91 protein-coding genes, 1 tRNA gene and 3 pseudogenes are annotated in these 115,343 nt (G+C 68.9%); 71 read left to right on the forward strand and 24 right to left on the reverse strand.

Annotation, left to right across the window (positions count from 1 at the left end; all coding sequences use genetic code 11):
* The 9 genes and pseudogenes from ACTJIL_RS00220 to lpxC form a co-directional block, all read left to right on the forward strand.
* Positions 1 to 175 (forward strand): annotated as a pseudogene (locus tag ACTJIL_RS00220) (UDP-N-acetylmuramoyl-tripeptide--D-alanyl-D-alanine ligase); the annotation flags it as partial.
* Entirely contained in the window at positions 165 to 1,253 is a 1,089-nt protein-coding gene (gene mraY / locus ACTJIL_RS00225) for a phospho-N-acetylmuramoyl-pentapeptide-transferase (RefSeq protein WP_440753620.1), read from the forward strand. The pseudogene ACTJIL_RS00220 and the gene mraY, both read left to right, overlap by 11 nt.
* A 5-nt stretch (positions 1,254 to 1,258) precedes the next feature.
* On the forward strand, positions 1,259 to 2,596 hold the full coding sequence (ftsW, locus tag ACTJIL_RS00230) for a putative lipid II flippase FtsW (protein ID WP_440755799.1): 1,338 nt from the start codon (positions 1,259 to 1,261) through the stop codon (positions 2,594 to 2,596).
* A complete protein-coding gene (gene murC, locus ACTJIL_RS00235) occupies positions 2,593 to 4,056 on the forward strand; it encodes a UDP-N-acetylmuramate--L-alanine ligase (protein ID WP_440753621.1) in 1,464 nt (487 codons plus the stop codon). The genes ftsW and murC overlap by 4 nt, the downstream gene beginning before the upstream one ends.
* On the forward strand, positions 4,053 to 5,006 hold the full coding sequence (locus ACTJIL_RS00240; protein ID WP_440753622.1) for a D-alanine--D-alanine ligase: 954 nt from the start codon (positions 4,053 to 4,055) through the stop codon (positions 5,004 to 5,006). Before murC ends, ACTJIL_RS00240 begins: the two co-directional genes overlap by 4 nt.
* Entirely contained in the window at positions 5,003 to 5,860 is an 858-nt protein-coding gene (locus ACTJIL_RS00245) for a cell division protein FtsQ/DivIB (RefSeq protein ID WP_440753623.1), read from the forward strand. The genes ACTJIL_RS00240 and ACTJIL_RS00245 overlap by 4 nt, the downstream gene beginning before the upstream one ends.
* Positions 5,857 to 7,092, forward strand: coding sequence for a cell division protein FtsA (gene ftsA / locus ACTJIL_RS00250; RefSeq protein WP_440753624.1), 1,236 nt, complete (start codon positions 5,857 to 5,859; stop codon positions 7,090 to 7,092). Before ACTJIL_RS00245 ends, ftsA begins: the two co-directional genes overlap by 4 nt.
* A gap of 250 nt (positions 7,093 to 7,342) precedes the next feature.
* Positions 7,343 to 8,590: a cell division protein FtsZ gene (gene ftsZ, locus ACTJIL_RS00255; RefSeq protein ID WP_440753625.1), complete on the forward strand. Its 1,248-nt coding sequence runs from the start codon at positions 7,343 to 7,345 to the stop codon at positions 8,588 to 8,590.
* A 449-nt stretch (positions 8,591 to 9,039) separates the two neighbouring features.
* Positions 9,040 to 9,945 (forward strand): UDP-3-O-acyl-N-acetylglucosamine deacetylase, encoded by a 906-nt coding sequence (gene lpxC / locus ACTJIL_RS00260; protein ID WP_440753626.1) that lies wholly within the window; start codon positions 9,040 to 9,042, stop codon positions 9,943 to 9,945.
* 399 nt (positions 9,946 to 10,344) lie between these two features.
* Here the strand turns inward: lpxC and ACTJIL_RS00265 are convergent, their stop codons facing one another.
* Positions 10,345 to 10,791 carry a DciA family protein gene (locus ACTJIL_RS00265; protein WP_440753627.1) on the reverse strand — a complete coding sequence of 149 codons (447 nt, stop codon included), beginning with the start codon at positions 10,789 to 10,791 and terminating at the stop codon, positions 10,345 to 10,347.
* A 90-nt stretch (positions 10,792 to 10,881) separates the two neighbouring features.
* On the opposite strand from ACTJIL_RS00265, the gene ACTJIL_RS00270 reads away from it, so the two are divergent.
* The 3 genes from ACTJIL_RS00270 to ACTJIL_RS00280 all read left to right on the forward strand — a co-directional run bounded on the left by ACTJIL_RS00270 (position 10,882) and on the right by ACTJIL_RS00280 (position 16,130).
* Positions 10,882 to 11,793 (forward strand): M23 family metallopeptidase, encoded by a 912-nt coding sequence (locus ACTJIL_RS00270; protein ID WP_440753628.1) that lies wholly within the window; start codon positions 10,882 to 10,884, stop codon positions 11,791 to 11,793.
* 495 nt (positions 11,794 to 12,288) lie between these two features.
* Complete coding sequence (secA, locus tag ACTJIL_RS00275) at positions 12,289 to 15,036, forward strand: preprotein translocase subunit SecA (protein ID WP_440753629.1); 2,748 nt, start codon at positions 12,289 to 12,291, stop codon at positions 15,034 to 15,036.
* 137 nt (positions 15,037 to 15,173) lie between these two features.
* Positions 15,174 to 16,130: a Nudix family hydrolase gene (locus ACTJIL_RS00280; RefSeq protein ID WP_440753630.1), complete on the forward strand. Its 957-nt coding sequence runs from the start codon at positions 15,174 to 15,176 to the stop codon at positions 16,128 to 16,130.
* Positions 16,131 to 16,325: 195 nt separating this feature from the next.
* Here the strand turns inward: ACTJIL_RS00280 and coaE are convergent, their stop codons facing one another.
* The 7 genes from coaE to ACTJIL_RS00315 form a co-directional block, all read right to left on the reverse strand.
* Positions 16,326 to 16,937 carry a dephospho-CoA kinase gene (coaE, locus tag ACTJIL_RS00285; RefSeq protein ID WP_440753631.1) on the reverse strand — a complete coding sequence of 204 codons (612 nt, stop codon included), beginning with the start codon at positions 16,935 to 16,937 and terminating at the stop codon, positions 16,326 to 16,328.
* Positions 16,938 to 17,099: 162 nt separating this feature from the next.
* Positions 17,100 to 17,960: a prepilin peptidase gene (locus ACTJIL_RS00290; protein ID WP_440753632.1), complete on the reverse strand. Its 861-nt coding sequence runs from the start codon at positions 17,958 to 17,960 to the stop codon at positions 17,100 to 17,102.
* Positions 17,961 to 17,971: 11 nt separating this feature from the next.
* Positions 17,972 to 19,234, reverse strand: a complete 1,263-nt coding sequence (locus ACTJIL_RS00295) for a type II secretion system F family protein (protein WP_440753633.1) — start codon at positions 19,232 to 19,234, stop codon at positions 17,972 to 17,974.
* Between the two features lie 272 nt (positions 19,235 to 19,506).
* Positions 19,507 to 21,234, reverse strand: coding sequence for a type IV-A pilus assembly ATPase PilB (pilB, locus tag ACTJIL_RS00300; protein WP_440753634.1), 1,728 nt, complete (start codon positions 21,232 to 21,234; stop codon positions 19,507 to 19,509).
* 134 nt (positions 21,235 to 21,368) lie between these two features.
* The gene (locus tag ACTJIL_RS00305; protein ID WP_440753635.1) at positions 21,369 to 21,788 is read right to left on the reverse strand and encodes a pilin; all 420 of its coding nucleotides are present in this window, start codon (positions 21,786 to 21,788) and stop codon (positions 21,369 to 21,371) included.
* Between the two features lie 812 nt (positions 21,789 to 22,600).
* The gene (locus ACTJIL_RS00310) at positions 22,601 to 24,025 is read right to left on the reverse strand and encodes a sigma-54-dependent transcriptional regulator (RefSeq protein ID WP_440753636.1); all 1,425 of its coding nucleotides are present in this window, start codon (positions 24,023 to 24,025) and stop codon (positions 22,601 to 22,603) included.
* A 514-nt stretch (positions 24,026 to 24,539) separates the two neighbouring features.
* Complete coding sequence (locus ACTJIL_RS00315) at positions 24,540 to 26,159, reverse strand: sensor histidine kinase (protein WP_440753637.1); 1,620 nt, start codon at positions 26,157 to 26,159, stop codon at positions 24,540 to 24,542.
* A gap of 389 nt (positions 26,160 to 26,548) precedes the next feature.
* Between ACTJIL_RS00315 and sucC the strand changes: the two genes are divergently transcribed.
* The 5 genes from sucC (at position 26,549) to ACTJIL_RS00340 (ending at position 31,076) form a co-directional block, all read left to right on the forward strand.
* The gene (sucC, locus tag ACTJIL_RS00320) at positions 26,549 to 27,715 is read left to right on the forward strand and encodes an ADP-forming succinate--CoA ligase subunit beta (RefSeq protein WP_440753638.1); all 1,167 of its coding nucleotides are present in this window, start codon (positions 26,549 to 26,551) and stop codon (positions 27,713 to 27,715) included.
* A gap of 120 nt (positions 27,716 to 27,835) precedes the next feature.
* Positions 27,836 to 28,711, forward strand: a complete 876-nt coding sequence (sucD, locus tag ACTJIL_RS00325) for a succinate--CoA ligase subunit alpha (protein WP_440753639.1) — start codon at positions 27,836 to 27,838, stop codon at positions 28,709 to 28,711.
* Between the two features lie 24 nt (positions 28,712 to 28,735).
* A complete protein-coding gene (locus ACTJIL_RS00330) occupies positions 28,736 to 29,134 on the forward strand; it encodes a BrnT family toxin (RefSeq protein ID WP_440753640.1) in 399 nt (132 codons plus the stop codon).
* A 34-nt stretch (positions 29,135 to 29,168) separates the two neighbouring features.
* Positions 29,169 to 29,411: a hypothetical protein gene (locus ACTJIL_RS00335; protein ID WP_440753641.1), complete on the forward strand. Its 243-nt coding sequence runs from the start codon at positions 29,169 to 29,171 to the stop codon at positions 29,409 to 29,411.
* Between the two features lie 18 nt (positions 29,412 to 29,429).
* Positions 29,430 to 31,076: an NAD+ synthase gene (locus ACTJIL_RS00340; protein ID WP_440753642.1), complete on the forward strand. Its 1,647-nt coding sequence runs from the start codon at positions 29,430 to 29,432 to the stop codon at positions 31,074 to 31,076.
* A 251-nt stretch (positions 31,077 to 31,327) separates the two neighbouring features.
* On the opposite strand, the gene ACTJIL_RS00345 is transcribed toward ACTJIL_RS00340, so the two are convergent.
* A complete protein-coding gene (locus tag ACTJIL_RS00345; RefSeq protein WP_440753643.1) occupies positions 31,328 to 32,203 on the reverse strand; it encodes an outer membrane protein assembly factor BamD in 876 nt (291 codons plus the stop codon).
* A gap of 91 nt (positions 32,204 to 32,294) precedes the next feature.
* On the opposite strand from ACTJIL_RS00345, the gene rluD reads away from it, so the two are divergent.
* The 8 genes from rluD (at position 32,295) to clpB (ending at position 42,841) form a co-directional block, all read left to right on the forward strand.
* Positions 32,295 to 33,299: a 23S rRNA pseudouridine(1911/1915/1917) synthase RluD gene (rluD, locus tag ACTJIL_RS00350; RefSeq protein WP_440753644.1), complete on the forward strand. Its 1,005-nt coding sequence runs from the start codon at positions 32,295 to 32,297 to the stop codon at positions 33,297 to 33,299.
* 242 nt (positions 33,300 to 33,541) lie between these two features.
* Entirely contained in the window at positions 33,542 to 34,288 is a 747-nt protein-coding gene (gene pgeF / locus ACTJIL_RS00355; RefSeq protein ID WP_440753645.1) for a peptidoglycan editing factor PgeF, read from the forward strand.
* Positions 34,285 to 34,824: a DUF4166 domain-containing protein gene (locus ACTJIL_RS00360; protein ID WP_440753646.1), complete on the forward strand. Its 540-nt coding sequence runs from the start codon at positions 34,285 to 34,287 to the stop codon at positions 34,822 to 34,824. The genes pgeF and ACTJIL_RS00360 overlap by 4 nt, the downstream gene beginning before the upstream one ends.
* The gene (locus tag ACTJIL_RS00365; RefSeq protein WP_440753647.1) at positions 34,802 to 35,227 is read left to right on the forward strand and encodes a thiol-disulfide oxidoreductase DCC family protein; all 426 of its coding nucleotides are present in this window, start codon (positions 34,802 to 34,804) and stop codon (positions 35,225 to 35,227) included. Before ACTJIL_RS00360 ends, ACTJIL_RS00365 begins: the two co-directional genes overlap by 23 nt.
* Before the next feature lie 101 nt (positions 35,228 to 35,328).
* Positions 35,329 to 35,862 carry a lactoylglutathione lyase gene (gene gloA, locus ACTJIL_RS00370; RefSeq protein ID WP_440753648.1) on the forward strand — a complete coding sequence of 178 codons (534 nt, stop codon included), beginning with the start codon at positions 35,329 to 35,331 and terminating at the stop codon, positions 35,860 to 35,862.
* Between the two features lie 225 nt (positions 35,863 to 36,087).
* Positions 36,088 to 38,400, forward strand: a complete 2,313-nt coding sequence (locus ACTJIL_RS00375) for a TonB-dependent receptor (protein ID WP_440753649.1) — start codon at positions 36,088 to 36,090, stop codon at positions 38,398 to 38,400.
* Positions 38,401 to 38,575: 175 nt separating this feature from the next.
* The gene (locus ACTJIL_RS00380; RefSeq protein WP_440753650.1) at positions 38,576 to 40,150 is read left to right on the forward strand and encodes a hypothetical protein; all 1,575 of its coding nucleotides are present in this window, start codon (positions 38,576 to 38,578) and stop codon (positions 40,148 to 40,150) included.
* A gap of 105 nt (positions 40,151 to 40,255) precedes the next feature.
* Positions 40,256 to 42,841, forward strand: a complete 2,586-nt coding sequence (gene clpB / locus ACTJIL_RS00385; RefSeq protein ID WP_440753651.1) for an ATP-dependent chaperone ClpB — start codon at positions 40,256 to 40,258, stop codon at positions 42,839 to 42,841.
* Between the two features lie 159 nt (positions 42,842 to 43,000).
* On the opposite strand, the gene ybaL is transcribed toward clpB, so the two are convergent.
* Together ybaL and ACTJIL_RS00395 are read right to left on the reverse strand one after the other, a co-directional pair.
* Positions 43,001 to 44,707, reverse strand: coding sequence for a YbaL family putative K(+) efflux transporter (gene ybaL / locus ACTJIL_RS00390; RefSeq protein WP_440753652.1), 1,707 nt, complete (start codon positions 44,705 to 44,707; stop codon positions 43,001 to 43,003).
* A 220-nt stretch (positions 44,708 to 44,927) separates the two neighbouring features.
* A complete protein-coding gene (locus ACTJIL_RS00395; RefSeq protein ID WP_440753653.1) occupies positions 44,928 to 47,366 on the reverse strand; it encodes a TonB-dependent receptor plug domain-containing protein in 2,439 nt (812 codons plus the stop codon).
* A gap of 391 nt (positions 47,367 to 47,757) precedes the next feature.
* Between ACTJIL_RS00395 and ACTJIL_RS00400 the strand changes: the two genes are divergently transcribed.
* The 25 genes from ACTJIL_RS00400 to ACTJIL_RS00520 all read left to right on the forward strand — a co-directional run bounded on the left by ACTJIL_RS00400 (position 47,758) and on the right by ACTJIL_RS00520 (position 71,168).
* Entirely contained in the window at positions 47,758 to 49,764 is a 2,007-nt protein-coding gene (locus tag ACTJIL_RS00400) for an ABC-F family ATP-binding cassette domain-containing protein (protein ID WP_440753654.1), read from the forward strand.
* A 98-nt stretch (positions 49,765 to 49,862) separates the two neighbouring features.
* Entirely contained in the window at positions 49,863 to 51,149 is a 1,287-nt protein-coding gene (locus ACTJIL_RS00405) for a cation:proton antiporter (RefSeq protein ID WP_440753655.1), read from the forward strand.
* Between the two features lie 49 nt (positions 51,150 to 51,198).
* A complete protein-coding gene (locus tag ACTJIL_RS00410; protein WP_440753656.1) occupies positions 51,199 to 51,822 on the forward strand; it encodes a hypothetical protein in 624 nt (207 codons plus the stop codon).
* Positions 51,823 to 51,940: 118 nt separating this feature from the next.
* A complete protein-coding gene (locus ACTJIL_RS00415; protein ID WP_440753657.1) occupies positions 51,941 to 52,285 on the forward strand; it encodes an FmdB family zinc ribbon protein in 345 nt (114 codons plus the stop codon).
* 79 nt (positions 52,286 to 52,364) lie between these two features.
* A complete protein-coding gene (gene aspS / locus ACTJIL_RS00420) occupies positions 52,365 to 54,125 on the forward strand; it encodes an aspartate--tRNA ligase (RefSeq protein WP_440753658.1) in 1,761 nt (586 codons plus the stop codon).
* Between the two features lie 46 nt (positions 54,126 to 54,171).
* Positions 54,172 to 54,714, forward strand: coding sequence for an N-acetyltransferase family protein (locus ACTJIL_RS00425; protein ID WP_440753659.1), 543 nt, complete (start codon positions 54,172 to 54,174; stop codon positions 54,712 to 54,714).
* Positions 54,715 to 54,746: 32 nt separating this feature from the next.
* Positions 54,747 to 55,058 (forward strand): I78 family peptidase inhibitor, encoded by a 312-nt coding sequence (locus tag ACTJIL_RS00430; RefSeq protein ID WP_440753660.1) that lies wholly within the window; start codon positions 54,747 to 54,749, stop codon positions 55,056 to 55,058.
* A gap of 7 nt (positions 55,059 to 55,065) precedes the next feature.
* Positions 55,066 to 55,731, forward strand: coding sequence for an esterase/lipase family protein (locus ACTJIL_RS00435; protein WP_440753661.1), 666 nt, complete (start codon positions 55,066 to 55,068; stop codon positions 55,729 to 55,731).
* 136 nt (positions 55,732 to 55,867) lie between these two features.
* A complete protein-coding gene (locus ACTJIL_RS00440; protein ID WP_440753662.1) occupies positions 55,868 to 56,599 on the forward strand; it encodes a YebC/PmpR family DNA-binding transcriptional regulator in 732 nt (243 codons plus the stop codon).
* A 76-nt stretch (positions 56,600 to 56,675) separates the two neighbouring features.
* Positions 56,676 to 57,197 (forward strand): crossover junction endodeoxyribonuclease RuvC, encoded by a 522-nt coding sequence (gene ruvC, locus ACTJIL_RS00445; protein WP_440753663.1) that lies wholly within the window; start codon positions 56,676 to 56,678, stop codon positions 57,195 to 57,197.
* Positions 57,198 to 57,363: 166 nt separating this feature from the next.
* Positions 57,364 to 57,969 carry a Holliday junction branch migration protein RuvA gene (ruvA, locus tag ACTJIL_RS00450; protein WP_440753664.1) on the forward strand — a complete coding sequence of 202 codons (606 nt, stop codon included), beginning with the start codon at positions 57,364 to 57,366 and terminating at the stop codon, positions 57,967 to 57,969.
* 139 nt (positions 57,970 to 58,108) lie between these two features.
* The gene (locus ACTJIL_RS00455; protein WP_440753665.1) at positions 58,109 to 60,001 is read left to right on the forward strand and encodes a potassium transporter Kup; all 1,893 of its coding nucleotides are present in this window, start codon (positions 58,109 to 58,111) and stop codon (positions 59,999 to 60,001) included.
* Between the two features lie 510 nt (positions 60,002 to 60,511).
* Entirely contained in the window at positions 60,512 to 61,501 is a 990-nt protein-coding gene (locus ACTJIL_RS00460; RefSeq protein WP_440753666.1) for an LLM class flavin-dependent oxidoreductase, read from the forward strand.
* A gap of 211 nt (positions 61,502 to 61,712) precedes the next feature.
* The gene (gene ruvB / locus ACTJIL_RS00465) at positions 61,713 to 62,756 is read left to right on the forward strand and encodes a Holliday junction branch migration DNA helicase RuvB (RefSeq protein WP_440753667.1); all 1,044 of its coding nucleotides are present in this window, start codon (positions 61,713 to 61,715) and stop codon (positions 62,754 to 62,756) included.
* A gap of 61 nt (positions 62,757 to 62,817) precedes the next feature.
* Positions 62,818 to 63,267, forward strand: coding sequence for a tol-pal system-associated acyl-CoA thioesterase (ybgC, locus tag ACTJIL_RS00470; protein WP_440753668.1), 450 nt, complete (start codon positions 62,818 to 62,820; stop codon positions 63,265 to 63,267).
* A gap of 130 nt (positions 63,268 to 63,397) precedes the next feature.
* The gene (gene tolQ, locus ACTJIL_RS00475; protein ID WP_440753669.1) at positions 63,398 to 64,198 is read left to right on the forward strand and encodes a protein TolQ; all 801 of its coding nucleotides are present in this window, start codon (positions 63,398 to 63,400) and stop codon (positions 64,196 to 64,198) included.
* Positions 64,199 to 64,283: 85 nt separating this feature from the next.
* Positions 64,284 to 64,727: a protein TolR gene (tolR, locus tag ACTJIL_RS00480; protein WP_440755800.1), complete on the forward strand. Its 444-nt coding sequence runs from the start codon at positions 64,284 to 64,286 to the stop codon at positions 64,725 to 64,727.
* Positions 64,727 to 65,683 carry a cell envelope integrity protein TolA gene (gene tolA / locus ACTJIL_RS00485; protein ID WP_440753670.1) on the forward strand — a complete coding sequence of 319 codons (957 nt, stop codon included), beginning with the start codon at positions 64,727 to 64,729 and terminating at the stop codon, positions 65,681 to 65,683. Before tolR ends, tolA begins: the two co-directional genes overlap by 1 nt.
* Before the next feature lie 299 nt (positions 65,684 to 65,982).
* Complete coding sequence (tolB, locus tag ACTJIL_RS00490) at positions 65,983 to 67,311, forward strand: Tol-Pal system beta propeller repeat protein TolB (RefSeq protein WP_440753671.1); 1,329 nt, start codon at positions 65,983 to 65,985, stop codon at positions 67,309 to 67,311.
* 75 nt (positions 67,312 to 67,386) lie between these two features.
* Positions 67,387 to 67,902: a peptidoglycan-associated lipoprotein Pal gene (gene pal, locus ACTJIL_RS00495; protein ID WP_440753672.1), complete on the forward strand. Its 516-nt coding sequence runs from the start codon at positions 67,387 to 67,389 to the stop codon at positions 67,900 to 67,902.
* Between the two features lie 99 nt (positions 67,903 to 68,001).
* A complete protein-coding gene (ybgF, locus tag ACTJIL_RS00500; protein WP_440755801.1) occupies positions 68,002 to 68,832 on the forward strand; it encodes a tol-pal system protein YbgF in 831 nt (276 codons plus the stop codon).
* Between the two features lie 113 nt (positions 68,833 to 68,945).
* Positions 68,946 to 69,632: a 7-carboxy-7-deazaguanine synthase QueE gene (gene queE, locus ACTJIL_RS00505; RefSeq protein WP_440753673.1), complete on the forward strand. Its 687-nt coding sequence runs from the start codon at positions 68,946 to 68,948 to the stop codon at positions 69,630 to 69,632.
* A 44-nt stretch (positions 69,633 to 69,676) separates the two neighbouring features.
* Positions 69,677 to 70,360, forward strand: coding sequence for a 7-cyano-7-deazaguanine synthase QueC (gene queC, locus ACTJIL_RS00510; RefSeq protein WP_440753674.1), 684 nt, complete (start codon positions 69,677 to 69,679; stop codon positions 70,358 to 70,360).
* Positions 70,361 to 70,417: 57 nt separating this feature from the next.
* A tRNA-Lys gene (locus ACTJIL_RS00515) sits at positions 70,418 to 70,493 on the forward strand.
* Positions 70,494 to 70,904: 411 nt separating this feature from the next.
* Positions 70,905 to 71,168, forward strand: coding sequence for a hypothetical protein (locus tag ACTJIL_RS00520; RefSeq protein ID WP_440753675.1), 264 nt, complete (start codon positions 70,905 to 70,907; stop codon positions 71,166 to 71,168).
* A 31-nt stretch (positions 71,169 to 71,199) separates the two neighbouring features.
* Here the strand turns inward: ACTJIL_RS00520 and recQ are convergent, their stop codons facing one another.
* Positions 71,200 to 73,038: a DNA helicase RecQ gene (gene recQ, locus ACTJIL_RS00525; protein WP_440753676.1), complete on the reverse strand. Its 1,839-nt coding sequence runs from the start codon at positions 73,036 to 73,038 to the stop codon at positions 71,200 to 71,202.
* Between the two features lie 159 nt (positions 73,039 to 73,197).
* A complete protein-coding gene (locus ACTJIL_RS00530; RefSeq protein ID WP_440753677.1) occupies positions 73,198 to 73,752 on the reverse strand; it encodes a Dps family protein in 555 nt (184 codons plus the stop codon).
* A gap of 84 nt (positions 73,753 to 73,836) precedes the next feature.
* Between ACTJIL_RS00530 and ACTJIL_RS00535 the strand changes: the two genes are divergently transcribed.
* Positions 73,837 to 77,976, forward strand: a complete 4,140-nt coding sequence (locus ACTJIL_RS00535; RefSeq protein ID WP_440753678.1) for a DUF3418 domain-containing protein — start codon at positions 73,837 to 73,839, stop codon at positions 77,974 to 77,976.
* 5 nt (positions 77,977 to 77,981) lie between these two features.
* Here the strand turns inward: ACTJIL_RS00535 and ACTJIL_RS00540 are convergent, their stop codons facing one another.
* The 3 genes from ACTJIL_RS00540 to ACTJIL_RS00550 all read right to left on the reverse strand — a co-directional run bounded on the left by ACTJIL_RS00540 (position 77,982) and on the right by ACTJIL_RS00550 (position 80,046).
* Positions 77,982 to 78,461 carry a serine O-acetyltransferase gene (locus tag ACTJIL_RS00540; RefSeq protein WP_440753679.1) on the reverse strand — a complete coding sequence of 160 codons (480 nt, stop codon included), beginning with the start codon at positions 78,459 to 78,461 and terminating at the stop codon, positions 77,982 to 77,984.
* Positions 78,462 to 78,589: 128 nt separating this feature from the next.
* Positions 78,590 to 79,525: a 2OG-Fe(II) oxygenase gene (locus ACTJIL_RS00545; protein WP_440753680.1), complete on the reverse strand. Its 936-nt coding sequence runs from the start codon at positions 79,523 to 79,525 to the stop codon at positions 78,590 to 78,592.
* An 11-nt stretch (positions 79,526 to 79,536) separates the two neighbouring features.
* The gene (locus tag ACTJIL_RS00550) at positions 79,537 to 80,046 is read right to left on the reverse strand and encodes a hypothetical protein (RefSeq protein WP_440753681.1); all 510 of its coding nucleotides are present in this window, start codon (positions 80,044 to 80,046) and stop codon (positions 79,537 to 79,539) included.
* Between ACTJIL_RS00550 and ACTJIL_RS00555 the strand changes: the two genes are divergently transcribed.
* Together ACTJIL_RS00555 and ACTJIL_RS00560 are read left to right on the forward strand one after the other, a co-directional pair.
* Positions 80,045 to 82,285: a RelA/SpoT family protein gene (locus tag ACTJIL_RS00555; RefSeq protein WP_440753682.1), complete on the forward strand. Its 2,241-nt coding sequence runs from the start codon at positions 80,045 to 80,047 to the stop codon at positions 82,283 to 82,285. The two genes, ACTJIL_RS00550 and ACTJIL_RS00555, sit on opposite strands and share 2 nt — an antisense overlap.
* Positions 82,286 to 82,357: 72 nt before the next feature.
* Complete coding sequence (locus ACTJIL_RS00560; protein ID WP_440753683.1) at positions 82,358 to 83,941, forward strand: hypothetical protein; 1,584 nt, start codon at positions 82,358 to 82,360, stop codon at positions 83,939 to 83,941.
* Between the two features lie 11 nt (positions 83,942 to 83,952).
* Here the strand turns inward: ACTJIL_RS00560 and ACTJIL_RS00565 are convergent, their stop codons facing one another.
* Entirely contained in the window at positions 83,953 to 86,058 is a 2,106-nt protein-coding gene (locus tag ACTJIL_RS00565) for a glycosyltransferase (protein ID WP_440753684.1), read from the reverse strand.
* Between the two features lie 207 nt (positions 86,059 to 86,265).
* On the opposite strand from ACTJIL_RS00565, the gene mrcB reads away from it, so the two are divergent.
* The 5 genes from mrcB to lepB all read left to right on the forward strand — a co-directional run bounded on the left by mrcB (position 86,266) and on the right by lepB (position 92,761).
* Positions 86,266 to 88,692, forward strand: a complete 2,427-nt coding sequence (gene mrcB, locus ACTJIL_RS00570) for a penicillin-binding protein 1B (protein ID WP_440753685.1) — start codon at positions 86,266 to 86,268, stop codon at positions 88,690 to 88,692.
* Complete coding sequence (locus ACTJIL_RS00575; protein ID WP_440753686.1) at positions 88,692 to 89,231, forward strand: hypothetical protein; 540 nt, start codon at positions 88,692 to 88,694, stop codon at positions 89,229 to 89,231. The genes mrcB and ACTJIL_RS00575 overlap by 1 nt, the downstream gene beginning before the upstream one ends.
* 1 nt (position 89,232) lies before the next feature.
* Positions 89,233 to 91,206, forward strand: a complete 1,974-nt coding sequence (locus tag ACTJIL_RS00580; RefSeq protein WP_440753687.1) for an ATP-dependent DNA helicase — start codon at positions 89,233 to 89,235, stop codon at positions 91,204 to 91,206.
* A 147-nt stretch (positions 91,207 to 91,353) separates the two neighbouring features.
* Positions 91,354 to 92,055 carry a tRNA (adenosine(37)-N6)-threonylcarbamoyltransferase complex dimerization subunit type 1 TsaB gene (tsaB, locus tag ACTJIL_RS00585; RefSeq protein WP_440753688.1) on the forward strand — a complete coding sequence of 234 codons (702 nt, stop codon included), beginning with the start codon at positions 91,354 to 91,356 and terminating at the stop codon, positions 92,053 to 92,055.
* Positions 92,056 to 92,119: 64 nt separating this feature from the next.
* Complete coding sequence (gene lepB / locus ACTJIL_RS00590) at positions 92,120 to 92,761, forward strand: signal peptidase I (RefSeq protein ID WP_440753689.1); 642 nt, start codon at positions 92,120 to 92,122, stop codon at positions 92,759 to 92,761.
* Between the two features lie 4 nt (positions 92,762 to 92,765).
* Here lepB and ACTJIL_RS00595 read toward each other — a convergent pair whose 3' ends face one another.
* Both ACTJIL_RS00595 and gshB read right to left on the reverse strand, forming a co-directional pair.
* Positions 92,766 to 93,644 carry a TonB family protein gene (locus ACTJIL_RS00595; RefSeq protein ID WP_440753690.1) on the reverse strand — a complete coding sequence of 293 codons (879 nt, stop codon included), beginning with the start codon at positions 93,642 to 93,644 and terminating at the stop codon, positions 92,766 to 92,768.
* A gap of 121 nt (positions 93,645 to 93,765) precedes the next feature.
* Positions 93,766 to 94,722: a glutathione synthase gene (gene gshB, locus ACTJIL_RS00600; protein WP_440753691.1), complete on the reverse strand. Its 957-nt coding sequence runs from the start codon at positions 94,720 to 94,722 to the stop codon at positions 93,766 to 93,768.
* 185 nt (positions 94,723 to 94,907) lie between these two features.
* Between gshB and pilG the strand changes: the two genes are divergently transcribed.
* The 5 genes and pseudogenes from pilG to ACTJIL_RS00625 all read left to right on the forward strand — a co-directional run.
* Complete coding sequence (gene pilG, locus ACTJIL_RS00605) at positions 94,908 to 95,309, forward strand: twitching motility response regulator PilG (protein WP_027080752.1); 402 nt, start codon at positions 94,908 to 94,910, stop codon at positions 95,307 to 95,309.
* Positions 95,310 to 95,328: 19 nt separating this feature from the next.
* Positions 95,329 to 95,694 (forward strand): response regulator, encoded by a 366-nt coding sequence (locus tag ACTJIL_RS00610; protein WP_440753692.1) that lies wholly within the window; start codon positions 95,329 to 95,331, stop codon positions 95,692 to 95,694.
* 2 nt (positions 95,695 to 95,696) lie between these two features.
* A complete protein-coding gene (locus ACTJIL_RS00615; protein ID WP_440753693.1) occupies positions 95,697 to 96,281 on the forward strand; it encodes a chemotaxis protein CheW in 585 nt (194 codons plus the stop codon).
* A 39-nt stretch (positions 96,282 to 96,320) separates the two neighbouring features.
* On the forward strand, positions 96,321 to 98,342 hold the full coding sequence (locus ACTJIL_RS00620) for a methyl-accepting chemotaxis protein (RefSeq protein WP_440753694.1): 2,022 nt from the start codon (positions 96,321 to 96,323) through the stop codon (positions 98,340 to 98,342).
* A 62-nt stretch (positions 98,343 to 98,404) separates the two neighbouring features.
* A pseudogene (locus ACTJIL_RS00625) lies at positions 98,405 to 100,633 on the forward strand (Hpt domain-containing protein); the annotation flags it as partial.
* A gap of 694 nt (positions 100,634 to 101,327) precedes the next feature.
* Here the strand turns inward: ACTJIL_RS00625 and ACTJIL_RS00630 are convergent.
* Positions 101,328 to 102,164, reverse strand: a complete 837-nt coding sequence (locus ACTJIL_RS00630) for a pentapeptide repeat-containing protein (protein ID WP_440755802.1) — start codon at positions 102,162 to 102,164, stop codon at positions 101,328 to 101,330.
* A gap of 242 nt (positions 102,165 to 102,406) precedes the next feature.
* Here ACTJIL_RS00630 and ACTJIL_RS00635 point away from each other — a divergent pair.
* The 3 genes and pseudogenes from ACTJIL_RS00635 to ACTJIL_RS00645 all read left to right on the forward strand — a co-directional run.
* Positions 102,407 to 104,707 (forward strand): annotated as a pseudogene (locus ACTJIL_RS00635) (response regulator); the annotation flags it as partial.
* A complete protein-coding gene (locus tag ACTJIL_RS00640) occupies positions 104,700 to 106,253 on the forward strand; it encodes a chemotaxis protein CheB (RefSeq protein WP_440753695.1) in 1,554 nt (517 codons plus the stop codon). The pseudogene ACTJIL_RS00635 and the gene ACTJIL_RS00640, both read left to right, overlap by 8 nt.
* A 13-nt stretch (positions 106,254 to 106,266) precedes the next feature.
* A complete protein-coding gene (locus ACTJIL_RS00645) occupies positions 106,267 to 106,764 on the forward strand; it encodes a chemotaxis protein CheW (RefSeq protein WP_440753696.1) in 498 nt (165 codons plus the stop codon).
* Between the two features lie 175 nt (positions 106,765 to 106,939).
* On the opposite strand, the gene ACTJIL_RS00650 is transcribed toward ACTJIL_RS00645, so the two are convergent.
* Together ACTJIL_RS00650 and bioA are read right to left on the reverse strand one after the other, a co-directional pair.
* On the reverse strand, positions 106,940 to 107,674 hold the full coding sequence (locus ACTJIL_RS00650) for a 16S rRNA (uracil(1498)-N(3))-methyltransferase (RefSeq protein ID WP_440753697.1): 735 nt from the start codon (positions 107,672 to 107,674) through the stop codon (positions 106,940 to 106,942).
* Between the two features lie 91 nt (positions 107,675 to 107,765).
* Positions 107,766 to 109,178, reverse strand: a complete 1,413-nt coding sequence (bioA, locus tag ACTJIL_RS00655) for an adenosylmethionine--8-amino-7-oxononanoate transaminase (protein WP_440753698.1) — start codon at positions 109,176 to 109,178, stop codon at positions 107,766 to 107,768.
* 53 nt (positions 109,179 to 109,231) lie between these two features.
* On the opposite strand from bioA, the gene nudE reads away from it, so the two are divergent.
* From nudE to ACTJIL_RS00680, 5 genes are all read left to right on the forward strand, one after another.
* Positions 109,232 to 109,786, forward strand: coding sequence for an ADP compounds hydrolase NudE (gene nudE / locus ACTJIL_RS00660; protein ID WP_440753699.1), 555 nt, complete (start codon positions 109,232 to 109,234; stop codon positions 109,784 to 109,786).
* Complete coding sequence (cysQ, locus tag ACTJIL_RS00665; RefSeq protein WP_440753700.1) at positions 109,773 to 110,594, forward strand: 3'(2'),5'-bisphosphate nucleotidase CysQ; 822 nt, start codon at positions 109,773 to 109,775, stop codon at positions 110,592 to 110,594. Before nudE ends, cysQ begins: the two co-directional genes overlap by 14 nt.
* Positions 110,595 to 110,778: 184 nt before the next feature.
* Positions 110,779 to 111,570, forward strand: a complete 792-nt coding sequence (gene mazG, locus ACTJIL_RS00670) for a nucleoside triphosphate pyrophosphohydrolase (RefSeq protein WP_440755803.1) — start codon at positions 110,779 to 110,781, stop codon at positions 111,568 to 111,570.
* Positions 111,571 to 111,804: 234 nt separating this feature from the next.
* Positions 111,805 to 112,128: a YnfA family protein gene (locus ACTJIL_RS00675; protein WP_440753701.1), complete on the forward strand. Its 324-nt coding sequence runs from the start codon at positions 111,805 to 111,807 to the stop codon at positions 112,126 to 112,128.
* Between the two features lie 13 nt (positions 112,129 to 112,141).
* Entirely contained in the window at positions 112,142 to 112,444 is a 303-nt protein-coding gene (locus ACTJIL_RS00680) for an Mpo1-like protein (protein WP_440753702.1), read from the forward strand.
* A 287-nt stretch (positions 112,445 to 112,731) separates the two neighbouring features.
* Here the strand turns inward: ACTJIL_RS00680 and ACTJIL_RS00685 are convergent, their stop codons facing one another.
* Both ACTJIL_RS00685 and ACTJIL_RS00690 read right to left on the reverse strand, forming a co-directional pair.
* Positions 112,732 to 113,079: a DMT family protein gene (locus tag ACTJIL_RS00685; protein WP_440753703.1), complete on the reverse strand. Its 348-nt coding sequence runs from the start codon at positions 113,077 to 113,079 to the stop codon at positions 112,732 to 112,734.
* A gap of 75 nt (positions 113,080 to 113,154) precedes the next feature.
* Positions 113,155 to 115,212, reverse strand: a complete 2,058-nt coding sequence (locus ACTJIL_RS00690) for a phytase (protein WP_169447764.1) — start codon at positions 115,210 to 115,212, stop codon at positions 113,155 to 113,157.
* Between the last annotated feature and the right edge of the window lie 131 nt (positions 115,213 to 115,343).

Below are 115,343 nucleotides of genomic sequence, written 5' to 3' on the forward strand. Positions count from 1 at the left end.
GGCTTCAGCCGCGAGCTCTTCGGTCGGCGGCGAAAAGCTCGCGGCTGAAGCCGCTCCTACAAGAGCTGATGCACCCACGAGGCTGCGGGTGCTGGTGAAAGGGTCGCGCGGCAGCGCGATGGATCGCGTCGTCAAGGCGCTGCTCACGAACGGGGAGGCCGCGCATGCTGCTTGAACTCACACGCTGGCTGCAGCAGCTCGACGACCTGTTCGGACTGTTCGGCTATCTCACCTTCCGCGGCATCCTCAGCGCGCTGACCGCGCTGGCGCTGTCGTTGTGGTGGGGCCCGGCGATGATCCGCAAGCTCGCGCAGTACAAGGGCGGCCAGCCGATCCGCCAGGACGGGCCGCAGACGCACTTTTCCAAGGCTGGCACGCCGACCATGGGCGGCGCGCTGATCCTGACGACGGTGCTGGCCTCGGTGCTGCTGTGGGGCGACCTGCGCAACCGCTACGTGTGGCTGGTGCTGGCGGTGATGCTCGCGTTCGGCGCAATCGGCTGGTACGACGACTGGATCAAGATCGTGCGCCGCGACCCGAACGGCCTGAAGTCGCGCTGGAAGTACCTGCTGCAGTCGCTGTTCGGCGTCGCCGCCGGCCTGTTCCTGTACTTCACTGCCGACCCGACGGTGCCGGCCGCCACCACGTTCTTCGTGCCGCTGCTCAAGCAGGTCGCGATCCCGCTGGGCGTGTTCTTCGTCGTCGTCGCCTACTTCTGGATCGTCGGCTTTTCCAACGCGGTCAACCTCACCGACGGCCTCGACGGCCTGGCGATCATGCCCACGGTGTTGGTGGCCTGCGCGCTGGGCGTGTTCGCCTACGCCTCGGGTAACGCGGTGTTCTCCACCTATCTGCAGATCCCGCAGATTCCCGGCGCGGGCGAACTGGTGATCATCTGCGCGGCGATCGCCGGCGCGGGGCTCGGGTTCCTGTGGTTCAACACCTATCCGGCGATGGTGTTCATGGGCGATATCGGCGCGCTGGCACTGGGCGCGGTGCTCGGCACCATCGCGGTGATCGTGCGCCAGGAGCTGGTGCTGGTGATCATGGGCGGCGTGTTCGTGGTCGAGACGCTGTCGGTGATGATCCAGGTGGCGTCGTTCAAGCTCACCGGCAAGCGCGTGTTCCGGATGGCGCCGATCCACCACCACTTCGAACTCAAGGGCTGGCCGGAGCCGCGCGTGATCGTGCGCTTCTGGATCATCTCGGTGGTCCTGGTGCTGGTCGGCCTCGCGACGTTGAAGGTGCGCTGATGGACATGCACGCCAGCAACCCTCGCCAGGCGACCCGCCTCGATGCCATCACCGGCCGCTACGACGGCTGGCTGCTCGGCGCGTGCGTGGCGCTGGCCAGCCTCGGCGTGGTGATGGTCGCGTCCAGTTCGATCGCGATCGGCGAGGGCCTCGACGTCGGCCCGTTCTACTTCCTCAACCGCCACCTGATGTTCCTGGCGCTGGGCATCGGCCTGGCGATCTGGGCGATGCGCACCGAGCTCAAGACCGTCGAGCGCTTCAACCAGCTGCTGCTGCTGGGCTGCGTGCTGCTGCTGCTGGCAGTGTTCGTGCCGGGCCTGGGCCAGTCGGTCAACGGTGCGCGGCGCTGGATCAACCTGGGTTTGTCCAACTTCCAGGCGGTCGAGGCGGTGAAGCTGCTCTACATCGTCTGGCTGGCGAGCTACCTGGTGCGGTTCCGCGACGAGGTCAATGCCACCTGGCCGGCGATGCTCAAGCCGCTGGGCGTCGCGGTGCTGCTGGTCGGCCTGCTGCTGCTGCAGCCGGACTTCGGCTCGTCGTCGCTGCTGCTTGCGATCACCGCCGGCATGCTGGTGCTCGGCGGCGTCAACCTGCCGCGGATGTCGCTGCCGATCGTGATCGGCTTGCCGGTGTTCGCTTTCATCGCGATCCTCGAACCCTATCGCGTGCGCCGCTTCACTTCGTTCCTCGATCCCTGGGCCGACCAGCTCGGCTCCGGCTACCAGCTCAGCAACGCGCTGATGGCGGTGGGCCGCGGCGAGTGGTTCGGCGTGGGCCTGGGCGCGTCGGTGCAGAAGCTGTCGTACCTGCCCGAGGCGCATACCGACTTCATCTTCTCGGTGATCGCCGAGGAGCTCGGCTTCGCCGGCGTCTGCCTGGTGATCGGCCTGTATGCGTTGCTGATCGGGCGTGCGTTCTGGATCGGCTATCGCTGTGTCGGCATGCGCCGCCACTTCGCCGGCTACTGCGCGTTCGGCGTGGCGCTGGCGATCAGCCTGCAGGCGTTCGTCTCGATCGGCGTCAACCTCGGCATCCTGCCGACCAAGGGGCTGACCCTGCCCTTGATTTCGTCGGGCGGTTCCAGCGTGCTGATGACCTGCGCCGCGCTCGGCCTGCTGCTGCGGGTGTCGTACGAACTCGACCGCGCCGAGCGCCAGGTCGCGCGCCTGCGCGGCGAAGGCGCGGCACCGGCGCCAGAGCCATCGCCGACGCGCGAGAAGTCCGCGCGAGGCAAGGCACCTGCCACTGCGCAGCCCGCCCCCACCAACGCCAACCCCGCAGCTGCGCGCGGCACCAGCCGCCTGCGCCAGCGCGTCGAACCGACCATGGGACGCATTGCATGATCCGCAGGATGCTCGATACCCGCGACGCGGCCGCCGGTGCCGCCGCCCCCGGCGATTTCGCCCGGCGTTACTCGCGCGTGCATTTCGTCGGCATCGGCGGCGTCGGCATGAGCGGCATCGCGGAAGTGCTGTGCACGCTCGGTTACCACGTGTCCGGTTCCGACACCGCCGACAACGCGGTGACCCGGCGCCTGTCCGGGCTCGGCGCCAACGTGCATCGCGGCCACGCCGCGGCCAACGTGCTGGGCACCGACTGCGTGGTGGTGTCCAGCGCGATCAGGCCCGACAACCCGGAATTGCTGGAAGCGCGCGCGCAGCGCATCCCGGTGGTGCCGCGCGCGGAAATGCTGGCCGAACTGATGCGCTTCCGCCGCGGCATCGCGGTCGCCGGCACCCACGGCAAGACCACCACCACCTCGTTGCTGGCCAGCGTGCTGGCCGAAGGCGGCCTCGACCCGACTTTCGTGATCGGTGGCCAGCTGCTCGCCGCCGGTGCCAACGCGCGCCTGGGCGGCGGCGACTGGCTGGTGGCCGAGGCGGATGAAAGCGATGGCAGCTTCCTGCGCCTGAACCCGCTGGTCGCGATCGTCACCAACATCGACGCCGACCACCTCGAAAACTACGGCGGCGATTTCGCCCGGGTGAAGGCGGCGTTCTCCGAATTCCTGCACCGGCTGCCGTTCTACGGCGTCGCGGTGCTGTGCATCGACGACCCGGAAGTCGCCGAGCTTGCGAACAACACGCCGCGGCACGTGATGACCTACGGCTTCGACGCCGCCGCCGAGGTGCGTGCCGACGCGGTGCTGCAGGAAGGCCCGCGCATGCGCTTCGAACTGTGCCTGCCAGATGGCACCTGCACGCCGATCACGCTGGCGTTGCCCGGCCGCCACAACGTGCAGAACGCGCTGGCCGCCGCCGCGGTGGCCTGGCAGCTCGGCGTGCCGGCCGAGGCGATCGCCGCGGCGCTGGAGAAGTTCCAGGGCATCGGCCGCCGCTTCAACCTGCTCGCCCAGCTCACCACCGCGCAGGGCGCGACCGTGCAGCTGGTCGACGACTATGGCCACCACCCCAAGGAGCTGGCGGCGGTGTTCGCCGCTGCCCGCGGCGGCTGGCCGGACAAGCGTCTGGTGGTGGCGTTCCAGCCGCACCGCTACAGCCGCACGCGCGACCTGTTCGACGATTTCGCCGGCGTGCTGTCCGACGTCGACGCGCTGGTGCTGACCGAGGTCTACCCGGCCGGCGAGGCGCCGATCGCCGGCGCCGACGCGCGCTCGCTGGCACGCGCGATCCGCGCCCGCGGCCGCATCGATCCGGTGGTGGTCAACAGTGCCAAGGAACTGGGCGAGGTGTTGCCCGACGTGCTGCGCGACGGCGACCTGCTGCTGATGATGGGCGCCGGCGACATCGGCCATGCCGCGCAGCAGCTGGCGGCGAACGGCTTCGAAGGAGGCAGCCGATGAGCCGCGCCCTGCCGCCGCCGCGTTTCGACAATCCGACCGTGTTCGGCCGCGTCGCCGTGCTGATGGGCGGCACCACGTCCGAGCGCGAAGTGTCGCTGGACTCCGGCCGCAACGTGCTGGAGGCGCTGCGCGCGCGCGGCATCGACGCCAACGGGGTCGATGGCATTCCCAACCTGGTGCGCGAGCTGCAGGACAAGCACTTCGATCGCGTCTTCAACATCCTCCACGGCGGCGATGGCGAAAGCGGCGTGCTGCAGGGCCTGCTCGAATCGCTGCGCGTGCCGTACACCGGCTCGGGCGTGCTCGGCAGCGCACTGGCGCTCGACAAGATCCGCGCCAAGCAGGTGTGGATCGCCGACGGCCTGCCGACGCCGCGCTGGATCCGCCTCGCCAAGGGGGATGACGTGCACGCCGCCGCGCGCGAGCTGGGTCTGCCGGTGATCGTCAAGCCGTCGCTGGAAGGTTCCAGCGTCGGCGTCAGCCGCGTCTTCAGCGAGGCCGACCTCGACGCCGCGGTCGAACTGGCCGCGCGCTACCCCGGCGAGCTGCTGATGGAACAACTCGTGCAAGGCGGCGAATACACCATCGGCGTGCTCGACGGCAGCGCGCTGGCGAGCATCCACATCGTCCCGGCGGGCGAGTACTACGACTACCACGCCAAGTACGTGGCCGAGGACACGCAGTACCTGTGCCCCGGCCTGGACGAGGCCGGCGAAGCGGAAGCGCGCGACCAGGCCGAACGCGCCTTCGGCGCGCTCGGCCTGCGCGGCTGGGCGCGCGTGGACTTCATGCGCGACCGCGACGGCCGCAACTGGCTGCTCGAAGCCAACACCGCGCCGGGCATGACCAGCCATTCGCTGATGCCGAAGTCCGCTGGCGCGCTGGGGCTGTCGTTCGCGGACCTGTGCTGGCGGATCCTGGAAACCTCGGTGGCGGAGGTGGCGGGATGAGCGCCTTCCTGCGCATCGCAGCGTGGATCATCGCGGTGGCACTGGTCGTGCTGCCCGTGGTCGCCGTGCTCGAAGGCTGGATCGGCGCCGAGCGCTGGCCGCTGCGCACGCTGCGCATCGGCGGCGACCTCAAGCGCGTCGACGAGCAGAAGCTGCGCGCGGCGGTGCTGCCGTATGCGCGCAACGGCTTCTTCGCGATCCGGCTCGAGGATGCGCAGGCCGCGGTGGCGAAGTTGCCGTGGGTCGAGCGTGCCGAGGTCCGCAAGCGCTGGCCGGACGTGGTCGAGGTACGCATCGTCGAACACCGGCCGTTCGCGCGCTGGGGCAAGGACCAGTTGCTGTCCGAGGACGGCGACCTGTTCCCGCTTGCCGGCGCGGAGGTTCCCGACAGCCTGCCGCGCTTCGATGTCGACGCGCCCGCCGCGCGCATCGCGGACGTCGTAGCGCTCTACAACGAGGCTAGCGAGATGTTCGCGCCCGAAGGCGTGCGCGTGCGCGAGGTGTCGCTGGACCGCCGCGGCAGCTGGTCGCTGTTGCTGTCCAACGGCGTCCGGGTGGTGGTTGGCAGCCAGGAAGCGCGATTGCGATTGGCACGGTTCGCGCGCCTGCTGCCAGGCCTGCTGGCGCAGAACCCGCAGCCGCTGGCACGCGCGGACCTGCGCTACACCAACGGCTTCGCCCTGACATGGGGCAATGAGCCGGAAGCCGGAAGCCAGGCATCGGCCGGGCTTACGGGCGGCAGCGCGCCGAACCGCGCCTGGCGCCTGGCGCGGCTCCATGCGCTTGCCGAACACGCTTTCCAACAGCCGAACGGCTGGTCTTCACGATTCACGACTCACGGTGCTACGACATGAACCGCAAAGGCGACAAGGCCCTGATCGTCGGCCTCGACATCGGCACCTCCAAGGTGGTGGCACTGGTGGGCGAGTACTCGCCCGGCAACCCGATCGAGGTGATCGGCATCGGCTCGCACGAATCGCGCGGGCTCAAGCGCGGGGTAGTGGTCGACATCGAATCCACTGTGCAGTCGATCCAGCGCGCGGTGGAGGAAGCCGAGTTGATGGCCGGCTGCGAGATCCGCTCGGTGTACGCATCGATCTCGGGCAACCACGTGCAGTGCCGCAACTCGCCGGGCATCGTGCCGATCCGCGACGGCGAGGTGACCTATGCCGATCTCGATCGCGTGCTCGAAGCGGCCAAGGCGGTTGCGATCCCAGCCGACCAGAAGATCCTGCATGCGATCCCGCGCGAGTACGTGCTCGACGACTCGCAGGAAGGGATCCGCAACCCGGTCGGCATGACCGGCGTGCGCCTGGAGGTGCACGCGCACCTGGTGGTGTGCGCGCAGTCGGCCGCGGCCAACATCAGCAAGTGCGTGCAGCGCTGCGGCCTGCAGATCGACGACCTGATCCTGTCGTCGCTCGCTTCGAGCACCGCGGTGCTGACCGGCGACGAGCGCGAGCTGGGCGTGGTGCTGGTCGACATCGGCGCCGGCACCACGGATCTGGCGGTATTCGTGCAGGGCGCGATCTGCCACACCGCGAGCCTGCCGATCGCCGGCGACAAGGTCACCGAGGACATCGCGCACATGCTGCGCACGCCCACGCCGGAGGCCGAGCAGATCAAGGTGCGCTACGCCTGCGCGCTGGCGCAGCTGGCGACCAGCGAGGAATCGATCCAGGTGCCCAGCGTCGGCGACCGCGCCCCGCGCCGGCTGCCACGGCAGTCGCTGGCGCAGGCCGTGCAGGCGCGCTACGAGGAGATCTTCGAGATGGTGCAGGCCGAACTGCGCCGCTCGGGCTTCGAGCAGCACGTGCGTGCCGGGATGGTGCTCACCGGCGGCGCTTCGAAGATGGAAGGCGTGGTGGAGCTTGCCGAGGAAATGCTGCAGATGCCGGTGCGCGTGGGCATCCCGCAGCACGTGACGGGCCTTGGCGAAGTGGTCAACAACCCGGTGCACGCCAGCGGCGTGGGCCTGCTGCTGATGGGCAGCCAGATCGAGCATCCGCGTCGCCCGGTGATCCCCACCGGCCGCGCCGGGACGCTCTTCAACAAGTTGAAGAACTGGTATCGCGGCGAGTTCTGACGGACCCGCGCGCGGCCGGGGATTTGCGGTTCGCAGAGGCAAAGAAAGAACAAGGGAATACGAGACAACGGTGCGTGATTGGAACGGGGGCGGTAAAGAGCGGCAGGCAGAAGGCAAACGATTGCAGTAACGCGACACGACACAACCAAATAAACGCCGGTGCGGCGAGGTGGGGCGCGATTCGGAACAGCGATTTTCCGGATCCCCAGTCCCGAATCCCAATCACGGCACTTACAACGAGGACACGGACATGGCGCATTTCGAACTGGTAGAGAAGATGGCACCCAATGCCAACATCAAGGTGGTGGGGGTCGGCGGCGGCGGCGGCAACGCGGTCGCGCACATGGTCAACAGCAGCGTGGACGGGGTGGAGTTCATCACCGCCAACACTGACTCGCAGGCGATCAAAAACTGCGGCGCCAAGCTGCAGCTGCAGCTGGGCACCAACGTCACCAAGGGCTTGGGCGCGGGCGCGAACCCGGAAGTCGGCCGTCAGGCCGCACTGGAAGACCGCGAGCAGATCATGGATGCGCTGCAGGGCGCGGACATGGTGTTCATCACCGCCGGCATGGGCGGTGGCACCGGCACGGGCGCCGCGCCCGTCGTCGCGCAGCTGGCCAAGGAGATGGGCATCCTGACGGTGGCCGTGGTCACCAAGCCGTTCCCGTTCGAGGGCCGCCGCCGCATGCAGGTGGCACTCAAGGGCATCGACGAACTCGGCCAGCACTGCGACTCGCTGATCACCATCCCCAACGAGAAGCTGATCACCGTGCTCGGGCGCAACGCGACCATGATCCAGGCCTTCCGCGCCGCCAACGACGTGCTGCTCGGCGCCGTGCAGGGCATCGCTGACCTGATCGTGCGCCCGGGCTTGATCAACGTCGACTTCGCCGACGTGCGCACCGTGATGAGCGAGATGGGCCTGGCGATGATGGGCACCGGCACCGCCCGCGGCGACGACCGCGCGCAGGCCGCCGCCGAGGCCGCGATCCAGAACCCGCTGCTCGACGACGTCAACCTCGCCGGCGCCAACGGCATCCTGGTCAACATCACCGCAGGCGCGGACTTCACCATGGCCGAGTTCGACGAGGTCGGCCGCACGGTGGAGAACTTCGGCAGCGAGGACGCGACCATCGTCATCGGCACCGTGCTCGACCCGGACATGCAGGACGAAGTCCGCGTGACCGTCGTCGCCACCGGCCTGAACCGCAACGCCGGCCGCCAGATCGGACGCCACGAGGATCGCGGCTTCGGCCACGACATCGTGCGCAAGCCGCAGGTCGAACTGGTGCGCAGCCAGGCGCGCCGCGACGGCACCACCGGCATGCTGATCGAAGAGGAAGCCACCGCGTTCGGCCCCGGCCAGAGCATCGCGTCGAGCCTGCGCGGCCGCTCCGGCAGCAGCGAACCGGCCGCCTCCCCGGCGCCGGCCACGGCCGACTTCGGCAGCGACAGCTACCTGGACATCCCGGCGTTCCTGCGCCGCCAGGCCGACTGATGCCGTCCATGGCGATGCGGTGCAGGTCCCGGATGATCCGGCCCGGCCATCCATGGCCGGGCGTTCGGCGGCACGCGAGGCAGTGCCTCGCAAGCGTGCCACCTCACCCTGCGTCGCCAGGCCGACTGACCGCGTAACGGGCGGGCGGCCGGGCCTGGAAGCCCGGCAGCCGCCGCCGCAGGAGCGCCCGATGGGCGCGATGGAGCGTTGCCCCAAGGCTTCGTGCCCATGGGGCGCTCCTGCGGAAATGATGTCCTCGTTCAACCCACCGGGCCTGCGCCGGCCCGGTGGCCTTTTTGCCCTCCCTGGCGTGCCGAATCCGGGCGAACCTGCCGCCGCGTGGCGCGATCCGATGGCCGGTCCCGCTTTCGTTCAGGTTCAGTATCGCGCGTGCTAATCTTTCGCCGTTTTCCGCCCTCGTGGCGACACTCCGGATCCAACCCCCGCCCATGCAGCAGCGCACCATCAAGAATGTGATCCGCGCCACCGGCGTGGGGCTGCACAGTGGCGAGAAGGTCTACCTCACCCTGCGCCCGGCCGCGGTCGATACCGGCATCGTGTTCCGTCGCGTCGACGTCGAGCCGGTGGTGGAGATTCCCGCCGATGCCGAACTGGTCAGCGAAACCACGCTGTGCACCGGCCTGTCGCGCGACGACACCAAGGTGCAGACCGTCGAGCACCTGATGTCGGCGCTGGCCGGCCTGGGCCTCGACAACCTGTACGTCGACCTGTCGGCGGCCGAAGTGCCGATCATGGACGGCTCGGCCGGCCCGTTCGTGTTCCTGCTCCAGTCCGGTGGCATCGTCGAGCAGGGCGCGGCCAAGCGCTTCATCCGCATCAAGCGCCCGGTGGAAGTGCGCGACGGCGACAAGATCGCCCGCTTCGAGCCGCATGACGGCTTCCGCCTGGGCTTCACCATCGATTTCAAACACCCCGCGATCCCCAGCACCCAGTCGCGCGCGGTGGTCGAGTTCTCCACCGAGAACTACATTCGTGAAGTCAGCCGCGCCCGCACCTTCGGCTTCATGCGCGACCTGGAATACATGCGCGAGCGCAATCTCGGCCTCGGTGGTTCGATGGACAACGCCATCGTCCTGGACGAGTTCCGCGTGCTCAACGACGACGGCCTGCGCTACGGCGACGAATTCGTCCGCCACAAGATCCTCGATGCCATCGGCGACCTGTACCTGGCCGGCCACGCCGTGATCGGCGCCTTCGAGGGGTACAAGTCCGGCCACGCGCTCAACAACAAGCTGGTGCGCGCGCTGCTGGCCGAACGCTCCGCGTGGGAAGAAGTCACCTTCCCCGACCAGGTCGGCGTCCCGCTCGCTTACGGCGAACTGCTGCCGGCCTGAGGCGGATTTGCCGGGATTCGCGAGTCGGGGGCGTGCCCGCACCTGCGGCCCGGGATGTCATGCCCGCGCCATCCGCCAAATGAATTCCCGCCGGGCGCCCATGGGCGCGATCGCATGTCGACGGTCAACCGGTTCGCGTCCGCAGAGCGCTCCTGCACGGTCGTAAAGTCGGGGCTAAGCTCCTACACAGCCACACCCTGATTCGGAGCTATATCCCAACGCCCGCCACCGGGACCGCGCTCACAGAAGTGAGTGCGAGGTGAATTTTAACGAAAATCTAACCCTAGATTTCCAAAAAATTAGCGGTTGGTTAACGTCCTGACGGCCCATGGCCGTTAGCATGCCCCGTCCGTCCTCGCCAAGGTCACGAAAAACGTGACCTGGCGCCCCCTCCGGACATCAGGAATCGTCTTTCGCCGGCTCGTCTTCCGGGCCGCGAAGAGACGCCAGGGCATCGCGCACGGCGGCACGCGCGGTGGCTGACACAGGCAGGGTTGCCGGCTCGGGTTGCGCTTGCGCGCCGGGCATTTGCCGCGTCGTCCTGACGACGAAGCGGGTGACATCCAGCCCGAGGGAGCGGGCGGCGTCGATCAGTTCGTTGGAAGCCAGGCGCAGCCTGGCGTGCCAGATGGGCGAATCGACGAGGTAGACGAGCCTGTCGCCATCGATATTCGCCAGTCGCGCATGCGCGGCCAGCGAAGGCGGCAGGAGGGGGCTCAAACGACGGTCCAGTTCATCCAGCCACATCGCGCGGCGGATCGGATTGCCACCCGCGGCATCGCCCAGCAGCGCATCGAGCGCCGCGCGCGGTACCGGGGAGGACGACCTGGATCTCGAATCAGACATTGGCAGAACATGACTCTACACAGCTTCCTGACATCGGCGCGTGATCTTTCCGCCAGCACCTGGCGATGGACGCGTCGGAACGGCCACGCATTGGCCGCCGCCCTCTCGGCTCGCACCCACGCGGGCGCCTCCCGCCTGCACGCATACAGTGCTGGCCGCCCGGCCACCGCGATCGCGGTGCTGCTGGTTGGCGGCGTGGCGCTCGGCGCCGGCGCCACCCAGGGCATCAGCACGGCGCGCATGGCGCACCTGGAAGCCCGCAACGACACGCAGCGGGCCCAGCTCGACAACACCCGGCGTGAGGCCCAGCGCGAAGTCAACGCGCTGGCCGCGCGCCTGGGCGAACTGCAGGCCGAGGCCAACCGGCTCAATGCGCTCGGCGAGCGCCTGACCCGCATCGGCCAGCTCGGCGACGGCGAATTCGACTTCAACAAGCCGGTCGGCGTCGGCGGCGAAGGCCCGGTGCGCGACATGGCGGCCGGCGACCTGCGTGGCGGCATGCACAAGCTCGGCGCGCAGCTGGCCGATTCGGGCAAGCAGCTCTCGGTGCTCGAATCGCTGCTGTTCAACCGCGAACTCGACCGCAGCGCGACCCCGTCGCGGATGCCGATCCTCAACACCTACATCACCTCCGGCTACGGCGGCCGTGCCGATCCGTTCGGCGGCGGCCGTGGCTTCCACAAGGGCATCGACTTCCACGCCCGCACCGGCGACCCGGTGCTGGCCGTGGCCGACGGCGTGGTGAGCTACGCCGGCGTGCGCTCGGGCTACGGCAAGGTAGTCGAGGTCGACCACGGCAACGGCTACGTCACCCGCTACGCCCACAACTCGCGGCTGGTGGTGCAGGTCGGCGACCTGGTGCGCAGCGGCCAGCGGATCGCCAAGGCCGGCTCGACCGGACGCTCCACCGGCGCCCACGTGCATTTCGAGGTCTGGCAGGACGGCCGCGTGCTGAACCCGCGCAAATTCCTCGGCGAGCAGGCCGCCACCAAGCGGATGTAGGCTGGGCCTGCGGCCGGGCTACGCCTCCGGCGCTCGCGTCCCCGACAGGTCCGCTGTCCGGCCCCAAGCGCTTCGCGAATGACTCCGCGAATGTGCCGTTGCCTTGCGTCGGGGGCTAGCCCCGACCGACGCTTCCCGGTATGCGGGGAGAAGAAAAATCCTTGCGGGAGCGGCCAGGATCATCGCGGCCATGCCCGCTGCCGCAAGCGCGAACCACGGAAACTTTTCCGCATGCGTCGCGGTCCGAGACCGGCGCGTGGAGGCGTGCGGCAGGGCTGGCCGGGGATGTGTGACCCCGGTCCGCGAGGGCCGGAACGGGCTTGATACCCCCCGCTGGCGTCTCCACGTACAATGTCCCGTTGCCAAAAAGGGCGCCCGGCGCCCTTTTTTCATTTGCGCGGATTGGCCAAGGTGCTCTGTGGCCCTGGGGGGCCGAGCCGCATCCATCCCGCGCATCTCCACGCTTCCATTCCAGTTCTCCCAACCGGTACACCCATGCTCAATCGCTTGCTCACCGGCGTCTTCGGCAGCCGCAACGAACGCCTGATCAAACAGCTCCAGCGCATCGTCACCAAGGTCAACGCGCTCGAACCGCAGATGCAGGCCCTCTCGGACGCCGAGCTGCAGGCCAAGACGCCCGAGTTCCGCGAGCGCGTCGCCAAGGGTGAATCGCTCGACAAGCTGCTGCCCGAAGCGTTCGCGGTCTGCCGCGAGGCGTCGATTCGCGTGTTCGGCATGCGCCATTTCGACGTCCAGCTGATCGGCGGCATGGTCCTGCACATGGGCAAGATCGCCGAGATGCGCACCGGCGAGGGCAAGACCCTGACCGCCACCCTGGCCGTGTACCTCAACGCGCTGGAAGGCAAGGGCGTGCACGTGGTCACGGTCAACGACTACCTGGCCCGCCGCGACGCCGCGCAGATGGGCAAGCTGTATGGCTGGCTCGGGCTGACCACCGACGTGGTCTATCCCGGCATGCCGCATTCGGACAAGCACGCCGCCTACCGCGCCGACATCACCTACGCGACCAACAACGAGATCGGCTTCGACTACCTGCGCGACAACATGGCGCTGTCGAAGGACGACCGTTTCCAGCGCGGACTCAACTTCGCGATCATCGACGAGGTCGACTCGATCCTGATCGACGAGGCGCGCACGCCGCTGATCATCTCCGGCCCGGCCGACGAGTCGCCGGAGCTGTACATCAAGGTCAACCGCGTCGTGCCGAAGCTGGTGCGGCAGACCGAGGAAGAAGGAGAGGGCGACTACTGGGTTGACGAGAAGGCCAAGCAGGTGCACCTGTCCGAGGACGGCCAGGAACACGCCGAGGCGCTGCTGCGCGAGGCCGGCATCCTCGACGCCGACGAGAGCCTGTACGCGCCGCAGAACATCCACGTCGTCCACCACCTCAACGCCGGCCTGCGCGCGCACGGCATCTACCAGCGCGACGTTGATTACATCGTCCGCGACGGCGAGGTGATCATCGTCGACGAGTTCACCGGCCGTACCCTGACCGGGCGCCGCTGGTCCGACGGCCTGCACCAGGCGGTCGAGGCCAAGGAAGGCGTGCCGGTGCAGCGCGAGAACCAGACGCTGGCCAGCATCACCTTCCAGAACCTGTTCCGCATGTACGGCAAGCTCGCCGGCATGACCGGCACCGCCGACACCGAGGCCTACGAGTTCCAGAGCATCTATGGCCTGGAAGTGGTGGTGATCCCCACCAACCGGCCGATGATCCGCAAGGACCACCCGGATGCGGTGTTCCTCAACCGCGCCGGCAAGTACCGCGCGGTGGCCGCCGAAATCCAGGACGCGCACGCGCGCAACCAGCCGGTGCTGGTGGGCACCACCTCGATCGAGGTCTCGGAAATGCTCAGCGAGCAGCTGCGCGAGGCCGGGATCCCGCACGAGGTGCTCAACGCCAAGCAGCACGAGCGCGAGGCCACCATCGTCGCCCAGGCCGGCCGCCCCGGTTCGGTCACCATCGCCACCAACATGGCCGGCCGCGGCACCGACATCGTGCTCGGCGGCTCGCTGGATACCGAGCTGGCCGACCTGGAAGCCGAGCGCGGCGAGCCGGTCGACGAAGTTACCCGCGCGCGCCTGAAGGCCGAGTGGCAGAAGCGCCACGACGCGGTCAAGGAAGCCGGTGGCCTGCACATCGTCGGCACCGAACGCCACGAATCGCGCCGCATCGACAACCAGCTGCGCGGCCGGTCCGGACGCCAGGGCGACCCGGGTTCGAGCCGCTTCTACCTGTCGCTCGAAGACAACCTGATGCGCATCTTCGCCGCCGACTGGGTGCAGAAGGTGATGGCGCGCATGGGCCTGAAGGAAGACGACATCATCGAAAGCCCGCTGGTGTCGAAGCAGATCGCCAACGCGCAGCGCAAGGTGGAAGCGCACAACTTCGACATCCGCAAGAACCTGCTCGAGTTCGACGACGTCAACAACGACCAGCGCAAGGTGGTGTATTCGCAGCGCAACGAGCTGCTCGAAGCCGACAGCGTGCACGACAACATCGCCGGCATCCGCAGCGACGTGGTGGCCGACATCGTCGACCGCTTCGTGCCGCCCGACTCGATCGACGAACAGTGGGACCTGCCGGGCCTGGAGGCCGCGGTGGCCGAGGAGTTCGGGGTGCAGGTGGCGGTCGAGGAGATGGTCAAGAGCCGCGAGGAAGTCGACGTCGAGATCATCCAGCGCCACGTGCAGGAGACGCTCGACCGCCTGTTCGCCGACAAGGAAGCCTCGGTTGGCCCCGAGACGATGCGCATGCTGGAAAAGCACATCATGCTCAACGTCGTCGACCAGAACTGGAAGGAACACCTTGCGCGCATGGATTACCTGCGCCAGGGCATCCACCTGCGCAGCTACGCGCAGAAGAAGCCCCAGCAGGAGTACAAGCGCGAGGCGTTCGAGTTGTTCAGCGAGATGCTGTCGAAGGTCAAGCGCGAGGTCGTCTCGCTGCTGGCGCGGGTGCGCATCCGCAGCGAGGAAGAAGTTGCCGAGCTCGAAGCGCAGGAACGTGCCCAGGCCGAAGCGGCCGCGCGCCAGATGCAGTTCCAGCACGCCGAATCCGGCGGCCTCGGCGCCGACGAGGAGGCCGAGCAGGCCCGCCTCGCCCAGGTCGCCGCTGCGCACACCCCGGTGACCCGCGAAGGCCCCAAGGTCGGCCGCAACGACCCGTGCCCCTGCGGCAGCGGCAAGAAGTACAAGCACTGCCATGGGCAGCTGGCCTGAGGTTGGCCATTGGTGATGGGGGATCCGGCGACTCGCAAACGCATGCGTGCCTCCCCCGTGAAAGCCGCAGGTCCGGGCTATGTCCCCGACGCCCGCGAAATCAAGAGTCGTCGGGGACGTAGCCCCGACCTGCGCGCGTGACCACGGGCAAGTCCCGGCACATCGAGGTCATGGCCGCCGCCATCACCGACGCCCGCGGCCGCGTGCTGCTGGCGCGCCGCACCGAGGGCCGCGACCTCGCCGGCCTGTGGGAATTCCCCGGCGGCAAGCGCGAGCCGGGCGAGTCGCCGGAGCAGGCGCTGGTACGCGAGCTGCGAGAAGAACTCGGCATCGAAGTGGAAGTCGGCGCGCCGTTGATAGCCGTCGCCCAGCAATACCCGCACAAACGCCTGCGCCTGGACGTGCGCCACGTCACCCGCTGGCGCGGCATCCCGCGCGGCCACGAAGGCCAGGCCCTGGCCTGGGTGCCACCGGCCAAGCTCCCCGGCTACGCCATGCCGCCCGCCGACCGCCCGGTGGTCGCCGCGCTGCTGCAGCCCGACCGCTACCTGGTCACCCCAATGCCCGCTTCGCCGGCGGACGACGCGGTCTGGCTCGACGCCCTGCAGCGCGCCCTGGCCACCGGCCTGCGTCGGGTCCAGGTCCGCCTGCCCGGAATGGACTCCGCGCGCCGCCGCGCGCTGGTCGCCGCCGCCGCAGACCACTGCGCCCTCGCCGGCGCCGAACTGCTGGTCAACGGCGATGCGGCCCTCGCGCGCGACCTCGGCCTCGGCCTGCACCTGCCAGCCGCGCAACTGCGTTCGCTGACCACGCGGCCCGTTCCGGCCCACGCGAGCCTCGCCGCCTCCTGCCACGACATCGAAGAGCTGCGCCTGGCCGAAGCCCTCGGCTGCGACTTCGCCATCGTCGGCCCGGTCAACGCCACGCCCACACACCCCGGCGTCCCCGGCATCGGCTGGCCCGCTTTCGAAGCCCTGCGCGAACACGCTTCCCTGCCGATCTACGCCATCGGCGGCCTCGGCCTCGATGACATCCCCGACGCCCGCCAGCACGGGGCCCAAGGTGTTGCCGCGATCCGCGGCCTCTGGTCGTAGGTCGGGGGCCTACGCGTCCGACGCCCCGGGCTGCCAGACACCCGGTTGTAGTGCGGGCGCGGCCAAAACCGTCGGGGCGTAGCCCCGACTGCGGATCGCCAGCGTCTCTCCAGCACCGCGACGTGGCCCACGCGCCCGACGCCCCGCGTCACCAGCTCAGACTATCGGGCAGTCGCCGCCAAAAGCCGTCGGGGGCTACGGGGTCGCCAGGCTGCGATAGCGCCGGTCCAGCGCCGCGACGTGGGCGTCCAGGGCGTCGATGGGGCCGTCGTTGACGATCACGTCGTCGGCGATCGCCAGCCGCTGTTGGCGCGTGGCCTGGGCCGCGATCATGCGGTCGGCGAGGGCGGCGTCGATGCCGTCGCGCTGAAGCAGCCGTGCGTGCTGCACAGCCACAGGCACGTCGATCACCAGGATGCGGTCCAGCCACGGGTAGGCGGTGCGGCCGCCGCCTTCGGCCAGCAGCGGAATCGCCGCGATCGCATACATCCCCGCCGCGGTCGCGCATGCGGCACGCAAGGCGGCACGCACGCGCGGATGCACGATCGCCTCAAGCCGCCTGCGCGCGTCGGGATGCGCAAACACGCGCCGGCGCATCGCGGCGCGGTCCAGTTCGCCATCGTCGGCCAGCACCTCGGGCCCGAATTCGGCGACCACCTCTGCCAGTCCGGTCGAACCCGCCGCCACGGCCTCGCGCGCGGCAAGGTCCGCGTCAGCCACGGCGATGCCCAGCGCCTCGAAGCGGCGGGTGATTTCGCTCTTGCCCGAGGCCACGCCGCCGGTGAGTCCCACGATGAAATCGCTCATGCCTGGATTATGGCGTAGGTCGAGGCTATGCCCCGACGCCGTCCGCTTGTGTGGGAGCGGCCATGGCCGTGATGGTTCGCAGGCGCCTGTCGCGGTCATGGCCGCTCCCACAAGGGAAGTTCTTGCGGCGATTGTGCCGGGGGCGTCGCCCCGGCCGACGGATCAGATGCCGGCGTACTGCCGGTAGGCGCCGATGATCTGCTCGCCCCACATGAAGACGATCCAGCCGGCGATCGCCAGGTACGGGCCGAACGGGATCGGAGTGGCGCGGTCGCGGCCCTTCATCCCCAGCCAGATCGAGCCGACGATCGCGCCCACCAGCGACGACAGCAGGATCGTCGGCAATATCCCCTGCAGCCCGATCCACGCGCCCAGCGCCGCCAGCAGCTTGAAGTCGCCGTGGCCCATGCCTTCTTTGCCGGTCAGTTGCTTGAACAGCCACCACACCGACCACAGGCTGAGATAGCCGATCACCGCACCCACCAACGCAGGCTTGGCCGGCATGTACAGGTTGTCCACCGAGGCGATCAGCCCCAGCCACATCAGCGGCAGGGTCAGCTGGTCGGGCAGCAACTGGGTGCGCAGGTCGATGCCGGACAGCGCAATCAAAACGCACGTGAGCACGATCGCGCCAAACCCCTGCCAGCCGAAGCCGAACTGCCACACGCAGGCCAGCACCAGCAGCATCGTCAGCAGTTCCACCAGCGGGTACTGCGGCGAGATCGGTGCCTTGCAGCTGCGGCACTTGCCGCGCAGCGCCAGCCAACTGAATACCGGGATGTTCTCGTACCAGCTCAACTGGTGGCCGCAGTGCGGGCAGTGCGACCGCTCCACCACGATGCCCGGCGGCGGCGGGTCGTACAGGTCCGGCTCGCCGAGGATCTCGCGGCTGTCGCGCTTCCACTCCCACTCCAGCCGTTTCGGAAGGCGCAGGATCACGACGTTGAGGAAGCTGCCCAGCGCGAGGCCGAGGGCCGCCGCGGCCGGGAAGCCCAGCGCCGGGTTCTGGTCGAGGAATGCCATCTAGACCTGCGTCAGCCGACCACGGCGCCGAGCTTGAAGATGGGCAAGTACATGCCGATCACCATGCCGCCGACGATCACACCGATGAACACCATGATCAGCGGCTCGATCAGGCTGGCCAACGCGTCCACCGCGTTGTTGACCTCCTGCTCGTAGAACTCGGCCACCTTGAACAACATGGTGTCCAGCGCACCGGCTTCCTCGCCGATAGCGGTCATCTGCGTGACCATGTGTGGGAAAAGCTGAGTCTGCTTCATCGCCATGTTGATCTGGTAGCCAACAGAGACGTCATCACGGATGCGCTTCACGGCCTGTTCGTATACCGTGTTGCCCGTCGCACCGGCCACTGTGTCCAGCGCCTCCACCAGCGGCACGCCGGCCTTGAAGGTAATTGCCAGCGTGCGCGCGAACCGTGCGATGGCGCTGTTGTGCAAGATCTGACCGACGATCGGCAGTTTCAGCATCAAACGATCGACCAAGTGCTGAAATCTTGGTGATCGCTTGAACGCCATGATCAACGCCACAATGGCAACGATAATTACACCAAGGATGAGCCACCACCAGCTCACCATAAAGCGCGATGCGTTGACAATCATCTGCGTGAATGCGGGTAGCTCAGCACCAAATCCCTTGAACACGTCCTCAAACTGAGGAACTACAAAAATCAACAGGATGGAGCTGACGAGAAGCGCTACTGCCATGACCATGGCAGGGTAGAACAGCGCCTTTCGGATTTTGCCCTTCAGCGCTTCGATGTTTTCCTTGTAGGTGGCGATGGTGTCCAGCACCACCTCCAGCACGCCCGCCGACTCGCCGGCCTTGACCAAGTTACGGTAGAGCTCGTCGAACTGTACCGGGTGCTTGCTCAGTGCCTCGTAGATCGACGAGCCGTTCTCGATGTCGTTGCGGATCGTGCCGATCAGCTTCTGCATGCGCGGGTTCTTGTTGCCGCTGCCAATGATCTCAAGTGCCTGCACGATCGGCACGCCCGACTTGATCATGGTGGCGATCATGCGGCTGAAACTCGCGATGTCTTGCGGCTTGATCGGCTTGCCGGCGGCACCGAACAGCGGCTTGGGTTTGACCTTGACCACTGTTGGCGTAATGCCCTGGCGGCGCAGCTCGGCGCGCAGCAGGTTGGCGTTCTTCGACTGCTGCTCGCCCTTCATCTTGACGCCGCGCTTGTCGGTGCCTTGCCAGACGTAGGTGGCGAGCGTCACGCCGTCGCGTTGCGGGCGCGGTTGGTTCTTGAGCGCGGTGCGGGTCACGGCCATGATGTGTTTTCCCCTAGTTCCCCGGCGTCCGGCATCGCCGGAGCCCCAGTCTGCGATGGTAGCCGGTTGCGGCCGCATGTGAAGCGCCCGCGTGTGACGGCGGACAGGATTCCGGAGGTTCCGGCCCGCCCGTGCCGAAATTGTTCTCCCCTGTGGGGCCTGCCGGGTCTGTAGGAGCGGCCATGGCCGCGATGCTCTACTGGAGGCCTATCGCGGCCATGGCCGCTCCCACACTCACTCACCACACAACACAACACCCAAAAGCGAGGTGCTCAATCCTTGGTTACGCGGTTGATCTCGGCCAGGCTGGTCACCCCGGCCCGTACCTTGTCAAGCGCCGAACGCCGCAGGTCGCGCACCCCGGCCTTCTCGGCGACCTCAGCGATTTGCATCGCATTGCCGCCCTGCAGCACGATGGCTTGGATCTCATCGCTCATCGGCATCACCTGGTACAGGCCCACGCGTCCCTTGTAGCCCTCGGTGCATTCGTCACAGCCCACCGCATCGAACAGCTGCAGGCCCTCGTGCACCTCGTCGTCGGTGAAGCCTTCCGCCAGCAGCGCGTGGTCCGGCAGTTCCATTTCCTTCTTGCACCTGTTGCACAGTCGCCGCGCCAGGCGCTGGGCGATCACCAGGGTCACGGAGCTTGTGATGTTGTACGGTGCGATGCCCATGTTCATCAGGCGCGCGATGGTCTGCGGCGCGTCGTTGGTGTGCAGGGTGGACAGCACCATGTGACCGGTCTGCGCGGCCTTGATGGCGATCTCGGCGGTTTCCAGGTCGCGGATCTCGCCGACCATGATCACGTCCGGGTCCTGTCGCAGGAAGCTGCGCAACGCTGCGGCGAAGGTCATCCCACGCTTGGTGTTCTGCTGCACCTGGTTGATGCCCGACAGACGGATTTCTACCGGGTCCTCGACGGTGGAAATGTTGCGCATCTCGTCGTTGAGGATGCCCAGGGCGGTGTACAGGCTCACCGTCTTGCCCGAGCCGGTGGGGCCGGTGACCAGCACCATGCCGTAGGGCTTCTGGATCGCATCCAGGAACAGTTTCTGCTGCTCCGGCTCGTAACCCAGCTTGTCGATGCCCAGCCGAGCCGCGCTGGCGTCCAGGATACGCAGCACCACCTTCTCGCCAAACAGCGTGGGCAGGGTACTGACGCGGAAGTCGATCTGCTTGGTTTTCGACAGGTTGAGCTTCATGCGCCCGTCCTGCGGCACCCGTTTCTCGGCGATGTCCAGCTGCGCCATCACCTTCAGGCGCGCGGTGATGCGCTGGTTGAGCTTGACCGGCATCCTGGCTACCTGCTTGAGCAGGCCGTCGATGCGCAGGCGCACTCGGTAATCGGCCTCGTAGGGCTCGAAGTGGATGTCCGAGGCACCGCGGCGGATCGCGTCGATCAATACCTTGTTGACGAACTTCACCACCGGGGTGTCGTCCTTTGCCTCCACGCCGGCGTCGCCGCCAGCCATGTCCTCATCACCGCCGCTGATGTCGAGGTTGTCGAGGCCGTCGTCATCACCCAGAGCGTCGCCGATGCTGTCGTTGTTCTCCAGCCACAGCTCCATGGTGCGGCGGATCATGTCCTCGGCTACCAGGATCGGCTCCACCACCAGGTTGGTGTGGAACTTGATCTCGTCCAGAGCGTGTGTATTGGTGGGGTCGGCGGTACCGACGAACAGCTTGCCGCCGCGCTTGAACAGCGGGAGCACGGCGTGCTTTTGCAGCAGGTCTTCCTTCACTAACTTGATGGCGCTTTGGCCCCCATCCATGGTGGTTGGGTCGAACACCGGCATGCCGAACTCAATCGAGTTGGCGGCGGCCATTTGCGCCGAAGTCACCAGCTTGTGCTCGCGCAAGTAGCCTGCGATAGGTCTGCGTTCCTGGGTGGCCTTGTCTAGCGCCTCACGTGCAGCTGATTCGTCCAACGCACCGTCAAGTACCAGACGGCGGGCAATGCCAGTGATTCCAAGCATATTTGCGCTCAAGATCGTACTCATACGCGAAGACTACTCCATCCAGTTCGGCAGGATCGACGCCGAGAATCAAGGTGTAGATGGCTGTCGAACTTGATCCAGAACAGAAAAGCCCCGCGATTGCGGGGCCTTCTGTAGAACATCAAACGAAAGCTTTGTTACTGCCTGCATTCTGCCGGCACATACTTCACTTCGCTCGGGTTGTTGCAATCCCAGACGACGCCGCCACTCGTGGCGTCCATGGTGCCAACCAAGTCGAAAGTCACAGTGACCGAACCGGTGTTGACGCTTGCATCAATGGTCACCGGGCCAGCGCCGGCGCCAGCGTCAGTGCAACCGAGCGTAGTCATACCGATCGTGCCAGCATTCACCCCGGTGCAAGCATCCGCGGTGCCGCCATCAGCCAGATTCTCACCGACCGTTGCCTTAGCGGCGCTCGCTTGCGCCAGGCCTTCGGATGCTTTGGCACGAATGGTGTAGTCGCGATAAGCCGGCAGCGCAATGGCGGCCAAAATGGCGATGATCGCGATGACGATCATCAGTTCGATCAGGGTAAAGCCTTGCTGGTTGTTCTTCATGGTGTTTCCCCTAGGAGTGATTGATTACTTCACGTGCCGGGTGTGGTCCGGTGTTCCGGTCCGTCGGCTGCCGTGCGACACCGCACGTGCAAGGGAATATACGCACAACGCGTGCCAATGCAGCCGGGAAGGATTCTGATATCCCGATCTGCAATCAGGCTCACGGAACGGCGCTGGCGCAGCGCAGCAGAAGGTGACGCTGAAGGTCGTTTTATTGAGCAGTGATGACGTGAAATGTCACTTTTGGCGTGCGGCCGAGGTCGAATTGTGATGTTCGTCAAATGCGGATGTTTCCGACTAGGTGCTGAGCGCAGCGAGTCGGTGCGTACTTGCCGGGCGTTGGCCGTGGGCGGATTCTGCCGCTGGCGTCATTCGCGTGCGCGCAAGGGCAATGGATGACGAGCCAATGGGCGCTGCGCCCGGTGCGCGGGATGCGGTGCATTCGATCGAGGATGGCGGCACCGGCGTGGCCGGGGCGTGCCGTTGCGACATGCGGCCTTGTTGGGTTGTGGGGCCGGCTATGGAAAGCGTCGATGCCAGCGGCTCGAGTCTGGTGCGTGGACTGGTCGCATGGCGGCATGGCGCGAGCCGCAGCTGGCTGCGTGGGCCTGGCGTATTGGGGAGGCAGCTGCGCCGCGGGTGGGAGACGGTCATCGACGATGCGGGGGCGGCGCGCAGGTCGGAGGTGGCGGCATAGGTCGGGCTACTGCCCCAACGGCTTTGACGGCGGGCGTGCGACGGGCGAGGGTTGGTTGCGCGGGGTCGGGGGCGTCCCGACCTACGGCCGTTGGAGTTGCGTCCCGACGCCTGGCTCAGTCGATCCCGAGCTTCTTGAGCTTGTAGCGCAGGGCGCGGAAGGTGATGCCCAGGGCGGCGGCGGCCTTGGTCTTGTTGTAGCGGTTTTCCTGCAGGGCCTGCTGGATGGCGGCGCGTTCGATTTCCTCGATGTACGAGGGTAGGGCGCTGCTGGCGGTTTCGCGCGGGCCCAGGGTGCGTGGGTCGGGCGGGGTGGCCGGGGTGCCGGGGTTGCTGGCGGCGGCGGCGTTGGCGCTGACGAAGGCGGACGCGACCACGGCCGGGGTCACGCCCTGCTGCACCGGCAGGCGCAGGTCGTCGGCGTGGATGGCGTCGCCGTCGGCTAGGGCCAGGGCGCGTTCGAGGATGTTCTCCAGTTCGCGCACGTTGCCGGGGAAGGGATAGGCCTCGAGCGCGGCCAGGGCGTCGTCCGAGAGTTTCGGCGTGGTGCGCTTCATCGCGTGGGCGAGGCGCTGGAGGATGGCGTCGGACAGCAGCGGCAGGTCGCCGGTGCGTTCGCGCAGCGGCGGCACGTCGAGTTCGATGACGTTGATGCGGTAGTACAGGTCGTGACGGAAGCGGCCATCGTTGACCAGCGCGGACAGGTCCTTGTGGGTGGCCGAGAGGATGCGCACGTCCACCGGCACCTCGATCGAGGCGCCGACCGGGCGGATGTTCTTTTCCTGGATCGCGCGCAGCAGCTTGACCTGCATCGACAGCGGCAGCTCGGCCACCTCGTCGAGGAACAGGGTGCCGCCGTCGGCGGCCTGGAACAGGCCGGGCTTGTCGACGTGGGCGCCGGTGAAGCTGCCCTTCTTGTGGCCGAAGAACTCGCTTTCCATCAGCTCCGAGGGGATCGCGCCGCAGTTAACCGGCACGAACGGCCCGCCGGCGCGCGCGCCCTGGGCGTGGATGGTGCGGGCGACGAGCTCCTTGCCGGTGCCCGATTCGCCGCTGATGTGCACCGGGGCCTGGCTGCGCGCGACCTTGGCGATGGTCTGGCGCAGGCCCACCATCGGATCGGAATTGCCAAGCAGGCGGCTGGCTTCCTCGGGCTGGGCCTGGCGCTTGGTGTTGAGTTCCAGCGCCTGCCGCACCAGGCCGCGCAGGACGTTGATGTCGAGCGGCTTGGCGACGAAGTCGAAGGCGCCGGCCTTGAGCGCTTCCACCGCGGCTTCGACGTTGCCGAAGGCGGTGATCATCGCCACCGGGGTGTTGGGGAAGCGGGTGGAGATGTCGCTGATCAGTTCCAGCCCGGAGCCGTCGGGCAGGCGCATGTCGGTGAGGCACAGGTCGTAGGAGACGGTGGCCAGCATCTCGCGCGCCGAGGCGAGGGTGGGCGCGGTATCCGTGCGCAGGCCCATCCGGCCCAGGGTGAGGACCAGCAGCTCGCGGATATCGTGTTCGTCATCGACGATCAGGGCGCTGCGCGTCTCGCTCATGCACGGGAACCTTGCTGGGGGACTGGTCAGGTGACCAAGTAGGGCAATTTTAAGCCTTTTACGCGCATTGCAGGGAACACAGGACACGGGAGGAGCGTGCTGCAGTGCGTTTTTGCGTTTTTGCCGTCGAGTGGGGTGGGGATGGCGTGCGGCGGGGTCGATGGGAGCGGCCGGATGTGGTCGCCAGTTCGAGCCGGTGGGCGGGCGGTGTGCCGGATGAAGGCATTGTCGGGTTGGCGGGAACGGATGGCGACGGGATTTTTTCTCGGATGGAGTGCACGGGCCTTTCTCCCGTTCGCGGGAGAGGAGGCCTGAAGAGCTTGCTCCCGAACAGCTTTTGATCGGGAGCGGATTTGGGGTACGGGAGCAGTGGTGCGTGTGGTTGATCCTGCAGGAGCAGAAGCGTGCTTGCTGCACTCGCGCCTTCATCCGGTGCTTTGCACCACCCCCGCTCTCTCTTGAACGAGGAAATGGGGGCCGGACTGTCATTCCCGCCAACTCCGGCAGGTCCGGCCTATGCGGCGGGCAGGGCGTCCGGGCCCGGCAGGGTGAGGCGGAAGCAGGCGCCCCCGGCGGGGACGGCGATGTATTCGAGGTTGGCGCCGTTGGCGCGGCACAGTTCACGGGCGATGTAGAGGCCAAGGCCGGTGCCGTGCTCGGAGGTGGTGAAGAACGGGCGGAACAGCTGCGCCACCACGGCGTCGGGGATGCCGGGGCCGCGGTCGAGGACTTCGATCACCGGGCTGTCGCCGCGCCGTTCCACCCGCAGGATCACCCGCGCCGGCTGCCCGGGCATGCGGCCGTAGCGCAGCGAGTTCTGCAGCAGCACGGTGAGCACCTGCTGCAGGTGGCGGGGGTCGACCAGCACCGGCAGTGAGGGGATGCCGTGGCTGAACTTGATCTCGTCCAGGTCCGGCGGGATCGTCTCCAGGTACTCGTCGAGGAACCGGCGCACGAAGGCCACCAGGTCCAGGTTCTCGGGCTGCGCGCGTTCGCGGCGGGCCAGGCCGAGCACGCTTTCGACGATGCCGTTGGTGCGCATGCACTGCTGGTGGACGATCTGCAGCAGGCGCTTGTCGCCGTCGTCGAGGTTGTTGGATTCCTCCAGCAACTGGGTGGCGTAGCTGATCGCCGCCAGCGGGTTGCGGATCTCGTGGGCGAGGCTGGCCGAGAAGCGGCCCATCGCGGCCAGGGTCAGCGATTCGGCGCGGCGCGAGACCAGCGAGGTGTCGTCGAGGAACACCAGCGTGGTCTCGCCGTCGACCAGCAGGCGCGCGAAGCGGGGCAGGACTTCTACCTGCTCCTCGGCGCCGAGCAGGATCGGTGCGTCGTTGGCGACTTCGCTCTTGCGCCACTCCTGCAGCCGGGTGGCGAGCGCCGGGGAGATGTCGCGAAGGTTGCGCGGCTTGCCGTCGGCGGCCGGGTCGATGTCGCCCAGCAGCATCAGTGCGGCTTCGTTGGCCCGGCGCACGAAACCGCTGCCGTCGACCAGCAGCACGCCGATGCGCATCCGGCGGATGATCAGGCCGTTGACCTCGTTGAGGTTGGCGGCCTCGGCGGCGCGCAGGTCGGCGACGGCGTGGGATTCGCGCACTTGCCGCCCGAGCAGGTTGCTGACCGTGGCGATGGCGAAGAAGCTGACCGAGAACATCAGCACTTCGGCGAACGGGCGCTCGGCGGGCGCGCCGCCGAGGGAGATCCACAGGTACTCGCCCACCACCGCGGCCGCGGCGGCGGCGGCGATGCCCATCGCCAGCGGCAGCGGCACCAGCAGCGCCGCGGCGCCGACGTTGAACAGCAGCATCATCGCCACGCCCGGCGCGGCGCCGGGGACGGCGTGGGTGATCAGGGCGGCGACGGTGATGTCGACCGCAACCCCGACGCAGGCCTGCCAGGCCAGCGAGGAGTGATCGCGGCGCGAGGCGAGCAGCAGGGCCAGCGCCATCGGCAGGTAGGCGATGGCGACGGTACTGGCCAGGAACCGGTCGCGCGGCTCGCCGATCAGGCCCCCGAAGGGGCTGAACACCATCAGCGCCAGCAGCGAGGCCTCGAGCGTGCGGTACAGCGCGAACAGGTACAGCTCGCGGCGCAACGCGTCTTCGGCGGCAACGGGGCGAGCTGGCTTGCGCGGCAAAGCGACATCCTGGCGGCGACGTGGGCCGAGTATAGGCGGCAGCGGTGCAGGGGCAGGGCAAGGCGTCTGGTGGGCGGCTTCAGCCGCTAGCCTTGTCCCCAACCTCCCCGCTGCCTTCACGGGGAGGGGCCAGGAACCGGGGGCTCGCGGCTGAAACCGCTCCCACGGGCGCTTTCGCGGTTGCAACCCCCTGTGTCCGGCGCGAGTTAGGCGCAAGCCCGGCCTGCGTGTCCGCCGTCCGGAGCCTGCAACCAAGGTCGGTTTTGCCCGCGGCCCCCGCATCGGCGAGAATGTCGGGCCCGCCTGCGCCCATTGGCTGCCCACCCGGCAGCGACGGCCGCCCGCGGTCCGGCCTTTGGCCGGCCTGTCTTCCCACGCACGGACCCCACATGAATTTCCACGAATACCAGGCGAAGCAGTTGTTTGCCGATTACGGCATTGCAGTCCCGGCCGGGCGCGTCGCGCGCACGCCGGAAGAGGCGGTCGACGCCGCCAAGGCGATCGGCGGCGACTTCTGGGTCGTCAAGGCGCAGATCCATGCCGGCGGCCGCGGCAAGGCCGGCGGCGTGAAGCTCGCCCGCACGCTGGATGAGGTGCGCGAGTACGCCAAGGGCATGCTCGGCCACAAGATGGAAACCTACCAGTCGGCCGGCGTGGCGCTGCCGATCGATTCGGTGCTGGTCACCCAGGCCACCGACATCGCCAAGGAGCTGTATCTCTCGGTCCTCGTCGACCGCGGCACCCAGTCGGTGACCTTCATCGCCTCGTCTGATGGTGGCGTGGAGATCGAGAAGACCGCCGAGGAAAACCCGGACGCGATCCAGACCCTCAACGTCAATTTCGTCCAGGGCCTGCAGCCCTACCAGACCCGCGATCTCGGCTTCGCGCTGGGCCTGACCGCCAAGCAGGTCAACCAGCTGAGCAAGATCATGCTGGGCCTGTACAAGCTGTTCAACGAGAAGGACCTGGCGCTGGTGGAACTCAACCCGCTGGCGATCCTGAAGTCCGGCGACCTCGCCGTGCTCGACGGCAAGGTGAACTCCGACGACAACGCCACCTTCCGCCACCCGGACCTGGCCGCGATGCGCGACATCCGCCAGGAAGACGAGACCGAAGTGAAGGCCAGCCAGTACGACCTGAACTACGTGACCATGGACGGCAACATCGGCTGCATGGTCAACGGCGCGGGCCTGGCGATGGCGACGATGGACGTGATCAAGCTCGAAGGCGGCACGCCGGCCAACTTCCTCGACGTCGGCGGCGGCGCCACCAAGGAGCGCGTGACCGAGGCGTTCAAGCTGATCCTGTCGTCTGACGAAGTGAAGGCGATCTTCGTCAACATCTTCGGCGGCATCGTGCGCTGCGACATGATCGCCGAGGGCATCATCGCCGCGGTCAAGGAAGTGGACGTCAAGGTGCCGGTGATCGTGCGCCTGGAAGGCACCAACGTCGAAGAGGGCAAGGCGCTGCTGAAGTCGAGCGGTCTGGCGATCACGCCCGCCGACGACATCAACGACGGCGCGAAGAAGGCGGTCGAGGCGGCGAAGGCCGCCTGATCCCGAACAATCCCACCCTGTAGGAGCGGCTTCAGCCGCGAGCTTTTCTAGCCGCAACCCGAAAGCAAGAGCTCGCGGCTGAAGCCGCTCCTACATGAATCATTCAAGGATTCCCGCTACATGAGCGTTCTCGTCAACAAGAACACCAAGGTCATCGTCCAGGGCTTCACCGGCACCCAGGGCAGCTTCCACGCCGAGCAGATGCTCGATTACGGCACCAAGGTCGTCGGCGGCGTGACCCCCGGCAAGGGCGGCACCGAACACCTCGGCCTGCCGGTGTTCAACACCGTCGCCGAAGCGGTCGCCGACACCGGCGCCAATGCCTCGGTCATCTACGTGCCGCCGCCGTACGCGGCCGACGCGATCCTCGAGGCGGCCGACGCCGGCATCAAGGTCATCGTCTGCATCACCGAGGGCATCCCGGTGCTGGACATGCTGCGGGTCAAGAACACGCTGAAGGGCTACGACGACGTGGTCCTGGTCGGCCCCAACTGCCCGGGCATCATCACCCCCGGCGAGTGCAAGATCGGGATCATGCCGGGCCACATCCACACGGTCGGCAAGGTCGGCATCGTGTCGCGCTCGGGCACGCTGACGTATGAAGCGGTCAAGCAGACCACCGACGCCGGGCTCGGCCAGTCGACCGTCATCGGCATCGGCGGCGACCCGATCCACGGCCTGGACTTCATCGACTGCCTGAAGCTGTTCCAGGACGACGAGCAGACCCAGGGCATCATCATGGTCGGCGAGATCGGCGGTTCGGCCGAGGAAGAAGCGGCCGAATTCATCAGCGAATACGTGACCAAGCCGGTGGTCGGCTTCATCGCCGGCGCCAGCGCGCCGAAGGGCAAGCGCATGGGCCATGCAGGCGCGATTGCGTCGGGCGGCGCGGGCACGGCGGAAGGCAAGTTCGCGGCGCTGGAGAAGGCGGGCGTGACCACGGTGAAGTCGCCGGGCGACCTGGGTGCGGCAATTGCGAAGCGGCTCAAGGGCTGAGGTTTCAGCCGCGCTGGATTGCTGATGGAAAGGCCGCCTTCGGGCGGCCTTTCGTTTGGCACTGCCAGTAGTCCGGGTTTGGGTATTTGTATTGACAATGTCAATACAAAGGAGCAACATGGCGCCAACATGGATGTGCACTTCGACTATCACGGTAATGCTTTCGTCTGGGATGCCGACAAGGCGCGCTCGAACCTGCGCAAGCATGGCGTGGCCTTCGAGGAAGCTGCTACTGCGTTCCTTGATCCGCTGTTCGTGCTGGTGGACGCATCGCGCAACGACGAACCGCGTGATGCGCTGATCGGATTCGATGTCGGTGGTCGTCTGCTGTACGTCGTGCACGTGATGGTCGAAGCGGAAGCCCTGCGCCTGGTTTCGGCACGTCGCGCCACTCCCGAAGAGGAGGTTTTGTATGCTCAATGACACTCTCAAGCGTCGCCTGTCCAGGGATCGGCCGATGACTTCGATCACGCTGCGGATTCCGCAGGACGTGGTCGATTCGATGAAGGCCATCGCCCCGATCCGGGGCATGTCCGGTTACCAGACGCTGCTCAAGTCCTACATCAGCGAATGCCTGCGCCGCGACGAGGCCGAATACCTGTCGACGGATACGACTGCGCGTCTGGCCGAAGCGCTCAAGGCGCGTGGCGTCGACCCGAAGGTGGTCGAGCAGGCCGTGCGCGACGTGCGCGCGGCCTGATATGACCGGGAATCGCAGATGAGCCTCCGCATCGCCCTCGCCCAGTTCGACTTCCCGGTCGGCGCCATCGCCCGCAATGCCGAGCGCATCGCGGCGATGATCAATGAGGCGCGCGACCTGCATCGCGCCGACGTGGTGCTGTTCCCCGAGCTGGCGCTCAGCGGCTATCCGCCGGAGGACCTGCTGGTGCGGCCGCAATTCCTGATCGATTGCGAGGCGGCTCTGCTGCGCATCGCCGCGGGCGTGGACGGGATCGTGGCGATGGTCGGCTGGCCGCAGTCGGCCGGCAGCGTGGTCTACAACGCGGTCAGCGTGCTGCGCGGCGGGGCGGTGGAAACCAGCTATCGCAAGCGCGAGCTGCCCAACTACGCGGTGTTCGACGAGCGCCGCCACTTCGATGTCGATCCGGACGGCGGGTCGTGCGTGGTGGACGTCAACGGCGTTGGCGTCGGGCTGCTGATCTGCGAGGACCTGTGGTTCCCGGAGCCGCTGGCGCAGACGGTGGACGCGGGCGCGCAGCTGGTGCTGGTGCCCAACGCCTCGCCGTTCGAGCGCGACAAGCACGCCCAGCGCGATGCGCTGCTGGAGGCGCGCACGCGCGAGACGCGGGCGGGTGGCAGCGGGGTGGGGCTGGCCTATCTCAATGCGGTCGGCGGGCAGGACGGACTGGTCTTCGACGGCGCCTCGCTGCTGGCCGATGCCGGCGGCCACGTGCACCCGGCCGCGCGCGCGTTCGAGGCGCACTGGCTGGTCGCGGATTTCGACGCCGCCACCGGCGCCTTCACGCCGGTCGCCTGGCCGGTGGAGGAGGACGAGGGGCGCGAGGCGCTGGCCTGGCGCGCGATCGTGCTCGGCACGCGCGACTACTGCCGCAAGAACGGTTTCGAGAAGGTCTGGCTGGGATTGTCGGGCGGCATCGATTCGTCGGTGGTGCTGGCGGTGGCGGTCGATGCGCTGGGCGCGGACAACGTCACCGCGGTGCGGATGCCATCGCGCTACACCGCCGGGCTGTCCAACGACCTGGCGCAGGAGCAGTGCGATGCGCTGGGCGTGAAGCTGCTGGCGCTGCCGATCGAGAAGCCGTTCCAGGGCTTCCTCGATGCGCTGGGCGAGGTGTTCGCTGGCAGCGCGGTCGATACCACCGAGGAGAACCTGCAGTCGCGCACCCGCGGCGCGCTGATGATGGCGCTGTCGAACAAGTTCGGCGGCCTGCTGCTGACCACCGGCAACAAGAGCGAATACGCGGTCGGCTACGCGACGATCTACGGCGACATGTGCGGCGGCTACGCGCCGATCAAGGACCTGTACAAGACCGAGGTGTTCGCAGTGTCGAAGTGGCGCAACGCGGTGGCCGGGGCGCCGGTGATCCCGCCGGCGGTGATCGCGCGGCCACCGTCGGCCGAGCTGCGGCCCGACCAGCTCGACCAGGATTCGCTGCCGCCCTACGACGTGCTCGACGCGATCCTGCTGCGCCACGTCGACCAGGAGCAGGCGCGCGACGAGATCCTCGCCGCGGGCTTCGATGCCGCCACCGTCGACCGCGTGCTGCGGCTGGTGCGCACCAGCGAGTGGAAGCGCCACCAGGCGGCGCCGGGGCCGAAGGTCTCGCGGCGCGCGTTCGGGCGCGAAAGGCGCTATCCGATCAGCAACGGATATACGGGATAGACCCCTGCCCGCCATGCGGGCAACGTGTTCGCGGATCCTCCCACTCACGGGCAGCATCGCCCGGCCTTTCTCCCGCAGGCGGGAGAAGGCTGTCACGGAGCGTTGGGGTTCCGGAAGTAGGTCGGGGCTACGCCCCCGACGCTGGGAAACCAGGCAGCCCGGGAACCGAGCCCAAGAGCCGTCGGGGTGTCACCCCCGACCTACGAAAACGCCGCCCGTGGGCGGCGTTTTTCTTGTGGCGCTGCGGGCGCCTACTTCTTCTCGTTGTCCAGCGCCGACTTCTCGCCCGCGAACGGATTGAGCTTGCGGACCGTCCACGGGTAGTCCGGCCAGTCGCCGGTCAGGTACGGGTGCTGCGGTTCGTTCTGCTGCAGCACTCGCTTGGCGTCGGCGGCCAGGGCATCGTTGCCCAGGCGGGTGTAGGCCTCGGCCAGCAGGGCGACCGCGTCGTTCTGGTACTCGCTCTGCGGATAGGTTTCCAGCAGGTACTTGGCGCGTTCCACCGCGCTGACGTTGGCGCCGCGGCGCAGGTAGTACAGCCCCACTTCCATGTCGTGGCGCGAGAACATGTTGCGCAGCGCCACCATGCGCTGGCGCGCGTCGGCGGCATAACGGCTGTTGGGGTAGCGGGTGGCGACGGTGTTGAGGTCGTTGTAACCCTGCATCGGCGTGGCCAGGTCGCGGCGGCTGGCGTCGAGCTTCCACACCTTCTGCAGGAACACCGTGTCGCGGTTGGAGTTCACCAGCCCGCGCAGGTAGTACATGTAGGCGATGTTGCGATGGGTGGGGTAGGTGCGGATGAAGCGGTCGATCGACGAGATCGCCTCCTCGTTGTTGCCGCTCTTGTACTGCGCGTAGGCGGTTTCCATCAGCGCCTGCTCGGTGTACGCGCCGTACGGGTACTGCGCGACCAGCCGCTTGTAGGTGGTGACGGCGCCATCCCAGTTGCCGCCGTGCATCTGCTTCTGGCCCTTGGCGTAGATTTCCTCGACCGGCTGGCCCTCGAGGGCGTCCTTGTCCTTGAACATGCCCTTCAGGCGCGCACAGCCGGAGGCGGTGAACAGCACCAGCAGCAACAGGAGCAATACATTGCGGACGTGGCGCGAAGCGGGCAGGCGTGGGGTCATGGGGAGCCGATTGGTCGCGGGAGGCACGAAGGGCGGATAATAACAGCCCGTGATGGCCATCGCGGTCCGCGCCTGAACCGATACCGTCCCCATGCCCAACTCCCCGGCGCCCGAGCGCGCCCAGCCCGAACAGCGCAGTGCCCGTGTGCCGGATGCCGACGCCGGCCGCCGCTTCGACGCCGTGCTGGCGGGCCTGTTCCCCGAATTCTCGCGTTCACGCCTGGCCGAGTGGATCAAGTCCGGCGACGCCCTGCTCGACGGCGCGCAGGTGCGCCCGCGCGATCCCGTCCGCGGCGGCGAGGAGGTGACCCTGGCGGTGGTGCTCGACACCCAGACCGAGGCCGAGCCGGAGGACATCCCGCTCGCGATCCTGCACGAGGACCGCGATGTCTTCGTCATCGACAAGCCCGCCGGGCTGGTGGTGCACCCGGGTGCGGGCAACCCCGACGGCACCCTGGTCAACGCGCTGCTGTTCCGCGATCCGGCGCTGGCAGCGCTGCCGCGCGCCGGCATCGTGCACCGGCTCGACAAGGACACCTCCGGGGTGATGGTGGTGGCGCGCACGCTGCAGGCGCACGCGGCGCTGGTCGAACAGCTTTCGGCGCGCGCGGTGCACCGCCAGTACCTGGCGATCGTGGTCGGCGCGCTGGTCAGCGGCGGCACCGCGCATACCGCCATCGACCGCCACCCGCGCGACCGCCTGCGCATGACGGTGCGCGACGACGGCCGCGACGCGGTCACCCATTACCGCCTGCGCGAGCGCTTCCGCGCGCACACCGCGCTGGAGTGCCGGCTGGAAACCGGCCGCACCCACCAGATCCGCGTGCACATGGCGCACCTCAAGCACCCGATCGTCGGCGACCCGCTGTACGGCGGCTCGTTGCGGCTGCCGCGCGCGGCATCGGAGGAGCTGGTGGCCGCGCTGCGCGCATTCAAACGCCAGGCGCTGCATGCCGAAACGCTGGAATTCATCCATCCGCTCAACGGCGAGCCGCTGCGCTGCAGCGCGCCGGTGCCGGCGGACATGCAGGAGTTGATGCGCCTGTTGCGCGAGGACAGCGCCGCGCAGGCGCAGACGCAGGGTGGGCGCCGGTGAACGGGTGTCCGCGCGATGCTTTTGAGCCCCTCTCCTGCCTCGCGGAAGCGGGGGGCGGGCAGCGCCGGGTGAGGGTTCGGCGTTTGATCCTGGCGTTCCGCGCGGGCTGATGCGCAATCATTCCTCCCATGACTTCGACGCGACCTGACGCGCCCTCACCCCAATCCCTCTCCCGTGAACGGGAGAAGGGCTCGAGTGGGCAAGCTTTCCTGTTGGACGCGGACTGGGACGCGCCAGCGAACGTGCATGCCTTCACAACGCTGCGCTGCGGTGCAGGAAGTTCGCAGGCGCCGTTCGACAGCTTCAACCTCGGCAACGCGCGCGCTGCCGATGGCGACGATCCGGGCGTGGTCGCGCGCAATCGCGCCGAGCTGGTGGAACGCGCCGGTCTGCCGTCCGCGCCGCGCTGGCTGCGGCAGGTGCATGGGACGCGGGTTGTGCGTTTCGACGGCTCGGCGACGATACCCCATCCCCGCCCCAGCCCTTCCCTTGAAGGGGAGGGAGCAGAACCAGACGCCGACGCGGCGGTGACCTCCATGCCTGGCGTCGTGCTCGCGATCCTCACCGCCGACTGCCTGCCGGTGGTGTTCGCCGCCCGCGACGGCAGCGAGGTCGGCGCGGCGCATGCGGGCTGGCGCGGAATGGCCGCGGGCGTGCTGGAAGCCACGGTGGCGGCGATGCGCGCGGCGCCCGCCGATCTCGTCGCCTGGCTCGGCCCGGCGGCAGGCCCGGATGCCTATGAGATCGGCGAAGAGGTGTTCGACGCGTTCGTCGCGCGCGATCCGCGCGCGCAAGTGGCATTCGCGGCGACGCGGCCCGGCCACTGGCGCGTCGACCTGTACACGCTGGCGCAGCAGCGGCTGGCCGATGCCGGTGTCGCCGCGGTGCACGGCGGCGGCCTGTGCACGATCTCCGATCCGCAGCGTTTCTTTTCCCATCGCCGCGACGGCCGCAGCGGCCGCATCGCGACCCTGGCCTGGATGACATGACGCCCACCCTGTTCCAGACCCTGCTTGGTGCCTCGTTCTATTCGCTGCCGCCGGCCGTGCGCGCCCTGCACGACGTCCGCGGCCGTGCCACCTACGCCGGACGCGCGACGATCGAGCGCGGCCGCAATCCCCTCGGGCGCCTGTGCGCGAGGTTTGCCCGCCTGCCGGCGGCGCGCGAGGACGTGCCCACCACGGTCGCCTTCGAAGCGCGCCCGGCCAGCGAAACCTGGCGTCGCGATTTCGGCGGCCAGCGGATGCAGTCTCGCCTGCACCGCGAGGGCAGGATGCTGGTGGAACGGCTCGGCCCGCTGCGGTTCCGCTTCGCATTGCACGTGCAGGACGATGCGCTCTGGTGGCGCGTCGGCGGGGTGAGGCTGCTGGGCGTGCTGCCGCTGCCGGCGTCGCTGTTCGACCGCGTGTATTGCCGCGAAGGCGAGCATGCAGGGCGTTACACCTTCCAGGTCGAGGCCGCGCTGCCGCTGTGCGGGCGGCTGATCCAGTACGAGGGCTGGCTTGAGCCCGTCGAATCCGCCTGAGCCGGACGCCGGCGGCGCCATCGTGGTGTTCGACGGCGTCTGCGTGCTGTGCAGCGGCTGGGTCGGCTTCCTGCTGCGCCACGACCACGCGCGGCAGTTCCGGTTCACGGCGATGCAGGGCGAGGCCGGTCGGCGGCTGCTCGATGCGCACGGGCTCGATCCGGACGATCCGATGTCGTTCCTGCTGCTCGACGCGACCGGCGCGCGCACCGACAGCGACGCGATCATCGCGGTGCTGGCGCGGCTCGGCGGCGTTTGGCGCATTGCCGCGGCACTGCGCGCGCTGCCGCGCGGCCTGCGCGACGCGGCGTACCGCAGGCTGGCGCGCAATCGCTACCGTTGGTTCGGGAAGCGGGAGGCGTGCCATTTTCCATCGGCTGCGGAGCGCGAGCGATTTCTGTAGGTCGGGGCCACGCCCGCACAACTGCCGTATGACGACCTGCGACATCGCCGTGATGCGCGGGCGGCGATAATGCCGGCTTCCACGCACCACGAGATCCCGCCATGACCCTCCAGACCCGCGCAGAGCTCGCCGATGTCCCCGGCGTCGCGCCGCTCCGCGATGCCGCCACCGCCGGCTTCGTCTTCAACCACACCATGCTGCGCGTGCGCGACCCGCGCGCCTCACTGGACTTCTACACCCGCGTGCTCGGCTTCGCGCTGGCGCGCAAGGTAGATTTCGAACAGGCGAAGTTCTCGCTGTATTTCCTGGTGCTGGCCGAACTCGACGCGCTGCCCGACGGCGACGAGGCGCGCCGGGAATGGCTCGCGCGGCAGCGCGGCGTGCTCGAGCTGACCCACAACCACGGCACCGAATCGCAGCCGGGCCCGGTCTACCACGACGGCAACAGCGACCCGCGCGGCTTCGGCCACATCTGCGTCAGCGTGCCGGACGTGCGTGCCGCCTGCGCGCGGCTGGAGGCGCTGGGCGTGCCGTTCCAGAAGAAGCTCAGCGACGGCAGCATGCGCGACATCGCCTTCATCAAGGACCCCGACGGCTACTGGATCGAACTGATCCAGCCGGCGCCGCTGGACTGAGCCTGGCCAAACCCGTGGGAGCGGCCATGGCCGCGATGCCCTGACGACCGCTCGCATCGGGCGATCGCGTATCCGGACCGGGGCAGGCGCCGGGGCGCCGTCGCGGAGGGCGGGGCGTCAGCGCGGACAAATGGCGATTGCCGTCGACGTGGCCGTGCCGCAACATGCCGGTCACATCGATGGCCGCGACGCCGCGGCCGCGCAATCCCCGGGGAGAGCCACGCCATGCCGCATTCGTCCGTTCCGTCCCGCAGCGCGCCCGCGTGGCGCCCGCTCGCATTCGCCATCGCCCTGCTGCTGCCCTCGGCCGCCGCGTTCGCGCAGGACACGACGCAGCAGCCGGCCGCACCCGAGCCGGGCGCCGAAAAGAAGGCCGCGACCCTGGACACGGTGGAGGTCACCGCGCAGCGCCGGGTGGAGAACGTGCAGGACGTGCCGGTCTCGATCAGCACGGTGGGCAGCGAGCAGCTCGGCGTGCTCGCCTCCGGCGGCGCCGACATCCGGTTCCTCTCCGGCCGCGTGCCGAGCCTCAACATCGAATCGTCCTACGGCCGCGCCTTCCCGCGCTTCTACATCCGTGGCCTGGGCAACACCGACTTCGACCTCAACGCCTCGCAGCCGGTGTCGCTGGTGTACGACGAGGTGGTGCAGGAGAGCCCGCTGCTGAAGGGCTTCCCGGCCTTCGACCTGGAGCGCATCGAGGTGCTGCGCGGCCCGCAGGGCACGCTGTTCGGGCGCAACACGCCGGCCGGCGTGGTCAAGTTCGAGTCGGTCAAGCCGTCGCAGGATTTCAGCGGCTACGCCCGCGTCGCCTATGGCACCGACAACCTGTGGAACGTCGAGGGCGCGGTCGGCGGCCCGCTGACCGATCGCTGGTCGGCGCGCGCGTCGGTGCTGTACCAGCGCCGCGACGACTGGGTCGACAACACCTACCCGGGGCCGAACGAGAGCTTCGAGGGCTTCGACGAGAGCGCCGCGCGGGTGCAGTTCCTGTACGAGGGCGACGCGTTCGAGGCGCTGCTGAACCTGCACAAGCGCGACATGAACGGCACCGCGCGGCTGTTCCGCGCCAACATCATCAAGCCCGGGAGCAACGACTTCGCCAGCGGCTTCGACAAGGACAAGGTCGCGACCGACGGCGTCAACTTCTCCGACCTGGAAACCTGGGGCGGCAACGCGCGGCTGCGCTGGGACCTGGGCGACTACAACCTGTACTCGATCACCGGCTACGAGACCGCCGAATCGCTCAACCGAGGCGACATCGATGGCGGTTTCGGCGCGGCTTTCCTCGGCCCGGGCAACTCCGGCCCGGGCTTCATCCCGTTCGCATCCGAATCGGCCGACGGCCTGCCGGACCATCGCCAGGTCACCCAGGAGTTCCGCATCGAATCCGACGAGCTGGGCCGCTTCGACTGGCAGGCGGGGCTGTTCTACTTCGATGAAGACATCACCATCGACAGCTTCAACTACGACTCGCTAAGCCCGGGCAACCCGCAGGCCGGTCGCGCCATCCAGCAGCAGCGCAACAAGGCCTGGGCGGTGTTCGCCTCGGGCGACTTCGACGTGACCGAGCAGTTCAAGCTGCGCGGCGGCGTGCGCTACACGCAGGACAAGAAGGACTTCTCGGCGAGCGTGCTCGAGCCGGCGCCGTTCGGCGCCCCGGTCGGCGGGCCATACACAGTGCATACCGACGTCAACGACGTCAGCTGGGATGCGAGCGGCGTCTATGCGCTCAACGACGACGTCAACCTGTACGCGCGCGTGGCCAGGGGCTTCCGCGCGCCGTCGATCCAGGGCCGGTTGCTGTTCGCCGCGCCGGGCGCGCCCAACGGCGGCGTGTCCACCGCCGACTCGGAAACGGTGATCTCCTACGAGGCCGGCATCAAGGCCGACCTGTGGGACAAGCGCGCGCGCATCGGCTTCAGCGTGTTCCGCTACGACGTCAGCGACCAGCAGATCATCGCGGTGGGCGGCGGTTCCAACACCGCGACCCTGCTCAATGCCGACAAGACCATCGGCCAGGGCTTCGAGCTCGACCTGCAGGCCTATCTCACCGACACCCTGCTGGTGACGCTGGGCAGCAGCTACAACGACACCGAGATCGACGACCCGGGCCTGGCCGTGCCCGGCTGCGGCGGCGGTTGCACCGTGACCGATCCGGAAACCGCGCCGGGTTCGGGCCTGTTCGTCATCCACGGCAACTCGCTGCCACAGGCGCCCAAGTGGGTGCACAACCTGACGGCGCGCTGGAGCATGCCGGTGGGTGACGGCGGCGAGTTCTACGTCTACACCGACTGGGCGTACCGCAGCGAGGTGGACTTCTTCCTCTACCAGTCGAAGGAATTCACCGGCAAGGCTTCGCTCGAAGGCGGCCTGCGCCTGGGCTACAACTGGCGCGACGGCGACTACGAGGTGGCGCTGTTCGGCCGCAACATCACCGACTCCACCCGCATCGTCGGCGGCATCGACTTCAACAACCTCACCGGGTTCATCAACGAGCCGCGCACGTACGGGGTGGAGTTCACCGCGAAGTTCTGAGCCCTGAAGCCTCCTTCAAGGGGCTTTGAAGCCCTCCCCTTCAAGGGGAGGGTTGGGTGGGGATGGTGTTGGCTCGCGATGCTTGAAGATGCGCGCATCGGAACACCATCCCCATCCCGGCCTTCCCCTTGAAGGGGAAGGAGACAAGCAGGCAGCGCGTTGGCGGAAGGACTTGATGGCTACTACGAAACCCCGCTGGTTCGTCTCCGGAGACCTCAACGGCTTCTTCGGCCTGGTGGTCGACAACCTGTCGATCCTGGGTTTCATCAGCGCGGCGTTGATCGGGATCTTCGGGATGCCGGCGGACGTGGTGTTCCAGCGCATGTTCCCCGGCACCGCGTTCGGGGTGCTGGTCGGCAACCTCATCTACACGGTGATGGCGCGGCGACTGGCGGCGCGCACCGGCCGCGACGACGTCACCGCGATGCCGCTGGGCCTGGACGCGCCGACCAGCATCGGCATGGCGCTGCTGGTGCTGGGGCCCGCGTTCGTGGCGTTCAAGCTCGGCGGCATGGGCGACGATGCCGCGGCGATCGCCACCTGGCAGCTGGGCGCGGCGTCGCTGGTGGTGATGGGCGTGCTGAAGTTCGTGCTGTCGTTCTTCGGCGACGCGGTCACGCGGATCGCGCCGCGCGCGGCGCTGCTGGGCTCGATCGCTGGCATCGCGCTGGTGCTGATGGGTTTCCTGCCGCTGGTGGAGACGTTCCGTTCGCCGGTGGTCGGATTCGTGACCCTCGGGCTGCTGCTGTACGTGCTGTTCGCCAAGGGACGGTTGCCGGTGCGGTTGCCGGGCGTGCTGGTCGCGTTCCTCGTCGGCACCGCGCTGTACTACGGCCTGGGGCTGGCGGGGCTCGGCGCGCCGGGCTTCGCGCTGCCACGGGGCGCGGCGCTGCACGTGGCGATCCCGTGGCCGTCGCTGGCGTTCGTGGAGGGCCTGCCGTCCACCGTGCCGTACCTGCCGCTGCTGCTGCCGTTCGGCCTGCTGATGGTGGTCGGCGGCATCAACGTCAGCGAAAGCGCGCGCGCGGCCGGCGACGACTACCGCACCCGCGACATCCTCCTGGCCGAGGCGTTCGCCACGCTCGTCGCCGGGTTCTGCGGCGGCGTCGCGCAGACCACGCCGTACATCGGCCAGCCTGCGTACAAGCACATGGGCGCGCGCAGCGGCTACACCTTGCTGACCGGCCTGTTCGTCGGCATCGGCGGCATGCTCGGGGTGATCTCGGGGCTGGTGCAGTGGCTGCCGCTGGCGGTGCTGGCGCCGATCATCGTGTACGTGGCGATCGACATCACGGTGCAGGCCTTCCAGGCCACGCCCCAGAAGCACGCGGCAGCGATGGTGCTCGGTTTCCTGCCGTCGGTGGCCTACCTGGTGGCGATCAAGGCCGGCAACCCGGCGTGGATCGCGCCGGAACAGTTCGCCCGGCTGGCGACCACCGTCGACGGCCACGGCCTGCCGGAGCTGGCGGTGATCCTGGCGCTGGGCAACGGTTTCATCATCACCTCGATGCTGTGGATCTCGACCGTGGTGGCAATGATCGACGGACGGTTGTTGCGCGCGGCGGGCTGCCTGCTGGTGGCCGCGGCGCTGGCGCTGTTCGGCCTGATCCACTCGGTGGACCCGCGCGGCGGGATCTACCTGCCGTGGGAGCTGCAGGGATTGCCGGCGGCGGTGATGGGCCAGTTCGTCGGCGCGTATGTCGCGCTGGCGGTGGTGATGGGCCTGCTGTCGCTGCAGAAACAGGAGTAGCCGGCGGCCGCCCGCCATCTCACGGAATCTTGAAACCACGTCCCGCATCCTCATCTTCTGGGCATCGCCGGCCGCGCCGGCCATCCCGATTCCGAGGACCCTTCCATGCGCATGGACAAACTCACCTCGCGTTTCCAGCAGGCGCTGGCCGACGCGCAGTCGCTGGCCGTGGGCCGCGACCACAACCTGATCGAACCGGCGCACCTGCTGCTGGCGCTGCTGGACCAGTCCGGCGGCGGCACGCGGCCGCTGCTTGCCCAGGCCGGCGTCAACGTGCCGGTGCTGCGCGAACGCCTGACCGAGGCGCTGGACAAGCTGCCGAAGGTGTCCGGACAGGAAGGCCAGATCTCGGTCGGCAACGACCTCTCGCGCCTGCTCAACGTCACCGACAAGCTGGCGCAGCAGCGCGGCGATGCCTTCATCGCCTCGGAGCTGTTCGTGCTCGCCGCGCTCGACGACCGCGGGGACGCCGGGCGCGCGCTCAAGGCCGCCGGCGGCGACAAGTCGCGGCTGGAGACGGCGATCGAGAACATGCGCGGTGGCGAAAAGGTGCAGGACGAGAATGCCGAAGAAGCGCGCCAGGCGCTGGAGAAGTACACCATCGACCTCACCGCGCGCAGCGAGGTCGGCAAGCTCGACCCGGTGATCGGCCGCGACGAGGAGATCCGCCGCACGATCCAGGTGCTGCAGCGCCGGACCAAGAACAACCCGGTGCTGATCGGCGAGCCCGGCGTGGGCAAGACCGCGATCGTGGAGGGCCTGGCGCAGCGCATCATCAACAACGAAGTACCCGAAGGCCTGCGCGGCAAGCGCGTGCTTTCGCTGGACATGGGCGCGCTGATCGCAGGCGCCAAGTTCCGCGGCGAATTCGAGGAGCGGCTCAAGGCCGTGCTCAACGACCTGGCCAAGAATGAAGGCCAGATCATCCTGTTCATCGACGAGCTGCACACGATGGTCGGCGCAGGCAAGGCGGAAGGTTCGATGGACGCGGGCAACATGCTCAAGCCCGCGCTCGCCCGCGGCGAGCTGCACTGCATCGGCGCGACCACGCTCGACGAATACCGCAAGTACGTCGAGAAGGATGCCGCGCTGGAGCGCCGCTTCCAGAAGGTGTTCGTCGGCGAGCCGAGCGTGGAGGACACGATCGCGATCCTGCGCGGATTGAAGGAGCGCTACGCGGTGCACCACGGCGTCGAGATCACGGATCCTGCGATCGTCGCCGCGGCCACGCTCTCGCATCGCTACATCGCCGACCGCCAGCTGCCGGACAAGGCAATCGACCTGATGGACGAGGCCGCGTCGCGCATCCGCATGGAGATCGACTCCAAGCCCGAGGAACTCGACCGCAAGGAGCGGCGACTGATCCAGCTCAAGATCCAGCGCGAGGCGCTGAAGAAGGAGAAGGACGCGGAGTCGAAGCAGCGGCTGGCCGACCTGGAAGCCGAGATCGAGGTGCTCGAACGCCAGTACAACGACCTGGAGGAAGTGTGGAAGGCCGAGAAGGCCACGCTGCAGGGCGCGACGAAGGTCAAGGAGCAGATCGAGGCCGCGAAGCTGGAGCTCGAGGCCGCGCAGCGCCGCCAGGACTACGCGCGCATGAGTGAATTGCAGTACGGCCGCATCCCGGAGCTGGAAAAGCAGCTGGCCGCGGCGCAGGAGGCCGAGACCAAGGGCTTCACCCTGCTGCAGGACAAGGTCACGGCCGAGGAGATCGCCGAGGTGGTGTCGCGCTGGACCGGGATCCCGGTCAGCAAGATGCTCGAAGGCGAGCGCGAAAAACTGCTCAACATGGAGTCCGCGCTGCACGGCCGCGTGGTCGGCCAGGACGAGGCGATCAAGGTCGTCTCCGATGCCATCCGCCGCTCGCGCGCGGGGCTGTCCGATCCGGGGCGCCCGACCGGCTCGTTCCTGTTCCTCGGGCCGACCGGCGTCGGCAAGACCGAGCTGTGCAAGGCGCTGGCGGAGTTCCTGTTCGACTCCAGCGACGCGATGATCCGCATCGACATGAGCGAGTTCATGGAGAAGCATTCGGTGGCGCGGCTGATCGGCGCGCCTCCGGGTTACGTCGGCTACGAGGAGGGTGGTTACCTCACCGAAGCCGTGCGCCGGCGCCCGTACAGCGTGATCCTGCTCGACGAAGTGGAGAAGGCGCACCCGGACGTTTTCAACATCCTGCTGCAGGTGCTCGACGACGGCCGCCTCACCGATGGCCAGGGCCGCACCGTGGATTTCCGCAACGCGGTGATCGTGATGACCTCCAACCTGGGTTCGCAGATGATCCAGGAGCTTGGCGGCGACGATTCGGCCGAAAGCTACACCCAGATGAAGGCCAGCGTGATGGCCGTGGTGCAGTCGCACTTCCGCCCGGAGTTCATCAACCGGCTCGACGACATCGTCGTGTTCCATCCGCTGGACAAGGCGCAGATCAAGTCGATCGCGCGGATCCAGATGCGCGGGCTGGAAAAGCGGCTTGGCGAACGTGGCATCCGCATCGAGGTCTCGGACAAGGCGTTCGAGCTGCTCGGCAACGTCGGTTTCGACCCGGTGTACGGCGCACGCCCGCTCAAGCGCGCGATCCAGCAGCAGCTCGAGAACCCGCTGGCGACGAAGATCCTCGGCGGCGAGTTCGGCAGCGGAGACACGGTGAAGGTGGATGCCGAAGGCGGGACGCTGGTGTTCGTGAAGGAGTAAGCGCCGATCGTGGGGCTGGACGATTCGATCACGTCGGCGAAGCCATGAAGCGTTACCCATGAAGGAGCGGATCCTGCGGGAGCGACCATGGCCGCTCCCACTGAATTCACTTCACAAGGCCGCTCTCGCACAGGACGACCGGCTCGCGCTGTAACAGGCTCAGCCTGCCGCCCGCGCCGGCCGGTACGGCGGCGTGGCCATCACCATTTCCGCCAGCGAGTAGGCCAGCTCGCGCTCGGCCAGGACCGCGCCGTCGGCGCCGCGTTCGAGCAGGTGCTTGACCTCGGTGTCGCTGTGCGCGCGCGCCAGCACGGTGATTTCGGGGTTGAGCGCCTTGAGCCGGGTGATCGCCTCGCCGGCCTCCAGCGCATGCGGGATCGCGAACACCACCAGCTTCGAGCGCTCGGGCACGGCTTCGTGCATCACACGCTCGGCGGCGATGTTGCCGCGCACCGCCGGGAACCCGGCCCCGCGCGCGCGCGCCACGTTGTCGGCGTCGTCGTCGACCACCACCACCGGCACGCCGCGCGCCTGCAGCAGCAGGGCCAACTGGCTGCCGACGCGGCCGTAGCCGACGATGATCGCGTGGTCGGTGACATCGTCGGGCACGCGGTGGGCGGCGGCGTCCTCGGCCAGGGCGGTGGCGGCATCGCGCGCATCCTGCGCATCCTTCTGCGCGTTCTGCTTCGCCTGCCAGCGGTCGAGCAGGCCGAAGATCAGCGGGTTGAGCATGATCGAGATCAGCGCCCCGGCCAGCACCAGGTCCTGCGCCTGCGACGGCATGATCTCGAGCGTCACGCCGAGGCCGGCGATGATGAAGGCGAATTCGCCGATCTGCGCCAGGCTCGCCGAGATCGTCAGCGCGGTGCTGTTTGGGTGCCCGAACGCGCGCACGATCACGTACGCCGCCGCCGACTTGCCGAAGATGATGATGAAGGCGGTAGCCAGCACCAGCAGCGGCTGCTCGACCAGGATGTGCGGGTCGAACAGCATGCCGACCGAGACGAAGAACAGCACCGCGAACGCGTCGCGCATCGGCAGCGAATCCTGCGCCGCCTTGTGGCTGAGCTCGGACTCGTTGAGCAGCATGCCGGCGAAGAACGCGCCCAGCGCGAACGAAACCCCGAACAGCTCCGCCGATCCGAACGCCACGCCCAGCGCGATCGACAGCACCGCCAGCGTGAACAGTTCGCGCGAGCCGGTGCCGGCCGTGCGTTCGAGCAGCCACGGGATGACGCGCCGACCGATCACCAGCATCACCGCGACGAACAGCGCCACCTGCACCAGCGTGGTAAGCACCTTCACCAGGATCGTGCCGAAGGTGATCTCGTCGCCGCCGTTGACCACGCTGGCCACCACCGGCATCAGCACCAGCGCCAGCACGCAGGCGAGGTCCTCGACGATCAGCCAGCCCACGGCGATGCGGCCGCGCCGCGATTCGAGCAGGCGGCGCTCCTCCATCGCGCGCAGCAGCACCACGGTGCTGGCGGTGGCCAGCGAGAAGCCGAAGATGATGCCGTGCAGCGTCGGCCAGCCCAGCAGCGCCGACAGTCCCCAGCCGAGCAGCGTGGCCACGACGATCTGCACGATCGCGCCGGGGATGGCGATCGTCTTGACCGCCATCAGGTCCTTGAGCGAGAAGTGCAGGCCCACGCCGAACATCAGCAGGATCACGCCGATCTCGGCCAGCTGCGGCGCCAGCGACTGGTCGCCGACGAAGCCGGGGGTGAACGGGCCGGCGACGATGCCTGCGACCAGGTAGCCCACCAACGGCGACAGCCGCAATCGCTGCGCGGCCATGCCCAGCACGAAGGCCAGCACGAAGCCCACGCACAGGATGGCGATCAGCGAGGTGTGATGCGGCATCGATCGTCCAGCGGGGGATGGGGGACGATGGTGACGCGCTGGCACGATCGATGCAACGCGCGCCGTGTGACATGCGCCGTGTGACATGTAGGAGCGGCTTCAGCGGCACCGCGACCCGTGACCACCCCTCCCAACCTCCCCCTGCCGTCGCAGGGGGAGGCACAAACGCTCGCGGCTGAAGCCGTTCCTACGAGAGCAACCGGCGGCGAGGCGACCGCGGTTACCAGGTGTAGGCGACCCTGCCGTACACGTATGCCCCGTTGAAGCCGGTCGGCGACTGGCTGCTGTACGGGAACTGGTTGTGGTTGGCGTTGGCCGGGATGGTGCGGTCCGGGTATTCGTCCAGCAGGTTGTCCGCGCCCAGGGTCAGTGTCCACTGGTCACTGGGCTTGAAGCTGGCCGAGGCATCGACGGTCCACTTCGCGCCGTAGGTCTGGTCGAGGGCCGGGTCGCCGCTCTCGCTCACGCGGGTGGTGAACTCGCCGTAGCGGGTCGCGCCCAGGGTGAAGCCCCAGCGTTCGAGGTTCCAGTTCGCGCCCAGCGTGACTTTGTCGCGCGGGAAGCCTTCCTCGATCCGGCCCTGCTCGTCGCGACCGACGCGGTAGAACGTGGCGCCCAGGTCGTTGAGCACTGCCGGGTTGGGCGCGACGCGGGTGATCTCGGTCTTGTTGTAGTTGTAGCCGGCGGTGAACGTGAGCGTGCCGCTGTCGAGCGCGACGTCGTAGCTGCCGACCACGTCGATGCCGCGGGTGCGGGTGTCGATGGCGTTGTTGAAGTAGCGCAGCGCGGTGACGCCGTTGATGCCCAGGTTTTCCAGCAGGTCCTGCGCGGCCGGGTTGGTGCCCACCAGCAGGTTGGACGACAGCACGATGCGGTCGTCGACCTCGATCTGGTAGGCATCGATGGTCACGTACAGCCGGTCCACCGGCTGCAGCACCAGGCCGAGGCTGTAGGACAGCGAAGTCTCGGCCGTCAGCGGCTCGGCGCCCAGCGCGCGGGCGGCGGGGCTGGTAGCGGGAAAGGTGCCGGAGTCGAAGAACCGGTCCAGCGCACCGTTGTAGTTCGAGGTCACCACCTGGTAGTGCTGCTGCGACAGCGACGGCGCGCGGAAGCCGCTGGCGACCGTGCCGCGCAGGGCGACCGCGTCACTGAAGGCATAGCGCGCCGACAGCTTGCCGGAGGTTTCGCTGCCGAAGTCGCTGTAGTCCTCGTAGCGCCCGGCGATGCCGGCGGAGAACCTGTCGCTGAAGTCGGCCTCCAGGCCCACGTAGGCGGCGTAGTTGTCGCGGTCGAAATGGCCGGAGTTCGCGGGCGTGAAGCCCTGGAAGCCCTGTGCGCCGCCGTTGTTGTAGGACTCGAGCTCGCCGGGCGACTGGTTCCACTTTTCGCGCCGGTACTCGGCACCGAACGACAGCGTGGCCGGGTAGGCCAGACCCCAGTCCAGGGTCTTGGTGACGTCGGCGTTGACCACGTTCTGGGTGTATTCGAGCGCGCCGTCGTAGAAGCTCGTCGGGCTGGCAGCGCCGAGGCTGTAGTTGATCGTGTTCTGGGTCCTGAAGCCGATGTGGTTGTAGCCGTAGTTGTAGCTCACGTCCCAGTTCCAGCCGGCATCGTTGCCGCCCTTCACGCCGGCGACCAGCGAGCGGTCCTGCGACAGCATCGCGATCTCGGGCACGTAGCCGTCCGGGTAGAACTGCGCGAGCAGATCGCCCTGGCCGCTGTGGTTGCGCGAGCGGTGGAACGCATACGAGGTGATGTCGCGGTTGCTGGCGATCGCGGTGGCGTAGGCGCTGACGTTCTCGCTGAAATCGAAGCCGGCATTGGCCGAGAGCGCGGCCGCGTCCACCTTCGGATCGCCATAGATGTAGGCCACTTCGCCCAGGCCCGGGTTGTTGCCCTGGTTGGGCAGGGTGGTGCTGTTGAACGGCTGGAACGGGCCGGCGCGGTTGGTCGCGTCCTGCTGGCCGATCTGCCCGGCCACGTGCACGAAGCCGCGGTCGTCGCCGAAGCGCAGCCCGGTGTTGCCGGAGATCTGGTGCTGGGTGCCGTCGCCGGCCGAGTACTGGCCGAGGTCCACGGCGAGGCTGCCGCCGGTCTCGCTGCCCTTGAGCACGATGTTGACCACGCCGGCGATGGCGTCGGAGCCGTACTGCGCGGAGGCGCCATCGCGCAGCACCTCGACTCGCGCAATGGCGGCGACCGGGATCGCGTTGAGGTCCACCGCCGAAGAGCCGCGGCCGATGCTGCCGTTGACGTTGAGCAGCGCGGACACGTGGCGGCGCTTGCCGTTGACCAGTACCAGCACCTGGTCGGGCGACAGGCCGCGCAGCTGCGCCGGGCGGATCGCGCTGGTGCCGTCGGTGACCGCAGGGCGCGGGAAGTTCAGCGAGGGCAGCGCGCGCGCCAGCGCGGTGGCGAGTTCGGTGGTGCCGGTGGCCTGCAGCGCTTCCGGGGTGATGATGTCGATCGGCGACTGCGATTCGGCCACGGTGCGGTCGCTGACCCGGGTGCCGGTGACGATGACGGTGTCCAGCGTGCTGGCCTGGGCCTTTGCAGGCGCGACGGCTTCAGGCGCGGCGTCCTGGGCGAGGGCGGGTGCGCTGGCCAGGACGGCCAGCAGGGCGAGTGCGAGGGTGGTCGGGACGGGACGATGGGCCATGGGGGATTCCTTTCACGATGTTGAAGGGGAAATCCGGTGTAGCACGGGCGCCATGGGCCTGCAATCGCTGCATCCGCATGAAGCGATAGTTCCATGAGTGCAACGATGGCTCATCCGCGCAGCCGCAATCACGCGCAAGCCACTGCTCGAGCAGCGTCGGTCGCGGAGCCTTGATCTCGTGGGATGGCTTCAGCCGCGGGCTTTCCCCTTGCGCCCCGCTGCCTTCCGGAAGGGACCGGCGCCGTCATCCCCGCGCAGGAAGGGATCCAGTGAATTCGGCTGGGTACGATCCAGAAGCTCGCGGCTGAAGCACTCCCGCAAGCGCCCATGGCACGCGTGCGCAAAACTTCCTGCCGTCGCGACGCGCTACGCCTTGTAGAATGCGCGCCCCATGATCTCCTTCAAGAATTTCGCCCTGCGGCGCGGCGAGCGCCTGCTGCTGTCCGACGTCGACCTCACCCTGCACGCCGGCTGGCGCGTGGGCGTGGTTGGTCGCAACGGCACCGGCAAGTCGTCGCTGTTCGCGGCCGTGCGTGGCGAGGTCGAGGCCGACCGCGGCGATCTCGACCTGCCGACCCGCGTGCGGGTGGCCAGCATCGCCCAGGAAATGCCATCGCTGCCCGATCCAGCGATCGACTTCGTGCTCGGCGGCGACGCCGTGGTCCACGCGGCGCTGCAGGCCGAGGCCAATGCGTTCGCCAGCGAGGACTGGGAGGCGGTCGCCGAGGCCCACCACCGGCTCGAGGAAGTCGGCGGCTACGACGGCGCCGCGCGCGCGGGCAAGCTGCTGCACGGCCTGGGCTTTCCTGCAGACACCCACCAGAACGCGGTGGCGACGTTCTCCGGCGGCTGGCGCGTTCGCCTGAACCTGGCGCGCGCGCTGATGACGCCATCGGACATGCTGCTGCTCGACGAGCCGACCAACCACCTCGACCTGGACGCGGTGCTTTGGCTGGAACAATGGCTGTTGAAATATCCCGGCACGTTGCTGCTGATCTCGCACGACCGCGAATTCCTCGACAACGTCACCACGCATACGCTGCACCTGCATGGCGGCAAGGCGAAGCTGTATACGGGCGACTACACCTCGTTCGAGCGTCAACGCTCCGAGCAGTTGCGGCTGCAGCAGATTACCCACGAGAAGGTACAGGCCGAACGCGCGCACCTGCAGAGCTTCATCGACCGCTTCAGCGCCAGCGCGGCGAAGGCCAAGCAGGCGCAGTCGCGGGTCAAGCGGCTGGCGAAGATGGCCGACACCGAGGCGGTGCGCGCCGAGCGCGAAGTGCGGATTGATTTCCCTGCGCCGCTGAAATTGCCGCATGCATTGATGCGCTTGAACCACGCCGATTGCGGGTATGCATTGAAACCTTCCCCTTCGAGGGGAGGGCAGCGCACGCCGGAACCCTCCCCTTCAAGGGGAGGGCAGGGTGGGGATGGGGTTGCTCGCGGCGCCACGGAAACCCATCCCCTCCCCAACCCTCCCCTTGAAGGGGAGGGAGCTATTCGGATCCTCCACAACGTCGGCTTCGGCCTCGAGGCCGGCGATCGCATCGGCCTGCTCGGTCCCAACGGCGCCGGCAAGTCGACCCTGGTCAAGACCCTGGTCGGCGAACTGCCGCTGCTGTCCGGAGAACGCTACGCGCATCCCGACCTGCGCATCGGCTACTTCGCCCAGCACACCGTCGAATCGCTGGTCGCCGGCACCTCGCCGATCGACCACCTGCGCGAACTGTCGCCGAATGCCTCCACCCAGGATTTCCGCAACTTCCTCGGCAAGTGGAGCTTCCCCGGCGACCGCGCGTTCGAAAGCATCGACGGCTTCAGTGGCGGCGAACGCGCGCGCCTGGCGCTGGCATTGATCGCTTGGCAGCAGCCGAACGTGCTGCTGCTCGACGAACCGACCAACCATCTCGACCTCGAGATGCGCGAGGCCCTGGCCGAGGCGCTGAGCGATTTCGCCGGCGCGATCGTGCTGGTCTCGCACGATCGCCACCTCATCGGCCTGGTCAGCGATACCTTCTGGCGTGTCGCCGAGGGCGTGGTGAAGCCGTTCGACGGCGACCTCGACGAATACGCGGCGTGGCTGCGTTCGCGCCCCGCCACCGACCGTCCCCCCGCAGCACCAGCCGCAGCACCAGCCGCAGCACCAGCCGCCGCGCCCGCGCCCGCGGCGAAAGCGGCGAAGCCGAAGGTCAATCCGCACAAGCTGGCCCAGGCCGAGTCGCGGGTCGAGGCGCTGGCCGCGCAGATCGCCGAGGTCGAGTCGAGCCTGGCAGACCCCGATGCCTATGCCGACGGGGGCAAGCGCGTCGCCGAACTCGGTGCGCGCCAGGCCGCGTTGCGCGCGCAGATGGACGCAGCCGAAGCCGAGCTGCTGGCGCTCTACGACGCGGCCTGATGTCGCGTCGACTTCCCGGCTTCCATACGACAATCCGCCGATAATCGCCCGCCGGCCACCAGCAACGGCACCGGCCGGCGCCTGCACACGGAACGCGCATGAACCAGGAACTGATCTACCTGCTGTTGATCTTCGGCCTGCTGGTGATCCCGCGGGCGCTGCAGCGCTTCAAGGTGCCGGCGCCGATCACCTGCCTGGTGTTCGGCATCGGCGCGATGCTGGCGTGGGGCGCGAAGACCCACGACCCGGTGGTAGCGCTGCTCTCCACGCTCGGCATTTCCTCGCTGTTCCTGTTCGCCGGGCTGGAAGTCGACCTGCGCGCGCTGCGGCGCGGGCTGTGGCCGCTGCTGACCCATCTGGCAATCCGGATCATCACCCTGTCGGGCGCCGCCTGGCTGGCGTGGCGCTACCTCGACCTCGGCTGGCAGGCTGCGGCGCTGCTGGCGCTGGCGCTGCTGACGCCGTCGACCGGTTTCATCCTCGACACCCTGGAGCGGCTGGGCCTCGACGAGGAAGAGCGCTTCTGGGTGACCAGCAAGGCGATCGCCGGCGAACTGCTGGCGCTGGCGGCGCTGTTCGTGGTGCTGCAGGCCGGCGATCCGGTGCAACTGGGCGTGTCGTCGCTGGCGATGCTGGCGATGCTGGTCGGGCTGCCGTTGCTGTTCGTCGCCTTCGGCCGCTGGATCGTGCCGCATGCGCCGGGCTCGGAGTTCTCGCTGCTGGTGATGGTCGGGTTCCTGGCCGCATTCATCACCTACAAGCTCGGCGTCTATTACCTGGTGGGCGCGTTCATCGCCGGCCTGGTCGCGCGCCTGCTGCGCATCCGCATGCCGCGACTGGCCTCGAACGACAACATCCACGCACTGCGGCTGTTCGCGACGTTCTTCGTGCCGTTCTACTTCTTCCACGCCGGCACGCTGATCTCGCCCGATGCGCTGAGCTGGGAAGCGCTGGGCCTGGGACTGGTGATCACCGCGGTAGTGGTGCCGCTGCGGGTGGGCATGGTCTGGCTGCAGCGGCGGGTGATCTTCCGCGGCGAGCGCAAGCGCAGCACGCTGCGGGTCTCGGTGGCGCTGGCACCGACGCTGGTGTTCACCCTGGTGCTGGCGGAGATCCTGCACAGCCGCTTCGGGATTTCCGGCGCGCTGTCCGGTGCGCTGATCCTGTACACCACGCTCAACACCCTGCTGCCGTCGCTTGTGCTGCGGATGCCGTTCGACGTCGACCCGATCGACGGTGCCTACGTCCACCCCGAGGACAAGGGCGTGAAGTCCGATGGAACCCAGCGCGATGCGATGGCGCCCGAACCCGCTGCCGTCCCCCATCCTGACGAGGCGATGCGTGCGGTTGCCGACGCCGACGCCGGGGATTCGCACGCGGCCTGACAGCGGCGGATGGATTGTGGAAGCGCAGGCGGTCGGCTAGCTTGACGGCATGAAAATCCACCTGTGCACCTTGTCTGCCGTCCTCGCCACCGCGCTTGCCGCCTGCGCCACGGGCGCCCCGCCGGCCGCCACCGTCGCGCCGGCCGACGCTTTCCTCGCCGCGCTCGCCAATCACTGTGGCCAGGCGTTTGCCGGGCGCATCGTGGTCGACGAGCCCGCATCGCCCGGCCCCGATGCCTTCGCCGGCAAGGCGCTGGTGATGCACGTGCGCGGCTGCGACGAGCCATCGCGCGAGCTGCGCGTGCCGTTCCACGTCGGCGACGACCATTCCCGCACCTGGGTGATCACGCGCACGGGCACCGGCCTGCGCCTGAAGCACGACCACCGCCACGCCGACGGCAGCGAGGACGTGCTGACGATGTATGGCGGCGACACGGCCGCGCCCGGCACTGCGATGCGCCAGGAATTCCCGGTCGATGCCGAGTCGGTCGCGCTGTTCGAGCGTGAAGGGTCCGAGGCATCGGTGACCAACACCTGGGCGATAGAGGTCGAGCCGGGCCAGCGCTTCCTCTACGAACTCTCGCGCCCCGGCGGGCGCCTGTTCCAGGTCGAGTTCGACCTCACGCGCCCGGTCGACCTGCCGCCGGCGCCGTGGGGTAGCCAGGCGCCGTAGGAAGCCCGCGGACAACTGTCGCTCAAGCCATGGCCGCTCCCTGCAGAGGGATGGCTGCGCTTGTAATCCGCCAGCGTGGCCCCAGACTGGCGGCATCCAGCCACCACCGCCACCTGCCATGCCCATCTATGCCTACCGCTGCGCCGCTTGCGGCCATGATTTCGACCGCCTGCAGAAGCTGTCCGATCCGGACCCCGAGGCCTGCCCGGCCTGCGGTGCAGCGGGCGAGGTGCATCGCCAGGTGACAGCCCCGTCGTTCCGCCTTGCGGGCAGCGGCTGGTACGAGACCGACTTCAAGAAGGACGGCGACAGGAAGCGCAATCTCGCCGAGGGCACGGAAAGCGCGGCCGCCGCGAAACCCGAGGGCAAGGCCGCCGACGCCAAGCCCGCCGAGGCCAAACCGGCCGCAAAACCGGCCGAAACCGCGAAGGCTGCGCCCGCCAAGCCCGCGCCGGCGACCTGAGGCGCCTGCCCGCGACGGCATCCCGGGCTAAAATGCGGGGCTTTCCGGCGCCGTCCGGACGATTCTTCCCGGAGTCCCCATGCGTACCCATTTTTGCGGCCTGATCGACGAGTCGCTGATCGGCCAGACCGTCACCCTCTGCGGCTGGGCCGACGTCGCCCGCGACCTCGGCGGCCTGTGCTTCATCGACCTGCGCGACCATGAAGGCATCGTGCAGGTGGTGGCCGAGCCGGGCGACGGCGAGGGCAACGCAGCCGTGGTCGCGACCGCGGCGAAGGTGGGCTACGAAGACTGCCTGCGCGTGACCGGCACCGTACGCCGGCGCGAGAGCGTCAACAACAAGATCCGCACCGGCCAGGTGGAAGTGGTCGCGACCGCGATCGAGGTGCTCAACAAGGCCGAGCCGCTGCCGTTCCACGCCCACGAGAACGCCGGCGAGGACATCCGCCTCAAGTACCGTTACCTCGACCTGCGCACGCCGAAGATGCAGCGGATGATGCGCACCCGCATCAGGCTGGTGCAGGCGCTGCGGCGCTGGCTCGACGCGCGCGGCTTCCAGGACATCGAGACCCCGATCCTGACCAAGGCCACGCCCGAGGGCGCGCGCGACTTCCTGGTGCCTGCGCGCATGCATCCGGGCGAGTTCTACGCGCTGCCGCAGTCGCCGCAGCTGTTCAAGCAGATCCTGATGGTGGCCGGCTTCGACCGTTACTACCAGATCGCACGATGCTTCCGCGACGAGGCGCTGCGCGCCGACCGCCAGCTCGAGTTCACCCAGCTGGACATGGAGTTCGCGTGGGTCGACGAGAAGACCGTGCAGGACGCCACCGAGGCCATGATCCGCGAGGTGTTCCGCGAGGTGATGGAGGTGGAACTGGGCGAATTCCCGCGCATGACGTATGCCGAAGCGATGCGCCGCTACGGTTCGGACAAGCCCGACCTGCGTATCGCGCTGGAGCTGGTCGATGTCGCGGCGCTGGTGAAGGACAGCCAGTTCAAGGTGTTCACCGATTGGGCCAATGCCGACGGCGGCCGCGTCGCGGCGCTGCGCATTCCGGGCGGTGCGTCGCTGTCGCGCAAGCAGATCGACGAGTACGCCGCGCACGCGGCCAGGTACGGTTCCAAGGGCCTGGCCTACGTGAAGCTGTCGGAGGCCGGCGAGGTCAGTTCGCCGATCGCCAAGTTCTTCGACGAGGCCGCGTTCGCCGCGTTGTTGCAGGCGGTCGGTGCCGGCAACGGCGACATGGTGTTCTTCGGCGCCGGTGCGTATCGCACGGTCAGCGAGTTCATGGGTGCGGTGCGGCTCAAGGCCGGCAAGGATTTCGGCCTGGTGGGCGAGGGCTGGAAGCCGCTGTGGGTCACCGACTTTCCGATGTTCGAATGGGATGAGGAAGAACAGCGCTACGTCGCCTTGCACCACCCGTTCACCGCGCCCGCCGTGGACGATGAGGCCGACCTGCGCGCCAACGCCGCGACCGCCGTCAGCCGCGGCTACGACATGGTGCTCAACGGCAACGAGATCGGCGGCGGTTCGATCCGCATCCATCGCTCGGCGATGCAGAGCGCGGTGTTCGAGCTGCTGGGCATCGGCGCCGAGGAAGCGGAAGCCAAGTTCGGCTTCCTGCTCGACGCGCTCAGGTACGGCGCGCCGCCGCACGGCGGCATCGCCTTCGGCATCGACCGCATCGCCGCGCTGATGGCCGGCACCGAATCGATCCGCGACGTGATCGCCTTCCCCAAGACCACCACCGCGCAGTGCCTGATGACCGGCGCGCCTTCGCCGATCCCGGACAGGCAGCTGGCTGAGGTGCATGTGGCGGTGCGGCCCAAGGAAAGCTGAAACAGCACCTGTAGGAGCGGCTGAAGCCGCTCCTACAATTCATGCCATGTCGAACTCGCCCACCATCCGCCGCGCCACGCCCGACGATGCGACGACCCTGTCGCAACTGGCCACGCGCACGTTCGTCGAAACCTTCGGCCACCTGTATCCGGCCGAAGACCTGCAGGCCTTCCTCGCCGATGCCTACGCGGTGGAGAAACAGCGCACGATCCTCGCGCATCGGGACTACGCGGTGTGGCTGCTTGAACGCGATGGCGAGGCGATCGGGCACGCTGCCGCCGGGCCGTGCGGGCTGCCGCATCCGGATGTTGCACCGGGCGACGGCGAGCTCAAGCGCCTGTACCTGCTCAAGTCGCAGCAGAACGGCGGCATGGGCGGGAAGCTGTTCGCGACTGCGCTCGACTGGCTGCTGCGCGAAGGCCCGCGCACGCTGTGGATCGGGGTGTGGTCCGAGAACATGGGTGCGCAGCGCTTCTATGCCCGGCACGGGTTCGTGAAGGCCGGCGAATACGAATTCCCGGTCGGCCGCGTGCGCGACCGCGAGTTCATCCTGCGCCGCGACGCGGATGTCGCGGCGACCCGCTGCTAGACTGCGGCCTCCCCCAAGAAATGGCCGGCGCCATGTCCTTCCGCATCCTGTCCACGACCTGCCTGAGCCTGCTGCTGGTGGCCTGTGCGCCGCCGCAATCGCTGCAGCCGGCCAGCGGCGGCCCGACCATCACCGGCGAAGGCACCTGCAAGACCGATGGCCTGGAATGGGCGATTGGCGAGAAGGCCACCGAAGCGACCATGGCAAGGGTCTGGCGCGACAGCGGCAGCGGCCTGATCCGCCCGATCGCACCCGGCCAGGCGGTGACGCGTGACTACCGCCGCGACCGAATCAACGTCCATATCGATGACGACAACGTCATCACCGGGATCGACTGCGGCTGACCGCGGCATGCCGTCGTCGACGCGTTCCGTGAACCCGGACGCGCCCGCGCGGCGCGTGGTGCTGTTGCACGGCATCTGGATGGTCGGCGCGACCATGCAGTGGGTCAGCGCCCGCTTGCGCGCGGCCGGCCATGCGCCGGAAACCTTTGGCTACCACAGCATCGTCGGCGGGCCGGACGAGGCGGTGCCGCGGCTGGCCGATCAGCTGCGCGCGGGCGGGGAGGCCGACATCGTCGCCCACAGCCTCGGCGGCCTGGTGGCGCTGCGGGCGCTGGCGGCCGAGCCCGACCTCCCGGTGCGGCGCATGGTCTGCCTGGGCGTGCCGCTGTGCGGCAGCAGCGCCGCGGCCAACCTCGCGCGCTGGCCGCTGGCGGCGCTGTGGCTGGGGCGCAGCGCCGACATCCTGCGCAACGGCTGCATGACCTGGCCGCCGGGCCACGAGGTCGGCATGGTGGCCGGCCGCCTGCCGCACGGCCTCGGTGGCCTGCTGGCGCAGTTCGACGGCGACAACGACGGCAGCGTGTCGGTCGAGGAAACGCGCAGCCCGCAGCTGGCCGACCACGTGGTGGTCGCGGCCAGCCACAGCGGCCTGCTGTTCTCGGCCGAGGCGATCGCGCAGACGATCGCATTCCTGCGCGACGGCCGGTTCAGCCACATCAACGAGCCCTCGTAGGAGCGGCGGAAGCCGCGAGCTCTTCGGTACGTGGGCCGGCCGCCATGAAGAGCTCGCGGCTTCCGCCGCTCCTACGGGTGGTGCCGGCCCGATTCCAGTAAAATCGCGGACTTTCCACGCAAGACCGGGGTTTCCCATGGGTCGCGGCCCATCCATCGAAGCACGCAAGAACGCCTCCGACGCCAAGCGCGGCAAGATCTTCACCAAGATCATCCGCGAGATCGGCGTGGCCGCCCGCGCAGGCGGTGGCGACCCGGCCGGCAACCCGCGCCTGCGCACCGCCATCGACAAGGGCCTGTCGAACAACATGTCCAAGGACGTGATCGAGCGCGCGATCAAGAAGGCCACCGGCGAGCTGGAAGGCGTGTCCTACGAGGAGATCCGCTACGAAGGCTATGCGCCCGGCGGCGTGGCGGTGATCGTCGACTGCCTGACCGACAACAAGGTGCGCACCGTGGCCGACGTGCGCCACGCATTCGGAAAGTTCGGCGGCAACCTCGGTACCGAGGGTTCGGTGGCCTTCATGTTCAAGCGCCTGGGCGTGCTGCACTTCGCCGGTGGCGCCGACGAGGACCGCGTGACCGAAGCGGCGATCGAGGCCGGCGCCGACGACGTGGTGGTGTATCCGGAGGATGGTGCGATCGACGTGCTGACCGCGGTGGAGTCCTTCGAGGCCGTGCGCGATGCGATGAAGGCCGCCGGCGTCGCGCCGGACGAGGCCGAGGTCACCTGGCGCGCCGACAACGACATTGCCGTGGCCGGCGAGATCGCGCAGCAGGTGGTCAAGCTGCTCGACTGGATCGAGGACCTGGACGACGTCCAGAATGTTTACAGCAATGCCGAGCTCGGCGCAGACGCGTACGGATGAGGATGCCGGGATTCGTGTTGCGAACTCCGGCAAGGTCACTTGCCGGATCATCGATCATCCATCACGGCCCCACCCAATGACCCGCATCCTCGGCATCGACCCGGGCTCGCAGCGCACCGGCGTGGGCATCATCGACGTGGACGCAGCGGGGCGCGCGACGCACGTGTTCCACGCGCCGCTGCTGCTGCTGGGCGAGGGCGGCTTCGCACAGCGGCTCAAGCGCCTGCTCGATGGCCTGGGCGCGATCATCGCTGAGTACCGGCCCGACGAGGCGGCCGTGGAACAGGTGTTCATGGCGCGCAACCCGGACTCGGCACTCAAGCTCGGCCAGGCGCGCGGCGCGGCATTGTGCGCCGTCGTGATGCATGATCTGCCGGTGCACGAATACGCGGCGCGCGAAATCAAGCTGGCCGTGGTCGGCAAGGGCAGCGCGGACAAGGTGCAGGTACAGCACATGGTGGGGATCATGCTCAACCTCAAAGGCAAGCTCCAGGCCGACGCCGCCGATGCGCTGGCGGTGGCCATCACCCACGCCCACGTGCGCGCCAGCGCGCAGCGCCTTGGCGTCAGCGCGCGCGAAGCGTGGAGTCGAAAGTGATGAAGGCGATGGGTGGTTCGGGCTCCGTGATCTGCAAATCCGGTCTTGCCGGTCTTGCAGGAGCGACTTCAACCGCGAGTTCTTCGATTTCCTGCGTAAAGGAGCAAAAGCTCACGGCTGAAGCCGCTCCTGCAGGTCACAAGCCGCGCCGTGCCGGGGGCTCGCCATGATCGGCCGCCTGAAAGGCATCCTCGTCCACAAGCAGCCGCCATGGCTGGTGGTCGACGTGCACGGCGTCGGCTACGAGCTCGAGGCGCCGATGAGCACGTTCTACGACCTGCCGGCTGTCGGTGGCGAAGTGTCGCTGTTCACCCACTACGCGCAGAAGGAGGACAGCGTCTCGCTGTACGGCTTCCTGAGCGAACCCGAGCGGCGCCTGTTCCGCGACGTGCAGCGGGTCAGCGGCATCGGCGCGAAGATCGCGCTGGCGGTGCTGTCCGGCGCCGGCGTCGACGAATTCGCGCGCCTGGTGCAGGCCGGCGACGTCACCGCGCTTACCCGCATCCCCGGCATCGGCAAGAAGACCGCCGAGCGCATGATCGTGGAACTGCGCGAACGCATGGCCGACATGGTCGCCGCCGGCGTTGCGGTGGGCGGCGCGGCGAAGGGCGCGGCCAACGTGGCTGCCGATCCGCTTTCGGAAGCCACCATCGCCCTGCAGCAGCTTGGCTACAAGCCGGCCGAAGCGCAGCGCATGGCCCGGCAGGCATTCGCCGAGGGCGACGTTGCCGAAACCATCATCCGCAAGGCGCTACAGTCCGCGCTGCGTTGAACCGCGCCGCGATGAAATGAGGTCACGATGAATTATCACCGGCGCCCCGGGAATCGTATCCCGGCAACCAACCGCCATTTTTCCGACCTGGCCATGGATCGAACCGGCCGCGCAGGGAAAACACCACGGAAGGCGAACGATGGGTACTGACGCAAAGACTGCCAACGACAAGATCGGCCTGCCCGGCCTCGTCGTCGGCGCGCTCGGCGTGGTCTTCGGCGACATCGGCACCAGCCCGCTGTACACGCTGAAGGAAGCGTTCTCGCCGCACTTCGGCCTGACCGGCAACCACGACACGATCCTGGGCATCCTGTCGCTGGTGTTCTGGGCGCTGATGATCGTGGTGACACTCAAGTACGTCAGCATCATCATGCGTGCCGACAACGAGGGCGAGGGCGGGATCATGGCGCTGATGGCGCTGGCCCAGCGCACCCTGGCCAAGGGCGGGCGTTCGGCGTACATCGTCGGCATCCTCGGCATCTTCGGCGCGTCGCTGTTCTTCGGCGACGGCGTGATCACGCCGGCGATCACCGTGCTTGGCGCCGTCGAGGGCCTGGAAGTCGCGGCGCCCGGGCTGGAGCGCTTCATCGTGCCCATCGCGGTGGTGATCCTGGTGCTGGTGTTCCTCGCCCAGCGCTTCGGCACGGCCAAGGTGGGGCGGATCTTCGGGCCGATCACGGTGGTCTGGTTCATCGCGCTGGCCGCGATCGGGATCCACAACATCATCGACGCCCCGGAAGTGCTCAACGCGCTCAATCCCTGGTGGGCGGCAAAGTTCTTCATGAGCCATGGCTGGCACTCGATGTTCATCCTCGGTGCGGTCGTGCTGGCAGTCACCGGTGGCGAGGCGCTGTACGCCGACATGGGCCATTTCGGCGCGCGCCCGATCCGCTATGCGTGGTACGGCATGGTGCTGCCTTGCCTGATGCTCAATTACCTGGGGCAGGGGGCATTCGTGCTCAAGCATCCCGAGGCCGTGCGGAACCCGTTCTACGAAGCCGTGCCGGAGTGGGCGCTGTATCCGATGATCGTCCTGGCGACGATGGCGGCCATCATCGCCTCGCAGGCGGTCATCACCGGCGCGTATTCCGTGGGCCGGCAGGCGATGCAGCTGGGCTACATCCCGCGCATGGCCATCAAGCATACGTCCAGCGAGACGATCGGGCAGATCTACATTCCGTACATCAACTGGACCCTGATGGTGGCGGTGCTGGCCGTGGTGCTGATGTTCCAGAGTTCCACCGCGCTGGCGACGGCCTACGGCATCTCGGTGTCGGCGACGATGCTGATCGACACCCTGCTGCTGGCACTGGTGGCGCGTGCGCTGTGGCCGCGCGGACGCAAGTGGGTGCTGCCGCTGTGCGTGGTGTTCTTCGTGGTCGACGTGGGCTTCGTCGTCGCCAACGGCGCGAAGTTCTTCGACGGCGCGTGGTTCCCGGTGGTGCTGGGTCTGTGCGTGTTCACCCTGCTGCGCACCTGGCGCCGTGGCCGCGAGTTGCTGCATGAGGAAGTGCGCAAGGAAGGCATCCAGCTCGACACCTTCCTGCCGGGCCTGATGCTGGCCCCGCCGGTGCGCGTACCCGGGACCGCGATCTTCCTGACCGCCGATCCGGGCGTCGTTCCCCATGGCCTGTTGCACAACCTCAAGCACAACAAGGTGCTGCATGAGCGCAACGTCTTCTTGACCGTGGAAACACTCACCGTGCCCTACGCGCCGCCGGGGATGCGGTTGCAGCTCGAATCGATCGGCGACGATTTCTACCGCGTGCTGATCCGCTTCGGCTTCATGGAAATCCCGGACGTGCCATTGGCGCTGATGCGCTCGTGCGACCAGGGCGGCATCCATTTCGATCCAATGGAAACCACCTATTTCGCCAGCCACGAGACGGTGGTCGCAAGTCGCCACCGCGGCATGCCGATCTGGCGCGATCGCCTGTTCGCCTTCATGCACCGCAACGCGGCGCCGGCGACGGGGTTCTTCCGGATTCCGGGTAATCGACTGGTGGAGTTGGGGGCGCAGGTCGAGATCTAGTGACTGATGGGTCGATGGGCGAGCCTGATCCATCGTCCTCTTTTTCCCGAGGTTTCCAGGGGTCAAAACGCCAATCGCAGGAAGTGAAAAAGTCAGAAGCTTCCGCCTTCGGCGACTTCATTTCTTTTGATAAGCGTCACTGCGCGCACAGGAGTGCGCGCAGTGACGCTGGCCCCGGAGGGGTGAGCGCCATGGATGGCGCGAGTCAAAGAAACGAAGCAAAGAAAAACGCTTCCCCGTACAGAGCTAACCGGGCGTGTCATTGACGCAGGGATTTTTCTACGGGACATCCTGTCCCCTGGAAAAACGCCGCACATCCATGTGCGGCGCCCTCCGGGTCTGCCGACAAAGGTGGGACGGTGTGTTCTTCAGAAGGCCAAGGCCAGACCAGAGTCAACGCCAACGCCGAGTACGGGTCACCGGCCGGCATGGACGAAAGTCCATGTTCGCGGGCATGGCAAAACACCCCGACCGTCCCGATATCCCCCGGGTCCCCGCCGGAGCCCCACGATGATTCCGTACTCGATCCTCGATCTCGCCCCCGTCACCGAAGGCAGCACGCCGCGGGAGGCGTTCGCCAATACGCTCGATCTGGCCCGCCACGCCGAGGCCCTCGGTTACCACCGCTACTGGCTGGCCGAACACCACAACATGCCCGGCATCGCCAGCGCGGCGACGGCGGTGCTGATCGGGCATGTGGCGGGTGGCACGTCGACGATCCGCGTCGGGGCGGGCGGGGTGATGCTGCCCAACCACGCGCCGCTGCAGGTGGCCGAGCAGTTCGGCACGCTGGCTTCGCTGTATCCGGATCGGATCGACCTGGGACTCGGCCGTGCGCCGGGTACCGACCAGGCCACCACGCGCGCGCTGCGGCGCTATTTCGACGGCGCCGACGCATTCCCGCAGGACGTGGCCGAACTGCTGCGCTACTTCGAACCCGTGCGCCCGGGGCAGCCGGTGCAGGCCGTGCCCGGCGGCGGCATCGAAGTGCCGGTGTGGCTGTTGGGATCGAGCCTGTTCAGTGCCCAGCTGGCGGCGGCGATGGGCCTGCCGTTCGCCTTCGCCTCGCATTTCGCGCCGGCGGCGATGGAGCAGGCGCTGGCGCTGTACCGGCAGGATTTCAGGCCGTCGAAGCGGCTGGCGAAGCCTTACGCGATGCTGGCGCTCAACGTGGTCGGCGCCGACAGCGAGGCGGAAGCCAGGCGCCTGTTCACGACGCAGCAGCAGAGTTTCGTGCGCCTGCGCCGCGGCCAGCCCGGGCTGGTGCCGCCGCCGGTCGACGACATCGAGACGTTCTGGAGCCCGGCCGAGAAGGCGATGGTCGAGCAGGCGCTGGCCTGCACCGTGCTGGGCGACCAGGCCGGCGTGCGCGACGGGATCGCAGCCTTCCTCGAGCGCCACCGGCCGGACGAACTGCTGCTGACGGCCAACATCTTCGACCACGCCGCGCGCAAGCGTTCGTTCGCGGTGGCCGCAGCCGCCTGCCGCGAAGTCGCCTGACTCGTGTGGGAGCGGCGTTGGCCGCGACTCCTGCTCTCTTGCCGTGGCTCCCTCCCCTGCGAAGGCAGGGGAGGGTTGGGGAGGGGTGTCTTCCGCAGCACCGCAATCCGTGGGCAGCCGTTCGCAAGGAGGGGCAAAAGCTCGCGGCTGAAGCCGCTCCTACAAGACCTTTCGCAAGCGCATCGCGGCGTGGCCGTGCGAACATAGGCGCATGACCGACGACCGCATCATCGCCGCCGACGCCACGCGCGAGGACGAGGCCATCGAGGCCAGCATCCGGCCCAAGCGGCTGGACGAGTACCTCGGCCAGCAGCCGGTGCGCGAGCAGCTGTCGATCTACATCGAGGCGGCCAAGCACCGCGGCGAATCGCTCGACCACGTGCTGATCTTCGGCCCGCCCGGGCTGGGCAAGACCACGCTCAGCCACGTCATCGCCAACGAACTGGGCGTCAACCTGCGCGTGACCTCCGGCCCGGTGATCGAGAAGGCCGGCGACCTCGCCGCGCTGCTGACCAACCTGCAGCCGCACGACGTGCTGTTCATCGACGAGATCCACCGCCTCTCGCCCGTCGTGGAGGAAGTGCTGTATCCGGCGATGGAGGATTTCCAGATCGACATCATGATCGGCGAGGGCCCGGCCGCGCGCTCGATCAAGCTCGACCTGCCGCCGTTCACCCTGATCGGCGCCACCACCCGCGCCGGCCTGCTGACCGCGCCGCTGCGCGACCGCTTCGGCATCGTCCAGCGGCTGGAGTTCTACAGCGCCGCGGAACTGACCCGGATCGTGCGGCGTTCGGCGAAGATCCTCGGCATCGACTGCGTCGCCGAGGGCGCCGACGAGATCGCGCGCCGCTCGCGCGGCACCCCGCGCATCGCCAACCGGCTGCTGCGGCGCGTGCGCGACTACGCCCAGGTGCGCGCCGCCGGCCGCATCGACCATGACGTGGCCAACGCCGCGATGCTGATGCTGAAGGTGGACCCGGAGGGTTTCGACGACCTCGACCGGCGCCTGCTCAACCTGATCATCGAGAACTTCGACGGCGGCCCGGTCGGCGTCGAATCGCTGGCCGCGGCGCTGAGCGAGGAGCGCGGCACGCTCGAGGACGTGATCGAGCCGTACCTGATCCAGCAGGGATTCCTGGTCCGCACAGCGCGCGGGCGGATGGCTTCGCACAAGGCGTATCGGCACCTCGGCCTGAAGCCCAGGCGGCAGGAACCGGGAATGGGCAATGGGGAGCCGGAGGAACTGTTCTGACTTTTCTCCCCGCAAACCGGCCCAACGTCGCCCCGTCGCGCGCGAGCGCGGGAGAGCGCGCTTGAGCGATTCCGCATCCCCCGTTTCCGATTCCCGGCTCCCGTTCAGTTGGCCGACACGGGTCTATTGGGAAGATACCGACGCCGGTGGCGTGGTCTACCACGCGCAGTACCTGGCGTTTCTCGAGCGCGCGCGGACCGAATGGCTGCGCGCGCGCGGTTACGGACAGGAGCTGCTGCGGGTCGAACATGGCCTGGTGTTCGCGGTGCGGGCGATGCAGATCGATTTCCGCGCGCCGGCGCGGCTCGACGACGCGCTCGACGTGGCGGTCGCGCTGCGCCAGTGCCGTGGCGCGAGCCTGGTGATCGAGCAGGACATCCGCTGCGGCGGCAGGCTGCTGCTCGACGCCGAGGTCAAGGTCGCGGCATTGGACGCCGCCGGCTTCCGCCCGCGCGGCATCCCCGAAACGCTGTACCAGCAACTCAAGACCCTCGAACAAGGCGCGCAGTGACCAGCACAGGTTCGACCCGTCGCACGCCATGCGGCACACGAGACAGCAGTCGCGCCGCCATGGCGGCCGCCATCGCCGAAGCCCGCACCAAAGCCATCGCCAGACCCCATCCAGACACCGGAGCCCATCCATGACGCCCCTACTTGCATTGCTGCAGGCGACCTCGGTCGAACCCTTGCCGGAAGAAGCCGCGACCACCGCGGCGGAACTGGCGGCCGACCCGAACGTGGCCAGCGGCGCGGCCGCGGCGGCAGGCAACCATCTCGACATCGTGCAGCTGATCCTGCACGCCTCGATCCCGGTGCAGTTCGTGATGCTGCTGCTGCTGGTCGCCTCGATCGCGTCGTGGGTGATCATCTTCCGCAAGCGCAGCCTGCTCAGCCGCGCCGAGGACGAAGCCGACCGCTTCGAGGAGCGCTTCTGGTCGGGCGCCGAGCTGTCCAAGCTCTACGCCGGCGCGCAGGGTCGCGGCCGCGACTCGGGTGGCCTGGAGGCGATCTTCGAAAGCGGCTTCCGCGAGTTCAACCGCATCCGCGAGCGCCGCGGCGTCGACAGCCGGATCCAGCTCGAAGGCGCGCAGCGCGCGATGCGCGTGACCACCTCGCGCGAGCTCGACGGGCTGGAACGCAACCTCGAATTCCTCGCCAACGTCGGTTCGATCAGCCCCTACGTCGGCCTGTTCGGCACGGTGTGGGGGATCATGATCTCGTTCCAGGGGCTGGCCAACGTCAAGGAAGCGACCATCGCCAGCGTCGCGCCCGGCATCTCCGAGGCGCTGATCGCCACCGCGATGGGCCTGTTCGCGGCGATCCCGGCGGTGTGGGCCTACAACCGCTTCGCCACCAAGGTCGAGCGCATTGCCACCCGTTACGACGCCTTCGCCGAGGAGTTCTCCTCGATCCTGCAGCGCCAGTCCCACCTCGACGATTGAGCGGCCCAACCCCGGCGCGGGCCGTCGCACGTTCGTGCCTGTCGGCCCGCATCGAACATGACATTGAGGTGAAACCAACATGGCCATGAACGCCAACGGCCGCCGCATCCGCAAGCACAAGCTCAAGGCCGACATCAACGTCGTGCCCTACATCGACGTGATGCTGGTGCTGCTGATCATCTTCATGGTGACCGCGCCGCTGATGAACCTCGGCGTCGACGTCGAGCTGCCCGAGTCGAACGCGAAGTCGCTCGAACAGGACAAGGACCCGATGGTGGTGCAGGTCGATGCCGGCGGCGCCTACGCTCTGGTGCTGCCCGGCAGCGACCGGCCGCAGGCGATCGGCGCCGAGGAGCTCGAGGCGCGGGTGCGCGGGATCGTCAACCAGAACCCGAAGCAGGCGATCTTCGTGGCCGGTGACGGCAGCGCCAACTACCAGAAGGTGATGGACGCGATGGTGCTGCTGCAGCGCGCCGGCGTCGAAAAGGTCGGCTTGATGAGCGACCCGCAGCACCAGAGCGCCCCGTAATGCGGGAAACGCGCGCCGACTCGACCCTGGCCGTGGTGCTGGCGATCGCGCTGCACGCGTTCCTGTTCGCGTTGATGTTCATCGGATTGTGGTGGACGCGCGACGCAGCGCCGATCGCGGCCGCCGGTTCGCCGATCAGCGCGGAGATGGTCGACACCAGCGAGCTGTCCACGCAGATGCGTCGCGCGCTGGCGCGGGAAGCCGAGCCGCTGCCGGAACCGGAGCCCGAGCCAGCGCCGCCGCAGAAAGTGGAAGAAGACGCCGTGCCGCTGCCGCAGCCGATTCCCGAGCCGGAGCCGCAGGAATCGCCTGTGCCCAAGCAGCAGGAAGCGCAGGACTTCGTGCCCGAGCCGGCCCCGATCGAACAGGAAAAGGTCGACCGCAACGCCATTTCTGCCGAGACGCGCGAGCGCGAGCAGGAAGAGAAGCGTCGCCAGGAGCAGATCGACCTGACCGAGCGCAAGAAGCAGGAGGAGGCCGAACGCAAGTTCCGCCTCGCCGAGCAGCAGCGCGACGAGAAGCTGAAGAAGATCCAGGCCGAACGCGCCAAGGCCGAGCGCGAAGCCAAGCTGGCCGAGCATAAGCTCAAGCAGATCGCCGACGTGCGGGCCAAGCAGGCTTCGGATGCTGCCGCGAGCGCGCCGCCGCCGCCGGGCAACAATGGCGCGGATGCGGGCCTGTCCGCGCGCTATGCCGCGGCGATCCAGGAAGCGGTGCTGCGCAACTGGACCCGGCCCGAAAACGTGCCGCAGGGCCAGCGCTGCCGGATCTACATCACCCAGCTGCCCGGCGGCGACGTGATGAGCGCCAAGGTCGATCCGTCGTGCCCTTACGACGAACTCGGGCGCCGCTCGGTCGAGGCTGCCGTGCTCAAGGCCAAGCCGCTGCCGTACGCGGGCTTCGAATCGGTGTTCCAGCGCAATCTGATCCTCAACTTCGAGGCGCAGGATCGCTGACGAGTGGGGATGCCGAATCCTTCTCCCGCCTGCGGGGTGAAGAGGGATGCTTGCGAGCCACAGGTTCTCGTCCCGATGAGCGCCCTCGCGTGGCGCGAGGGCCGGGGCGCGGAAGACGCTGGGTTCGCCTTGTCGAGGTCTCGGAACTACGCTTGCGCCAAGCGGATCTGTCGTTTCGCCACAGGTCAAAGCCCGGGAATTCGCGCGTCAAGGCCGCTACGGCGAGAGCCGCGTTCAGCTTTGAGACGCCGTTCACACAGACCCTGCCACCATTCAGTTTTTCCAGCCACGGCCTGCCCATGAAAGCATCCCCGCGCCTTTTCGCCGCCTTCGCCGCGATCTTCGCCTTCCTGCTGCCGCTTGCGGCCCTTTCCCAGGAGCGGGGCCTGGAAATCGACATCGTCGGCGGCAACGCCTCGGCGTTGCCGATCGCGGTGGTGCCGATGCCCTACCAGGGCGGCGGCGTGGCGCCGGAAACCGACGTGGCCGCGGTGGTGGGCGCCGACCTTGCACGCTCCGGCCAGTTCCGCACTCTGCCGGTGGCCGACATGGTCGAAAAGCCCGCGCGGGGCGGCGAAATCCAGTTCCCGACCTGGCGCCTGCTCAAGCAGGATTTCATCGTCGTCGGCCACGTGCTCGATGCCGGTGCAGGCAGCTACCGGGTGGAATACGAGCTGTTCGACGTGGCCAAGCAGGAGCGCCTGCTCGGCTTCGCGATGACCGCGCGTTCGAGCGCGATGCGCGACGTCGCGCACCAGATGGCCGATGCGATCTACGAAAAAATCCTAGGCGTGCGCGGCGCGTTCTGGACCCGCATCGCCTACATCACCGTGACCGGCACCGGCAAGGGCGCGCGCTACGCGCTGATGGTCGCCGACTCGGACGGCTACAACCCGCAGACCGTGGTGCGTTCGCCCGAGCCGCTGCTGTCGCCGTCGTGGAGCCCGGACGGCCGCAAGGTGGCGTACGTGAGTTTCGAGAAGGGCAATTCCTCGATCTACATCCAGGACATCACCACCGGCAGCCGCGAGCTGATCGCCAGCTTCCGCGGCATCAACAGTTCGCCGGCGTTCTCGCCCGATGGCCGTCGCCTGGCGTTGACCCTGTCGCGCAGCGGCAACCCGGAAATCTACGTGATGGACCTGGGCAGCAAGGCGCTGACCCAGATCACCAACCAGTTCGGCATCGATACCGAGCCGACATGGAGCGCCGACGGCAGCAGCCTGTACTTCACCTCCGACCGCGGCGGACAGCCGCAGATCTACCAGGTGTCGGCCAGCGGCGGCAGCGCCAGCCGGGTGACGTTCCAGGGCAGGTACAACGCCAGCCCGACGGTGTCGTTCGACGACAAGAAAATCGCCGTGGCACAAGGCAGTGGCAACGTGTACCGTATTGCACTGCTGGATCGCAGCCTGGGGTCGCCGCGCTGGTCCACGCTGTCGCCGGGGTCACTTGACGAATCGCCGAGCTTCGCCCCGAACGCCAGCATGGTGCTTTATGCGGCCCGCGAGGGACGGCGGGGCGTGCTGTATGCCGTTTCGTCCGATGGCCGCGTTCGCCAGCGCCTGGTACTCGCCGACGGCGACGTCCGCGAGCCGGCATGGGGACCGTTCCGCGCCCAGCGCTGACGTTCCCTGCACACCTTGACCCCGAAGCTTTCCGACGTTTCCGCAATACCCCTTCAACGCAAAGGATTCGACGAGATGAATACCATTACCCGCGTGCTGTTGACGGCCGTGCTTTGCACCGCAGCCGTTGCCTGTTCCAAGAAGGTCAAGGAAGTGCCGCCGGCCGACACCGGCCCGAGCACCGGGGTCGTCGACCAGACCGGGCCGACCACTCCGGGCGCCTACGGCCCCGGCGACCTCGACACCGATGCCTGCCTGCGCCAGCGCGTTGTCTACTTCGACCTGGACCAGGACGCGCTGCGTCCGGAATTCCAGGCCGCGATGGCCTGCCACGCCAAGTACCTGCGTGACCGTCCGTCCTCGCGCATGACCCTGGAAGGCAACGCCGACGAGCGCGGCAGCCGCGACTACAACCTGGGCCTCGGCGAGCGCCGTGCCAATTCGGTGTCTTCGGCACTGCAGGCCAATGGCGGCTCCGGTGCCCAGATCACGGTGGTCAGCTACGGCGAAGAGCGCCCGACCTGCACCGACTCGAGCGAGGATTGCTGGGCCAAGAACCGTCGCGTCGAGATCGTGTACACCGCGAAGTAAGCAGTCCGCGTAACCGACGTCGGCAGCTGGCGGGAACCCCGTCAGCTGCCGATTGTCTTTACAGAACCAGAAAACCAGACAGTCCTTCCGGACATGACCATGCCTTCGATCACGATCATCCGCAGTTTCGCCCTCGCCGCCGCGATCGGCGCCGTCTTCGCCGCAACGCCCGCGTTCGCGCAGCGCGCCAGCCTCGCCGACCGCGTGGCCGCGCTCGAGCAGCAGGGGGCCAACAACCGCGGCAACGTGGATCTGCTCAACCAGGTCACCCAGATCAAGAACGAGTTGCAGGCATTGCGTTCGCAACTCGAGGAACTGCAGCGCAAGAACGAGCAGCTCGAGTCGACCAACCGCGCCCAGTACCTCGACCTCGACGGGCGCCTGAACCGGATGGAGAGCGGGGCGCCCGCGCCGACGCTGGACCCGAATTCCGTTCCCACCGCTACGGCTCCGGCCACGCCCGCCGCTGCCGCGACTGCCGGCGCGGTGCCGGAAGCCGCGCCCGCGGTCTACGGCGACCCGGGTGCGATGACCCGGACCGCCGACGAGCGCGGTGCCTACGAGGTGGCGTTCGACGCGCTCAAGGCCGGCCGCTATTCGGAGTCGGCGCAGCTGTTCCAGGATTTCCTGCAGGCCCATCCGAGCGGCGCCTATGCGCCGAATGCCTACTACTGGCTCGGCGAGAGCTATTACGTCACCCAGAACTACGCCCTGGCGCAGCAGCAGTTCCAGGCGCTGATCGACCGCTATCCGACCCACGACAAGGCGCCCGGCGCGCTGTTGAAGGTGGGGCTGTCGCAGTACGGGCAGAAGCAGCTCGGCGACGCCGAAAGGACCTTGTCCGAAGTGTCGGCGCGCTATCCGGGCACCGACGCCGCGCGCACCGCCGAGGACAGGCTGCGCGCGATCCAGCTGTCGCAGGTGCAGTAGGAGGGCCCAGGCCCGCCGTCTTTCCGTTGAATCCCAGACGCCGTCCCCCGGATGGCAGCGGTGGGCCAACACCCACCCCCGGATCAAGCCCGGGCAGGCTCTACAATTCCCACATGAACGCCGTATCCGCTGCCCACGACGCGGCCGCTGCCGCTTCGGCAGACCGGCTGCGCATCACCGAGATTTTCCTGTCGCTGCAGGGCGAAGCCCGCGATGCCGGCTGGCCGACCGTGTTCGTGCGCCTGACCGGTTGCCCGCTGCGCTGCCAGTACTGCGACACCGCCTATGCCTTCCACGGCGGGCAGTGGTGGGAGATCGGCGCCATCCTCGCCGAGGTCGCGCGCCACGGCGTGCGCCACGTGTGCGTGACCGGCGGCGAGCCGCTGTCGCAGAAGCGTTGCATCGGCCTGCTGCAGCGCCTGTGCGATGCCGGCTACGCGGTGTCGCTGGAGACTTCCGGCGCGATCGACATTTCCGACGTCGACCCGCGCGTGTCGCGCGTGCTGGACCTCAAGACCCCGGGCTCGCGCGAAGCCGAGCGCAACCGCTGGGAAAATCTCCCGCTGCTGACCTCCCACGACCAGGTCAAGTTCGTGCTCTGCGGCCGCGCCGACTACGAATGGGCGCGTGACGTGGTCGCCGAACACGGCCTCGACCAGCGCTGCGACGTGCTGTTCTCGCCCAGCAAGTCCGAACTCGCCCCGCGCGAACTGGCCGACTGGATCGTCGCCGACCGCCTGCCGGTGAAGTTCCAGATGCAGTTGCACAAGCTGCTGTGGAACGACGAGCCGGGCCGTTGAACCCTGCGCCCTCCTGATCCCCGATTTCCCGATTTGCCTCCCCCATGAAAAAAGCAGTCGTCCTTGTTTCCGGTGGCATGGATTCCGCCGTCGTCCTGGCCATCGCGCGCGAGCAGGGCTTTGCCGTGCATGCGCTCAGCGTGTCGTACGGCCAGCGCCACACGTCCGAACTGGACGCCGCCGCGCGGGTGTCCGCCGCGCTCGGTGCCGCCGAGCACAAGACCGTCAACGTCGACCTGCGCACGATCGGCGGCTCCGCCCTCACTGCCGACATCGACGTGCCCCTGGATTCCGACCAGGACGCGGATGCGCCGGCCATCCCGGTCACCTACGTGCCGGCGCGCAACACCATCATGCTGTCGGTGGCGCTGGGCTGGGCCGAAGTGCTGGGCGCGGCCGACATCTTCTGCGGCGTCAACGCCGTCGACTATTCCGGCTACCCCGACTGCCGGCCGGAATTCATCGAGGCGTTCGAGCGCCTGGCCAACCTGGCCACCAAGGCGGGCGTCGAAGGCGCGGGCATCCGCGTCCACGCACCGTTGCAGCGGATGAGCAAGGCCGACATCGTCCGCGAAGGCGGGCGCCTGGGCGTCGATTTCGCGCAGACGGTCTCCTGCTACCAGGCCGACGCCGAGGGCCGCGCCTGCGGCCACTGCGATGCCTGCCGCCTGCGCGCCGAAGGCTTCTCCGCCGCGCATGCACCCGATCCCACGCGCTACAAGGCGTAGGGCGTGGTCGCGGCAGTGCGCTAGAATTGCCTCCCCGCGCGCAGGCGCGGGCCCCGTGGGCCGTTAGCTCAGTCGGTAGAGCATCGGACTTTTAATCCGCTGGTCGATGGTTCGAATCCATCACGGCCCACCAACCATTCCGGCGACGACGGGAGCCTCGCTGCCGAAGCGCGACGGAACAGCACGTTCCGGGCGTCGCTGGACAGCGAGCTTCGATGCATTCGATGCCTCCCATTGGAGCTGCCTCAAGGGACGGACGCTGCCGGGCCTGCGGTTGGCGGGCTGGTCGCCGGTCGGTCATGCAGGCACTGGAATTCCCGGCTGCCGCTCACGCAGGCCGTACATCGCATGGTCGAGAATGCGCGGAACTTGAGGCGCCCCGCCGCATCCATTGGGTGTCGAACGCGGCACGCCGCGGGCCGCCATGGCCCAGACGACACGCGCTGCAGGGCCCGGTTTGACCGGCGGCGTGGCGTTGCCGGAATTGCCGCACCCGATGTGATTTCCCGAGACACGACATCCACGCCATGCAGGAGAGAAGAGCATGAAAGCAACGGCGCTATCCACCGGATTTTTCAACCAGCTCGCGCAGAAGCGCCAGTTCGCGGCGCGCATCGCCGAACTCGCGGCAGCCATGGCTGCGCAGGCGGGCGAAACCGTGACCCGCCCGTTGTCGCGCGAGCAACTTGAACGCGCATTCCAGGCCAACCTCATCGAGACCGGACTGGTCATGGACCTGGTGCTGGAATGGGCTGGCGAACAGCTCGCGCAGGGCCAGGCTTCCAGCAACGACGTTTACTGCGCGTAACGGGACCGCGTCATCCGGCCAGTTCCCGGCCTCAGGCCGCAGCAGCCTGCCGCTGCACGACGTCCAGCACCTGCTCGCCGTAGCGGTCGAGCTTGGTGCCGCCGATGCCGCCGACCTGCGCCAGCTCATCGAGTGATGCCGGCCGCTGCCTGGCGATCCCGCGCAGGGTGGCATCGTGGAAGATCACGTACGGCGGCACGTTCTGCTCGCGCGCCAGGTGCGTGCGCAGGTCGCGCAGCGCCTCGAACAATGGCTGCTCGGCTGCCGACAGTTCGACCGCGTCGGCAGCGGTGGCGCCCCGCGCGCGGCTGCGTTCGCGCTGCTTCTTGCGCGGGAGTTCCTTGCGCAGCATGACGGTCTGCTCGCCGCGCAGGACGGCGCGGCTGGCGTCGGTCAGGCGCAGGCCGCCGTAGCCTTCGGTGTCGACGTCGAGCAGGCCGGCCGCGACCAGCTGCCGGAACACCCCGCGCCAGGTGCGCGCGTCGAGGTCGTCGCCGACGCCGAACGTCGACAAACGCTCGTGTCCGAACTGGCGGATGCGTTCGTTGTCGGCGCCGCGCAGGACATCCACCAGGTGGGCGACGCCGAAACGCTGGCCGCTGCGGTACACGCAGCTCAATGCCTTCTGCGCCGCCACGGTGGCGTCCCAGGTTTCGGCCGGGGTCAGGCAGTTGTCGCAGTTGCCGCAGGGCTGGCCGGGGCCATGCGCCGAGTACTCTTCGCCGAAACTGGCCAGCAGCACCTGGCGGCGGCAGCGCATGGTCTCGCAGTAGCCGATCAGGGCATCAAGCTTGCGCCGCTCCAGCCGCTTGCGCTCCTCGCCGGCCTCGGAGTTCTCGATCATCTGCTTGAGCAGCACCACGTCGCCGAGGCCATGGCACAGCCAGGCTTCGGCCGGCTCGCCGTCGCGGCCGGCGCGGCCGGTCTCCTGGTAATAGCCCTCGATCGATTTGGGCAGGTCGACATGGGCGACGAAGCGCACGTCGGGCTTGTCGATGCCCATGCCGAAGGCGATGGTGGCGACGATCACCACGCCTTCGTCGCGCAGGAAGCGGCGCTGGTTGGCGGCGCGCGTCTGCGCGTCCAGGCCTGCGTGGTAGGGCAGCGCGTCGAAGCCCAGTTCGACCAGTGCCTCGGCGGTCTTCTCGACCTTCTTGCGCGACAGGCAGTAGACGATGCCGGCCTCGCCGTGGTGCGCGCCCAGGAAATCGCGCAGCTGCGCGCTGCCGTTGTCCTTCTGGACCACGGTGTAGCGGATGTTGGGGCGGTCGAAGGAGCTGACGAAGCGGCGCGCGTCCTCCAGCTGCAGGCGTTCGGCGATCTCGCGCTGGGTCGGCGGGTCGGCGGTGGCGGTGAGCGCGATCCGCGGGATCCCGGGCCAGCGTTCGTGCAGCAGGGTGAGCTCACGGTATTCGCGGCGGAAATCGTGGCCCCACTGCGAGACGCAGTGGGCCTCGTCGATGGCGAACAAGGCGATCTTGCTGCGTTCCAGGAGCGACAGGAAACGCGGCGTCAGCAGGCGCTCCGGGGCGACGTAGAGCAGGTCGATTTCGCCGGCCAGCAGCTCGCGTTCGACCCGCGCCGAGGTTTCGCCGTCGAGGGTGGAGTTGAGGTATTCGGCGCGCACGCCCAGCTGGCGCAGCGCCTCGACCTGGTCCTGCATCAGCGCGATCAGCGGCGAGACCACGACGCCGCAGCCTTCGCGCAGCAGCGCCGGGATCTGGTAGCACAGCGACTTGCCGCCGCCGGTGGGCATCAGCACCAGCGCATCAAAGCCGGCGGTGACGTGTTCGACGATGGCGGCCTGCTCGCCGCGGAAGGCGGCGTGGCCAAAAGTCTGCTGGAGTGTTTCGAGTGCGGTGTTGCCCATGCATGCAAGGGTAGCAAGCCGGCGTCGCGGGTCAGTCGGGGATTGACGCGCGATGGCGTCGGGATTTGCCGCGCTCCCACAACATCTCCCGCAACGGCTCCGACGAAAAAGGCGCGGCCGTCCTGCGACGGCCGCGCCCTGGAGACTGCCCTTGCTGCCTTACTGCAGCAGCGAGCGCAGCATCCAGGCGTACTTCTCGTGGGTGTGCAGGCGCTGGGTCAGCAGGTCCTCGGTGGGGGCGTCGTCGGCGTCGTCGGCCACGTCCAGCACTTCGCGTGCGGTGCGGCAGACGGCTTCGTTGCCGACTACCAGCTGGTGCACCATCTCGCGCCAGTCGGGCGCCTCGGTCAGGCCCGGCTCTTCCTTGATCGTCGAGAGGCGGATGAATTCCGCATACGAGCCGGGGGCGTTGAAGCCCAGTGCGCGAATGCGTTCGGCGATGTCGTCCAGCGCCGTCCACTGCTCGGTGTACTGTTCCTCGAACATGTTGTGCAGGGCATTGAACATCGGCCCGGTCACGTTCCAGTGGAAGTTGTGGGTCTTCAGGTACAGGGTGTAGGCGTCGGACAGGAACACCGACAGGCCCTGGGCGATCTTCTTGCGATCGGTCGCGTTGATCCCGATATCGATGGCCGGGCCGCGGTCGCCCGGGCCGGGTGATGCGGCGGGTTTCGGCGGGGCCGGCTTCTTCTTCTTGCTGGGGGACTTGGCCATCTTGTTTCTCCTGGAAAGGGCATGACGCCACAATAGGCAGTGGCGGCAGGCATGTGAAATCGAACCTTGCTGCCAAGATAATCAATGAAGCCTATCGACTCCAATGCAAGCGCCGCGTCAAGACAGGCGCAGCGCGCCATCGACGGCGCCTGCAGCCGCGATGCCGCGCGCCTGAAAGGCCTGCTGCGCCGTTGGCAGGCCGCGCCCGGCGACACCGGGGCGCGCGTGGCGTTCGAGGCTGCGCTGTCGCAGTCGGTCGAACGTCGCCAGGCACGTGCCGCGCGCCTGCCACGGGCACTGGTCGACCCGGTGCTGCCGATCGCCGCGCACGCCGACGAGATCGTTGCGCTGATCCGCGACCATCCGGTGGTGGTGATTGCCGGCGAGACCGGTTCGGGCAAGACCACCCAGCTGCCGAAGCTGTGCCTGGCCGCCGGGCGCGGCGCCGCCGGCATGATCGCCTGCACCCAGCCGCGCCGGATCGCCGCGCGCGCGGTGGCGCGGCGCGTGGCCGAGGAACTGCAGGTGCCGCTGGGTGGCGCGGTGGGCTTCCAGGTGCGCTTTTCGGACAACGTCTCGGCCGACACCGCGGTCAAGTTCATGACCGACGGCATCCTGCTGGCCGAGATTGCCTCGGACCGCTGGCTGTCCGCCTACGACACCATCATCATCGACGAGGCCCACGAGCGCAGCCTCAACATCGATTTCCTGCTCGGCTATCTGAAGCAGCTGCTGCAGCGGCGCCGCGACCTGAAGGTCATCGTGACCTCGGCCACCATCGATACCGAACGCTTCGCCGCGCATTTCGGCGGCGCGCCGGTCGTCAACGTCGAAGGCCGCGGTTATCCGGTGGAAGTGCGCTACCGGCCGCTGGAAGGAGAGGGCGAGGAGGAAGGCGAACGCACGGTGCTCGACGGCGTCCTCGCCGCCTGCGACGAGATCGCGCGTGAACGTCCAATGGGTGACACCCTGATCTTCCTGCCCGGCGAGCGCGAGATCCGCGACGCGCACCAGGCGCTGGAGCACCGCAAGTACCGCCACACCGAAGTGCTGCCGCTGTACGCGCGGCTGTCGGCGCGCGACCAGGACCGGGTGTTCAATCCCGGCCCGCAGCGGCGCATCGTGCTGGCGACCAACGTCGCCGAGACCTCGTTGACGGTGCCGCGCATCCATTACGTGGTCGATCCGGGGCTGGCGCGCGTCAAGCGCTACAGCCCGCGGCTCAAGCTCGATCGCCTGCACATCGAACCGGTGAGCCAGGCCAGCGCCGACCAGCGCAAGGGCCGCTGCGGCCGGATCGCGCCCGGCACCTGCTACCGGATCTATTCGGAGGCCGACTTCCAGTCGCGCGTGGCGTACACCGACCCGGAAATCCGCCGCGCGGCGCTGGCCGGGGTGATCCTGCGGATGCTGTCGCTCGGATTGGGCGGCGACGGCGAGCGAGCCGGCAAGCGCCGCCGCGGGCGCACGGACGAGGTGTCGCGTCTGGAAGCGAACCTGGTCGAGGATTTCCCCTTCATCGACCCGCCCGATCCGCGCGCCATCGCCGACGGCTGGCAGCAGCTGGCCGAACTCGGCGCGGTCGATGCGCAGCGCCGGCTCACGCCGATCGGCCGAACGATGGCGAAGTTGCCGGTGGACGTGAAGCTGGCGCGGATGCTGGTCGCCGCGCAGGCGCACGGCTGTCTGCACGAGATGCTCGCGATCGCGTCGTTCCTCGGCATCCAGGATCCGCGCGAGCGGCCATCCGACCAGCGCGCCGCGGCCGACAATGCGCATGCGCAGTTCCGTGATGCGAAGTCCGAGTTCGTCGGCATCCTGAAGCTCTGGGACGCCTACCGCACCGCGCACGAGGACATGACCCAGTCGCAGCTGCGCAAGTGGTGCGACAGGAATTTCCTCGGCTTCCTGCGCATGCGCGAATGGCGCGAACTGCATCGGCAATTGAAGCTGCAATGCGAGGAGTTGGGTTGGCGCGAGAAACAAGGGACGGCAGAGCCTGTTTCTTCCCTGCCTTTGAAAAAGGGGGGCAGGCGAGATTCGCCTTTGCCGTCGGCGCGGGCCAAGGCAGGGCGGAAGCAAGAAAAACTCCCTCTCAATCCACCTTTTTCAAAGGGGGAGGAAGAGCCGGGTGGGCATCTTTCGGCCGCGTCCTACGTGACGCTGCATCGCGCCCTGATCGCCGGCCTGCCGACCCAGCTCGGCCACCGCACCGAGCGCGGCCAGTACGAGGGGCCGCGCGGGCGCAAGTTCCAGCTGTTTCCCGGTTCCGCGCTCGCTTCGAAGCCACCGCCGTGGGTGCTGTCGGCCACGCTGCTCGACACCGAGAAGGTCTGGTCGCTGACCAATGCCGCGATCGAGCCGGAATGGGCGATCGCCGAGCTGCCGCACCTGCTCGCGCGCCGCCATTTCGACCCGCGCTGGTCGCGCAGCCAGGGCCGGGTGATCGGCAGCGAGCAGGTGTCGCTGTTCGGCCTGGTGCTGGCGCCGAAGCAGCCGATCCATTACGGCGGCCTGTATCCGGAGGAGGCGCGCGAGATCTTCGTGCGCGACGGCCTGGTCAGCGGCGAGATCAACACCCGCAGCGCTTTCGTCGCGCGCAACCGCAAGGTGCTGGCGCAGGCCGAGGAAGAGGAGGCCAAGCAGCGCCGCGCCGGGCTGGTGGTGGACGAGGAATGGATGGCGCAGTGGTATCGCGACCGGATTCCCGCTGAGATCGTCAGCGCGCAGGCGCTCGACGCGTGGTACGCGAAGCTGGCCGCCACCGCGAAGCAGGCGCTGGAATGGTCCCGCGACGACCTGCTGGTCGCCGACGGCGCCGACGCCGACCTGTTCCCGGCCTTTATCGCGCTGGGCGACGCGCGCTTGGCAGTGCGCTACCGCTTCGAACCCGGCGCAGTCGACGACGGCATGACGGTGGTGGCGCCACTGCATCTGTTGAACGCGCTGGACGCGCCGCGGCTGTCGTGGCTCGCGCCCGGCTTCGTCGCCGACAAGGCGGCGGGCATGATCCGTACCCTGCCCAAATCCTTGCGCCGCAACTTCGTGCCGGCGCCGGACTTCGCGCGCGCCTTCGCCGACGCGCATGGCATTGCTGACGCGACCACCGACGCGTTCGCCGGCGCGCTGGCGCGGTTCCTCAAGCGCATGACCGGCGTGGAGGTTGCGGGGGGCGACTTCGACGAAACCGCGCTCGAACCGCACCTGCGCGCGAACCTGCGCCTGCTCGACGCCGACGGCCGCAGCGTGCTGGCCGAATCGCGCGACCTCGATGACCTGCGCGAACGCTTCGGCGCGCGTGCACGCGGCGCCTTCGCGGCGCGCGCCTCGGAGGGGCTGGCGCAGGGCGGGCTGACCGAATTCCCTGGCGATCCGATTCCCGAGTCCGTGCCCGGCGCCGGCGGCGTTCCCGCATATCCGGCGCTGCACGACGACGGCGACACTGTCTCGCTCGGCGTGCACGCCGGCCGCGACGAGGCGCGCCGCCACCATCCGCGCGGCGTGCGCCGGCTGCTGGTGCTGGCGCTCGCCGATCGCATGCGCCAGGCGCGCAAGCAGTTGCCGGTTCCGCCGAAGACCGCGCTGCTGTACGCGGCGATCGAATCGGCCGCGCCGCGCGCGTCGCAGCCGGGCCGGTCCGCCGACCACCTGCGCGAGGACCTGGTCGACGGCGCCTTTGCCGCGCTGGCGGCGGACGGACTCGGCGACATCCGCGACGCGGCCGCGTTCGCCGCGCGCCAGGATGCGATCGCCAAGGCGCTGTTCGGCGAAGCGATGGAACGCCTGCGCCAGGCCGAGACCATCCTCGGGCTGGTGGCCGAGGTGCGCGCGCGGCTGGATTCGAAGCTGGTCGGCTGGGCGCGAGGCAATCTCGACGACATGCAGGCGCAGCTGGCCGCGCTGGTCCTGCCGGGATTCCTGCGCGACGTGCCGGCGCAGGCGCTGGCGGAGTATCCGCGCTACCTGCGCGCACTGGCCACACGCGCGCAGCGTGCACTCAACGACCCGACGCGCGACCAGCAGCGGATGCTCGAGCTCAAACCGTTCGCCGACGCACTGGCCGAGGCAACCGCCGACGCACGCGCCGGCGACACGGAGTGGCAGGCGTTGCGCTGGGACATTGAGGAACTGCGCGTCTCGCTGTTCGCCCAGGAGCTGGGCGCGAAGGGCGGGGTGTCGCCGAAGAAGCTCGCGGCGCGGCTTGCGCGGCTGCAGGGAGCGTGACGAGCCTATAAAGCCTCGTCCACGCGCTTGCCATTGCGACGCACGATCCGGGCAGGGACGCCCACCACGGTCGTACGGGCCGGAACGTCCTTCACCACCACGGCGTTGGCCCCGATGGTGACATGGTCGCCTACCCGCACCGCTCCGATCACCTTCGCACCCGCGTGCACAACCACGTTGTCGCCCAGTACCGGGGCGTCTGTGCAGTTGGCATGCCCGATCGTGACCTGCTGGTTGATCCAGCAATCGCGACCGATACGTGCTGCAGAGATGATGGTTGCGAAGCCATGCTGGATGTAGAGGCCAGGGCCGATATCCGGGGTGGTGATGTAGAGCGTTGGCAGCGGCCGGCACAGCGGTGAGAGCAGTCGCCCGGGCAAGCCGGTACGGTAGTAGAAGAGGTTGCGGTATTCGTGATGGAAACTCATGAGCCGCAGGAACGCCGGGACGAGTGCGTGCTGCGCATCATCGTCGAAGATGACCATGCACCATCGCCGGATGTCGGCAAGCACCACTCCTCGGTTGCGGTGGGTGGCGAGCAGCAGCAGGTGTGGCCACAGGCGAATGCTGCTCAGCGCCGTCCGGAACAGCCGCCAGCCCCGGTGCGCCAACTTCAGTCGCCCTTGCGCAACAGGTGCGCCTGCAGCCGTCGCGCCGCATACAGCATCGAGCCGGCGAAACCGCGTTCGTGCGCGCGCACCAGCGTCATCAGCTTGGAGATCTCGCGGTACTGCATCGCAATGCGATTGTCCCGGTCGCCAAGCAGGCGCTGCAGATCCGAGACGTCCTGCGAGTCAAGAACGTGGCCGGGCTGCAGGCGTTCGGGTAGCGGGCGGTTGACGTAGACGGTGGAGTGCGCCTCTGGTGCCTCCGCGTGTTGAGTGCCTGGCGTGTAGAAATACAGTGCGACCGATTTGCGGCTCCGTTCACGGGCATGTTCGGGCAGGACGATACGGCTGAATCCGTGCCAGCTGTGATCGTGGGTCTCGAAGATCACGCAGCGGTTGAAAACCGGTGCGATGACGGTCTCGGGCGCGATGGTCGGATCGCGGAACAACTCGAGTGCGCCGCCCCATTCCTCATGCCAGTCCGGATTGAGGTAGACGATCAGGTTGAGGCGGCGCTGCCAACGCTCCAGCGGGTGGAAATTGAAGTCCACGTGCGCCTCGAGGCCGCCGTCGTGGCGGTTCTCGTGCGTGCCGCCTCCCAGGTACCACGGGTCGTAGCGCAGGCCGTCGATGCCGGTGATGTCCCCGAGCAGGCGAAGAAACTCCTGGCTGCGGATCATGTCGTCCAGGCCGGCGTATGCATCGCCCAGTGCGCGCACGCGCTCGAACGTCGACTTGCTGCCCTGGCGACCGTCCTCGCTGAGGAAGTTGCCCTGCTCGAACCCCGGAAACTGCGCGAGCAACCGCCGCGCGAACGACTCCTCGAAGAAGTCGTCGATGACCACGTGCCGGAACGGCCGCGCCTCGGCGAACTGGCGCGCGTACACGTCCCGGCCAGCGGCGATCGGAGTCGGAATCCGGTCTGCAATGACCGATGGCATCGCCATCGGTGTTACTTGACCCGTTCGACCTTGGCGCGGGTGTTGTAGCCCTCGATGCGCAGGTACCAGGTGTTGCCGATCACGCTGGGGGTGATCTTGACGGCCGGGTTTTCCAGGCGCACGCCGGCCAGCGAGGCGGTGTCGGTCTGGCGCCACTGCTGGCCGTTGTCGAGGGTGTAGGTGTTGCCCTTGCGGAAGCCCTTGAACTGTCCGGCGATGTGGCCTTCGATCGGTTCGGACGAGCCGAAATGGAAGAAGCCGCGGTTCTCGGTTTGCACCTTCTCCGTGGCCTGCACCGCGGCCTGTTCGGCGGCGCGCGCGGTTTCGGTGGAAATGGTGCGGTTCAACCAGGTGTTGAGGTTGGCCAGTTCGTCGGCGCTGAGCTTGTCGAGGCCGGCGGCCTTGAACTGTTCGGGCGTCATCGCCTGCTCGATTGGCGGCTGCGCGGCGGGGGTCTGTGCGAACGCGGGCAGCGTGCAGCCGAGCAGCAGGGTGAACACGAGCAGGATCGACGAGCGCATGGTCTGTTCCTCGGGTCGGGAGGCGGCTAGTGTAGACCTTCCCCCTGGAGCCGGAACCCGCGTGCCGTCGCCCGTCCACAACGTCGAGCAAGTCCTGGCCGCGCACCCGGCTGTCGCCGCCCTGCCGCGGCGTTTGCGGGCGCTGCTGGACGAGGCGTTGGAAGGCGCGGGGAACGGCCCGGACGCGGCGTTGGCCGAGCTGGCCGATACCCTCGATTCGCTGGTGCTGCTCAATGCCGACGGCGAGACGGTGCTGGCCGCGATCCTGCACGCATTGCCAGATGCCGCGACGCGGCTGGAGACCAGGCTTGCCGATGCCGAACCGGCGGTCGCGGCGCTGCTCGACGGCCAGCGCGCTGCCAACCAGGTCTGGGCGCTGCATGCCGAGCGGTCCGGGCAGGGTAGCGCCGAGGGGCTGCGGCGCCTGCTGCTGGCGATCGTCCGCGACCTGCGGGTGGTGCCGATCCTGCTGGCACGGCAGCTGGCGCAGCTGCGCACGGCCTCGCAACGGCCGGACGACGAGCGCCGCGCGCTGGCGCAGCTCACCCGTGACATCCATGCGCCGCTGGCCAACCGCCTCGGCATCTGGCAGCTGAAGTGGGAGCTCGAGGACCTGGCGTTCCGCCATCTCGATCCCGACACCTACCGCCGCATCGCGCGCCTGCTCGACGACAAGCGCGCCGGCCGCGAGCAGTACATCGAGCAGGTCACGCGGGCATTGCGCGAGGCGCTGGCCGCGCAGGGCATTGAGGCCGAGGTGGCCGGTCGGCCCAAGCACATCTACAGCATCTGGAAGAAGATGCAGAAAAAGGACGTGCCGATCGGCGAGCTCTACGACCTGCGGGCCGTGCGCGTGCTGGTCGACGACATCCCGGCCTGCTATGCCGCGCTGGGCGTGGCGCACGCGCTGTGGATGCCGATCCCCAGCGAGTTCGACGACTACATCGCCAGGCCCAAGCACAACGACTACCGCTCGCTGCATACCGCCGTGGTCGGGCCGGAGGGCAAGACGCTGGAAGTGCAGATCCGCACCCGCGACATGCATGCGCAGGCCGAGCTGGGCGTGGCCGCGCACTGGCGCTACAAGGAGCACGGCTATTCGGAACGGGGAGGCCCGCAGCGCTCGGCCGCCGGCAATGCCGCGCTCGACCGCAAGATCGAGTGGATGCGGCGGCTGCTGGAAGCCAATGCGGAAGGCGCGGGTGAACTCGCCGGCAGCCTCGATACCGAACTGGTCGAGGACCGCATCTACGTGCTGACGCCTCGCGGCGAGGTTGTCGACCTGCCGCGCGGCGCCACGCCGCTGGACTTCGCCTACCACGTGCATACCGACGTCGGCCACCGCTGCCGTGGGGCCAAGGTCGATGGCCGCATCGTGCCGCTCGACCACGTGCTACGCAGCGGTGACCGGGTCGAGATCCTCACCGGCAAGGTGTCCGAACCGCGCCGCGACTGGCTGCTGGCGGCCAACGGCTTCCTCGCCAGCGCGCGCTCGCGCGAGAAGGTGCGCAGCTGGTTCCACAAGCTCGACCGCGCGCGCAACCTGCAGGACGGCCGCGAACTGCTCGACAAGGAGCTCAAGCGCCTGGGCCTGCAGCAGGCCGATCCGGCGCCGGCGCTGCAGAAGTTCAACGTTGCCACGCTCGACGACCTGTACGTGCTTGTGGCGCTGGGCGACGTCGGCCCGCACCAGGTCACCCGTGCGCTGCTCGAACACGAGCGCAGCGCGCGCGAACCGGCCGCTTCCGATGACGGAGAACTGGCCGTGCGTGCACCGCGCAGGGCGGCGAAGACGCCGGCTTCGGCGTTCACCGTGGTTGGCGTCGGCAACCTGCTGGTGCAGGTCGCGCGCTGCTGCCAGCCGGTGCCCGGGGAGGCCGTCTGCGGCTATCTCACCCGCAGCCGCGGCGTGAGCGTGCATCGCAGCGACTGCGCAGCGTTCCTGCGCCTGTCGGCCGCGAACCCGCAGCGCGTGCTGCCGGTGGAGTGGGGTCGCGCCGGCGGCGGCCACGAAGCCGGGTTGGTGATCGACGCGGTCGACCGCAAATACCTGCTCAAGGACCTGACCAACCTGATCGCGCAGGAAGACGCGCACGTGCTGTCGATCCGCAGCGACAGCGGCCACCACGGACAGCAACGGCTGCGCATGCAGGTGCGGGTGCAGGATTTCGGCCAGCTGTCGCGGTTGCTCGGCAAGATCGAAAGCCTCCCGGGCGTGCAGCAGGCGCGCCGCGCCTGAGCGACAAGCCCCGGAGTCACGGCGACGTTCAGCGGTATCTTCTATGCTGCGCCGGTGATCCACGAACGCGACATGCCAGACGATCCGGACGGGCACGGCACCGACCTTGGCGACGGCCGTCGCGAGCCGGGCATGGGGCCACTCGCGGGCCTTGATTTCGCGCGCCGCGCGCGGCCACGACCTGTCCTCGACACGCATGGTCGCTGGTGGCCCTGGCTGCTGGCATGCGCGCTGCTGCTGGCGGTGCTGGTGGTGGTGTTCCGCACGCCGCTTGCCGACTGGCTGTGGCCACAGACGCGGGCGCAAGCGCTGCGCGCACAGGCGGCGCAGGCATTGGCACAGGGCAGGTTGACGGCCGCAGATGGCAGCGGTGCGCGCGAACTCTACGCCGCGGCGCTGGCGATGGATCCGGATCGCGACGAGGCGCGGGCGGGCCTGGCGCAGGTAGCCGAGGCCGCACTGGCGCAGGCGCGCCAGGCGACCGCGCAGGACCGTTTCGCCGATGCCCACGCGTCGCTGCAGCTGGCCCGCGCGCTGTCGGTCCCGCGCGCCGATGTCGCTGCCGTGGCCACGGAACTGCGCAAGCGCGAGGCTGCGCACGCCGGCATTCCCGGGCTGCTCGCGCAGGCCGAGGCTGCGCGGGAAGCCGGACGGTTGACCGGCGACGACACCGCCGCGCTGCCGCTGTACCGGCGCATCCTCGCTCTGCAGCCGGAAAACACTCGCGCACTCGAAGGCCGTGAGGACGCGCTGGGCGAACTGTTGCAGCAGGCGCGCGCGCAGCTGCGCGAGGGCAAGCTCGCCGAGGCCACGGCCGCGATCGCCGCCGCGCGCGACTTCGACCCCGGCCACGTCGACCTGCCGGACACCCAAGCGCGGTTGAACGAGGAACTCGACGACGTGCGCCGCACCGCGGCCAACGACCTGCGCGGCGGGCGACTGGAGCGCGCCGTCGAGCATTACCGGCTGCTGGCCGAGGCCGGCCAGCAGGCCGATGCGGACGCGGGACTTCAGCGCGTGGCGGCGGCCTGGGCGCATCGCGCGGAAACCCTGGCCGGGGATTTCCGCTTCGCGGCGGCCGATGCCGCGCTGGACCAGGCGCGTGCGCTGGCACCGGAGATGGCGGCAGTATCGGAGGCCGAGCACCGCATCGCCCGCGCGCAGCAGGCGCATGCGCGCCTGGGCAGCCAGGTGCCGCCGCGCGAACGCGGGCGCCGGGTCGCGCGCCTGCTGGCCGAGGCGAGGGAAGCCGAAGCCCGCGGCGACCTGCTCGATCCGCCCGGCGACAGCGCCTTCGACAAGCTGCGCGCCGCGCGCGCGATCGCACCGGACGACCCGGCCGTGCGCAAGGCCACCGCCCACCTGCTGCCGGCCGCGAAGCAATGCTTCGAACGCGGCCTGAGCGCAAATAACCTCGGTTTGGCGCGCGCCTGCTTCGATGCGCGTGTGGCGCTGGAAACCGATGCAGCCGCGCTGGCATCGGCGCGCCGCCGGCTGGCCGGTCGCTGGCTGGCGATCGGCGACGAGCGTCTTGGCGCCGGCGAGCTGCGCGGCGCCAGCGCGGCGCTGGCATCGGCGCGCGCGCTGGACCCGGCCACGCCGGGGCTCGACGACTTCGATCGCCGCATCCGCGCGGCCACGGCGCCGCAGCGCTGACCCGTGCGCCGTCAGTCGCGCCGCGCGAAGAACACCTGCCGCACGGTGTCGCGCGCGGCGTCGAGCGAGAAGTGACGCGCGACGTTGTCCAGTCCGTTGCGGCTGAGCGTCGTCCACAGCGCTTCGTCTTCGTGCAACCGCACCACGGCGTCGGCGAAGGCGTCGGCGTCGTCGGCCACCAGCACGTCGTGGCCGTCGCGGGTATGCATGCCTTCGACGGCGCACGGCGTCGCCACCACCGGCTGGCCATGGGCCATGCTCAGGTTGACCTTGCCCTTGACCCCGGCGCCGTAACGCAGCGGCGCCAGCGCGACCCGGCAGCCGTCCATGTACGGCGCAATGTCGGGCACGTGGCCGTGGACGATGATGCCGTCGCGCGCGGACAGCGCGCTGACCGCTTCGACCACGTCGCCGCCGATGCAGTGGAAGCGGACGTCCGGCAAGCGCGCGCGTACCTGCGGGAACACGGCATCGGCGAACCAGCGCACGGCATCGACATTCGGCGGATGGCGGAAGCCCCCGACGAACACCAGGTCCCGGCGCTGTGCGAACGGCGCCCCCGGCCCGGCAATGCGGTGCAGGTTGGACAGCACGGCCACGCGCGCGGCTGGTGCGTCGTCGGCGAGCAGCGCGCGCTCGGCTTCGCTCACCACCAGGGTCAGGTCGCTGCGCGCGATCACGTCCAGTTCCAGCATGCGCGTGCGCTGCGCGGTCCGCGCCCTCGTGGCATCGCCGGCAACCTGCGCGGCGCGCTGCTCGCGCAGGTAGTGCAGGTCGATCGTGTCGAACACCAGCTGCGCCTGCGGCGCATACGCGCGCAGCAGCGGCAGGAATTCGCGCGCGACGTAGTGGCGGCAGGCGATGACGCTGTCGAAGCGTGATCCGTGCTCGCGCAGCCACGCCGGCACGCCGCCCACGAAGGGGGCGAACCAGGTTTCCACGCCGAGGGCCTGCAGCGTCTCGGTGTAGGGCCCCGCGTGCTTCAGGTCCGCGGGCAGGAACACCACGTGCGCGCCTTCCTCGCGCAGCAGTCGCATCAGGTTGACCAGGCGCAGCGATCCCGAGTCGCGGTCTGGCATCGGCGACAGCGCATCGATTACCAGCACCTGCCTGCGGCCCCGATGCAACCCGGCGGGCGAGGGCACGACATCGGCGGCAAGTTGTTGTCGCAGTGCTTCGGCCCGATGCGCGGCGAAGCGCTCGCGATTGCGGACCTGGTAGGCCTTGGCGCCGTGGCCGGTGTCGGTACCGGCGGTCGCGCCCTCGTCGTGGACCACCCGCGCGGCCGGCTGGTACAGCACGCGCCTGCCGGCGGCGCGGACCGCGAAGGCCAGGTCGGTGTCCTCGTAGTAGGCCGGCGCGTAGCGCACGTCGAACATGCCCAGTTGCGCAAACAGCGCGCGCGGAATGGCGATGGCCGCGCCGCTGGCGTAGTCGACGTCGCGCAGGTAACCGTAGCGGGGATCGACGGGTGACTGGTGGCGGCCATAGTTCCAGCCGCTGCCGTCGGCGAACACCACCCCACCGGCCTCCTGCAACCTGCCATCGGGATACAGCAGCTGCGCACCGACCAACCCCGTGCCGGGATGCTCGGCGAAGGTCCGCAGCAGCGCGTCGAGCCAGCCCGGCTGCGGCACGGTGTCGTTGTTGAGGAACACCAGGTATTCGCCGCGCGCGAGCGCGGCGCCATCGTTGCAGGCAGCGATGAAGCCGCCGTTGTCCGCACGACGGTGATAGCGCAGGCCGGTGATCGCCGGCAGCACCCCGGCGCTGTCGTCCGGCGAGCCGTCGTCGACCACGATCACCTCGAACGGCACCCGGGGCGGTTGCCCGGCCAGCGCGCGCAGGCAGCGCAGGGTGTGTTCGAGCTGGCCATAGACGGGAATGACGATGCTGGCCAGCGGTGCGTCGCTGGTGGGCAACGCCGCCGGCACGCGCGGCGTTTCAGCCGGGAAATACAGCACCGCTCGCTGCGCCTCGGGCACCCGGCGCAACTGCGTGCGCACCCGCTGCCAGCTCGCGCGCAGGCCGCGCGTGCGCAGGCTGAGCCAGCCGCGGCGGATCAGGCCGGTCGCGCGATCGAACAGGAAACGCGCATCGGCCAGTGAAATCGACAACTCGTAGCTCCGGCTGGCGGAAAGGAGGGGCGGGGCATGATGCGGGTCATCCGCCGCGGCCCGGAACATCCGGACACCGCCATTTTGCGCCATGGATGGCTTTTGCCGCAGCCAACGGTGCAAGCCGGCGTTCAGCGGCGTCTGCGCTAGACTCGCCGCTTCCCCGGCGCACGCGCCATTGTCGCATTCCCCTTCCCGAACCGTACCGTGGCCCGCATCGATTACGACGAAGACGAAGACGAGCTCGACGGCGACGGCAGTGCGCCGGATTGGCGCCGACGCCTGCTGACCTGGACGCTGGCGGCGATCGGGCTGGGCCTGGGCTTCCTGATCCCGTACACGCTGTACCTCAATCACCAGGTCAGCGAACGCTTCGGCCAGCTGCGCTGGCAGGTGCCCACGCGCGTGTTCGCGCGCCCGCTGCAGCTGGCGCCCGGCATGGCGATGGACGCGCAGACGCTGAAGACCGAGCTGGCCGCGGCGTCGTATCGCGAGGACGGCGGCAAGCGCCCCGGCACCTACCAGCACGACGGCGCGCGCTGGACGATCGCCAACCGCGGGTTCCGCGACGTCGACGGCGACGTCGCCCCGAGCCGGGTCGAAGTGACCCTGTCCGGCGGCCGCGTCGCCAGCCTGCGCGACGCCGGCAGCCGCAAGGCCGCCAAGTCGGTGCGCCTGGATCCGGCGCGCATCGCCACCCTTTACGGGCAGAGCCAGGAAGAGCGGCAGCTGGTCCGGATCGAGGACGTGCCCGAGCTGCTGGTGACCGGCCTGCAGGCAGTCGAGGACCGCGACTTCGCCCACCACCACGGCATCGACCTGGGCGGCATGCTGCGCGCGGCCTTCGTCAACCTCAAATCCGGCGAAGCCAGGCAGGGTGGCAGCACCCTGACCCAGCAGCTGGCGCGCTCGGGCATCCTCGGCATCGGCCGCGAGCAGACCTTCAGCCGCAAGTTCAACGAGATCCTGTTCGCGCTGCTGATCGAGGCGCGCTACGACAAGCGCAGCATCCTCGAGGCCTACCTCAACCAGGTCTACCTCGGCCAGCGCGGTTCGCAGGAGATCCGCGGCGTCGCCGCCGGCGCCGAGTTCTGGTTCGGCCGCGAGCTGGGCGACCTGTCGACCGAGCAGGTCGCGATGCTGATCGGCATGGTCAAGGGCCCGTCGGCCTACGATCCGCGCCGGCATCCCGAGGCCGCGCGCGCGCGCCGTGACCTGGTGCTGGCGAAGATGCACGAGTCCGAGCCGGCGCTGATCGACGACGCCGAGTACGCGCGTGCCCGCAAGGCGCCGCTGGGCGTGACCAATGCGCCTGGCAGCACCTCGGCCAATCCCTTCCCGGCCTATGTCGACCTGGTGCGCCGGCAGCTGGTGCGCGACTACCCGGCCGACGCGCTGCAGGGCGCCGGCCTGCGGGTGATGACCGGGATGTCGCCCGCCGCGCAGGCCTACGCTGAAGGCGCGGTGACACGCACGCTCAAGTCGCTGGAAAGCAAGAAGCGGCCGTCGCTGCAGGCCGGGCTGGTGGTCACCGACGTCGACAACGGCGACGTGCTGGCGGTGGTCGGCAGCCGCGATTTCCGCCAGCCCGGCTTCAACCGCGCGATCGAAGCGCGGCGCCCGGTCGGGTCGCTGCTCAAGCCGTTCGTCTACATGCTGGCGCTCGCGTCGCCGGACCATTGGTCGCTGGCCAGCTGGGTCGACGATTCGCCGGTCACGGTGACGCTGGGCAACGGCAAGCGCTGGAGCCCGGGCAACTCCGACGGCCGCAGCCACGGCAGCGTGCGCCTGATCGACGCGCTGTCGCAGTCGTACAACCAGGCCACGGTGCGCCTGGGCATGGCGGTACAGCCGCAGCGCGTGGCGATGTTGCTCGACAAGCTGTCGGGCATCAAAACCGAACCCAACCCCTCGCTGATCCTGGGCGCGGTCGACCAGAGCCCGTACGCGATGGCGCAGCTGTACCAGTTCCTGGCGTCCGGCGGCGAGATCCAGCCGCTGCACCTGGTGCGCGGCGTGCTCGACCGCGAAGGCAGGATGCTCAAACGCTACGACAAGGAACCCAAGCCGGCGCAGCCGGGCGACGCGATCGCGGTGCGCCTGATCTCCACCGCGCTGCAGCGCACGGTGACCAACGGCACCGCGCACCAGCTGGTCCGCGACGGCCTTGGTCGCCTCGATGCCGCCGGCAAGACCGGTACCAGCAACGACGGCCGCGACAGCTGGTTCGCCGGCTGGACCGGCGATTACCTCGCCGTGGTCTGGGTCGGCAACGACCAGAACGAGATGACCGGCCTGTATGGCGCCACCGGCGCGATGCGGGTCTGGTCCGGATTGTTCTCGCGCCTGCCGAGCGCGCCGCTGAAGGTCGGCAACGAAGGCCTCGACTGGCAGTGGGTGGTGCAGTCGAACAGCACCGATGCGTCCTGCCCGGGTGCGCGTCGGTTCCCGTTCGCCCAGGGCTATGCGCCGCCGTACCAGGCCTGCGTGTATGCCGAGCCGGAGCCGCCGCAGGAAGAGCAGGGCGGGGGCTGGCGCAGCTGGTTCGGCCTCGACCGCAAGGCGCCGCAGGATCCGGCCAAAGCGCCGCCCGAGCAGTCCGCCCCGCCTCCCCCGCAGCAAGAGCAACGCTGATGTCCATTCGAATCGTTCCTGTCGCGCGCGGTTGCGCGCTTCTCGCCATTGCGTTGACGCTGGCCGCCTGTGCGACCTCCGAGCCGGCGCCACCGCAGCCCGCGTCGCTGACCGCGGCCACGCCGCAGCAGCAGGTCGCCGCGATTCGCGCCACCGCCGGCGACGGCGAGGGCGAACTCGCGATCCAGCCGCTGCGCGATCCCAAGGTCGAGGACCTGCGCGAGCAGGCGTCGCGCCTGGAATCCCAGCAGCATTACGCCGACGCCGCCAAGGCGCTCGACCAGGCGCTGGAGATCGTCCCGGACGATCCGGCCCTGCTGCAGGAGCGGGCCGAGGCCGCGCTGCTGCTCGGCGACCACGGCCAGGCCGAGACGCTGGCCCGCCACGCCTTCGAGACCGGTTCGAAGGTCGGCCCGTTGTGCCGGCGCCACTGGGCCACCGTCGAACAGGCGCGCCTGATCGAGGGCGACGCGGCGGGCGCGGCGACCGCCAAGGCGCAGGTCGACCAATGCACGGTCGCCGGCGTCAACCGCTTCTGAAATGGAAGACGGGACCGGGGAGGACCTTGCCGCACGCAGCCGCGCCGCCCTGGCCGAAGGTGGCGTGCTGGCCATGCAGATCCCGGCGTTCGCGCCGCGGCCTTCGCAACAGGACCTCGCCGCGGCCGTCGCCGACGCGCTGGACACGCGTGGCATGCTGCTGGCCGAGGCCGGCACCGGCACCGGCAAGACCTTCGCCTACCTCGTCCCGGCGCTGCTGTCGGGACAGAAAACCATCATCTCCACCGGCACCCGCGCGCTGCAGGACCAGCTCTACCACCGAGACCTGCCGCGGGTGCGCGACGCGCTCGGCGTCGGCATCAAGACCGCGCTGCTCAAGGGCCGCGCCAACTACCTGTGCCGCTACCGGCTCGAGCGCGCCAAGGGCGAGCCGCGCTTCGTCTCGCATGAGCAGGTTGCCCAGTTCCAGCGCATCGTGTCGTGGAGCGGGCGCACGCGCATGGGCGACCTGGCCGAACTCGAGGCGCTGCCGGACGACTCGCCGCTGCTGCCGATGGTCACCTCCACCGCCGAGAACTGCCTCGGCAGCGAGTGCCCGTTCTGGGGCGACTGCTTCGTGGTGCAGGCGCGCCAGCGCGCGCAGAATGCCGACGTGGTGGTGGTCAACCACCACCTGCTGCTGGCCGACCTGGCGCTCAAGCAGGAAGGCTTCGGCGAGATCCTGCCCGGCGCGCAGGCGTTCGTCGTCGACGAGGCGCACCAGCTGCCGGACCTGGCCGCGCAGTTCTTCGGCGAGTCGCTGAGCGCGCGGCCGCTGGCCGAGCTTGGGCGCGACGCGCTGGCCGAATGCAAGGACGTGGAGGGTTCGCTGGCGGTCGTGCAGCAGCCGGCACGCGATCTCGAACACGCCACCCGCGCGCTGCGCGCGGCGATGGAGGGGCTGCCGCCGCGCGGCACCCGGTTGCGCGCGCTGCAGGATGCCGGCGTGCGCGAGGCGCTCGATGCGCTGACGCGGTCGCTGGCGGATTTCGCCGCCGCGATCGCGCCGCTGCGCGAGGCCGCGCCCGGCTTCGAGGCCTGCCACGTGCGTGCGATCGACCAGCTGGCGCGGATCGCGCGCTGGCAGGTCGAGCGCGACCTCGAAGGCGAGCTTGACGATTCGAGCGGCGGCGGGCCGGACGACGATGTGCGCTGGTACGAACTCTCGCCGCGCGGCTTCCGCCTGCAGCGCACGCCGCTGGACGTGTCCGCGCCGCTGCGCGCGCACCGCGAGAGTTCGCGCGCGGCTTGGATCTTCACGTCGGCGACGCTGGCGGTCGACGGGCATTTCGACCACATCGCCACGCGCCTGGGCCTGGAGCAGCCGCGCATGCTGCTCGCGCCGAGCCCGTTCGACTGGGCCTCGCAGGCGCTGTGCTACCTGCCGCCGCGGTTGCCGCAGCCGGCGGCGCGCGACTACACCGCCGCGATCGCCGAGGCGCTGCTGCCGGTGCTGCACGCATCCAACGGCCGCGCCTTCGTGCTGTTCGCATCGCACCGCGCCCTGCGCGAGGCCGCCGAGATCCTGCAGGGAGGGCCGTGGCCGCTGTTCGTGCAGGGCCAGGCGCCGCGCGCGCAACTGCTGCAGCGTTTCCGCGAATCCGGCAACGGCGTGCTGCTGGGCGCCGCAAGTTTCCGCGAGGGCGTCGACGTGGCTGGCGACGCGCTGAGCGTGGTGGTGATCGACAAGCTGCCGTTCGCCGCCCCCGACGACCCGGTGTTCGAGGCCCGACTCGACGCGATCCGCCGCGCCGGCGGCAACCCGTTCCGCGACGAGCAGCTGCCGCAGGCGGTGATCGCACTCAAGCAGGGCGTCGGCCGCCTGATCCGCACCGAAACCGATCGTGGCGTGCTGGTGTTGTGCGATCCGCGCCTGCTGGAAAAAAGTTACGGCCGGCTGTTCCTGGACTCGCTGCCGCCGTTCCCGAAGACCCGCAACGTGGCCGACGTGGAAGCATTCTTCGAAACCTCGTAGGTCGGGGCCACGCTCTCGACACCGATCGTTCTTCGCCATGTCCCCGATGCCGACCGTCGCGGGCGTCGGGGCGTAGCCCCCACCTGCGGCAAACGCGTTAGGCTTTTCCCGATTCCCGATTCCCGATTCCCGATTCCCGGCTTTCTGATGAAACTGCTCGCATTCGAAACCGCCACCGAAGCCTGCTCGGTCGCCGTCTGGGTTGACGGTGCGGTGCGCGAGCGCTTCGAGATCGCGCCGCGGCGCCATGCCGAGCTGGCGCTGCCATGGGCAGGCCAGCTGCTGGCCGAGGCCGGCGTGGCGAAGTCCCAGCTTGATGCGATCGCGGTCGGCCGCGGGCCGGGCGCGTTCACCGGCGTGCGCCTGGCGATCGCCATCGCCCAGGGCATCGCGCTGGCACTCGACCGGCCGGTGGTGCCCGTTTCGACCCTCGCCGTGCTCGCAGTGGGCGCACCCAGCGACGCGACCCGCATCCTCGCCGCCATCGACGCGCGCATGGGCGAGGTGTATTCGGGTGCGTTCGAGCGGCGCGGGGACGACCTGGCCGCCCTATCGACCGAAGCCGTCTCACCGCCCGGGGCCGTCGTGCTGCCGGATGCCGCCGGCGGCTGGTACGGCGTCGGCACCGGTTTTGCCGCCGCCGAGGCCGCACTGCAGGCCAGCCTGGGCGCCCGGCTTGCGGGCGTCGACGCCGCCGCGCTTCCGCACGCGGCCGACGTGGCCCGACTTGCGGCGGCCGCCTTCGCGCGCGGCGAGGCGCTGCCGCCGGAGCGGATCGAGCCGGCCTACCTGCGCAACAACGTCGCCCTCACGCTCGCCGAGCAGCAGGCCCTGCGCGATTCGCGCTGAGCGCCGGGAACCATCGCGCGCCGCCGCCGGTCACTGCCTTGACCATCATCGGGGAGACAGTGGCATGGCCAATGCCGGGGCGAGGGACGATCACGCGGAATACCGTGCGCGCGGCCTGCGCGGCTGGCTCCTGGGCGAGGGCCGCCAGCTGCTGGTGATGCTGGTGCTGCTGGCGATCGCGCGCACCTCGTTCGCCAACCACTACGGCGTGCCGAGCGGCTCGATGGAATACACGCTGATGCCCGGCGACCACGTCATGGTCGACATGAGCGCCTATGGCGTGCGCATCCCCTTCACCGACGTCACCGTGGTGCCGCGCGATACCCCGCGGCGCGGCGACATCGCGGTGTTCAAGTCGCCGCGCGACGGCGTGCGGCTGATCAAGCGCGTGGTCGCGGTGGGCGGCGACCGGGTGGTACTGGAGGGCGGGCACCTGTCGATCAACGGCAAGCCGCTGGCCGAGGCCGGCGCGCCGGACCTCGAATGGTTCGGAGATCGCAGTGCGCGGTTGAACCTCGACGCCGGAGGCGGCCCCGACATCGATGCGCTGGTCATTCCCCCGGGCCAGGTGCTGGTCGTCGGCGACCACCGCGGCAACAGCATCGACGGCCGCTATTTCGGCCTGGTGCCGGCCTCGAAGCTGTATGCGCGCGCTGTCGGTGTGTTCTGGCGACGCGGCGAGGGGCCGGTGTGGAAGTCGCTGTGACCGCTCAGCGCTCGTCGAGCAGCTCGCCGCCGGGCAGGAAGTTCCACGTGCGGGTCACGTGCAGCACGTCGATGTTCTCGTCGGTCTTCGGCAGCGGCGGGTAGGGCTCGGCGAGCCGGGCGATCCGCAGTGCGGCGGCGTCGAGCAGCTTGATGCCGCTGGACTGGATCACGTCGGCGCGCTCGACCGAGCCGTCGTGGCGGATCGCCACGCTGATCACCAGGGTGCCGGCCAGCTGCCGGCGCCGGGCCTCGTCGGGATAGTTGAGGTTGCCGACGCGTTCCACCCGGTCCACCCAGGCGCGCAGGTAGCCGGCCCAGGCATATTCGGTGGTGCTGGCCGAGACGAACTTGCGCTTCGGCCGCTTGGCGTAGCGCTCCGAACGCAGGTGGATCTCGGCCGCCAGCCGCGCCATCGCCAGGTCGTGGTCGATCTTTTCCTGCCCGCGCGGCAGCGGTGTGTCCTCCGCCTGCGGGCGGGCATCGGGCGCCGGCATCGCCTGCTCGGCGCGCGCGCTGCTGACCACGCGCGCCTCCGGCGGCGGTTGGGCCGACGGCGACTGCGCGCGCATCGGTCGCGGCGCGACGCCGGATTCGGCCTGCGCCACCACCCCGGCCTGCGCATCGCGCGGGCGGTTGGTCTTCTCGTGTTCGCCGCCGCCCTGGTTGTTGGCCTGGGCGAGGAAGTCGGCCTGCTTCGGGGTCAGCTCGGTGGAGGTCTGGGTCAGGATCACGTCCAGCGTCGGCAGCACCGGCGCGGCATCGTCCAGCGCGAAGCCGACGCCGAGGATCAGCATCCCGTGCAGCAGCAGCGACAGCACCATGGTCGCGCTCAGGCGCTGGCGGTCGCCGATGACGGAAACGGTGGCAGCGGGTGCGGACATCGTGGAATGGGTCGGAGGGCCTGGCGGATCAGCCGTGGAAGCCTACCCGCTTTTGCCCATGCTTCGGGCCGTGCACGCGCCCGCGTCGTGCCGGAAGGGGAGACGAGCGACGCGTCGTTTCCTATTCCCCATTCCCCAGTCCCTTCTCGATCGCATCGAACAGCATCCCCGCGATATTCAGGCCGAATTGCGCATCCAGCTCGCGGATGCAGGTCGGGCTGGTGACGTTGACCTCGGTCAGCCAGTCGCCGATCACGTCCAGGCCGACGAAGCGCATCCCGCGCTCGCGCATCCGCGGGCCGACCTGGGCGGCGATCCAGCGGTCGCGATCGGTCAGCGGCCGGCCTTCGCCGCGGCCGCCGGCGGCGAGGTTGCCGCGGAACTCGTCGCCCTGCGGGATTCGCGCCAGGCCGTAGTCGACCGGCTCGCCGTCGATGAGCAGGATGCGCTTGTCGCCGTCGACGATCTCCGGCAGGTAGCGCTGGGCCATCGCCAGGTGGCGGCCGCCGTCTGTGAGCGTCTCGAGGATGACGTTGAGGTTGGATTCGCCGGCGCGGGCGCGGAAGATCGAGCGCCCGCCCATGCCGTCGAGCGGCTTGAGCACCGCGTCGCCGTGTTCGCCGACGAAGGCCTTGAGCGCTGCGGCCTCGCGGCTGACCAGGGTCGGCGGGCAGCACTGCGGGAATTCCAGCGCCGCCAGCTTCTCGTTGAAGTCGCGCAGGCCCTGCGGGTCGTTGACCACCAGGGCGCCCTGGCGCTGCATGAAGCCCAGCAGCAGCGTGTCGTGGATGAAGTCGGGGTCGACTGGCGGATCCTTGCGCATCAGCACCACGTCGCCGGGGCCGGGAGTCCGGTGTGATGGTTGTCCCAGTTCAAACCAGCCCCGCGGATCGTCCCGCACCGTCAGCGGCGCCACCCGTGCCACCGCCTCGCCGCCGCGCATCGACAGCCCGCCGGGGATGACATAGTGCAGGCGGTGGCCACGGCGTTGCGCCTCCAGCAGCATGGCGAACGTGGAGTCCTTGGCGATCTTGATCGACCCGATCGGGTCCATCACGACGATGACGTCGAGAGGCATTTCAAGCGTTCCGCGGCAGATTCTGACAAATGTTAGCAGGCGACCGGGACGATGTTGCGGACTGTGTGGCATTTAGCCTGGCGGCGCAGGCATGAATGCTTGACAGTGTGGCGGCCGACTGGGATATAAGACGGTTTGCAGCGGCGCCGGCATTCACGAAGCGCTGCGCATGGGGGAATACGAAGATGACGCAAGACGACAGTCGCGCCGGCAGCCTCGGAGGCTTGCGGGTGATGGTGATCGACGACTCGAAAACCATCCGCCGGACCGCTGAAACCCTGCTCAAGCGCGAGGGGGCCGAAGTCACGACCGCGACCGATGGTTTCGAGGCACTGGCCAAGATTGCCGACCAGAAGCCGCAGATCATCTTCGTCGACATCATGATGCCGAGGCTGGACGGCTACCAGACCTGCGCGCTGATCAAGAACAACCAGATGTTCAAGCACACGCCGGTGATCATGCTGTCCTCCAAGGATGGCCTGTTCGACAAGGCGCGCGGGCGCATCGTGGGCTCCGAGCAATACGTCACCAAACCGTTCACGCGCGAGGAACTCCTCGACGCCATTCGCAAGCACGTCAACGCCTGACCGGGGGGACAGGCATCACATGGCAAGAATCCTGTTGATCGAGGACTCACCGACCGATACGGCGGTGTTGACCCAGCTGTTGCAGCGCAACGGCCACCAGGTGCTGGCTTCCACCAGCGCCGAGGACGGCATCGAGGTCTGCAAGCGCGAGCTGCCCGACCTGGTGTTGATGGATGTGGTGCTGCCCGGCATGAACGGCTTCCAGGCCACGCGTGCGCTGTCGCGCGACGGCGCCACCAGCCAGATCCCGGTGCTGATCGTCAGCACCAAGGGCATGGAGACCGACAAGGCCTGGGGCATGCGCCAGGGCGCGCGCGGCTATATCGTCAAGCCGCCGGACGAGGGCGACCTGGTCGCTCGCATCAACGAGCTGCTCGGTAGCTGACGATGAGCCGTCGCCACCACGACCGCCACGTCACGCCCGCGCCGACGGATCCGTTCGCGATCCTGGTCGAGTACGAGCACAAGAGCCTCGCCCACGTCGCCGGCCTGCCGGAGCAGCTCGACGCACCGGGCCTGTGGCGCGGCGTCGGCTACCGCATCGGCCAGCGCCGGCTGGCATCGGGTTTCGACGAGGTGGTCGAGATCCTGCCGATGCCGCAGGTCACGCCGGTCCCGGGTTCGCAGCCCTGGATGCTGGGCGTGGCCAACATCCGCGGCAACCTGCTGCCTACCGTCGACCTCAAGCAGTTCCTCGAAGGCGAACGCACCGTGCTGCACGAAAGCCAGCGGGTGCTGATCGTGCGCCAGCCCGGCGGCGATGTCGCGGTCACGATCGACGAACTGTTCGGCCAGCGCTCGTTCGTCGAAGAACAGGCGCTTGCAGGCGATGAACTGCCCGACAGCGCGCTGACCGAAGGCCGGTACGCACACTTCGTCGACCGGGCCTATCGCCTGGCCGACCACGCGTGGGGGATCTTCAGCCTGGACCGGCTGGCCCGCACACCCGAATTCAGACAAGCCGCGGCCTGATCGCCGCAACGCACGCACCGCAGGATCCGAGGTCACATCATGAGCACTGTTATGGACACCGTTGCCGGCAAAGGCCGCAACATGGGTACCAACTTCTGGCTGATCGTGCTGGCGATTTCACTGATCGTGTTCGGCGCGAACACCGGCTACGCCACGTGGAAGGCGGCGCGGCTGGGCGGCGCCAGTACGTCGGCCTCGAACCTGCAGCTCAACTCGCAACGACTGGCCAACCAGGGCCGCGAGGCGGTCGAGGGCAACCGCGAGGCCTTCACCGCGTTCAAGGCGACCAAGGCCGAGGTCGATTCCGACATCGGCGGCCTGAGCAACAATTTCGGCAACACCACTGGCGTGTCCGGGCCGATCGCCAAGGTCGCCCAGACCTGGGCGCCGCTGGCGAAGAACGCCGACGACGTGATCGCCAGCGAAGCCGCGGTGCTGGCGCTGGCCGGCAACGCCGACCGCTTCAGCCAGGGGATCCCGCAGTTGCAGGCCCAGCTCGACGAGGTGGTGCGCGCGATGTCGTCCAGCGGCTCGCCGTCGTCGCAGATCTACATCGCGCTGCGCCAGAACGTGCTGGCCGGCAACCTCGCCCGCCGCGTGACCGAGGTGCGCGCCGGCGGCGCCGGTGCCGCGGTCGCTGGCCAGGCGCTGGCGCGCGACGCCAACGTGTTCGAGCAGGTGCTGGCGGGCCTCAAGGCCGGCGACCAGGCGATGAACGTGCAGGCGCTGTCGAACTCCAACGCGGTGGCCGCGCTGAACCAGGCCACCACGCAGTGGGAGACGATGAAGAAGGACCTCGATGCGATCCTCGGCAGCTCGCAGAAGCTGTTCAGCGCGCAGAACGCGGCCGCCTCGCTCACCAGCGGCTCGGACAAGCTCCTGGCCGACAGCCGTGACCTGTTCCAGGCGTTCACCGCCTTCGGTTCGCTGCGCGACAAGAGCCTGCTGGGCAACATCTGGATCAGCATCATCTTCGGCGCGCTGGGCATCATCGCGATCGTCGGCCTGATCTTCAGCATCAACCGCGCCCAGAAGCAGCGCTACGAAACCACGATGGAACTCAACAATCGCAACCAGGAGGCGATCATGCGCCTGCTGGACGAGATGGGTTCGCTCGCCGAAGGCGACCTCACGGTGAAGGCGACCGTGACCGAGGACATGACCGGCGCGATCGCGGACTCGATCAACTTCGCCGTCGAACAGCTGCGCAGCCTGGTGCAGACGATCAACGACACCTCGGTGCAGGTGGCCTCCAGCGCGCAGGAAACGCAGGCCACCGCCATGCACCTGGCCGAGGCCGCGGAGCACCAGGCGCAGGAGATCAACTCCGCCTCCGACCGCATCAACGAAATCGCCGCCAGCATCAACCAGGTGTCGAAGAACTCCGCCGAATCGGCCGACGTGGCCCAGCGCTCGGTGCAGATCGCGACCAAGGGCGCGGGCGTGGTGCGCGAGACGATCGCCGGCATGGACTCGATCCGCGACCAGATCCAGGAAACCTCCAAGCGCATCAAGCGCCTGGGCGAGAGCTCGCAGGAAATCGGCTCGATCGTGGAACTGATCAACGACATCTCCGAGCAGACCAACATCCTCGCGCTCAACGCGGCCATCCAGGCGGCGTCGGCGGGCGAGGCGGGCCGCGGCTTCGCGGTGGTGGCCGACGAAGTGCAGCGACTGGCCGAACGCTCGTCCAACGCGACCAAGCGCATCGAATCGCTGGTGCAGGCGATCCAGTCCGACACCAACGAGGCGGTCAGTTCGATGGAACAAACGACCTCCGAGGTGGTCGCCGGTGCGCGCCTGGCCGAGGATGCCGGTACCGCGCTGGGCGAGATCGAAAGCGTGTCGTCCAACCTCGCCGAGCTCATCGAAGGCATCTCCAGCGCCTCGCAGCAGCAGTCGGCGGCGGCGACCAACATCACCGCGACGATGAACACCATCCAGTCGATCACCGCGCAGACCTCGCAGGGCGCCAACCAGACCGCCGAGTCGATCGGCAACCTGGCCCAGCTCGCCGCCGACCTGCGCCGCTCGGTCGCCGACTTCAAGCTGCCGGCCTGACGCATCCTGTGATGAAAGGCACTCGCCACCTTCGAAGCAGCGTCCTGCGTGGGAGCGACTCCATGACTGCATTGCGCGACGCGATCGACTACACCACGCTGGGCTGGGTGAAGCCGGAACTCGACGAGACCCTGCGCCAGGCGCGGATCGAGATCGAGGGCTTCGTCGACGATCCCGCCGACACCAGCCGCATGCGCTTCTGCGCCAGCTACCTGCACCAGGTGCAGGGCACGCTGCGCATGGTCGAGCTGTATGCGCCGGCCATGGTGACCGAGGAAATGGAGCGCCTCGCCCAGGCGCTGCAGCACGGCGAGGTCAGCGACCGCGACGGCGCCTGCGCGACCCTGATGCGCGGCGTGGTGCTGCTGCCCGATTACCTGGAGCGCCTGCAAAGCGGCCACAAGGACATTCCGATCGTCCTGCTGCCGCTGCTCAACGAACTGCGCGCGGCGCGCGGCGAAGCCGGCCTGAGCGAAAGCGTGCTGTTCGCGCCCGACCTCGCGCGGCCCCTGCCGTCGAGCCTGCCCGCCGCGACGGCGGGACGCGCCCGCAACGCCGAAGTCCTGCCGCTGCTCGAGCGCCTTTCCGCAGCCATCTCCGAATGGCCCGAGGACGGCGCGCCGAAGGACGCCGAGGAAATCGGCGCGGTCATCGACGCGCTGTTCGTGCGCACCGAGCAGGACGAGACGCGGCGCATGCTGTGGGTCGCCGGTTCCGTGGCCGCTGCGCTGCGCGACGGCGCGCTGAAGCCGTCCGCCGGCCTGCGCCAGGCCTTCGCCAGCGTGCAGCGCGAGGCACGCCGGCAGTTCGAGGACGACGGCTTCGGCATTCCGCGGCCTGAAACCACTCTCGAACCCACCCGCCAGCTGCTCTACCACGTCGCCCACAGCGATGCGCGTCATTCGGCGCTGCAGGAACTGCGCGAGACGTTCGACCTCGATGCCGCGCAGCCGACCGAAAGCGAGATCAGCCACGCCCAGGGCAGCCTGAGCGGCCGCAACCGCGCGCTGCTCGACACCGTTTCGGCGGCGGTGAAGGAAGACCTGCTGCGGGTCAAGGACGTGCTCGACCTGCACCTGCGCACCAGCGCGCCCAACGTCGCCGCCCTGCAGCCGCAGGTCGAGGCGCTGGGCCGCGTCGCCGACACTTTGGGCATGCTCGGGCTCGGCGTCGCGCGCAACGTCGTCCAGCAGCAGCGAGACGCCATGGATGCCATCGTCCGCGGCGACCGCGTCGCCGACGAGGGTGCATTGCTCGATGTCGCCGGCGCGCTGCTTTATGTCGACGCCACCCTCGACGACCAGGTCGCCCGCCTCGGGGACAGCGACGCCGGTGCCGGCGGCAACCAGGACGACCTGTTCTCGAACGAGTCGCGCAAGGTGCTCGAAGTCATCGCCCGCGAGGCGATCGCCAACTTCGCCGATGCGCGCCAGGCCTTCGTCGCCTTCGTCGAGACCAGCTGGGACCACTCGGAACTGGTCGAGGTGCCGCGCCTGCTGCAGGAAGTCGCCGGCGCCATGGCGATGCTGGAACTGCCGCAGGCCGCCGCCTACCTGGCTGGCGTGCGCATGTATACCGAGGTCGAGCTGCTCGGCCGCAAGCGCGTGCCCAACGGCCGCCAGCTCGACACCTTCGCCGATGCGCTGGCGAGCCTCGAGTACTACCTCGAGGCGCTGCGCGAGAACCGGCTCAACCGCGAGAGCATCCTCGAAATCGCGCGCGGCAGCCTCGAATCGCTCGGCTACTGGCCGCTGCCCGACATGCAGCCGGCGCACGAATTGCCTGCCGAGGCGACGGAATCGGACCGCGACGCCGAACAGGCGCTGGCCGACGACATCGACCGCAACGTCGCCGCGTTCATCGACCGCGGCGCCGACCCGGTGCGCGCTATGCATGCCGAGGCAGTGCCCACGCCCACGCCCGCGCCCGCGCCTGCACCGGTCGTGGCCAGTGGCCAGGGCGGCGCCGGTGGCTTCGAAGTCACCGGCGACGAGATCGACGACGAGATCCGCGAGGTGTTTCTCGAGGAATTCGGCGAGGAGATCGACAACCTCGACAAGATGCTGCCGGTCTGGCGCGAGCGGCCCGACGACCTGGAGCGCCTGCGCCCGATCCGCCGCGTGTTCCATACCCTCAAGGGCAGTGGTCGCCTGGTGGGTGCACGCGTGCTGGGCGAGTTCAGCTGGAAGGTCGAGAACATGCTCAACCGCGTGCTCGACGGCACGCGCACGGCCAGCCCGGCCGTGGTGGCGATGGTCGACCAGGCGTTCTACACCCTGCCGCAACTGCTTGCGGCGCTGCGCGGGAGCGCCGCGGTCAGCGCCGACATCGAAGGCATGCAGGCGCTGGCCGATCGCATCGCCGAAGGCGAGGAAGTTTTCCCGACCCAGGCCGCGCCCCTTTCCGTCGCGAGCGCGACTGCCGAGGCCGCTGCCGAGGTCGTCGAAACCGCCGCCGTGCCGCAGGCGCCCGAGGCGCCGGCCGGCGAGGGCACGGTGCCGGCATCGGTGGACGCGCTGCTGCTGGAAATCCTCGACGCCGAAGTGGCCGGGCACCTGTCCACGGTCGACGCCTGGCTTTCGCAGGCGCAATCCGGGTCGACCGTGGCGAGCGATGCGCTGCTGCGCGCCGTGCACACGATGAACGGGGCCTTCGCGATGACCGAAGTGCCGGCGATCACCGATGCGCTGAGCCCGGCGGAAGCCTATATCCGGCGCTTGCTCGCCTCGCGCGGGGACGCCACTGGCGAAGGCGTCGCGGCACTTGGCGAACTGGCCGGCGTGATCCGCGCCACAGTGGCGGCGCTGCACGCGCCCGCACCGCAGGTGCCGGTTTGCGCGGTGCTGGCCGCACACCTGGTCGCCCTGCGCGACAGCCTGCCCGAAGCGGTTGCGCCGATGGAATCCGCGACCACTCCCGAACCGGTCGAACCGGTCGAACCGATCGGCCTGGTCGATGCCGGCGTCGAACTGACCGTCAACGACCTCAGGGCCTACAGCGACCCGGATGCGCTCGACCGCACGATTGCGGACGACCGCTCGTACGAGGAAGCGGAACGCCTCGAAGCGGAACGCCTCGAAGCGGAACGCGCCGAAGCCGAACGCCTCGAAGCAGAACGTGCCGAAGCCGAACGTGTCGAAGCCGAGCGCGTCGAAGCGGAACGTGTCGAAGCCGAGCGTCTTGAGGCTGAACGCCTTGAAGCCGAACGCCTTGAAGCGGAACGTGTCGAAGCCGAGCGTGCCGAAGCCGAGCGCGTCGAGGCCGAACGCCTCGAAGCGGAACGTGCCGAAGCCGAGCGCGCCGAGGCCGAACGTCTCGAAGCGGAACGTGCCGAAGCCGAACGTGCCGAAGCCGAGCGTCTCGAAGCCGAGCGTCTCGAAGCCGAACGCATTGAAGTAGAGCGTCTCGAAGCCGCCGAGCGCGCGGAAGCCGAAAGTTCCGGAACCGATCCCCTGCAGGAGGTCGTCGGCGTTGCGGTGGAAGTCGAAGCAGAGCGTCTTGCCGCCGAACGCGCGGAGATCGATCGCATCGAAACGGGCCGCCTCGAAGCCGAGCGCATCCTGGAAGAGGCCCGCCTGGCTGCAGAGCAGGCCGAAGCCGAAGCCGGGCGTCTTGCCGCGGAAGAGGAAGCACTGGAATACGCTCGCCTGGAAGCCGAATACGCCGAGGCCGATTGCCTTGCCCGTGAGCAGGCCGAGATCGAGCGACTGAGCGCCGAACGCGCAGAAACCGAACGTCTCGAAGCCGAACGCGCCGAAGCCGAACGTCTCGCCGCGGAGCGCGCCGAAGCCGAACGCCTCGAAGCCGAACGTCTTGCCGCACAGCGCGCGGAAGTCGAACGCGCGGAATCCCAGCGTCTCGAAGCCGAGCGACTGGAAGCGGAGCGCGCCGAAGCCGAACGCCTGGAAGCAGCGCGTGCGGCCGTCGAGAAGATCCCGGCCGAAGAACGGGACCAGGACGCCGCCGAGCCTGCCGTCGCGGCCCTTCTGGCCAATGCGCTTGCCGCCTCCGAGGACCCCGACGAGGCCTTCGACCTCGGCGACCTCGATCCGGAGCTGGTGGACATCTTCGTCGAGGAAGCCGGCGACCTGCTCGATCATTCCGACGGATTGCTCGCGCAGTTGCGGGAGCACCCGACCGAGCGCGAACCGCTGGTCGGGCTGCAGCGCGACCTGCACACCATCAAGGGTGGCGCGCGCATGGCCGGCATCATGGCCGTGGGCGAACTCGGCCACGCGATGGAGTCGCTGCTCGAAGCGGTGGTCGAACAGCGCCGCGAACTCGGCCAGGACGGCATCCCGCTGCTCGAACGCGGCTTCGACCGGCTGCATGCGATGGTCACCCGCGTCGGCGCACGCCGCGCGATCGATCCGTCCGAGACGCTGATCGAGGAATTCAACGCCCGCGCCCTTGGCCGGCCCTCGTCGTCGGTTTCCGCAGGCACGCCGTCGCAGGCATCGTCCGCGCCGGAACCGGGCAAGGAGCTCAAGCCGCTGTCGGCGCCGATCGGCGACACGGTCGCCACCGACGACGACGACATCGCCGTGCGCGCGCCGCAGGAGCAGGTGCGCATCCGCGCGGACCTGCTCGACCAGCTCGTCAACTACGCCGGCGAGGTCGCGATCTACCGCGCGCGCCTGGAGCAGCAGCTTGGCGCGTTCCGCAGCGCCATGGGCGAGATGGAGCAGACCAACATGCGTCTGCGCGACCAGCTGCGCCGGCTCGACATCGAAACCGAGGCGCAGATCATCGCCCGCTACCAGCGCGAGCATGAAACCGCCGACGCCACGTTCGATCCGCTCGAACTCGACCGCTTCTCCACCCTGCAGCAGCTTTCGCGCGCGCTGGGCGAGTCCGCGGCCGACATGTCGAGCCTGCAGGGCACGCTCGACGACCTGACCCGTCAGTACGAAACCCTGCTTCTGCAGCAGTCGCGCGTGAGCTCCGACCTGCAGCAGGGCCTGATGCGCACGCGCATGGTGCCGTTCGACGCGCTGGTGCCGCGCCTGCGTCGCGTGGTCCGGCAGGCCGCCAGCGAGACCGGCAAGCAGGTGCAGCTCAAGCTCGACGGCGCCCAGGGCGAGCTCGATCGCAACGTGCTCGAGCACATGACCGCACCGCTGGAGCACATGCTGCGCAACGCGGTCGCGCACGGCCTGGAAACCCCGGACCAGCGTCGCAAGGCGAAGAAGTCCGAGGAGGGCGCGGTGCGCATCGCGGTCCGCCGCGAAGGGTCGGAAGTGGTGCTGGAAATCGGCGACGACGGCCGCGGCCTCGACCGCGCGGCGATCCGCCGCCGCGGCGAGGAGCGTGGGCTGATCCGCGCCGACGCGGTGCTGGCCAACAGCGACCTCGACGCGCTGATCTTCGAACCCGGCTTCTCCACCGTCGACGAGGTCAGCCGCCTGGCCGGCCGCGGCGTCGGCATGGACGTGGTCGCCAGCGAAGTGCGCCAGCTCGGCGGCACCTTCGACATCGCCTCGCGCGAGGGCGAGGGCACCACCTTCACCCTGCGCCTGCCGCAGACGCTGGCGGTCACCCAGGCGGTCTTCGTGCGCATCGGCGAGACCAGCTTCGCGGTGCCGATCGCCTCGGTGCGCGGCGTTGGCCGCATCGGCCGCGACGAATTCGGCAAGGCCGGGGCCAGCTACGCCTACGGCGGCGAGGATTACGTGGTCCACGATCTCGGCGGACTGGTCGGCCACGGCGCCGCCAGGGCCGAAGGCCAGTTGCAGATGCCGGTGCTGCTGATCCGCTCCGGCGACCTGCGCGCGGCGGTCGCGGTCGACCAGATCGTCGGCAGCCGCGAAATCGTGGTCAAGCCGGTGGGCCCGCAGGTCGCATCGATCCCGGGCATCTTCGGTGCCACGATCATGGGCGACGGCAGCGTCGTGGTGATCCTCGACGTCGCCCCGCTGGTGCGCCGTCGCACCGCGCAGCCGCAGGCAGCCGAGCCGGCGCAGGCCGCAGTGGCCCACCACGTGCCGCTGGTGATGGTGGTCGACGACTCGGTGACGATGCGCAAGGTCACCGGTCGCGTGCTCGAACGCCACAACTTCGAGGTCGCCAGCGCCCGCGACGGCATCGACGCGCTCGAACGCATGGTCGACCGGGTGCCCGACCTGATGCTGCTCGACATCGAGATGCCGCGCATGGACGGCTACGAACTCGCCACCGCGATGAAGGCCGACCCGCGCCTGCGCAACGTGCCGATCGTGATGATCACCTCGCGGACCGGCGAGAAGCACCGCCAGCGCGCGTTCGAGATCGGCGTCGAGCGCTACCTCGGCAAGCCGTACCAGGAAAACGAACTCGTGCGCAACGTGTACGAATTGCTCAAGCTGCAGCCGCGTGGCGATGACTGAGCGCGGCGCGCCGCGGGTGGTGTTGCTGGCGCGCGTGGGCGAGGCCCGCGACCGCCTGGGCGACGCGCTCGTGCAGGCCGGCGCGGATGTCGCCCTGGTCGCCGATCCGGTGTCCTCGGATCCGGCCGAAGCGATCGCGAGCAATCCACAGGCCGTGCTGGTGGCGCTGGAACCGGCGGTCGAGGACGCGCTGGAGCGTTTCGAGGCTCTGCTGTCGAATCCCGGCATCATCGTGATCTTCGACGAAGTCGAGCTGGCCGCGCAGCGCAGCGGCTGGGACTCGGCGCGCTGGGTGCGGCACCTTGCCGCCAAGCTCCACCGCCATGACGACGTATTGCCGCCGGGCTGGGACGCCGACGGCGACCTGCAGCCTTCGCCGGGCCCCTTGCCGACGCCGGACAACGCCGCCGGCCTGGACATCGCACCGTTCGCGGACGAAGCGCAGCAGCATGCAGGCGAGGTCCCGCGCGACGACGGGCTGGAGCCCGATGTGCGGCTGGAAGACGCCGGCGCCAGCAAACTTGCGCTCGTCGACGTGGACACGGATGCGGTTGATCCCTCGCCCGAGCCTGACTATGCAATCTCTGACGAGCCACTGCCCACGCTGGAAACGGACGACGACCGCATCGACATCGATGCGCTGTCCGTCGACACGCTGACCTTTGAAGCCTTGCCCGACGACGACATGGCAGATGCCATGGAACCCGACGACGATGCCGCCGGGTTCGCGATCGCCGACCTGGACGACGACGGCTCGCTGCCGAGCATCGACCTCGACGGCAGCGATGAATCCGGAATCGCCGCCGGAGCCGGAGTCGGTGCCGCGGCCCGCGCCACCACGCTGGAACTGGTCGACGTCGATGCGCTGCTGGCCTCCGTCGAAACGCTCGAAACCAGCGAACCCGACGCGGCCCCGGCACCATCGGCGGACACCGCGCCCGCGATCGATTTCGAGGCACTCGAGCAGCGCGTCTCCGGGCTGTCGCTGGTGGACGTCGACAGCTACGGCCAGGGCCCGGCGCGCGGCGCGGTGCTGGTGGAAGGCGGCCTCGGTGGACCCGACGCGGTGCGCCAACTGCTGGCCGCGATCCCCGAGGGATTCCCGCGCCCGGTGCTGGTGAAGCTGCAGCTCGACGGCGGCCGCTACGATCGCCTGGTCAAGCAGATGGGGCGCGCGGCCCGGTTGCCGGTCGCGCTCGCGGAAGCGGGGCAGGTAGCGGATGCCGGCACCGTGCATTTCGTTCCGCCGGGCCTGTCGGTCGAACTTTCCGGCGCGCGGATGCTGTTCGTCGCCGACGAAGCGGGCTCGCGCCCGCTGCTCGGCGTGCTGCCGGCCGGCGACAGCGCGCTGTTGCTGCTCAGCGGCAGCAGCCTGGACAGCGTCGACGCGGCCATGGCGCACGTCCCGGCCGGGCTGATGGTCGCGGGCCAGGCGCTGGACGGCTGCTACGACCCGACCGCATCGAACGCGTTGATCGCGCGCGGTGCCACCACGGCACCGCCGGCAGAACTCGCCGCCCAGCTCGCCGGGCGCTGGCCGTCCTGACATCGAGGCAAGCATGAGTACATCCAGCCAAGCCACATCCAGCCACGACGCGCTCGTCCAGGACATCCGTGGCGTGTTGATCCAGATCGCGGGCGCGCGCCTGCTGCTGCCCAACGCCACGATTTCCGAAGTCCTGTCCTACGCCGATCCCGAGCCGGTGGACAACGCGCCGGCCTGGCTGCTGGGCCGGATCCGCTGGCGCGGCTGGCAGTTGCCGCTGGTGTCGTTCGCGCGCATCGCCGGCCTGGCCGAAGAGCAGGGCAGCCTGGGCAGCAAGGTCGTGGTGCTCAAGGCACTGGGCGGCGATGTCAAGCTGCCGCACTTCGCGATCCTGACCCAGGGCTTCCCGCGCCTGGTCACGGTGTCGCGCGACGCGCTGGTGGCTGATGCTGGCGACACCGAGCAACTGCCCCACGGCGTGCAGGCCCGCGTGCTGCTCAACGACGACGCGGCCCTGATCCCGGATATCGGCGCGGTCGAAGCCTCGTTGCACGAAGCGCTGGCGGCGTAGGTCGGGGCTGCGCCCCCCGGCACCCGCGAAAGCGCTTGTTCTACGTCGGGGTTACGTTCCTGACGCCCGCGAAAGCCTTTGTTCCGTAGCCCGGTGCTACGTCCTCGAGGCCTGCAAAAGCCTTCGTTGGTACGCCCGAGACTGCGGGAAAAAGCCGTCGCGGGTGTAACCCGACCTACAGGTCCCCGAATCTCGATTGAAGCGCGACGATCGCCGCCATGCCGGCAGTCTCCGTGCGCAGGATGCGCGGGCCGAGGCGCATGCCGCTGAAGCCGGCGTCGGCCAGGACCGAGCGATCGCGCGGCGACCAGCCGCCTTCGGGGCCGATGGCGATGACGATGGGGCGGCCGCCCGGATCGGGCAGCGTGGCGATGCTGTCCGCGGCTTCCGGATCCAGGGTCAGGCGCAGGCCCGCCTGCGGCAGGTGCGGCAGCGCCGCGGCCAGCGGCAGTGGCGCTGTCACGTCGGGCACGGTTGCGCGCCCGCTCTGTTCGCAGGCGGCGATCACCACGCTGCGCCAGTGCGCCAGGCGCCTGGCGGCGCGCTCGCCGTCGAGCCGGACTTCGCTGCGGTCGGAGCTGACGGGCACGAAGCCGGCGACGCCCAGTTCGGTTGCCTTCTGCACGATCCAGTCCATCTTCTCGCCGCGGGCGACGCCCTGCACCAGGACGATGCGCAGTGGCGATTCGCTGTTGACCACGCGCATGCCGATGACCTCGACCTCGCCGTCGCGCTTGCCCGCGGCGACGATCCGCGCGTCGTAGTTGTGGCCGTCGCCGTTGAACAGCACGCAGGCGTCGCCGACGCCCAGGCGCAGCACGCGCAGCAGGTGCGCGGCGGTGCCCTCCGGCAGCGCGATGCGTGCGCCGACGGCGAGTGTGGATTCGACATGGACGCGGTTCACGCGCATGGGCGAATCGCGCTCGTTGGCAGGGGCCGATCGGGGGATTCGCTCTTGCCTGCCAGCATGTCGCGCGCCACGGCAGGCCGTTGGGCGAGGGTCATGCCGTCGCCTCCTCGATCGCCGCGCGCGTGGTTTCGGCCAGCAGCGCGAGCTGTTCGTCGTCGATGCAGTAGGGCGGCATCCAGTACAGGATGTCGCCGAGCGGGCGCAGCAGCACGCCGCGTTCGAGCGCAGTGCGGTAGGCGCGCAATCCAACCCGCAGGGACGGGTCGAACGGCGTTTTGCGGTTGCCGTCGCGGGTCAGCTCGAAGGCGACGATCATGCCGGCCTGGCGCACGTCGGCGACATGGCGGTGGTCAGCGAGCGGTGCCGCCAGCTTCACCATCTTCGCCGCGGTGTCGCGGTTGCGCGCCAGCACGTCGTCGGTCTCGAAGATGTCGAGCGAAGCCAGCGCGGCGGCGCAGGCCAGCGGGTTGCCGGTGTAGCTGTGCGAATGCAGGAAGGCGCGCTCGCGCGAGTCGTCGAGGAAGCCGTCGTAGATCGACTGTGTTGCCAGCACCGCGCACAGCGGCAGGAAGCCGCCGGTCAGTCCCTTCGACAGGCATAGCAGGTCGGGCATGATGCCAGCCTGCTCGCACGCGAACATCGTGCCGGTACGGCCGAAGCCGACCGCGATCTCGTCGGCGATCATCAGCACGCCGTGCACGTCGCACAGTTCGCGCACGCGCTTCAGATACACCGGGTCGTGCATGCGCATGCCGCCGGCGCACTGCACGCGCGGCTCCAGGATCAGCGCGCAGACCTCGCCAGGATGGTCGTCGAGCAGCCGCGCCAGCGCGTCGGCCGCTTCTTCCGCGCAGGCTGCCGCGTCCTGGCCATCGCGCGCCGCGTAGGCGTCCGGCGACGGCGCGAACAGCGGTTCGAGCAGCAGTGGGGCGTAGATGCGCCGGTACAGCGGGATGTCGCTCACCGACAATGCGCCGATGGTCTCGCCGTGGTAGCCGTTCTCCAGCGCCACGAACTTCGTCCGCCGCGGCTCGTCGCCGCGGTTGCGGAACCAGTGGAAGGCCATCTTCAGCGCCACCTCGACCCCGGCCGAACCGTTGTCGGCGTAGAACACCTTGGCCAGCGGATCGCGCCCCGCCTGGCGCGGCGCGATCGCGAGCAGGCGCTCGGCCAGTTCCACCGCAGGTGGGTGCGAGCAGCCGGCCAGGATCACCTGCTCCAGCGTGTGCGCCTGGCGTGCGACGGCTTCGGCGATGCGCGGCTCGGCGTGGCCGAACAGGTTGGTCCACCAGCTGCTGACCGCGTCAAGCGTGCGGCTGCCGTCGTGGCCGACCAGCCAGGCGCCTTCGCCGCGCGCCACCGGCAGCAGCGGCAGCGTATCCGGATGCTCGCGCATCTGCGTGCACGGATGCCAGAGCACCGCCAGGTCGCGCGAACGCCAGTCGGCGGCCTCGCGGGCGCCGGCGTCGTTTAGAATCGACGCATCGTGAGCCTTCTTCTTCATCCCGCCATTATCGCCTGCCGCGCGCCGGCCGGCGGCGTCGTCCGGGCGCATCCATGACGCGCCGCCTGCCGATCATCCACGGCATCACCGAGCACGACGCCGGACCGTACCGCATGGAGCGGCTCGACCTGGAGTTCGGCAACGGCGAGCGCCGCCGCTACGAGCGCCTGCATGGCCGCGGCCACGGCGCGGTGGCGGTGGTGCCGATGCTCGACGACGACACCGTACTGCTGGTGCGCGAGTACGCCGCCGGCATGCACCGCTACGAGCTGGGCCTGGTCAAGGGCCGCATCGATGCCGGTGAAACCCCCGAACACGCCGCCAACCGCGAGCTGATGGAAGAGGCCGGCTATGGCGCGAATTCCGTGCAGGTGCTGCGCTCGCTGACCCTGGCGCCGACCTACATGAGCCACCAGACCCATCTGGTGCTGGCGCGCGACCTGTATCCCAAGCGCCTGCCCGGCGACGAACCCGAGGAGCTCGAAGTGGTGCCGTGGAAGCTCGATGCCCTGCACGAACTGATCCTGCGCGAGGAATTCTCCGAAGGCCGTTCCATCGCCGCGCTGTTCATCGTGCGCGAATACCTGCAGCACCATGCTGGTCGCTGACGCGCTGCGCGAAGCCGTCATCGCCACCGCGCGCGCGGCCGCGGCGGAGATCCTGCGCGTCTATGACACCGGGTTCGACGTCGAGCACAAGGCCGACAACAGCCCGCTGACGGCTGCGGACCTCGCCGCCCACCGCTGCATCGTCGACCGCCTCGAAGCGTTGACGCCGGACATCCCGGTGCTGTCCGAAGAGTCGGCCGACACCATCCCGACCTCGGTGCGGCGCACCTGGTCGCGGCTGTGGGTGGTCGACCCGCTCGACGGCACCCGCGAGTTCGTCAAGCGCAACGGCGAGTTCACCGTCAACATCGCCCTGGTCGAGGAGGGCGAAGTCGTGTTCGGCGTGATCCAGGCGCCGGTGACCGGCGCGCTCTGGCACGGCGCGCGCGGGCAGGGCGCGTTCCGCCGCGACGGCGATGCCGATGTCGCGCTGCGTACCCGCATGCCGGCACAGGCGCCGCTGCGCGTGGCCGCCAGCCGCTCGCATCGCAATGCGCGCACCGAGGCGCTGCTCGAACGCATCGCCGCGGCCACCGGTGCCGCGGGCGAACCGGTCGCGCTGGGCTCCTCGCTCAAGTTCTGCCGGCTCGCCGAGGGTGGTATGGACGTCTATCCGCGCTTCGGGCCGACCAGCGAATGGGACACCGCGGCCGGGCAGGCGATCGTCGAGGCCGCTGGCGGTGTCGTGCTCGATCCGCGCGGCCGTCCGCTGCGCTACAACCAGCGCGACACGCTGCTCAACGGCGACTTCATCGCGCTGGGAGACCCGGCGCTACCGTGGAAAGACTGGGTGGGCGGGGACGCGTAGTGGCGACTGCGCCCCCCGTGATGTCTCCGGAAGCAACGACGCCGGGTTCCCGCTTTCGCGGGAATGACGAGCCACGAAGGAACTGGCGACCTCGATCTCGACAGCGGGCGCCCGGAACATTCACATTGACCGAAGGTCGATCGTGACCGAACAACTCTCCAGCCTCCAGCGCCTGCTCGACATCATGGCCCGCCTGCGCGACCGCGAGCATGGCTGCCCGTGGGATATCGAACAGACCTTCGCGACCATCGCGCCGTACACCATCGAGGAAGCCTACGAGGTCGCCGATGCGATCGACCGCAACGACCTGCCGGCGCTGAAGGACGAACTGGGCGACCTGCTGCTGCAGGTGGTGTTCCACGCACAGATGGCGGCCGAGCAGGGCGCGTTCGGCTTCGCCGACGTGGCGGCTGCGATCAGCGACAAGATGGTGCGCCGGCATCCGCACGTGTTCGGCAACGACGCACAAACCGATGCCGAAGGCGTGCTGCGCAGTTGGGAGGAGATCAAGCGCGCCGAGCGTGCCGGCGTGGGCGACACGGACGATTCGGCACTGGCCGGCATCGCCCGCGGCATGCCCGAGTGGCAACGCGCGGTGAAGCTGCAGCAGCGCGCTGCGCGGGTCGGCTTCGACTGGCCGTCGCCGGCGCCGGTGGTCGCCAAGCTGCACGAGGAGATCGGCGAGATGCAGGAGGAATTCGCGGCCGTCGCTGCGAATCCCGGCGATGCGCGGGCGCGCGATCGGCTCGAGGATGAGCTCGGCGATGTGCTGTTCGTCTGCGCCAATCTTGCGCGCCACGCGAAGGTGGACGTCGGCAGCGCGCTGCGGCGCGCGAACGCCAAGTTCGAACGCCGTTTCCGCACGATGGAACAGCTCGCCCAGGCCGAGGGCGTGCGCCTGCAGGACCTGCCGCTGGATGTGCAGGAAGACTACTGGATGCGTGCCAAGCGCGGGGAGCGCGCGGCGGCGGAGTGATCGATCCGGCGCGGCGGCAACGGGGGCATCCCGCGCGGCGCTGGCGGCTGCTGGCAGCGAGCTGCTGCTGATCCTGCAGGACGTCCCGCATGAGCGGCGATGGTCCGGTGGAGCGCCCATCGTCGCGATGGTGGGGCCGTGCCGAGCGGTTGTCATGCCTGCCTTGCTGCCGCAGAGTTGAAGGCGGCACTCCGTCCGGCGCCGCACGCCTTCGTCCCACGGGAAAGGCAATCGATGAAAACCCTGCTGCTGTTCGTCGCCACTGCGCTGGCCGAGATCGTCGGCTGCTACCTGCCGTACCTGTGGCTGCGCAGGGCGGGAAGCGCGTGGCTGCTGCTGCCGGGCGCGATCGCGCTGACGGCGTTCGTCTGGTTGCTGGCCCTGCACCCCACCGCGTCCGGCCGCGTGTATGCCGCGTACGGCGGTGTCTACGTCACCGTCGCCATCGGCTGGCTGTGGGCGGTGGACGCGGTGCGGCCGACGCGCTGGGACCTGCTGGGCGCGCTGTTGTGCCTGTGCGGCATGGCGGTCATCATGTTTTCGCCACGCCCCCTGTGACCGGAGGACGCCCATGGATCGGTTCGCCAGCTTTCGCGAGTTCTACCCCTTCTACCTGAGCGAGCACGCCAACCGCACCTCGCGGCGCCTGCACTTCGTGGGCAGCTGCGGCGTGCTGGTGCTGGTGGCCGTTGCGATCGCCACCGCCAACGCCTGGTGGCTGCTGGGCGCGCTGCTGTGCGGTTACGGCTTTGCGTGGGTCGGACACTTCTTCTTCGAGAAGAACCGGCCCGCGACGTTCAAGCATCCGTTCTACTCGTTCGCCGGCGACTGGGTGATGTTCCGCGACATCCTCACCGGGCGCATCCGGTTCTGAGGCATCCGAATGCGCTTCTGCCGGATTACGCGGATGAACTCGGATAAGGCGAAGGCGTCATGGCGTGGCGCCGTGCCGTCCCGCAGTGGCCCTCGATGCGCAGCGCTTCTCTCGCTTCCCGGCGCGCGCGAAGACGGCAGGAGGGCATTCCCTTTTGCTTTATCCGCGTTCATCCGCGCAATCCGTGGCAAAAGTTCCTTCGCCGGATCCCGGGGGCGCCCTGCTACTCGCTGACGCGCGCCTTTCCCCGGTTGGGAGAAAAACCAAAAGCCATCGCCGCGAACCGTTCAATCCAGGAAGATCAGCCACGCCGCCACCGCGATCAGGGCGAAGCCGGCCCAGTGGTTCCACTTCAGTGATTGGCCCAGATACGACGCGGAGAACACGGCGAACACCACCAGCGTGATCACCTCCTGCATGCCCTTGAGCTGCGGCGCCGAGTACACCGCGCTGCCCCAGCGGTTGGCCGGCACCTGCAGCACGTACTCGAAGAACGCGATGCCCCAGCTGACCAGGATCACGACCAGCAGCGGCGAGGCCTTGTACTTGAGGTGCCCGTACCAGGCGAAGGTCATGAAGACGTTGGAGCCCAGCAGCAGGACGACGGGCAGGACGCGTTCGACGAGGGGCGACATGGGGCGGGGCCGGCAGTGGCGGGACGCCAGCCTAGCGCCCGCCACCCGCCCGTGTCGTGCCCGTCGCGCGGTCGGTCAGCGCATCTCCAGCCCGAGCGCGCCCGCGATCGCTTCCCAGGGCACGTACTTGTAGTTCTGGTTCTCCACCGGCATCACGTTGCGCCCGTCCTGGGCGATCATCGCGCCGTGTTCGAAGCCGGGGCCGAGGTTGCGGCTGGTGACTTCCAGCCCGTCGGTTTCGGAGATGCCGTCGATGCCGCGCACTGGGTCGGCGACCACGGCGAACGAGCCGACGTACGCCTGCTCCCCCTCCAACCGGTAGACCGCGTAGGTGTCGTTGCCCTGGCTCGACGCGACGATGTAGCCGCGGCCTTCGCCCAGGTGGTAGATGCCCACGCCCTCGAGGTCGTCGCGGATCGCCGGGTTGTCCTCGATGCGCTCGACCGCGACTTTGGCGTCGCCGCCGTCGGGTTCTGCGGACATCCGCCACATCGCCACGTCTTCCTCGTTGACGTACAGCGTGCCGGCGTCGTCGTCGACCACGCATCCCTCGGTCTGCGATTCGAAGCGCATCTCCCGGACCAGCTCAGCATGGACGCGGCCGTTGCCGGTGTCGGCCAGGCGCCACTGGCGCTTGCCGGTGTCGTCGCCGTTGATGAACACGTACATCGCCCCGTCGCGCGGGCTGCGGTACATGCACAGCCCGTAGGGATCGTCGAAGCCGGTCGGCTGCACGCCGTCGGCGACGTCGACCAGGCGGCGATTCTCGGTATCCAGGCGGTAGATCGCGATGCTGTCGTCGGTGCGGTTGCTGGCGGTGACCAGCACCACCTGCTCGCCGCCCAGTTCGAAGCCTTCGCGCAGGTCGACGTTGTTCATCTTGCCGTCGGGCAGGAACTGCACGACCTGGCCCTGCATGTCGTAAACGTACAGGCCGGCCTTCTTGTCGGTGGCGATCACCAGGCTGGCGGCCGGGTCGTCGGGGTTGGCCCAGATCGCCGGGTCGTCGGCGGCGTCGCCGAAGCTGGATACGGGCGTGGTTTCCACCAGCGCGGTGACGGCGGGGACGGTGGCCGGCGATGCCGCGGCGGCCGCGTTGCCCGGGTCGAGGCCGAGCGCACGGGCGATGTCGGCGATCGCCACCAGCTTGGTGTCGGCGGCGTCCTCGTCGACCACCAGCAGCGCGCCGTGCGGGAACGACTTGCCCAGCGGCAGGCCGGTGGCGGCAAGCAGGCCGGGTTCTTCAACCGCGCCGCCGTCCGGCGCCGCAACGACGAAGGCCCCCAGCCATGCATCGTCGCGGTCGCGGTCGTAGACGTTCACGTGCCCGGCGCTGGCGTCCCCGGCCAGCAGCCAGCGGCTGCCGTCGCCGCCGTCGTACAGCGCCACGCCGGAGACCTCCTCCTCGATATGGCCCAGCCGCGGGGCGTCGACTACCCGGGCTTCGGTGTCGGCCTCGGCGTCGGCGTTGAAGCGCCAGATGCCAACGGCTTCCTCGGACACGTAGACGTGCCCCGCCGCATCCGCGACGCATTGCGTGAGGGGCGAGGGCAGGTGGATGCGGCGCACCTGGCGCGCGTCGAGCCTGCCGCCGGCGGTGGCGTGGATGACCTGCTGGTCGATCTCGCCGCCGTCGCCGACGATGAACGCCTGCAGCGCGCCGTCCTGCGGGCTGCGGAACAGGCAGATGCCCTCCGCGGCGAAACCCAGCGGGATCGGCCGCGCGCCGGCCTCGGCCAGACGGTCGTTGTCGAAGGTGTACAGGCGCAGGAAATGACCGGTCTCGTCCACCGCCGCGACCACCGTCGTGCTGCGCTTGCCGATCGTCACGCCCGGCATGGCGTCCACCGCCGCGGCCTCGCCGGCCGGCACCGTGGCCAGCCGCTTGCCGGACAGGTCGCTGATTTCAAGGCCGTCGAGCGCGGCGGTGGCGATGATGCGGCTCGCGCCGGGCCGGGCGTCGTTGCGCACGATCGCCGCGTCGTTGTTCTCGCCGCTGGCGGTGCGCTGGGTGCTGGCGGTCGCCTGGACGGTCGGGACCTGGGCGTCCTGGGCGTCTGCCTGTCCGCCCGGCAGGGCGAGCGCCACGGCCACGGCCATGACGGTGATGGTCGATCGATGGCGGGAACTCAATTTGTCATCTCCGGTTGCTTGAATGTGCCGGCTAGCCGTGTGGGGACATTCACACAGGCCCTGCAATTTTGCAAGAGAAATTCCAAGTCTGTTGCATTTTGGAATTTTCATTCGTAATCTCCGGGCACGGC

Origin of the sequence: Luteimonas sp. 22616 (assembly GCF_052044325.1) — a bacterium.
GTDB lineage: Bacteria > Pseudomonadota > Gammaproteobacteria > Xanthomonadales > Xanthomonadaceae > Luteimonas.

Bases quoted from the DNA above. Each gene is read 5' to 3' on its own strand.
- mraY (WP_440753620.1), top strand. From the start codon at position 165: ATGCTGCTTGAACTCACACGCTGGCTGCAGCAGCTCGACGACCTGTTC.
- ftsW (WP_440755799.1), top strand. From the start codon at position 1,259: ATGCACGCCAGCAACCCTCGCCAGGCGACCCGCCTCGATGCCATCACC.
- murC (WP_440753621.1), top strand. From the start codon at position 2,593: ATGATCCGCAGGATGCTCGATACCCGCGACGCGGCCGCCGGTGCCGCC.
- ACTJIL_RS00240 (WP_440753622.1), top strand. From the start codon at position 4,053: ATGAGCCGCGCCCTGCCGCCGCCGCGTTTCGACAATCCGACCGTGTTC.
- ACTJIL_RS00245 (WP_440753623.1), top strand. From the start codon at position 5,003: ATGAGCGCCTTCCTGCGCATCGCAGCGTGGATCATCGCGGTGGCACTG.
- ftsA (WP_440753624.1), top strand. From the start codon at position 5,857: ATGAACCGCAAAGGCGACAAGGCCCTGATCGTCGGCCTCGACATCGGC.
- ftsZ (WP_440753625.1), top strand. From the start codon at position 7,343: ATGGCGCATTTCGAACTGGTAGAGAAGATGGCACCCAATGCCAACATC.
- lpxC (WP_440753626.1), top strand. From the start codon at position 9,040: ATGCAGCAGCGCACCATCAAGAATGTGATCCGCGCCACCGGCGTGGGG.
- ACTJIL_RS00265 (WP_440753627.1), bottom strand. From the start codon at position 10,791: ATGTCTGATTCGAGATCCAGGTCGTCCTCCCCGGTACCGCGCGCGGCG.
- secA (WP_440753629.1), top strand. From the start codon at position 12,289: ATGCTCAATCGCTTGCTCACCGGCGTCTTCGGCAGCCGCAACGAACGC.
- coaE (WP_440753631.1), bottom strand. From the start codon at position 16,937: ATGAGCGATTTCATCGTGGGACTCACCGGCGGCGTGGCCTCGGGCAAG.
- ACTJIL_RS00290 (WP_440753632.1), bottom strand. From the start codon at position 17,960: ATGGCATTCCTCGACCAGAACCCGGCGCTGGGCTTCCCGGCCGCGGCG.
- ACTJIL_RS00295 (WP_440753633.1), bottom strand. From the start codon at position 19,234: ATGGCCGTGACCCGCACCGCGCTCAAGAACCAACCGCGCCCGCAACGC.
- pilB (WP_440753634.1), bottom strand. From the start codon at position 21,234: ATGAGTACGATCTTGAGCGCAAATATGCTTGGAATCACTGGCATTGCC.
- ACTJIL_RS00305 (WP_440753635.1), bottom strand. From the start codon at position 21,788: ATGAAGAACAACCAGCAAGGCTTTACCCTGATCGAACTGATGATCGTC.
- ACTJIL_RS00310 (WP_440753636.1), bottom strand. From the start codon at position 24,025: ATGAGCGAGACGCGCAGCGCCCTGATCGTCGATGACGAACACGATATC.
- sucC (WP_440753638.1), top strand. From the start codon at position 26,549: ATGAATTTCCACGAATACCAGGCGAAGCAGTTGTTTGCCGATTACGGC.
- sucD (WP_440753639.1), top strand. From the start codon at position 27,836: ATGAGCGTTCTCGTCAACAAGAACACCAAGGTCATCGTCCAGGGCTTC.
- ACTJIL_RS00330 (WP_440753640.1), top strand. From the start codon at position 28,736: ATGGAAAGGCCGCCTTCGGGCGGCCTTTCGTTTGGCACTGCCAGTAGT.
- ACTJIL_RS00335 (WP_440753641.1), top strand. From the start codon at position 29,169: ATGACTTCGATCACGCTGCGGATTCCGCAGGACGTGGTCGATTCGATG.
- ACTJIL_RS00340 (WP_440753642.1), top strand. From the start codon at position 29,430: ATGAGCCTCCGCATCGCCCTCGCCCAGTTCGACTTCCCGGTCGGCGCC.
- ACTJIL_RS00345 (WP_440753643.1), bottom strand. From the start codon at position 32,203: ATGACCCCACGCCTGCCCGCTTCGCGCCACGTCCGCAATGTATTGCTC.
- rluD (WP_440753644.1), top strand. From the start codon at position 32,295: ATGCCCAACTCCCCGGCGCCCGAGCGCGCCCAGCCCGAACAGCGCAGT.
- ACTJIL_RS00360 (WP_440753646.1), top strand. From the start codon at position 34,285: ATGACGCCCACCCTGTTCCAGACCCTGCTTGGTGCCTCGTTCTATTCG.
- gloA (WP_440753648.1), top strand. From the start codon at position 35,329: ATGACCCTCCAGACCCGCGCAGAGCTCGCCGATGTCCCCGGCGTCGCG.
- ACTJIL_RS00375 (WP_440753649.1), top strand. From the start codon at position 36,088: ATGCCGCATTCGTCCGTTCCGTCCCGCAGCGCGCCCGCGTGGCGCCCG.
- ACTJIL_RS00380 (WP_440753650.1), top strand. From the start codon at position 38,576: ATGGCTACTACGAAACCCCGCTGGTTCGTCTCCGGAGACCTCAACGGC.
- clpB (WP_440753651.1), top strand. From the start codon at position 40,256: ATGCGCATGGACAAACTCACCTCGCGTTTCCAGCAGGCGCTGGCCGAC.
- ybaL (WP_440753652.1), bottom strand. From the start codon at position 44,707: ATGCCGCATCACACCTCGCTGATCGCCATCCTGTGCGTGGGCTTCGTG.
- ACTJIL_RS00395 (WP_440753653.1), bottom strand. From the start codon at position 47,366: ATGGCCCATCGTCCCGTCCCGACCACCCTCGCACTCGCCCTGCTGGCC.
- ACTJIL_RS00400 (WP_440753654.1), top strand. From the start codon at position 47,758: ATGATCTCCTTCAAGAATTTCGCCCTGCGGCGCGGCGAGCGCCTGCTG.
- ACTJIL_RS00405 (WP_440753655.1), top strand. From the start codon at position 49,863: ATGAACCAGGAACTGATCTACCTGCTGTTGATCTTCGGCCTGCTGGTG.
- ACTJIL_RS00410 (WP_440753656.1), top strand. From the start codon at position 51,199: ATGAAAATCCACCTGTGCACCTTGTCTGCCGTCCTCGCCACCGCGCTT.
- ACTJIL_RS00415 (WP_440753657.1), top strand. From the start codon at position 51,941: ATGCCCATCTATGCCTACCGCTGCGCCGCTTGCGGCCATGATTTCGAC.
- aspS (WP_440753658.1), top strand. From the start codon at position 52,365: ATGCGTACCCATTTTTGCGGCCTGATCGACGAGTCGCTGATCGGCCAG.
- ACTJIL_RS00425 (WP_440753659.1), top strand. From the start codon at position 54,172: ATGTCGAACTCGCCCACCATCCGCCGCGCCACGCCCGACGATGCGACG.
- ACTJIL_RS00430 (WP_440753660.1), top strand. From the start codon at position 54,747: ATGTCCTTCCGCATCCTGTCCACGACCTGCCTGAGCCTGCTGCTGGTG.
- ACTJIL_RS00435 (WP_440753661.1), top strand. From the start codon at position 55,066: ATGCCGTCGTCGACGCGTTCCGTGAACCCGGACGCGCCCGCGCGGCGC.
- ACTJIL_RS00440 (WP_440753662.1), top strand. From the start codon at position 55,868: ATGGGTCGCGGCCCATCCATCGAAGCACGCAAGAACGCCTCCGACGCC.
- ruvC (WP_440753663.1), top strand. From the start codon at position 56,676: ATGACCCGCATCCTCGGCATCGACCCGGGCTCGCAGCGCACCGGCGTG.
- ruvA (WP_440753664.1), top strand. From the start codon at position 57,364: ATGATCGGCCGCCTGAAAGGCATCCTCGTCCACAAGCAGCCGCCATGG.
- ACTJIL_RS00455 (WP_440753665.1), top strand. From the start codon at position 58,109: ATGGGTACTGACGCAAAGACTGCCAACGACAAGATCGGCCTGCCCGGC.
- ACTJIL_RS00460 (WP_440753666.1), top strand. From the start codon at position 60,512: ATGATTCCGTACTCGATCCTCGATCTCGCCCCCGTCACCGAAGGCAGC.
- ruvB (WP_440753667.1), top strand. From the start codon at position 61,713: ATGACCGACGACCGCATCATCGCCGCCGACGCCACGCGCGAGGACGAG.
- tolQ (WP_440753669.1), top strand. From the start codon at position 63,398: ATGACGCCCCTACTTGCATTGCTGCAGGCGACCTCGGTCGAACCCTTG.
- tolR (WP_440755800.1), top strand. From the start codon at position 64,284: ATGAACGCCAACGGCCGCCGCATCCGCAAGCACAAGCTCAAGGCCGAC.
- tolA (WP_440753670.1), top strand. From the start codon at position 64,727: ATGCGGGAAACGCGCGCCGACTCGACCCTGGCCGTGGTGCTGGCGATC.
- tolB (WP_440753671.1), top strand. From the start codon at position 65,983: ATGAAAGCATCCCCGCGCCTTTTCGCCGCCTTCGCCGCGATCTTCGCC.
- pal (WP_440753672.1), top strand. From the start codon at position 67,387: ATGAATACCATTACCCGCGTGCTGTTGACGGCCGTGCTTTGCACCGCA.
- ybgF (WP_440755801.1), top strand. From the start codon at position 68,002: ATGCCTTCGATCACGATCATCCGCAGTTTCGCCCTCGCCGCCGCGATC.
- queE (WP_440753673.1), top strand. From the start codon at position 68,946: ATGAACGCCGTATCCGCTGCCCACGACGCGGCCGCTGCCGCTTCGGCA.
- queC (WP_440753674.1), top strand. From the start codon at position 69,677: ATGAAAAAAGCAGTCGTCCTTGTTTCCGGTGGCATGGATTCCGCCGTC.
- ACTJIL_RS00520 (WP_440753675.1), top strand. From the start codon at position 70,905: ATGAAAGCAACGGCGCTATCCACCGGATTTTTCAACCAGCTCGCGCAG.
- recQ (WP_440753676.1), bottom strand. From the start codon at position 73,038: ATGGGCAACACCGCACTCGAAACACTCCAGCAGACTTTTGGCCACGCC.
- ACTJIL_RS00530 (WP_440753677.1), bottom strand. From the start codon at position 73,752: ATGGCCAAGTCCCCCAGCAAGAAGAAGAAGCCGGCCCCGCCGAAACCC.
- ACTJIL_RS00535 (WP_440753678.1), top strand. From the start codon at position 73,837: ATGAAGCCTATCGACTCCAATGCAAGCGCCGCGTCAAGACAGGCGCAG.
- ACTJIL_RS00540 (WP_440753679.1), bottom strand. From the start codon at position 78,461: ATGGTCATCTTCGACGATGATGCGCAGCACGCACTCGTCCCGGCGTTC.
- ACTJIL_RS00545 (WP_440753680.1), bottom strand. From the start codon at position 79,525: ATGCCATCGGTCATTGCAGACCGGATTCCGACTCCGATCGCCGCTGGC.
- ACTJIL_RS00555 (WP_440753682.1), top strand. From the start codon at position 80,045: ATGGTCTGTTCCTCGGGTCGGGAGGCGGCTAGTGTAGACCTTCCCCCT.
- ACTJIL_RS00550 (WP_440753681.1), bottom strand. From the start codon at position 80,046: ATGCGCTCGTCGATCCTGCTCGTGTTCACCCTGCTGCTCGGCTGCACG.
- ACTJIL_RS00560 (WP_440753683.1), top strand. From the start codon at position 82,358: ATGCCAGACGATCCGGACGGGCACGGCACCGACCTTGGCGACGGCCGT.
- ACTJIL_RS00575 (WP_440753686.1), top strand. From the start codon at position 88,692: ATGTCCATTCGAATCGTTCCTGTCGCGCGCGGTTGCGCGCTTCTCGCC.
- ACTJIL_RS00580 (WP_440753687.1), top strand. From the start codon at position 89,233: ATGGAAGACGGGACCGGGGAGGACCTTGCCGCACGCAGCCGCGCCGCC.
- tsaB (WP_440753688.1), top strand. From the start codon at position 91,354: ATGAAACTGCTCGCATTCGAAACCGCCACCGAAGCCTGCTCGGTCGCC.
- lepB (WP_440753689.1), top strand. From the start codon at position 92,120: ATGGCCAATGCCGGGGCGAGGGACGATCACGCGGAATACCGTGCGCGC.
- ACTJIL_RS00595 (WP_440753690.1), bottom strand. From the start codon at position 93,644: ATGTCCGCACCCGCTGCCACCGTTTCCGTCATCGGCGACCGCCAGCGC.
- gshB (WP_440753691.1), bottom strand. From the start codon at position 94,722: ATGCCTCTCGACGTCATCGTCGTGATGGACCCGATCGGGTCGATCAAG.
- pilG (WP_027080752.1), top strand. From the start codon at position 94,908: ATGACGCAAGACGACAGTCGCGCCGGCAGCCTCGGAGGCTTGCGGGTG.
- ACTJIL_RS00610 (WP_440753692.1), top strand. From the start codon at position 95,329: ATGGCAAGAATCCTGTTGATCGAGGACTCACCGACCGATACGGCGGTG.
- ACTJIL_RS00615 (WP_440753693.1), top strand. From the start codon at position 95,697: ATGAGCCGTCGCCACCACGACCGCCACGTCACGCCCGCGCCGACGGAT.
- ACTJIL_RS00620 (WP_440753694.1), top strand. From the start codon at position 96,321: ATGAGCACTGTTATGGACACCGTTGCCGGCAAAGGCCGCAACATGGGT.
- ACTJIL_RS00640 (WP_440753695.1), top strand. From the start codon at position 104,700: ATGACTGAGCGCGGCGCGCCGCGGGTGGTGTTGCTGGCGCGCGTGGGC.
- ACTJIL_RS00645 (WP_440753696.1), top strand. From the start codon at position 106,267: ATGAGTACATCCAGCCAAGCCACATCCAGCCACGACGCGCTCGTCCAG.
- ACTJIL_RS00650 (WP_440753697.1), bottom strand. From the start codon at position 107,674: ATGCGCGTGAACCGCGTCCATGTCGAATCCACACTCGCCGTCGGCGCA.
- bioA (WP_440753698.1), bottom strand. From the start codon at position 109,178: ATGAAGAAGAAGGCTCACGATGCGTCGATTCTAAACGACGCCGGCGCC.
- nudE (WP_440753699.1), top strand. From the start codon at position 109,232: ATGACGCGCCGCCTGCCGATCATCCACGGCATCACCGAGCACGACGCC.
- cysQ (WP_440753700.1), top strand. From the start codon at position 109,773: ATGCTGGTCGCTGACGCGCTGCGCGAAGCCGTCATCGCCACCGCGCGC.
- mazG (WP_440755803.1), top strand. From the start codon at position 110,779: ATGGCCCGCCTGCGCGACCGCGAGCATGGCTGCCCGTGGGATATCGAA.
- ACTJIL_RS00675 (WP_440753701.1), top strand. From the start codon at position 111,805: ATGAAAACCCTGCTGCTGTTCGTCGCCACTGCGCTGGCCGAGATCGTC.
- ACTJIL_RS00680 (WP_440753702.1), top strand. From the start codon at position 112,142: ATGGATCGGTTCGCCAGCTTTCGCGAGTTCTACCCCTTCTACCTGAGC.
- ACTJIL_RS00685 (WP_440753703.1), bottom strand. From the start codon at position 113,079: ATGTCGCCCCTCGTCGAACGCGTCCTGCCCGTCGTCCTGCTGCTGGGC.